Annotated in this window: 98 protein-coding genes and 1 pseudogene (2 of these 99 running past the window's edge); 32 read left to right on the top strand and 67 right to left on the bottom strand. The window is 67.2% G+C overall.

What is annotated here, in order from left to right:
* From ACIBKX_RS33870 to ACIBKX_RS33850, 5 genes are all read right to left on the bottom strand, one after another.
* Positions 1-235, bottom strand: partial view of a hypothetical protein gene (locus ACIBKX_RS33870; RefSeq protein WP_363276297.1) — the beginning only. 1,610 nt of this gene lie to the left of the window's left edge; only the first 235 of its 1,845 coding nucleotides appear in the window; the start codon lies at positions 233-235; the stop codon falls past the left edge of the window.
* Entirely contained in the window at positions 232-1,395 is a 1,164-nt protein-coding gene (locus tag ACIBKX_RS33865) for an aminotransferase class I/II-fold pyridoxal phosphate-dependent enzyme (protein ID WP_363276298.1), read from the bottom strand. The genes ACIBKX_RS33870 and ACIBKX_RS33865 overlap by 4 nt, the downstream gene beginning before the upstream one ends.
* Entirely contained in the window at positions 1,392-2,711 is a 1,320-nt protein-coding gene (locus ACIBKX_RS33860) for a radical SAM protein (RefSeq protein ID WP_363276299.1), read from the bottom strand. Before ACIBKX_RS33860 ends, ACIBKX_RS33865 begins: the two co-directional genes overlap by 4 nt.
* Complete coding sequence (locus ACIBKX_RS33855) at positions 2,708-3,490, bottom strand: tyrosine-protein phosphatase (RefSeq protein WP_363276300.1); 783 nt, start codon at positions 3,488-3,490, stop codon at positions 2,708-2,710. Before ACIBKX_RS33855 ends, ACIBKX_RS33860 begins: the two co-directional genes overlap by 4 nt.
* Positions 3,491-3,558: 68 nt before the next feature.
* Positions 3,559-3,762, bottom strand: coding sequence for a hypothetical protein (locus tag ACIBKX_RS33850; protein ID WP_399376808.1), 204 nt, complete (start codon positions 3,760-3,762; stop codon positions 3,559-3,561).
* A gap of 236 nt (positions 3,763-3,998) precedes the next feature.
* Between ACIBKX_RS33850 and ACIBKX_RS33845 the strand changes: the two genes are divergently transcribed.
* Positions 3,999-4,277, top strand: a complete 279-nt coding sequence (locus tag ACIBKX_RS33845; protein WP_363276301.1) for an acyl carrier protein — start codon at positions 3,999-4,001, stop codon at positions 4,275-4,277.
* A 68-nt stretch (positions 4,278-4,345) separates the two neighbouring features.
* Here ACIBKX_RS33845 and ACIBKX_RS33840 read toward each other — a convergent pair whose 3' ends face one another.
* The 8 genes from ACIBKX_RS33840 to ACIBKX_RS33805 all read right to left on the bottom strand — a co-directional run bounded on the left by ACIBKX_RS33840 (position 4,346) and on the right by ACIBKX_RS33805 (position 17,335).
* On the bottom strand, positions 4,346-4,687 hold the full coding sequence (locus ACIBKX_RS33840) for a hypothetical protein (protein ID WP_363276302.1): 342 nt from the start codon (positions 4,685-4,687) through the stop codon (positions 4,346-4,348).
* A 656-nt stretch (positions 4,688-5,343) separates the two neighbouring features.
* On the bottom strand, positions 5,344-6,666 hold the full coding sequence (locus tag ACIBKX_RS33835) for an enoyl-CoA hydratase/isomerase family protein (RefSeq protein WP_363276303.1): 1,323 nt from the start codon (positions 6,664-6,666) through the stop codon (positions 5,344-5,346).
* Positions 6,663-10,001, bottom strand: coding sequence for an acyltransferase domain-containing protein (locus tag ACIBKX_RS33830; RefSeq protein ID WP_363276304.1), 3,339 nt, complete (start codon positions 9,999-10,001; stop codon positions 6,663-6,665). The genes ACIBKX_RS33835 and ACIBKX_RS33830 overlap by 4 nt, the downstream gene beginning before the upstream one ends.
* On the bottom strand, positions 9,998-12,451 hold the full coding sequence (locus tag ACIBKX_RS33825) for a beta-ketoacyl synthase N-terminal-like domain-containing protein (protein WP_363276305.1): 2,454 nt from the start codon (positions 12,449-12,451) through the stop codon (positions 9,998-10,000). The genes ACIBKX_RS33830 and ACIBKX_RS33825 overlap by 4 nt, the downstream gene beginning before the upstream one ends.
* A 13-nt stretch (positions 12,452-12,464) precedes the next feature.
* Entirely contained in the window at positions 12,465-13,601 is a 1,137-nt protein-coding gene (locus ACIBKX_RS33820) for an OzmP (protein WP_363276306.1), read from the bottom strand.
* Positions 13,598-16,750, bottom strand: a complete 3,153-nt coding sequence (locus ACIBKX_RS33815) for an amino acid adenylation domain-containing protein (protein WP_363276307.1) — start codon at positions 16,748-16,750, stop codon at positions 13,598-13,600. The genes ACIBKX_RS33820 and ACIBKX_RS33815 overlap by 4 nt, the downstream gene beginning before the upstream one ends.
* Positions 16,723-16,956: a hypothetical protein gene (locus ACIBKX_RS33810; RefSeq protein WP_363276308.1), complete on the bottom strand. Its 234-nt coding sequence runs from the start codon at positions 16,954-16,956 to the stop codon at positions 16,723-16,725. The genes ACIBKX_RS33815 and ACIBKX_RS33810 overlap by 28 nt, the downstream gene beginning before the upstream one ends.
* A gap of 178 nt (positions 16,957-17,134) precedes the next feature.
* Entirely contained in the window at positions 17,135-17,335 is a 201-nt protein-coding gene (locus tag ACIBKX_RS33805; RefSeq protein WP_363276309.1) for a DUF5988 family protein, read from the bottom strand.
* Between the two features lie 1,325 nt (positions 17,336-18,660).
* Between ACIBKX_RS33805 and truD the strand changes: the two genes are divergently transcribed.
* From truD to ACIBKX_RS33780, 5 genes are all read left to right on the top strand, one after another.
* On the top strand, positions 18,661-19,767 hold the full coding sequence (truD, locus tag ACIBKX_RS33800; RefSeq protein WP_363276310.1) for a tRNA pseudouridine(13) synthase TruD: 1,107 nt from the start codon (positions 18,661-18,663) through the stop codon (positions 19,765-19,767).
* A 260-nt stretch (positions 19,768-20,027) separates the two neighbouring features.
* On the top strand, positions 20,028-21,866 hold the full coding sequence (gene asnB, locus ACIBKX_RS33795; protein ID WP_363276311.1) for an asparagine synthase (glutamine-hydrolyzing): 1,839 nt from the start codon (positions 20,028-20,030) through the stop codon (positions 21,864-21,866).
* Positions 21,863-22,657, top strand: a complete 795-nt coding sequence (locus ACIBKX_RS33790; RefSeq protein ID WP_363276312.1) for a phosphoribosylanthranilate isomerase — start codon at positions 21,863-21,865, stop codon at positions 22,655-22,657. The genes asnB and ACIBKX_RS33790 overlap by 4 nt, the downstream gene beginning before the upstream one ends.
* A gap of 47 nt (positions 22,658-22,704) precedes the next feature.
* A complete protein-coding gene (locus ACIBKX_RS33785; protein ID WP_363276313.1) occupies positions 22,705-23,673 on the top strand; it encodes a class I SAM-dependent methyltransferase in 969 nt (322 codons plus the stop codon).
* 25 nt (positions 23,674-23,698) lie between these two features.
* On the top strand, positions 23,699-24,229 hold the full coding sequence (locus tag ACIBKX_RS33780; RefSeq protein ID WP_363276314.1) for a phosphoribosyltransferase family protein: 531 nt from the start codon (positions 23,699-23,701) through the stop codon (positions 24,227-24,229).
* A 153-nt stretch (positions 24,230-24,382) separates the two neighbouring features.
* Here ACIBKX_RS33780 and ACIBKX_RS33775 read toward each other — a convergent pair whose 3' ends face one another.
* From ACIBKX_RS33775 to tap, 6 genes are all read right to left on the bottom strand, one after another.
* Positions 24,383-25,303 carry a ubiquitin family protein gene (locus ACIBKX_RS33775; RefSeq protein ID WP_363276315.1) on the bottom strand — a complete coding sequence of 307 codons (921 nt, stop codon included), beginning with the start codon at positions 25,301-25,303 and terminating at the stop codon, positions 24,383-24,385.
* A gap of 361 nt (positions 25,304-25,664) precedes the next feature.
* Positions 25,665-26,048 carry an ASCH domain-containing protein gene (locus tag ACIBKX_RS33770; protein WP_363276316.1) on the bottom strand — a complete coding sequence of 128 codons (384 nt, stop codon included), beginning with the start codon at positions 26,046-26,048 and terminating at the stop codon, positions 25,665-25,667.
* Positions 26,049-27,432: 1,384 nt separating this feature from the next.
* The gene (locus ACIBKX_RS33765) at positions 27,433-27,810 is read right to left on the bottom strand and encodes a toxin Doc (protein ID WP_363276317.1); all 378 of its coding nucleotides are present in this window, start codon (positions 27,808-27,810) and stop codon (positions 27,433-27,435) included.
* Between the two features lie 2 nt (positions 27,811-27,812).
* The gene (locus ACIBKX_RS33760) at positions 27,813-28,058 is read right to left on the bottom strand and encodes a hypothetical protein (RefSeq protein ID WP_363276318.1); all 246 of its coding nucleotides are present in this window, start codon (positions 28,056-28,058) and stop codon (positions 27,813-27,815) included.
* 114 nt (positions 28,059-28,172) lie between these two features.
* Entirely contained in the window at positions 28,173-28,727 is a 555-nt protein-coding gene (gene tpg / locus ACIBKX_RS33755) for a telomere-protecting terminal protein Tpg (RefSeq protein ID WP_363276319.1), read from the bottom strand.
* A gap of 6 nt (positions 28,728-28,733) precedes the next feature.
* Positions 28,734-30,905, bottom strand: coding sequence for a telomere-associated protein Tap (gene tap, locus ACIBKX_RS33750; RefSeq protein ID WP_363276320.1), 2,172 nt, complete (start codon positions 30,903-30,905; stop codon positions 28,734-28,736).
* Between the two features lie 561 nt (positions 30,906-31,466).
* On the opposite strand from tap, the gene ACIBKX_RS33745 reads away from it, so the two are divergent.
* Positions 31,467-31,820 carry a beta/gamma crystallin domain-containing protein gene (locus ACIBKX_RS33745; RefSeq protein ID WP_363276347.1) on the top strand — a complete coding sequence of 118 codons (354 nt, stop codon included), beginning with the start codon at positions 31,467-31,469 and terminating at the stop codon, positions 31,818-31,820.
* A 313-nt stretch (positions 31,821-32,133) separates the two neighbouring features.
* Here the strand turns inward: ACIBKX_RS33745 and ACIBKX_RS33740 are convergent, their stop codons facing one another.
* A complete protein-coding gene (locus tag ACIBKX_RS33740) occupies positions 32,134-34,752 on the bottom strand; it encodes a hypothetical protein (RefSeq protein ID WP_399376798.1) in 2,619 nt (872 codons plus the stop codon).
* A gap of 687 nt (positions 34,753-35,439) precedes the next feature.
* Here ACIBKX_RS33740 and ACIBKX_RS33735 point away from each other — a divergent pair.
* Positions 35,440-37,320 (top strand): DUF4157 domain-containing protein, encoded by a 1,881-nt coding sequence (locus ACIBKX_RS33735; protein ID WP_363276322.1) that lies wholly within the window; start codon positions 35,440-35,442, stop codon positions 37,318-37,320.
* A gap of 121 nt (positions 37,321-37,441) precedes the next feature.
* Here ACIBKX_RS33735 and ACIBKX_RS33730 read toward each other — a convergent pair whose 3' ends face one another.
* The 4 genes from ACIBKX_RS33730 to ACIBKX_RS33715 form a co-directional block, all read right to left on the bottom strand.
* The gene (locus tag ACIBKX_RS33730; RefSeq protein WP_363276323.1) at positions 37,442-38,092 is read right to left on the bottom strand and encodes a hypothetical protein; all 651 of its coding nucleotides are present in this window, start codon (positions 38,090-38,092) and stop codon (positions 37,442-37,444) included.
* A 110-nt stretch (positions 38,093-38,202) separates the two neighbouring features.
* Entirely contained in the window at positions 38,203-38,430 is a 228-nt protein-coding gene (locus ACIBKX_RS33725) for a hypothetical protein (protein WP_363276324.1), read from the bottom strand.
* A gap of 356 nt (positions 38,431-38,786) precedes the next feature.
* Positions 38,787-40,403, bottom strand: coding sequence for a hypothetical protein (locus ACIBKX_RS33720; protein ID WP_363276325.1), 1,617 nt, complete (start codon positions 40,401-40,403; stop codon positions 38,787-38,789).
* 582 nt (positions 40,404-40,985) lie between these two features.
* Positions 40,986-41,450 carry a hypothetical protein gene (locus ACIBKX_RS33715; RefSeq protein WP_363276326.1) on the bottom strand — a complete coding sequence of 155 codons (465 nt, stop codon included), beginning with the start codon at positions 41,448-41,450 and terminating at the stop codon, positions 40,986-40,988.
* A gap of 867 nt (positions 41,451-42,317) precedes the next feature.
* On the opposite strand from ACIBKX_RS33715, the gene ACIBKX_RS33710 reads away from it, so the two are divergent.
* The 6 genes from ACIBKX_RS33710 to ACIBKX_RS33685 all read left to right on the top strand — a co-directional run bounded on the left by ACIBKX_RS33710 (position 42,318) and on the right by ACIBKX_RS33685 (position 46,806).
* Positions 42,318-43,022 carry a hypothetical protein gene (locus tag ACIBKX_RS33710; RefSeq protein WP_363276327.1) on the top strand — a complete coding sequence of 235 codons (705 nt, stop codon included), beginning with the start codon at positions 42,318-42,320 and terminating at the stop codon, positions 43,020-43,022.
* 70 nt (positions 43,023-43,092) lie between these two features.
* Positions 43,093-43,872: a calcium-binding protein gene (locus tag ACIBKX_RS33705; protein WP_363276328.1), complete on the top strand. Its 780-nt coding sequence runs from the start codon at positions 43,093-43,095 to the stop codon at positions 43,870-43,872.
* Positions 43,873-43,903: 31 nt separating this feature from the next.
* Positions 43,904-44,149 (top strand): hypothetical protein, encoded by a 246-nt coding sequence (locus ACIBKX_RS33700; protein ID WP_399376794.1) that lies wholly within the window; start codon positions 43,904-43,906, stop codon positions 44,147-44,149.
* A 724-nt stretch (positions 44,150-44,873) separates the two neighbouring features.
* Positions 44,874-45,230, top strand: coding sequence for a hypothetical protein (locus ACIBKX_RS33695; protein WP_363276329.1), 357 nt, complete (start codon positions 44,874-44,876; stop codon positions 45,228-45,230).
* Between the two features lie 187 nt (positions 45,231-45,417).
* Positions 45,418-45,960: a response regulator gene (locus ACIBKX_RS33690; RefSeq protein WP_363276330.1), complete on the top strand. Its 543-nt coding sequence runs from the start codon at positions 45,418-45,420 to the stop codon at positions 45,958-45,960.
* Between the two features lie 231 nt (positions 45,961-46,191).
* Positions 46,192-46,806 (top strand): hypothetical protein, encoded by a 615-nt coding sequence (locus ACIBKX_RS33685; RefSeq protein WP_363276331.1) that lies wholly within the window; start codon positions 46,192-46,194, stop codon positions 46,804-46,806.
* 824 nt (positions 46,807-47,630) lie between these two features.
* Here ACIBKX_RS33685 and ACIBKX_RS33680 read toward each other — a convergent pair.
* Positions 47,631-48,248 (bottom strand): chorismate mutase, encoded by a 618-nt coding sequence (locus tag ACIBKX_RS33680; protein WP_363276332.1) that lies wholly within the window; start codon positions 48,246-48,248, stop codon positions 47,631-47,633.
* 487 nt (positions 48,249-48,735) lie between these two features.
* Between ACIBKX_RS33680 and ACIBKX_RS33675 the strand changes: the two genes are divergently transcribed.
* Together ACIBKX_RS33675 and ACIBKX_RS33670 are read left to right on the top strand one after the other, a co-directional pair.
* Complete coding sequence (locus ACIBKX_RS33675; RefSeq protein ID WP_363276333.1) at positions 48,736-49,248, top strand: hypothetical protein; 513 nt, start codon at positions 48,736-48,738, stop codon at positions 49,246-49,248.
* A 63-nt stretch (positions 49,249-49,311) separates the two neighbouring features.
* Complete coding sequence (locus tag ACIBKX_RS33670; protein WP_363276334.1) at positions 49,312-50,298, top strand: aminotransferase class I/II-fold pyridoxal phosphate-dependent enzyme; 987 nt, start codon at positions 49,312-49,314, stop codon at positions 50,296-50,298.
* 39 nt (positions 50,299-50,337) lie between these two features.
* On the opposite strand, the gene ACIBKX_RS33665 is transcribed toward ACIBKX_RS33670, so the two are convergent.
* From ACIBKX_RS33665 to ACIBKX_RS33615, 11 genes are all read right to left on the bottom strand, one after another.
* The gene (locus ACIBKX_RS33665; RefSeq protein WP_399376790.1) at positions 50,338-51,768 is read right to left on the bottom strand and encodes a putative Ig domain-containing protein; all 1,431 of its coding nucleotides are present in this window, start codon (positions 51,766-51,768) and stop codon (positions 50,338-50,340) included.
* Between the two features lie 659 nt (positions 51,769-52,427).
* A complete protein-coding gene (locus ACIBKX_RS33660) occupies positions 52,428-53,810 on the bottom strand; it encodes an ammonium transporter (protein ID WP_363276336.1) in 1,383 nt (460 codons plus the stop codon).
* 14 nt (positions 53,811-53,824) lie between these two features.
* Positions 53,825-55,177, bottom strand: coding sequence for an ammonium transporter (locus tag ACIBKX_RS33655; RefSeq protein WP_363276337.1), 1,353 nt, complete (start codon positions 55,175-55,177; stop codon positions 53,825-53,827).
* Between the two features lie 37 nt (positions 55,178-55,214).
* Positions 55,215-56,198, bottom strand: coding sequence for an urease accessory protein UreD (locus ACIBKX_RS33650; RefSeq protein ID WP_363276348.1), 984 nt, complete (start codon positions 56,196-56,198; stop codon positions 55,215-55,217).
* Between the two features lie 41 nt (positions 56,199-56,239).
* A complete protein-coding gene (ureG, locus tag ACIBKX_RS33645) occupies positions 56,240-56,860 on the bottom strand; it encodes an urease accessory protein UreG (protein WP_363276338.1) in 621 nt (206 codons plus the stop codon).
* 47 nt (positions 56,861-56,907) lie between these two features.
* Entirely contained in the window at positions 56,908-57,609 is a 702-nt protein-coding gene (locus ACIBKX_RS33640; RefSeq protein ID WP_363276339.1) for an urease accessory UreF family protein, read from the bottom strand.
* Between the two features lie 6 nt (positions 57,610-57,615).
* Entirely contained in the window at positions 57,616-59,337 is a 1,722-nt protein-coding gene (ureC, locus tag ACIBKX_RS33635) for an urease subunit alpha (RefSeq protein ID WP_363276340.1), read from the bottom strand.
* Complete coding sequence (locus tag ACIBKX_RS33630; RefSeq protein ID WP_363276341.1) at positions 59,334-59,747, bottom strand: urease subunit beta; 414 nt, start codon at positions 59,745-59,747, stop codon at positions 59,334-59,336. Before ACIBKX_RS33630 ends, ureC begins: the two co-directional genes overlap by 4 nt.
* 14 nt (positions 59,748-59,761) lie before the next feature.
* On the bottom strand, positions 59,762-60,571 hold the full coding sequence (locus tag ACIBKX_RS33625) for a cobalamin biosynthesis protein CbiX (protein ID WP_363276342.1): 810 nt from the start codon (positions 60,569-60,571) through the stop codon (positions 59,762-59,764).
* 33 nt (positions 60,572-60,604) lie between these two features.
* Entirely contained in the window at positions 60,605-60,910 is a 306-nt protein-coding gene (locus ACIBKX_RS33620; RefSeq protein WP_363276343.1) for an urease subunit gamma, read from the bottom strand.
* 60 nt (positions 60,911-60,970) lie between these two features.
* Positions 60,971-61,936 (bottom strand): urea transporter, encoded by a 966-nt coding sequence (locus tag ACIBKX_RS33615; RefSeq protein ID WP_363276344.1) that lies wholly within the window; start codon positions 61,934-61,936, stop codon positions 60,971-60,973.
* A 542-nt stretch (positions 61,937-62,478) separates the two neighbouring features.
* Between ACIBKX_RS33615 and ACIBKX_RS33610 the strand changes: the two genes are divergently transcribed.
* Positions 62,479-62,919, top strand: a complete 441-nt coding sequence (locus ACIBKX_RS33610; RefSeq protein ID WP_363276345.1) for a hypothetical protein — start codon at positions 62,479-62,481, stop codon at positions 62,917-62,919.
* Positions 62,920-63,025: 106 nt separating this feature from the next.
* Here the strand turns inward: ACIBKX_RS33610 and ACIBKX_RS33605 are convergent, their stop codons facing one another.
* Positions 63,026-64,777, bottom strand: a complete 1,752-nt coding sequence (locus tag ACIBKX_RS33605; RefSeq protein WP_399376830.1) for a DUF2637 domain-containing protein — start codon at positions 64,775-64,777, stop codon at positions 63,026-63,028.
* 253 nt (positions 64,778-65,030) lie between these two features.
* Between ACIBKX_RS33605 and ACIBKX_RS33600 the strand changes: the two genes are divergently transcribed.
* On the top strand, positions 65,031-65,579 hold the full coding sequence (locus tag ACIBKX_RS33600) for a chemotaxis protein CheB (RefSeq protein ID WP_363275915.1): 549 nt from the start codon (positions 65,031-65,033) through the stop codon (positions 65,577-65,579).
* Positions 65,580-65,721: 142 nt separating this feature from the next.
* Here the strand turns inward: ACIBKX_RS33600 and ACIBKX_RS33595 are convergent, their stop codons facing one another.
* A complete protein-coding gene (locus ACIBKX_RS33595; RefSeq protein WP_363275914.1) occupies positions 65,722-66,021 on the bottom strand; it encodes a CBS domain-containing protein in 300 nt (99 codons plus the stop codon).
* A gap of 223 nt (positions 66,022-66,244) precedes the next feature.
* Here ACIBKX_RS33595 and ACIBKX_RS33590 point away from each other — a divergent pair, with 223 nt between their 5' ends.
* A complete protein-coding gene (locus ACIBKX_RS33590; protein WP_363275913.1) occupies positions 66,245-66,787 on the top strand; it encodes a type 1 glutamine amidotransferase domain-containing protein in 543 nt (180 codons plus the stop codon).
* Positions 66,788-66,966: 179 nt separating this feature from the next.
* Here the strand turns inward: ACIBKX_RS33590 and ACIBKX_RS33585 are convergent, their stop codons facing one another.
* On the bottom strand, positions 66,967-67,335 hold the full coding sequence (locus ACIBKX_RS33585) for a helix-turn-helix domain-containing protein (RefSeq protein WP_363275912.1): 369 nt from the start codon (positions 67,333-67,335) through the stop codon (positions 66,967-66,969).
* A gap of 224 nt (positions 67,336-67,559) precedes the next feature.
* Here ACIBKX_RS33585 and ACIBKX_RS33580 point away from each other — a divergent pair, with 224 nt between their 5' ends.
* Positions 67,560-68,210, top strand: coding sequence for an ANTAR domain-containing protein (locus ACIBKX_RS33580; RefSeq protein ID WP_363275911.1), 651 nt, complete (start codon positions 67,560-67,562; stop codon positions 68,208-68,210).
* 123 nt (positions 68,211-68,333) lie between these two features.
* Positions 68,334-68,882 (top strand): hemerythrin domain-containing protein, encoded by a 549-nt coding sequence (locus tag ACIBKX_RS33575; protein ID WP_363275910.1) that lies wholly within the window; start codon positions 68,334-68,336, stop codon positions 68,880-68,882.
* A gap of 292 nt (positions 68,883-69,174) precedes the next feature.
* Here ACIBKX_RS33575 and ACIBKX_RS33570 read toward each other — a convergent pair whose 3' ends face one another.
* The 13 genes and pseudogenes from ACIBKX_RS33570 to ACIBKX_RS33510 form a co-directional block, all read right to left on the bottom strand.
* On the bottom strand, positions 69,175-69,474 hold the full coding sequence (locus tag ACIBKX_RS33570; protein ID WP_399376781.1) for an SDR family NAD(P)-dependent oxidoreductase: 300 nt from the start codon (positions 69,472-69,474) through the stop codon (positions 69,175-69,177).
* Between the two features lie 46 nt (positions 69,475-69,520).
* Positions 69,521-70,174, bottom strand: a complete 654-nt coding sequence (locus ACIBKX_RS33565; RefSeq protein WP_363275922.1) for a recombinase family protein — start codon at positions 70,172-70,174, stop codon at positions 69,521-69,523.
* Positions 70,175-70,316: 142 nt separating this feature from the next.
* Positions 70,317-71,654 carry a Tn3 family transposase gene (locus ACIBKX_RS33560; protein WP_363275909.1) on the bottom strand — a complete coding sequence of 446 codons (1,338 nt, stop codon included), beginning with the start codon at positions 71,652-71,654 and terminating at the stop codon, positions 70,317-70,319.
* Positions 71,651-72,169, bottom strand: coding sequence for a hypothetical protein (locus ACIBKX_RS33555; RefSeq protein ID WP_363275908.1), 519 nt, complete (start codon positions 72,167-72,169; stop codon positions 71,651-71,653). Before ACIBKX_RS33555 ends, ACIBKX_RS33560 begins: the two co-directional genes overlap by 4 nt.
* A gap of 598 nt (positions 72,170-72,767) precedes the next feature.
* Positions 72,768-73,178 (bottom strand): SDR family NAD(P)-dependent oxidoreductase, encoded by a 411-nt coding sequence (locus ACIBKX_RS33550; RefSeq protein WP_363275907.1) that lies wholly within the window; start codon positions 73,176-73,178, stop codon positions 72,768-72,770.
* Positions 73,175-74,998: a thiamine pyrophosphate-requiring protein gene (locus ACIBKX_RS33545; protein ID WP_363275921.1), complete on the bottom strand. Its 1,824-nt coding sequence runs from the start codon at positions 74,996-74,998 to the stop codon at positions 73,175-73,177. Before ACIBKX_RS33545 ends, ACIBKX_RS33550 begins: the two co-directional genes overlap by 4 nt.
* A 150-nt stretch (positions 74,999-75,148) precedes the next feature.
* Positions 75,149-75,626: pseudogene (locus ACIBKX_RS33540) on the bottom strand (FAD-binding oxidoreductase); the annotation flags it as partial.
* Between the two features lie 367 nt (positions 75,627-75,993).
* Positions 75,994-77,703 carry a hypothetical protein gene (locus ACIBKX_RS33535; protein ID WP_363275906.1) on the bottom strand — a complete coding sequence of 570 codons (1,710 nt, stop codon included), beginning with the start codon at positions 77,701-77,703 and terminating at the stop codon, positions 75,994-75,996.
* A gap of 271 nt (positions 77,704-77,974) precedes the next feature.
* Positions 77,975-78,436, bottom strand: coding sequence for a response regulator (locus tag ACIBKX_RS33530; protein ID WP_363275905.1), 462 nt, complete (start codon positions 78,434-78,436; stop codon positions 77,975-77,977).
* A 486-nt stretch (positions 78,437-78,922) separates the two neighbouring features.
* Positions 78,923-79,753, bottom strand: coding sequence for a PHP domain-containing protein (locus ACIBKX_RS33525; protein ID WP_363275904.1), 831 nt, complete (start codon positions 79,751-79,753; stop codon positions 78,923-78,925).
* A 69-nt stretch (positions 79,754-79,822) separates the two neighbouring features.
* Positions 79,823-80,269, bottom strand: a complete 447-nt coding sequence (locus tag ACIBKX_RS33520) for a gamma-glutamylcyclotransferase family protein (protein ID WP_363275903.1) — start codon at positions 80,267-80,269, stop codon at positions 79,823-79,825.
* Between the two features lie 139 nt (positions 80,270-80,408).
* Entirely contained in the window at positions 80,409-81,767 is a 1,359-nt protein-coding gene (locus ACIBKX_RS33515; RefSeq protein ID WP_363275902.1) for a glutamine synthetase family protein, read from the bottom strand.
* Positions 81,768-81,774: 7 nt separating this feature from the next.
* A complete protein-coding gene (locus tag ACIBKX_RS33510) occupies positions 81,775-82,878 on the bottom strand; it encodes an aminotransferase class I/II-fold pyridoxal phosphate-dependent enzyme (protein ID WP_363275901.1) in 1,104 nt (367 codons plus the stop codon).
* A gap of 828 nt (positions 82,879-83,706) precedes the next feature.
* Here ACIBKX_RS33510 and ACIBKX_RS33505 point away from each other — a divergent pair.
* The 5 genes from ACIBKX_RS33505 (at position 83,707) to ACIBKX_RS33485 (ending at position 91,383) form a co-directional block, all read left to right on the top strand.
* Positions 83,707-85,038: a phenylacetate--CoA ligase family protein gene (locus ACIBKX_RS33505; protein ID WP_363275900.1), complete on the top strand. Its 1,332-nt coding sequence runs from the start codon at positions 83,707-83,709 to the stop codon at positions 85,036-85,038.
* Entirely contained in the window at positions 85,035-86,393 is a 1,359-nt protein-coding gene (locus ACIBKX_RS33500) for an MFS transporter (protein WP_363275899.1), read from the top strand. The genes ACIBKX_RS33505 and ACIBKX_RS33500 overlap by 4 nt, the downstream gene beginning before the upstream one ends.
* Positions 86,390-87,559, top strand: a complete 1,170-nt coding sequence (locus ACIBKX_RS33495; RefSeq protein ID WP_363275898.1) for a GNAT family N-acetyltransferase — start codon at positions 86,390-86,392, stop codon at positions 87,557-87,559. Before ACIBKX_RS33500 ends, ACIBKX_RS33495 begins: the two co-directional genes overlap by 4 nt.
* A gap of 111 nt (positions 87,560-87,670) precedes the next feature.
* A complete protein-coding gene (locus ACIBKX_RS33490) occupies positions 87,671-88,831 on the top strand; it encodes an acyl-protein synthase (RefSeq protein WP_363275897.1) in 1,161 nt (386 codons plus the stop codon).
* Positions 88,828-91,383: an acyl-CoA reductase gene (locus ACIBKX_RS33485; RefSeq protein ID WP_363275896.1), complete on the top strand. Its 2,556-nt coding sequence runs from the start codon at positions 88,828-88,830 to the stop codon at positions 91,381-91,383. The genes ACIBKX_RS33490 and ACIBKX_RS33485 overlap by 4 nt, the downstream gene beginning before the upstream one ends.
* A 92-nt stretch (positions 91,384-91,475) precedes the next feature.
* On the opposite strand, the gene ACIBKX_RS33480 is transcribed toward ACIBKX_RS33485, so the two are convergent.
* The 3 genes from ACIBKX_RS33480 to ACIBKX_RS33470 all read right to left on the bottom strand — a co-directional run bounded on the left by ACIBKX_RS33480 (position 91,476) and on the right by ACIBKX_RS33470 (position 93,315).
* A complete protein-coding gene (locus ACIBKX_RS33480; protein ID WP_363275895.1) occupies positions 91,476-92,150 on the bottom strand; it encodes a hypothetical protein in 675 nt (224 codons plus the stop codon).
* Positions 92,151-92,382: 232 nt separating this feature from the next.
* Positions 92,383-92,763, bottom strand: a complete 381-nt coding sequence (locus ACIBKX_RS33475; protein WP_363275894.1) for a hypothetical protein — start codon at positions 92,761-92,763, stop codon at positions 92,383-92,385.
* A gap of 84 nt (positions 92,764-92,847) precedes the next feature.
* A complete protein-coding gene (locus tag ACIBKX_RS33470) occupies positions 92,848-93,315 on the bottom strand; it encodes a hypothetical protein (RefSeq protein WP_363275893.1) in 468 nt (155 codons plus the stop codon).
* 622 nt (positions 93,316-93,937) lie between these two features.
* Between ACIBKX_RS33470 and ACIBKX_RS33465 the strand changes: the two genes are divergently transcribed.
* Complete coding sequence (locus ACIBKX_RS33465; protein ID WP_363275892.1) at positions 93,938-94,684, top strand: DUF1838 family protein; 747 nt, start codon at positions 93,938-93,940, stop codon at positions 94,682-94,684.
* A gap of 110 nt (positions 94,685-94,794) precedes the next feature.
* On the opposite strand, the gene ACIBKX_RS33460 is transcribed toward ACIBKX_RS33465, so the two are convergent.
* Complete coding sequence (locus ACIBKX_RS33460; RefSeq protein WP_363275891.1) at positions 94,795-95,136, bottom strand: hypothetical protein; 342 nt, start codon at positions 95,134-95,136, stop codon at positions 94,795-94,797.
* Positions 95,137-96,232: 1,096 nt separating this feature from the next.
* On the opposite strand from ACIBKX_RS33460, the gene ACIBKX_RS33455 reads away from it, so the two are divergent.
* Positions 96,233-97,390, top strand: coding sequence for an MFS transporter (locus tag ACIBKX_RS33455; protein WP_363275890.1), 1,158 nt, complete (start codon positions 96,233-96,235; stop codon positions 97,388-97,390).
* 120 nt (positions 97,391-97,510) lie between these two features.
* On the opposite strand, the gene ACIBKX_RS33450 is transcribed toward ACIBKX_RS33455, so the two are convergent.
* The 11 genes from ACIBKX_RS33450 to ACIBKX_RS33400 form a co-directional block, all read right to left on the bottom strand.
* A complete protein-coding gene (locus ACIBKX_RS33450; protein ID WP_363275889.1) occupies positions 97,511-98,065 on the bottom strand; it encodes a hypothetical protein in 555 nt (184 codons plus the stop codon).
* Between the two features lie 132 nt (positions 98,066-98,197).
* Positions 98,198-103,483, bottom strand: a complete 5,286-nt coding sequence (locus tag ACIBKX_RS33445) for an LPXTG cell wall anchor domain-containing protein (protein WP_363275888.1) — start codon at positions 103,481-103,483, stop codon at positions 98,198-98,200.
* Between the two features lie 218 nt (positions 103,484-103,701).
* Complete coding sequence (locus tag ACIBKX_RS33440) at positions 103,702-104,520, bottom strand: hypothetical protein (RefSeq protein WP_363275887.1); 819 nt, start codon at positions 104,518-104,520, stop codon at positions 103,702-103,704.
* Positions 104,517-105,491, bottom strand: a complete 975-nt coding sequence (locus ACIBKX_RS33435) for an ATP-binding cassette domain-containing protein (protein WP_363275886.1) — start codon at positions 105,489-105,491, stop codon at positions 104,517-104,519. The genes ACIBKX_RS33440 and ACIBKX_RS33435 overlap by 4 nt, the downstream gene beginning before the upstream one ends.
* Positions 105,488-106,162, bottom strand: a complete 675-nt coding sequence (locus tag ACIBKX_RS33430) for an ATP-binding cassette domain-containing protein (protein WP_363275885.1) — start codon at positions 106,160-106,162, stop codon at positions 105,488-105,490. The genes ACIBKX_RS33435 and ACIBKX_RS33430 overlap by 4 nt, the downstream gene beginning before the upstream one ends.
* Complete coding sequence (locus ACIBKX_RS33425; protein WP_363275884.1) at positions 106,159-107,688, bottom strand: hypothetical protein; 1,530 nt, start codon at positions 107,686-107,688, stop codon at positions 106,159-106,161. Before ACIBKX_RS33425 ends, ACIBKX_RS33430 begins: the two co-directional genes overlap by 4 nt.
* On the bottom strand, positions 107,678-108,160 hold the full coding sequence (locus tag ACIBKX_RS33420; protein ID WP_363275883.1) for a hypothetical protein: 483 nt from the start codon (positions 108,158-108,160) through the stop codon (positions 107,678-107,680). Before ACIBKX_RS33420 ends, ACIBKX_RS33425 begins: the two co-directional genes overlap by 11 nt.
* 7 nt (positions 108,161-108,167) lie before the next feature.
* Positions 108,168-108,797 (bottom strand): hypothetical protein, encoded by a 630-nt coding sequence (locus tag ACIBKX_RS33415; protein ID WP_363275882.1) that lies wholly within the window; start codon positions 108,795-108,797, stop codon positions 108,168-108,170.
* On the bottom strand, positions 108,794-109,396 hold the full coding sequence (locus ACIBKX_RS33410) for a stage II sporulation protein M (protein ID WP_363275881.1): 603 nt from the start codon (positions 109,394-109,396) through the stop codon (positions 108,794-108,796). The genes ACIBKX_RS33415 and ACIBKX_RS33410 overlap by 4 nt, the downstream gene beginning before the upstream one ends.
* Before the next feature lie 152 nt (positions 109,397-109,548).
* Positions 109,549-109,845, bottom strand: a complete 297-nt coding sequence (locus tag ACIBKX_RS33405) for a hypothetical protein (protein ID WP_363275880.1) — start codon at positions 109,843-109,845, stop codon at positions 109,549-109,551.
* A gap of 76 nt (positions 109,846-109,921) precedes the next feature.
* The gene (locus ACIBKX_RS33400) at positions 109,922-110,359 is read right to left on the bottom strand and encodes an RNA polymerase sigma factor (protein ID WP_363275879.1); all 438 of its coding nucleotides are present in this window, start codon (positions 110,357-110,359) and stop codon (positions 109,922-109,924) included.
* 437 nt (positions 110,360-110,796) lie between these two features.
* Here ACIBKX_RS33400 and ACIBKX_RS33395 point away from each other — a divergent pair, with 437 nt between their 5' ends.
* The 4 genes from ACIBKX_RS33395 to ACIBKX_RS33380 all read left to right on the top strand — a co-directional run.
* Positions 110,797-111,456 (top strand): response regulator transcription factor, encoded by a 660-nt coding sequence (locus tag ACIBKX_RS33395; protein WP_363275878.1) that lies wholly within the window; start codon positions 110,797-110,799, stop codon positions 111,454-111,456.
* A gap of 62 nt (positions 111,457-111,518) precedes the next feature.
* A complete protein-coding gene (locus ACIBKX_RS33390) occupies positions 111,519-112,667 on the top strand; it encodes a histidine kinase (protein WP_363275877.1) in 1,149 nt (382 codons plus the stop codon).
* 212 nt (positions 112,668-112,879) lie between these two features.
* Entirely contained in the window at positions 112,880-114,847 is a 1,968-nt protein-coding gene (locus ACIBKX_RS33385; RefSeq protein WP_363275876.1) for a hypothetical protein, read from the top strand.
* 404 nt (positions 114,848-115,251) lie between these two features.
* A protein-coding gene (locus ACIBKX_RS33380; protein WP_363275875.1) for a glycerophosphodiester phosphodiesterase family protein crosses the window boundary here: on the top strand, positions 115,252-115,343 show its 5' end (the start). Its footprint extends 985 nt past the window's final position; 92 of the gene's 1,077 nt are visible here — the first part of the coding sequence; the start codon lies at positions 115,252-115,254; the stop codon falls past the right edge of the window.

Genomic DNA, 115,343 nt, shown 5'->3' with positions numbered 1-115,343 from the left:
CGCCGTCCTGGTGCGCGTGCAGGTTGCGGTACAGGCCGTTGAGGTCCTCGGATGCTGTTTCGGCGTCCGGTCCGGAGGTGGGGCACAGCAGTGGGTACGGCGGCTTGGCGGCCGGCGGGTGCAGTGCGGGCTTTAGGCCGTACCAGGCGGCGGCGTCGTGCCAGTGGTGCGCGGCTCTGCGCGGCGGAGCGTGAGTGGTGGTCTCGGCAGAGTGAGTGGTGGTGGTCTTGTTCATGCCGCTTCCGCCCCCGCCAGGCAGCCCTGCAGGGCGTCCAAGAAACGGTCGCCGACCGGGCCATGAGCCACGGTGAACCGCACGTGGTGCTGGAGTGCGGTGGTCGTCCCCATGTCGCGTACCCGGTACCCGGCATGCGACAGCCCGGCCGTCAGCTCGGTGGCTGCGTGCGCGCTGGGGCGGGGTACGTGCAGGAAGTTGCCCCCCGAGGGCGGCACCCGGTACCCGAGTGCGGCCAGGCGCCGTCGGAAAGTCTCCCGGGTCGTGGCCACGTCCCGCCACACTTCTGTGAAGCGGTCGTAGACCCTGCTGGTGCGGGTCAGCGCGTGCAGCGCGAGGACACTCACGTGGTCCTCCTGGCGGGCGGCGCGCAACCGGTGGACCAGTTCGGCGGAGCCAGCCGCGACGGCAAGTCGGCCGCCGGCGAAGCCGAACATCTTCGACCAGCTGAGCAGCACCAAGCAGTGCGCTCCGGCGAGGCGTACGACGTCGAGCGGGCTGCCGGCGAATCCCGCGTAGCAGCCGTCTACGACGAGCAAGTGGCCCTTGCGGCGGCAGAGTTCGGCGAGAGCGGCGACTTCGTCGAGCTCGGGCGTGTACCCGGCGGGGCCGTTCGGCCAGGACACCACGACGAGGGCGGGCGCAGCCGAGGACGCGGCACGCAGGACGGGGTCGAGTGAATCAGCGGCGCCCTCCGGCGTGGGCAGCCGCTCGATCCGCCAGGGTCCTGACTCCACCGCCTGCGTCCAAGCCTCGTAGTTGGGCTCCTGCAGCAGCAGCCCGCCAGGGAACGCGCCGCGCAACGAGGCGAGCAGGAGCCGGATCACGGAGTCGGAGCCTGGGGCGAGCAGCAGCTGTGCCGGGTCGCGGCCGAGCAGCTGCCCTGCTGCGGCGGCCGCCGGCTCTTGGACCGGGTAGTGGCCCAGGGCGGCCGGATCGAAACCGTCGATCAGCTCGCCCACCAGGGCCCCGGCCAGCGGGTGATACAGCTCGTTCGAGCTGAGGTTGACGCGCGGGTCGGAGGCCCGTCGGTCGCGTACGACGGGGAGCGGCAACTGGTGCGCTCCTGCGCCGGGCGCGGTCATCGAGTTCGCGGTCGTCGGATTCGCGGTCATCGGCTCCGCGGTCAACGAGTTCGCGGTCATCGGCTCCGCCGTCATCGGGTCCGCTCCAGGCGACGGGGGATGCGTTCGGTCACCGGCGTCACCCAGTCCTCGCGTCCGTAGACGAAGCCGTACAGGTCGTGGGCGGTATCGGCGTCCGCGACGTCGTCGGGGTGCAGGAGCTGGCGGTTGAAGTCGGCGGCGTCGTCCGGGGTGACGGCGCTGCGCAGCCGGTCCATGGACGAGTACACGGTCGGCCTGACCCGGCCTTGCCCGGCACGAATGGTGCGGGAAGTGTGCGCGATGCCCTCGGGAGTGGTGCCCGGAAGCCCGACGATGACGAAGCAGTTCAGTTCGACGCCGAGGCGCGCGCAGGCGTCGGCGAGCCGCTCGTAGCGGTCCTGTTCAAGGCGCTTGAGCCTGGGCAGTGCCGCATGGCCTGCCGGGTCGAGGGTCTCCACGCCTACGCTGACGCGCACGCAACCGGAGGCGGCCATCAGCTCGAGGAGCGGCTCGCCGAGATGCGCGATGGTGGTCGCGCACTTCCAGGGGTACGGGCTGCCGAGGTCGATCAGTTCCCGGCTCAGCCGCTCAGTCCACTTGCGGTCAAGCGTGAACGTGGGCGCGTAGAAGGCGACGTACTCGAACGGGTGGCGAGCGAAGCAGTCCTGGATGTAGTTGATGGTCCGTTCCACGGACAGCCTGCGGTCGCGCAGCCCCTGGAAGGTGGGGACTTCGCAGAACGAGCAGCCGACCGGACAGCCGCGGGAGGCCGGCACGACCAGTTCGCGGCGCTGCGGGATGCCGCAAAACTTGTTCTGGTCTCTCTGGTACATGCGTTCATACGCCTCGTAAGGGATTTCCTCGACGTCGGGCAGCACCCAGGCGTCGGCGGGCAGGAACGTCCCGGCCGGTACACCGGCAGGGTCCTGGCCGCGCAGCGCGACTCCGGGCAACGGCCCCTGAGGGTCGACCAAGTGGCGTACGTAGGCGGCCACCCCTGCTTCCGGATCGCCGCCGACGACGACCGCGTCAAGGTCGTACGCCTCGAAGGAACGGGCGGCCTGGGCGCTCAGCCGCCCGGCGGTGACCACCTTGGTGCCGGGAGAAAGGGTGCGGACGTACTTCACCAGGCGGGGCAGGTCGTCGACGTTGTCGAAGTCGTTGATGACGGCGACCACATCGGCCCGCTCCTGGTAGAGCAGGTCACCGATCTCCTTCCAGGTGTAGTTGAGAGCACCCGCGTCGACTGCCCGCACCTGGTCCACCTCAGGAAGGGCGCGGAGGTAGTTGGCGGTAAGAAACGTGCTGATGTGATGCCCGGCGTTGAAATAACTCGGGACATGAGGGGGCCAGATGACCAGGACCTTCACTTGTCTTCACCTCTCGATTCCGTCAGCCGGGTACGGGCACGCCGCAGCACGGCGGCGTTGATGCCGAGCAGTTGCTCTGCATCGGCCATGAGCGGGGCGCGGCGGTGCAGGACGTCCAGGACGTGCTGCGGCACGCTCGGCGGGAGCTGGCAGCGGCGCAGCACCTGAGCGGCCGTCTCGCCACGTTGGGAGGCGTACTCGGCCAGCCAGTCCGGGCGGGACGCGAGCGCCGACCCGGTGCGCAGGAACTCCTGGGTGTTGGGGCCGTCGCTGGCCCCGAGCACGTGCAGGAGGAGCAGAACCACCAGGCCGGTGCGGTCCTTGCCCAGGCGGCAACCCACGACAACTGGCCCCGCGTCGTCGGCCACGACGGTGAGCAGGCGCCCGAGAATCGCACCGGCAGCCGGGATCATGCGTACGTACTGCTCGGCGAAATAGGCGGGCCCGCGATCCTCGGGACGGACCCGGTGACCGTCCGGATCGACCAGCGGATGGTGGTGCAGGACCACGTCGTCGCGCCGTCCTACGGCCTCGCCCTCCCATTCCCCGGCGGACCGCAGATCAAAGAAATGCACTGGGCGGATACCCGTGGAATCGCCGAGTGGTGAACCGCGTCGCTCCTCACCGAGTGCGACCAGACCACCCTCAACCGACGCCGGAATACGGGATTTCAGCGCGGCAGTCCGATAGATCACGCCTTCGGCGGTGCGTAGCCCTCCAGCAACAGGGATTCCGCCGATATCGCGGGTATTGAGATACGCGGCATTCCACGCGTTCACAGGGTTGTGGGGTTGGCGCGCCGGAGGGGTGCTGGAACGCGGGGGCACCCCCGCGCCCCAGCCCTGGATCACTCCGAGTCGGAAACGACGTCGTTGTCGACGACGACCTTCTCCTCGGCGTCCCAGTCCGCGGAGACGTCCTTGGCGACCTCAGTCTCCCAGTCCGCCGAAACGTCCTTGGCGACCTCAGTCTCCCAGTCCGCCGAAACGTCCTTGGCGACCTCAGTCTCCCAGCCGTCCTTCGACGAGTTGATCTCGGGCTGCTCAGCCACGGGGATCTTCCCTTCTCTATTAGACTTCTGCTAGCGAGGAACAGACGCATGCTCTGTGCCGCCGAGAACCCTCCCAATGAACCACGCAATTCACAAGACAACTTTCTTCGATTCCATCGAAATTCAAGTGAATGTAGAGGAATCCTGGATGCCTTCCCCAGCCTCATATCGGGGATCTATGTGCATAATCGTGCCACTGACCTCGCGACCGCCCGGAAATCACAGAGGAGATCCGCATGCAGTATGCCGAGCAGATCAAGGAGTTCCTCGCCGCCGAGCTCCCGGCCGGGGCATCGACCGCCGAACTCGACCCGGACCTGGACCTGTTGGAGCACGGAGTCCTGGACAGCCTCGGTGTACTTCAGCTGATCGACTGGATCTGCGACCGGTACGGCGTGCGGCGCGACGGGGTCGAGGTGGAACTGGAGGACATCCAATCGATACGCGCGATCGACTCCTTCATTCAGAGTCAGGTTCGGGCGGGCAACGATGCTGACGCGGTGGGTGCGCGGTAGTTGGACGCGCAGGAGTCGGTTGCGCAGTAGTCGGAGGCGGTGGGCGCGCGGTAGTCGCGTGGACGGCATCAGTGCGTGCTGCCGATGGTGCTGCGCGCCGCAAGGCGGAAGTCCTTGACCGCTTCGTACAGGGCTCGTTCGCGCTCGGCTGCGAGGGCTGCGTCTTCGGCCTTGCGGGAGGTGTCTCCCGCGTGGGCGTTCTTGACCATCGAGCGCATGACCTCGGAGAGGCTGCTGGACGCTTGGGTGACGCGTTCGGCGACTTCCACAAGGGCTGCCGGCCCTTCCAGGATGACGACCTCCGCGGCGCGGTGGACCTCTCGGGCCAGGACGACGAAGCGGTGCACTCTCTCGTCGACCTCGAACAGGTCGGGTTCGTCCGCCCGCAGGGCGTCGAGGATGGCGTCCATGGCGATATCGCGGTCGTGCAGCGCGCTGAGGTAGCCGGCGTAGGCGTCTCGATGCTGAACTCCCCGATATAGCCGGGTGGTTCAGAAAGACAGCCGTGAGGGGGCGTGGCGCCTTAACGGCACCCGCCTCTTCCGAGATCCGCGTCCGCGGCCGTCGCGGCAGCGTCCAGGTCGTCCGCGAGCAACTCGACCAAGCCCGCCTCGCCTTCTCGGACATCGCCCGCGCCCGCGACCTGGCCGGGTCTTCCAGGACCTGGTCCCATACCGCCGAGGTCACCTCCTGCTGGAGTGGATCCGCCGGACCGAAGGCGACGGTCACGGACCATGCGCTCCTTCGCCAGATTCCTCCGCCAGGACCTCGACACGGTCGCCACCGGCCTCACACACGACTGGAGTTCGGGAATGATGCAAGGCCGCGTCAGCCACGTGAAAACCTCGAGCGGGCCACATCCGGCCGGGCGTCCTTCCGACTCCCCCGCCTCCGGATCCTCACCCGACCATGAGGTCCACGGAACTCCAGACTGAGCCAAAATCGGTGATCTCCATCAGTGTTGCCCGGCATCTTGCGGCTGCCGCCCAACGAGCCGCGCGGGGGACGAAACTGGCATGTCTGCTCGGTTGTCCCTGGGCGAACCTGGTGCGTGGTGGCGCACAGTTCAGTCTCGGCGGCGGCGGATCCAGGCTTGCTCCAGGAAATGGAACAGCTCTGGGCTGTACAGGCATCGTGCTTGGGTTTCGGCGAATTCAGCGGCATAGGCTCGGAATGTCTCGGGGGCTTCCTCGGCGAGAGAGAGGAAGCGCCTGTTGACGCGGACCGCAGGGCGTGCGAGTTGTTCGACGGCGGTGGAGATGGCGCATTCGATGGCGTCGGGGGCGACGACTTCGTCGCAGACTTGCTGAGCCTCTGGGGCGTGGGCGTCGAATCGTTTGCCGATGAGGATCATCTGACGGGCCAGTCGGCCGCCGAGGGCCCGGGCCAGTCGCAGGCTGCCCAGGCCGGGCAGAACGCCGACCTCGACGGTACGCAGCGAGAAGTAGGCGTCCGATGCGGTGATGACGTGGTCGAAGAGGGGCAGCACTTGCAGCCCGGCTCCGTGACAGAAGGTCTCGACAACGGCCAGCCATGGCTTTCCCCCCGCATCCGGGTCGTCGTCGGGGCGGGGCAGCAGCCCGTGTTGGATCTTGCTGACGACGGCGAGTTCGCGCCGCAGGACGAAGTCTGTGTAGGAGATGCGGCCGTTGTGCAGGTCGGTGAGGTTGATGCCGGCGTTGAAAATGCGCCGGCCCCGAAACCTGGGATGCGTCATGATCCCGCCGCGCAGGACGCACACCGTGGTGTCGGGGTCGAGCAGTGCGAGGTCGACAGCGGTCTCCAGGTCTTCGATCAGGGTGTCATCCTCGGCGTTGATGCAGTGGTCGTTGTGCAGCGTCAGGTGCGTCGCGCCGTTGCTGCGGTGGATGGCCACCGTGCCCAAGCGGATGTGGCCGTCTGTGCGGAATGGGGGCAGGAGTCGGCTTGCGCGGGGTGTGGGGTAGCGCATGCTGTCGAGGAGGTGAGAGCCCGCGGTGGGCTGGGCGAGCAGTGCGCGGACGAGGATGCCCTGATCGATCTCGCGCCCCTCCTTGGCGCTTTGCCGGTGACGGCGTTCAGCGGTGATCTGCTCGTGGCTCGGGGTGAGGCCGGGGATCTGGGCGGCGGCCTGATAGGCCAGTTCGGCCAGGCGGAGCCGGTTGTTGCGGGCGTCGGTGAGCATGTCGTACACCGTGGCGGCGTGCAGCGACAGGAATGCCCGGCGGGCCTGTCGGCAGTACTGGTGGGCGCGGTGTGCGGTGCGGCGTTCCTCGTCGCCGCGCTCGGCTGGAGCGGGCAGCGCGGCGAAGGTGTCCTCGCCGGCTTGAAGATGGTCGGTGAGGTGCCTGCAGGCTTTGTCGAAAGGTTCGTCGAAGTTCGGTGGGCTGGTTTGCGAGGTCAGGTTCACGGGGTTCCTCGGCGGCGACGAGTGGGGGCGGTGCGGGTGAGGCGCAGGCCGCTTATCGCGGCGGCCAACGTGCCGTCTGCGGTGGTGAGGCCGACATCGGCCAGACAGTGCTGGTCACTGACGTCGGTCAGGCGCAGGTGGATGTGATGTGCGGGTCGGTGGTGACGGTGCAAGGTGAGTGCGTCGATGCCCGTGGCGCGGATCGGCCCGCGGTTGATGGCGTAGTGGTCGATCCAGACGGCGATCGCCAGGTTGATCGCGGCATCCAGGGCAGCCGTGGCGGTGTCGGCTTGAGGCTCGCCGGGGTCGAGTTCGGCGTAGGCCAAGTCGTCGACGGGGTGTATGCGGATGTTGGTGGGACCGGCGAGTGCTGGACCGGGTTCGGCTTCGTGGTGGTGACGCAGATGGTGCTGCAGCGCGGCGGCCTCGATGGCCCGCCACCGGGCCGCCTCCGGCGTCTCTGCCGGTACGGTATTCGCGCGTGTGGGCGTGCGGACGGCATTGGCCTGGACGCAGGTTCGGGCGTTGCCGCCGACGCCGGTGACGATCTGAAGGCGGACGGAGTCGTCTTCGATGACGGCCTGGGTCGTCACAGTGGGCTCGGAGTCGACGGCGATCGTGTGGCACAGCGCTACTTCCTGTAGTTGCACTGTGTCTGCCCCGAGCACGGTGGAGACGGACTGCGCAAGCATCGCCGCGATGCCACTGACCGGGATGACGGTGGCGTCGGCCAGTCGGTTGCCGGCCAGCCAAGGCTGGCGCCTAGGACTGACAGGGCTTTGCCACAGGTGCAGGTGGGGCCGGTGCGGGTCGTGGACATGTCCGCCCAGCAGCGGATGCTGTGCGGCAGCCAGGGACGCGACCGGCACCATGGAGTAGGGCTGTTCGCCGCCATGGCGTTGCCGTTGCCAGGTGCGGGTGGGGATGTCTATGACGTACCCGTCGCTGTAGTGGGATTCCCAGTCCACGTGGTGTCCCAGACAGTGCAGGGTCGCCAGCCGCTGCAGGAACGTCTCTTGATCGTCCTGGCCACGGTGGGTAGTGCCGATGGCGATGACGTCAGCGCCGGCGCTGGCTGCGGTAGCCGAGATGGCCCGCGCGACGAGCGGGTGCGGCGCGCATTCGATGAACAGTCGGTATCCGTCAGCCACTGCTGCCTCGACGGCAGATCGGAACCGTACCGTCTGCCGCTGGTTGCGGACCCAGTAGTCGGGATTGAGCAGTCCGGGGTCGCGGGGATCGGGGCCGACAGTGGTGTACAGGGGGGTGTAGGGCTCGCGGGCCTTGATACCGGTGACGGCGGCGGCGAGTTGCTCCAGGATCGGGTCCATCTGGGCTGAGTGGGACGCGACATCGACATCGATCATCCGAGTGGTGACGTCGCAGGCCTCCCACTGCGTGACCAGGTCCCGGACCCCGGCCGCAGTGCCGGCAATTACGGTGGCTTGCGGCGATGTCTCGACGGCGACGCACACGTCGTCGGCGCCAGCAGCCTCGATGGTCGCCTGCACCGTGTCGCGGTCCAGCAGGACCGAAGCCATCGCTCCTCCCGTGGTCTTCGCCAGCAGCGGGGCTCGACGGCAGACCACGGTGACGCCGTCGGCCAGGCTCAGTGCGCCGGCCACAACGGCAGCCGCTACCTCACCCAGTGATTGGCCGATAACCGCGGACGGGTGCACTCCCCAGGACCGCCAGAGGTTGGCCAGAGCCACCTGCACGGCGAACAGGACGGGTTGGATGCGCTCGACTCCGAGCAGTTCTTCGGGGTGAGTGAGCAGGTGGCGCACCGAGATCCCGGACAATTCGGCCACCAGGGGTTCGATGTCATCCATGGTTTGAGTGAACGCAGGCTCGACGTCCAACAGCGCCCGTCCCATGCCCGGCCATTGCGACCCTTGGCCGCTGAACACGAACACGGCGCCGGCCTGCGGTGCCAGTGTGTCGGCCCGGCCTGCGACGGCTTGCTCGGCAGGGGCGCCGTCCAGGGTTCGCCGACAGCGTTCGGCGAGCTCTACCGCAGTGCGGGCGATGATCGCCTGCCGGAGTTGGTGGTGTCGCCGCCGCGTGGCCAGAGTGTGCGCGGCGGCGGTGAGGCTGGTGTGTGCGCTATCGCCGAGGGCCCATTCACCCAGCCGACCAGTTGCCGCGGCCAGGGCTTCGGGGGTGTCTGCTGAGAGCAGGAACACCATCGCGTTGCCGTCATGCGGTTCCGGAGGCGGCGGGGGCGAGGCCTGCATGACGGCGTAGGCGGTGGCCGCGCGCACCACTGCCAGCTCTGACCGCGGGGTCTTGGCCTCGGGCTGGAGGTGGTCGCCGGATGTGGTGCGCGTATGGCTCAAGGTCTGCGCTGCCAAGATCAGCGAGGTCAGGTCGGAGACGCAGCCGGTGTGCCCCACGACGGGCAGCGGCGACAGCGGCTGAAGCCGATGCCGGTCGGCGGCACCGAGACCGTCCTGAAGGATCTGCGCCGCATGGGTGCCCAAGCCAGACAAGTCCAGCAGCTGTAATGCGGCGGCGGTGCCTGCGCCTTGGAGCATTTGTTGAAGGCCCTGGTTGCCCTTTCCGCGGAGGGGGGCGACGTCCAGGATCACGGCCAAAATCGGGTCGCGGTCGCGGCGCGCATCGGTCAGCCGTTTGAGCACCAGGGCGGCGGCCGCCTCGCCGGGCAGCGCTTGGATGCCCACGGCGGACAGCTGGCTGCGGCGCAGTTGGTAGGCCAAGGGAGTGAGCATCAGTTCGGCGGCGCCGGCCACGGCCAGATCGCAGTCCCCGGCGAGCAGAGCCGCCCGAGCCAGCCAAACAGCGATCAGTCCGCCTGGGCCGTCGGCGTCCACGGCCAGCGCGGCACCGTCAAAGGCCAGCCCGGCGGTCACTTGCCGGACCTGCGCCCCGGTGCGGCCGGCGGCCAGATAGGCGGCGGCGTCGCGGTCACCGGCCGGCCTGGCCTCGCGTACCGGGTGATCGGCGCCGCTCAGCGCGGCATACATGTCGGCCCGGAGGCCTGTGGCCGGATCGATGGGGATGCCCGCGCGGTCCATCGCCTCCCAGGTCACCTCCTGCAAGACCCGGGCGTGCGGGTCGGTGCTGGCCCATGTGACGGGATCGGCGCACAGCTGCGCTGGGTCCCACGCCCACGGGTCGCCGTCCAGGAAGAACCCGCGAGAGACGCTGGAGGTATCTCTCACCGCCTCGTCCCTGCCGCAGCGTGTGGACGGGATCGGGCCGCTGACGTCGGCCCGGTTGGTGGCCAGTTCCCACAGGCTGTGCGCACTGTTGACCTGGCCGGCGAAGCGGCAGCCGATGCCGACGACCGCGATCGCTGTCTCATCGTTCATGCCGGAAGCCCCAGTACATCGGTGTGGGACCTGACGAACCCGCGCAGCGTCGGATTGGCGGCAAACGCGGTGGAGCGTAGTGGCTGGCGCAGTTCTGCGCTGAGCCGGGCGACCACGTCGATAAGGATCAGCGAGTCCAGGCCCAGATCGAACAGGTTGTGTTCGGCGTTGGGCAGTTGGCCTGCGGGCATCGCCAGGATCCGGGCGACGTGGTCTTGCAGGAACCTGATCACCAGGTCTTCACGCTCGGTGGGAGCGGCGACCGCCAGCTTGGCCGCCAGGCCCTCGCTGTCGTGCCGCCGTGTCGCGGCAGCCGGGTCCACCCAGTGTCGTCGGTGCTCGAACGGGGTGCTTGGCAGCGGAACGCGGCGGCAGCCGCGGTCGGCGTACAGAGACGCCCAGTCCAAGTCGATACCGGCGACCCACAGTTCGGCTGCCCGCTCCAGGAGGTGTACGAGGGCCGTGTCCGGCTCCTGAGGTAGGCACAGGCCCAATTCCATGCGTGGCCCGTCTCCTCCGGACCCGTCCACTGCGAACCACTGGGTGTCGTCCGCTGATTGGCTGCTGGAATCATGGGCCTGGGCGAGAGCGTCAGCGAGGGGCATGTCACCGGAGAGGCAGGCGGCGAGCTGCATGGCCGGGGCGGTGCCGGCGACGGCGGACGGGTGTACGCCCCAGGACTGCCACAACCGAGCCAGAGCGTAGTGTGCGAGCAACTCGGCGGATTCCCCGCCGGCGGTCAGGACGGCCTGGTAGTCATCGGTGCACTCGGCCAGGATCGGGCCAAGCCCGGGCAGTGTCTGCGACACCTTCAGCACCGTCGGTCCGCAGCCGATGCCGGGAGTGGTGAAGGCGAGCGTAGGTGTGTGGTCGGGGGCCCGGCCGGTTGTCAGCCGGTCTTCATCGGCCACCGCCAGCGTGAATGCGGCATCCCGGGAACTGACCGCGACCAGCGCCAGCCTATGGGGATCCTGGCGCCGCCCGGTGGCCAACGTCATGGCCACGTCGTCCAGGCGGAGCTCCTGGTGGCGCTTGAGGTGTCGGCCCAAAGCCGCGGCGGCGGATTCCAGTGCCGCAGCCGACCGCGCCGACAGGATGATCAGTTCTGGTCCTGACCCCATGGGCCGCGCCGGAGTGTGCGGGGCCTCCTCCAGGATCAGGTGGGCGTTGGTGCCGCCGATACCGAAGGCACTGACGCCGGCTCGGCGGGGGGTGGTGCCGCGCGGCCAGTCGCCCAGTTCGGTGTTGACGAAGAAGGGACTGTGGGTGAAGTCGATGCCGGGGTTGGGATCGGTGTAGTTCAGACTCGGTACCAGCGTGCGGTAGCGCAGCATCATCGCGGTCTTGATGAGCCCGGCCATGCCGGCCGCTGTGTCCAGGTGGCCGATGTTGGTCTTTACCGACCCGAGCGCGCAAAAGCCGGCGAGGTCGGTGAACTGGCGGTATGCATGGGTCAGCGCTGCCACCTCGATGGGGTCACCCATCAATGTGGCAGTGCCATGCGCCTCCACGTAGGAAACGGTCGCCGGATCGACATCGGCGGCTGCCAGCGCGGCCAGGACGACTGACGTCTGTCCCTGCACGCTGGGGGCAGTGTAACCGGCCTTTGTCGCACCGTCGTTGTTGACAGCGCTGCCGCGAATGACCGCGTGGACGAAGTCAGCGTCGGTCAGCGCGGCGCGCAGCGGCTTCAGCAGCACGGCCCCAACGCCGTTCCCGAAAACGGTTCCCTCAGCGCGAGCGTCGAACGCCCGGCAGCTCCCGTCCGGTGAGGCGATCATCCCCTCCTGGTACAGGTACCCCGCGGTCTGCGGCACCGCCAGCCGGCTGGCGCCGGCGATCGCCATCTCGCACTCACCGCTGAGCAGGCTCAAACACGCGGTATGGACGGCCACGAGCGAGGTGGAGCAGGCGGTGTTCAATACGATGCCCGGGCCCTGCAGGTTCAGCGCGTAGGCCACCCTGGAGGCCAGGAAGTCCTTGTCACTGGCGATCATCAACCGCCACCGGTCCAGTGGTGTACCGGTTTCGTAGCGGTCACGCAGGTTGTTGAGAAGGTAGGTGTTCAGGCCCGCCCCTGCGAACACGCCGACCAGTCCGTGGCGCCCGTCGGGTCGGTATCCGGCGTTCTCCAACAGCTCCACGGCGCACTCCAGGAACTGCCGATGCTGTGGGTCCATGATCTCCGCCTCGTCGGCGGTGAGGCCGAACAGGTCGGCGTCGAACTCTTCGGCGCCGGCCAGTATCTGAGCCGCCCTGACGTAGCGGGGGTCGTCCAGGTCCGCCGGGTCGCCGCCGGCGGCCAGCAGTTGCTCGTCGGTGAAGAAGGTGGTGCTCTCCTCGCCCTCACTCAGGTTCTGCCAGAACTTGTCGGCGCTCGTGGCCCCGGGAACCCGGCAGGCCATCCCGATGATGGCGATGTCGGTGTCGCGGACGTCGTCGATGTTCACAGGTGGCCCTCCGTCAGCCAAGGTTGATGCCCATTACGTCGGCGGTGCGTCGAAGATCGAGAAAGCTGGCCGCCACGAACCTGGCGGCCGGCTCCGGGGCGTCCAGTCGCAAGAAGAGCTGCACCAGGTCCTGCTCGTGCTGTGCGGGGTCGCCGTGCCCGTGGGCCAGGTCGACCGTGATCTCTTTCAGCCGCCGCTCGATCGACGGCAGGTCGGCCGCGCGGGGGAACTGGATGCTGAAGGTGTTCCTGGCCGCCTGTCCGCTGTGGTGCACCGCCCGCAAGTGGCTTGCCGCGTTGAGCTTGTAGAACATGCATCCCCACCGGGTCAGGGAGTAGTAGTTCAGCAGCGGGAACAACGTGCAGTGCGTCTCGATCGGCGAGGACTCATACAACCCCTTGGCCCGCAACTCTGCGGCGATCGCGTCGGAGTCGTAGCGGTGGCTGGACGCTATGAATGGGTAGACGATCTTGGGGAGTTCGTCGTCGTCGGCGAACAGGAGCGTCTCCAGGTCGTCGCCGAAGATCTCGGAGGCCAGTGCCGCACCGAAAGTCTTGTGGAAGTCACGCACGATGGTGCGCACCCGCGGCTCCTCGGTCAGGAGTTGCTGCGGATCGGCGCACTGGATCAGGTAGGGGATCCGATGGCGCACCGCGACCTTTATCGCCCGGATGATCCAGAAGTTGCGGCAGGAGATGCAGGGCAGCTTCTCGTCAAGGTACCGGCCAGGACCGGTGTCCGACGGGCGGTTGAAGACCTCGCGCATCATCGTGGTGATGCCGACGTCGTCGCGATCGCTGACGAAAGTCGCGGCAATGCGCGCGCGGGCACGGTCGATGTTTGCCGCGGCGTGATGGCTTTCGAACGGCACCTCGAAGGTGTAGGCCAGAACTCGCTTCCCGTGCTCGTTGACGTACTTGTCGAGCAGGTAGGTGCTGTCCTTTCCACCGCTGTACATCAAGAGCATGTCGTACTGGCCGTGTGGGCTCGGGCCGGAGGCCGCGAACTCGTCGTAGACCTCGGTGGCGTACTGAGCGTTGGCGAGCACCTCGGCTGCGATGTCCAGTCGGCACAAGTTGCAGATCTCGTCTGCATCCAGGCTGATGCCCGGGTGGTCGGCGGCGAGCGTGCAGATCCGGCAGTAGGTCACTGTGATTTCCCTCCGTCGCGGCCCCGTACGAGCCGGGCCCGGCGCTGATCCAGCCTGGACGTGCTGCGCCGCCCACCCGTCGTCGGCGGTGCGCTCCCGTGTGGCGCGTCCAGGAACGCCGCGAGCAGGCGGATCGTCGGGTAGGTGTACGCATCCAGGCCACTGACCTGGGTACCTAGCTGACGCAGAGCGGCGACCATGTGCATGAGCAACAGCGAGTCCCCGCCAGCGTCGAAGAAGTTCTCCTCGACATCGACCGCCCCCACACCCAGCAGCCGCCGCCAGATCTCGGCGACCGTCCGCTCGGTGGCCGAACGCGGCCCACGGCCGTCCGCCGGCGCCACATCGGGCCGGGGCAGCGCACGAAGGTCAACCTTGCCGTTGAGGGTCCGGGGGATGTGCTCCAGCAAGGTCGCCGTCGCCGGGACCATGTAGGCCGGCAGCCTGGCCGACAGCCACGCGCGCAGCTGCGACGGCTGCGGCTGATGCCCGGGAGCTGCCACGACGTAGGCGGTCAGCCGCACCGAGTCGGGGCTGGTGGCGTCGACGGCGACGACGGCGTCGGCGACCGCGGGGTGTTCGCGCAACGCCTGCTCGATCTCACCGGGTTCGACGCGGTAGCCGCGCAACTTGATCTGCCGGTCGGTCCGCCCCCGGAACTCGTACCTGCCGTCCGGCAGTCGGCGCACCAGGTCGCCGGTGCGGTATAGCCGGTCGGGCGCGCCCGGATCGCCCAGGAAGCGGCTGGCGGTCAGCTCCGGCTGTCCCAGATACCCCTCGGCGACCCCTTCGCCGCCGATGCACAGTTCGCCTTCCCGCCCGTCCAGAACAGGCTCCCCCTGGCCGTCCAGGACTACGAAGCGGGTGTTGGCGATGGGACGGCCCAGTGTGACGGCCTCGCCCGTACCGACGTTCGCCACCGCTGACCAGATCGTGGTCTCGGTCGGCCCGTACATGTTCCACAGCTCTCCCGCCCGTGCCACCAGAGACCGGGCCAGGTCCGGCGGCAGTGCCTCGCCCCCGCACAGGACCCTGAGCCCTGGACCGCCGACCCATCCAGCGGTGAGCAGCATCCGCCATGTCGCCGGGGTCGCCTGCATGATCGTCGGGTGGGTTCGTTCCAGGAGTTCGCGCAGTGCGAATCCGTCGGCCGCGGTCTCAGCCGGTGCGATGACCACGCTGGCGCCCGTGACCAGCGGCAGGAGAAGCTCCAGGCCCGCGATGTCAAAGCACACGGTCGTGACCGCGAGCAGCCGGTCTCCGGCGGCGCAGCCCGGCGAGGTGGCCATCGCGCACAGCAGGTTTGTCAGCGCCCGATGGCCCACGACCACCCCCTTGGGCCGCCCCGTCGAGCCAGAGGTGTACACGACATATGCGCGGCGGTCCGGGTCGGCGTCGTCAGCCGGGTCCGCAGCGCTTTCGTCGATCAGCATCCGCTCGGCGTCGAGGTCTACCACGCGCAGCCCAGCGGCAGGCAGGGACATCCTGGTGCTGCCATCGGCCAGGACCCAGGGGACCGCGGCGTCGCGCAGCATGGCCTCGATCCGTGCCGGCGGGTAGATCGGATCCACGGGCACGTACGCCCCGCCAGTCATCATCACGGCGAGCAGCCCGACTGGCAGAGTGGTGGTCCGCGGCAGGCACACCCCGACCAAAGTGCCAGGCCCCACCCCCAGGCCACGCAGGTAAGCGGCCAACCGCCGGGCGTGCTCGAGCAACTCGCGGTAGGTCATCGAGCCATCGGACGCCTCAACAGCCACCGCTTGGGGACGACGCCGAGCCTGTTCTTCGAACAGGTGGCTGGTGCAGCGGTCGCGGGGGTAGGCGACGGGCTCCACGTCGGCGGCGCCCGCGGTGGCCGAATGCGGCGAAGCCGTGCGAGCGACAGCGTCCGCAGGACCAGCCAGCCGCGCTAGTGCTGTGCGCAAGTCAGCCAGCATCATGGCGACCGTGGTCTCGTCGATACGACACCGGTCGAAGCCTGCTTTGACCGTCAGGCGGTCCCCCTGGTAAACGGTCACGGTGAGCGGGTAGTGCGCGCGCTCTTCCAACTGGAATTGGCGGTGGCGCCATGCTCCGCCTAAGGCACGCAACTGCTCGGCGGCGGGACGGTTGTCGAACACGAGGACGCTGTCGAACAGCGGCGTGCCGCGGCTGATGCCGCACCAGTCGGCGATGCTGCGCAGCGGCGTGTACTCGACCTGCCGCAGTTCCACGTAGCGGCGCCGCACCTCGTCCAACAGCCGGGCGGTGGACACCCCTTCGGCGATAGTGACCCGCAACGGCAGGGTATTCATGAGCAGACCCACCATGTCGGCACCGCCGGGATGGAACCCTCGGCAGGACTTTGTGATGCCGAACAACACATCGTCCCGGCCGCTGTGCCCCTGCAGCACCAGTGCCCAAGCCGCGAGAACGAGCGTGTTGACAGTGACCCGGTGTTCGGCCGCCGCACGAACCAGGGCGGCAGTCGCAGACTCGTCGATCTCCCGGACGATGGCACCGGACAGATCCCGGCCCGGCCGCATGCCTGACCCGACGGTCCCGGGCAACGGCGTGGGCAGTTGCGCGCCGGCCAGGCGGCCGCGCCAGAACCGCGCGGCAGCTGAGTAGTCCTGTTGGGCGAGCCAGTCGACATAGAAGGAGAAGCCCCTGCGGGTCGGAAGGTCCGTGCCTCCCTCGTAAAGGTGCATCAGCTCCTGCAGCAAGATCGCGTACGAGCGGCCGTCCATCAGCGCGTGATGGGAGGTCCACACCAGCGTGGTGCCTTCGCCGGTCGCCCCCCAGGCGAACCGGAGCGCTGGCTGCTCGGCCGGCGAGAGTGGCGCCGCCCGGTCTTGGGCGAGGAAGTCGGCCAGCCGCCCGGCGCCTGCAGGGCCGGACCAGTCGTGTCGCGAGGCAACCACCATTGGCTCGGAGAGGACCTCCTGGCGGGCGTCCTGCGGATCGTCAAGGTGGAACACGGTCCGCAGAATCGGATGACGCTCGCAGAGGCTGCGCAACGCCGCACGCCACCGCGCCTGGTCGACCGCTCCCGGCAGCGTCAGGATCTTCTGCTGTACGTAGACACCGTCGTCGGGTGAGGTCATCGAGTGCAGCAACATGCCGTGCTGCAGTGGCGTCAACGGGAAGGCCGAGTGACGATCCACAGAACCCCCTGACTCTTGCCGTAGACGGTGTTGGTGGCGATGTACTCGCGCGGGCCACCCACAGCGGTGCTCTGCCCGTGCACTTCGATGACGCCAACCCCGCCGGGGTGCGTCGTCCGCCGGAATACCTGCTGCTGCATCTCGGTCGAAGTTGCGGTCAGACGGCTTCCCTGCCCGTCATTCGCGACCGCGCTGCCCGTGATCACCGCCAGCACCCGGGCCGCCGGACATCCGCCGGACGGCCCGCCGGAACTGGGCCCACCGCGGACGTCTCCTCGATCGCCGGACGCCACAACACCAGGAGTTCCCACCCCGCCGGGAAATCGGCAGGATGCCTCGATCACCGAGATCGGTTCCGCACTCGACGCAGACACGACCCACCGCCTACTCGGCGATCGCCGTGCGGTAGGTGAACCGAAACACCGGCAACGACCGGCCCTCGAAGCGCACGACATCATCGGCCCGCTCGAAATGCTGATGGCAGCCGTAGTACGGGACGGAGACACGCTCCGGCAGCGTCAGCGCGTCCAGTTCGAAAACTGGCTCCATACCCTCCGGAGCTCCACAGAGAAGGATCGTGATCACCGCATATCACTCCCAGCACAGGTCTCGGCCGCACAACGCCAGGCATAAGGAAGTCAGGAATGGACACGAGAAGGGTGTGCGTACATCGAACGGCAGAAGGCGATCGTGACCTGCATCAGAGGAGCAGAGGCACGCCTGTTGACCGAACGATGTACGGCACCTCCGCGGTCCACCGGCATGACCGCCAGACCTGCTCGCCACAACATGGAACGCCCGGGCAACCGCCTGATGAAAGGTCCAGGACGCAGTATTGCGGGGCACTCATTGCAATAAAGTGCCATTGTGAAATGCGTGATGCCGTCACCTAAGTTGACACCTAAGGCATCGGGCATACATGTGGAGCGACAGCCACCGCTTTACACGGAGACCGCCGAGGTACGCCTAGCTGGTGTCGACGCCGTCACCAAGAAGTACGTCGCTGCGCGGAACCCAACCGACAGGAGGAGTCCGCAGATCTCCGGGTCATCTCGGATGGACTCGCACTGGCACTCCCGCCAGTTTTCCCTGGTGGTGGAGTCACGCCGACACCAGTAGCGGCCCCGCGCGCCCTCAGATCGTCAGCCGGGTTGCGCTCGGTGGATGCTGACCGCAGAGCCGCCGTCCTCGTAGGGTCGGCGCCCCACGTCGCGAATCGGAGGGAACGACCGATGTCCGGCTTCTGGGCCACCGGCATGGAATGGCCGGGATCGGGGTGTCACGAAACTGAGATCGCGAAACGTCCACCGCTACCTCCATACCGCCTGCTCGTTCACCGACCCGAGCAGGGCGGGCGCAGGTCGATGCGGGAACCGCTATGGTGCCGCTGGTGCGGACAGACCTGTGTCTGCACCAGCGGCCCTGCCTGACGGCGGGGCCTTTTCGTTGTCCCCTGCTCTGCTCACCCTGACCGGCCTGGCGGCACTGATGGTCCATGGGCGCATCGCCGGGCAGGCGATGCGCCGGGGTCGATCGGAGGATCTGCCGCAGATGCTGGAGACCAGTGGTAGGAGGCGGGTTGCGACAGCACCTTCACCAGAGCAGTTCACCAAGTCCAGCCAGGCCGGGCCCGGTTACGCCCTTGCCCCCTGGGCAGTCAGGTGCCACGCGCGCCCGCTGACCTCCCCGCTTTGTCAGGTACAGCAGCTCCTTGGGATCACGTCAGCATGTTGACTCTCTGCACGTCCCGAGATTCTTCCGCAACACAGATTCACAAGCTCACAAGATTGCCCAGTGTGCGACGAGTCTCCGACCTAATGCTTCTTGACGGTGCGTGATGCCGACGGTGTACTTCCTAGACGCGGAAATCCATACAGCGCTTATTTTCGGATAAGAGATGGCGAGGATCAATGTTGCAGCAGGCAGTCGTGCAGTGCCCCTGTGAGAAATTGATCCTTAAGCGGCGGCCGGAGGATTTCAGGGTTGTGGAATCACCGATGCCCGAGGCGTGTTCGCCTGCGCAAGGCGCTTGGCAGTATCTGCGGTTATGGAAGCGTGGCTATACGACGTTCGAGGCAGTTGCGCTCATTGCCAAGTACTTCGCGTGCGCTGAGGCAGAGGTGGGGTATGCCGGGCTGAAGGATGAGGATGCCGTCACCGAGCAGACGGTGTCCTTGCCTGCCGGAGTAGGGCAAGTTGAGGTTGATGGCTTCAACCGCCGCTATGCTGCTGCCGGTTCGGAGCGGCTGCTCTGGCTTGCGCCGCTGGGTTATGCGAGTGAGCCTCTCCAGGTGGGCCGGCTGCTTGGCAACGGGTTTCGTATCTCCGTACGGAATTTACGGCCGGCCGTAGCCGCAAGGATTGCGGGGCAACGTCACAGCATCTTGTTCCTCAACTACTATGACGTTCAACGGTTCGGGGTGCCTGGTGGGCCACGCTCCAGTCACTTGATCGGCCGGGCTCTCCGGGACGGCCGATATGCGGAGGCTTTGGCGCTGGTGGCGGATTCACAATCACCGCAAGCGGCCTCCGCCTCACTTTGGAATGGAAGCCCAGAGGAATTCTTCAGTCGGCTCGATCCCCGGGTGGTTTCGCTGTACCACAACGCTGCCTCCGCACATGCGTGGAACGACCGGCTCGCAGGGCTTCTCCGCGACGGGTACGACGCGAGTACGGGAATGTCCCGAGAGGGGCTGCCCTTCCGGTTCGCAGACGATCAGGAAACGCTGGCGCACCTGCTCGCCACGGGCCCAGAGCTGCTTTACCGAAAGCACCGGCCGGGGCCCGACCGCGCCATCACTCACAAGGTTTCCAGCCGCGCCACGGTTCTGCAGTCCCAGATCGAGGCGGGCCCCATGGACGAGGACGCGTTCTATCCAGGTCGAATGTGCTGCGACCTGTCGCTGTTCCTGCCCGCCGGTGCCTACGCCACCATGGCGCTGGCCCAGTTTCTCCACCAGCGGGTCTGTTGCGCCGCCAACATGCCCGCCGCCACCGCGCGTTCGAAGCTCAACTGAAGAACTCACTGACTGGACCCGGTAGCGCGTGCCGAGGAACGCCCCATCCGGAACGTCGCCGAACAGGCGCGTAATCCTAGGCCCTCGCCCGCTGCCGGGTCCATCCCGACGGATGCTGCACAGCCATCGACCCTTGCTGTGGCACCTGCCCAGCCAGGATCGACGGCAAGGTGCGCTGTGTGCGGGCGGGCTGTGTTCTGGCGCGCCCGTGAACGAATGACGGACTACCTCTGCGGTTCTCACTATCTGGGGAATGTGCCATGTGCGGGATTGTCGGGCAGGTGGATTACAGCAGCGATCTACGCGATTCGCGTAATGCCGTGCTGGCCATGGCTCGCACTATGGCGAACCGTGGCCCGGATGACGAGGGAACCTGGACCAGCCGGCGCGCGGCCCTTGGGCATCGGCGGTTGGCAGTGATCGATCTGGCTGGCGGCAAGCAGCCGATGGCCCGGGGGCAAGAGGACGGTCCGGCGGTTGCTCTCACCTTCAGCGGAGAGATCTACAACTATCGTGAGCTGCGGGCACAGTTGGTCGATCTTGGCCACGAGTTTCGCACCGTCAGCGATACCGAGGTGTTGGTGCACGCCTACCTCCAGTGGGGCAAGGCAGTGGCCGGCCGTCTCAACGGAATGTTCGCGTTCGCCATCTGGGACGGCCGTAGCGATGAGCTTGTGCTGTGCCGTGACCGACTGGGCATCAAGCCGCTGTATTACACCCCCACGGCGAGCGGGGTCATTTTCGGCTCGGAGGCAAAGGCGCTCTTCGCCGGCGACGGGATTCGCCCCATGCTCGACCTGGATGGTCTGCGTGAACTGCTCTTGAACGCCAGCCTGGTGAGAAGGCCGGGGCATGCGGTGTTCCAGGGGATCCGAGAGGTCGAGCCAGGCTGCCTGGTGACCGTTGCCGCATCGGGAATCACCGAACAACGCTATTGGGATGTAGAGGCTCAACCGCACTGTGACGACCAGGCGTCCACCATCGCCCGCGTCCGTTCCCTGCTGGAGGACATCGTCGAACGCCAGCTCGTGGCCGACGTTCCGGTGTGTGTCCTGCTCTCCGGTGGACTGGACTCCAGCACGCTCACCGCTCTGGCGGGGCGCGCACTACACCGTCACGGCCGGTCACGAGTGCGGTCCATCGGGCTGACCTACGAGGCACAGGCCGACGGCAGATCAACTGACGCGCTACGTACGACTCTCGACGACCCATACATTCTGCTGATGTCCGACCACGTCGGCACCTCCCATACCGACGTGCGTATCACATCCGATGACCTCACACGTACGGACACGATCCGAGCCTGCACAGGAGCACGTGACCTTCCCTATCTGGGCAACTTCGACGCTTCCCTGTATCTGCTGAGCAAGGCCACGCGCGAGCATGCAACCGTTGCCCTGTCCGGAGAAGGAGCAGATGAGTTCTTTGCCGGATACCCGTGGTTCCACGAGCCCTTTGACCCCGATGACCAGCAGCTGCCGTGGCTCGCGATACAGGGCTTCGGCTCCGAGCACACCATCTTCTCCCCTGCGCTCGTCGACCGGCTCGATATGCCGGGTACTCGCCGTTCACTGTGCAGAGCGGCGTTCGATTCCGCTCCCGTCGCCGACGGCTTGTCTGACGCCGAACGGTGCACGCGGCAGATGACCTACCTGCATCTCAAGCATCACCTGCCGGCGCTGCTGGACCGGAAGGACCGGCTGAGCATGGCCGCCGGCCTCGAGATCCGGGTCCCGTTCTGCGACCACCGACTCGTGGAGTACCTGTACAACATCCCCTGGTCGTTGAAGACCTTCGACGGCCGGGAAAAGAGCCTCTTGCGCGCCGCGGCCCGCGATTTGCTGCCGTCGGCCGTTGCCAACCGCAAGAAGAGTGCCTTCCCTCTCATGCGACACCCGGGCTATGCCGCCTCACTGGGACAGGCCGTCGGCGAGATCCTGCGCACCGCAGGTCCTGTCACCCCGCTGCTCGACATCACCACGGTGCGCGGGCTCATCGAGCACGTGGACCAGGCTGACGTCGCGCGGCTGCATTCATTGGAGTTCCTGCTGGCCCTCAATACCTGGCTTCAGGAGTACGCCGTGGAGGTACACATATGAACGCACGCTTTGGGTCGCGAGAGGCCAAAGACTCAAGCGGGCCGATGGTCAAGACCGGCTCAGCCCGACGCGAGACCGAGCCGGCCGCCGCCACAGACATCGTGCAAGTGGCCGGCATCGTGGACGAGTCCGAGGCGAGAATGCTGCTGGACGCCGGTGTGGACTGGCTGGGGATCCCGTTGAGACTGGCGGTGCACCACGAAGACGTCGATGACGCCGAGGCCGCCGATATCGTCCGCCGGGTGGGAATGCAGCCCTTCACTCTCATCACCTATCTGGACCGCGCGGCCGACATCGCCAAACTGTGTCAGCGCCTGAACGTCTCGCGCGTACAACTGCACGGCAGCATCCACCCGCGCGAGCTCCGGGAACTCCGCGACTGCGCGCCTGACCTGGTGGTCCTCAAGAGCATCGTTGTCCGGGCCGGCGACACCGAAGCGCCCTGCGCCCTGGTCGAGCGCTTCACCCCTTACGTCGATGCGTTCATCACCGACACGTACGACCCGGTTACGGGCGCTTCCGGCGCGACCGGGCTGACACACGACTGGCGCGTCAGCCGCGCAATCGTGGCATCGACTACGCGCCCTGTGATCCTCGCGGGCGGCCTGCGCCCGGACAACGTCGCCGACGCCATCCGCGCTGTCCGCCCGGCCGGCGTCGACGTCCACACAGGAATCGAGCAATCGAACGGCAGGAAGGACCCCCTCCTCACCCAGGCGTTCGTTGCCCATGCCCGTGCTGCCTTCAACACGTACAGGACCGGACCGGCTGAGAAACCTCGCCGCATATGAAGAGCATGAGGTCAAGGATGATCCAGCTTCCTGACTACGCTGCCCGCATGTTCGCCGAGGAGGACGCCCGGTCTCCGGCTCATATGGCGGACGCGTTCACCGACGTCGCCACCCTGGGCAGGCTGTGTCGTGGGGCGCTGTCCCTGGCTCGGCCCGGTCCCACCCGCGAGCTGTTCTGCACCACCGTGGCCCATTTCACGAAGGCCTGCCGCGAAGCCGTCGAACAGTACTTGAGCAACGCGGCCGGCCTCGACAACCTGACAGAACTGTTCATCCAGAGCCTGTTCTCAACCGGGCTCCCGGCACAGTCTCATGCATGTCGTGACGAGCTGACGGTGCATCGCGCCAGGCTCTCCGCGTACGTCAGCTCTGTCGTGACACGAACTCTTCCACGCCGACCGGAATTGAATCTCCTGTCCTACGGCGGTGGCGACTGCTTTCACGAGGTGGAGATCGCCCGCCAGGCGGTGGCATCCGGGCTGACCCAGCACGTGAATCTGTACCGCTTTGATCCCCTCGGGGCCGAGGACGGTATCGCCGTGAACCTGTCGGAGGCGGACCTGCACGCCTCCGCGTCCCTCCCACGCATGGACCTCGTCACCGCTTTCAACTGCCTGCACCACGTCCGGCCTGCCGACCGCTGGGGGCAAGTCGCTGCCGTGCTGCGCTGTTTGTCCCGCCCGGGCTCGCTCGCGATCTGGGAGGAAAGCCTCTGCGCCCCGGCATCGCGTCACCACAACCTCGTCGGACGTGCCCACTCCCTGTTCCTGATGCAGATCGACGTTCTCTGGAATGCCCTCATGTCCCCGCAGTGGGTACAAAGCAGCGGTCTAGCCGATGACATGGCCTTCTTCATCCGCTACCTCACTGCCGAAGACCTGAGCGACATCCTCGGTCATCTCCCGCAACCGACCTCCTACAAGGTTCACCCGGTCACGGACGCAGACGGCTTTGGCTCCACCCTCCTGATGCACCGCCTGCTCCCCCACAGGCCGGCCGTGCCCAATAGCGCCTGACCACCTGACCAGAGGCAGGCAGACCATGACTGATCCCTTGCTCACCTGGATCAAGCGAAACGGTGTCCTCCACGGAGATTTCCTCTCCACCACCGGCGCCAGGATCGACACGTACATAGATGTCCGCGCACTCGCCTTCGCGGATGAGACAGCACCGCTGCTCGCCGACGCGATGCTTGAGTTGACCGCGCATCTCGCCTACGACGCCGTCGGCGGCCCCGCCCTTGCCGCGGTACCGATCGCCTGCTCGATGGCCCACACCGCACGCGTACAAGGACGACACCTGGACACCTACGCGGTTCGTGGAAGCCCCAAGCCGTATGGCCGCATGCGCCGGATCGAAGGCCCCGATCTCGCCGGCCGGCGTGTACTTGTCGTCGACGATGTCTGCGATTCGGGGCGGGCGGCCCTGGCCGCGGTGGACGCGCTCCAGGAGGCCAAGGCAGACGTGGCGGCCGTCGCCGTCGTGGTCGATCGGGGACGCCAAGGCCGGATTCGGCTGCGGAACATGCCTCTCCTGAGTCTGTACGACGCGCATGACCTTGGGTCCCCATAACGACAGAGACCCCGGTCATGCGGATCGCGCCCCTGCGCTGCAAGGCCGTCTCTCGGGGAGATAGCACGGCCACCGCCGGGTGTACCCGCCGGTGGCCAGTGCGCTCAGCACCCAACAATTCGAGGGCTCTGCCATGGCACCAACCGCCGGTCTCTAAAGCGCGGGCAGCACCACGCTCAGGGTGGCTCCGGGTTGGATGCCGTACGAGGCGAAGGTCTGGGTGTCTTCGAGGCGCTTGCCCGCGTAGATCAGCCTCTGCTGGTCGGGCGGCAGGCCCTCCTTGGCCTGGATTACTTCTTTGACCCTCAGGAGGATGTCGTTGCGGTCGAATTCGACGGCAATGTTCTTGCCCTTGAGCGTCTTGACGAAGATGGGCATCTTGGCGGCGATCATGTGGCGAGCGCCGGGAAAGATCTGCCGCTTCTTCGCCACCGACAGGTCGGCGTGGACGGAGACGCCGGGCGCCTTGCCTGTCACTGTGAGGTGCAGTGCCGAGGATGTGACTCCTTCGGTTGCTCCTTGTCCGGTCACAGCGATTTCATTGACGGCGAGTTGACCGTTGACCGGCACCTGGACCACTTTGGTGCCGAGAGTGACGGGGACGCTGCTGGTGACGGCAGTCCGCCAGCTCTGCGACGTCGGGCCGGACGGCAGCGACACCGGGCTACCAGAGACATACAGCGCACCGAGCTGGGTGATGCCGTCGCATTTGGCAGTGCGGGTGGCTTCCTCGGCGGTGCAGGCCAGTGCGCCGGTGAGCCCTTCCGCGCGGATCAGATCGCCCAGCAGACGCACGTCCTGGACCGTGGAGATGGACGAGCCGAGCCGCCGCTTCGGAGCGGCCTCAACCTTGTTGTTGGACACATAGCCGCCGATGTCCTGCAGTTGTGCCACACGTGGGTGCAATGGCTTACCGGCTGACACCGTGCCCTGGGTGCGGTCGGCATCGCCCAGCGAATTCTGTTCGGCCTCGACTTCGCAATCGATCTTCGTGGTGCGCTTGCCTGACGGGGTACTCACGGTGACCGTTCCGGAGAGCGCGCAGATCCGGTTGCGTGCATCCTGCTCCTTCACCTGTGCCGAGGCCGGCTGTAAACCTGCCGCCAAGACTGGCATGGCGCAGAGGACTGACGTAAGTGCCATTCTCAGTCTCAAAGTGTTCCGCCTTTCCCACACGACACGGAAATTAGTCGCACGTGCCGAATTCATGAATGCAATCTTTAGGGGGGTGATTTTAGGGTGTGCGCGAGAGCTTGCCCGCGATCGACACAGCGGCACCGGGCGGCAGCATGCCGACCACTCGATCGCCCGAGTTCTTCGGCATGTCGTGACCCACCGATCACTTCTGCCTGAGCGAGACCACGATGTCCCCGCCCAGGGGCGGCCAGAGGCCGACTACCGATGTCGCGCAGCGGACAAGTCGCTGCGGGCGAGGTCAATCTCCAACACGCTCCACCAGCTGAAAGGCCAGGCACACCAGAGGGGTGTGGGGCTCAACTGGCGTACCTACGTGCTCCCAGAAGCGCTGATGGCCGACCTGCCACTCTTCGAGCGAGGCATCGCCCTCGCCTTCAGCCGCGGCGTGCTCCCATGTCACTTCACCGAAAGTCCTGATCTCTACGCCGGTGATCTCGACGGTCGCAATGGCCTGACCCGCGTTGTCCAGCAGGGCGAGCCGCTCCCCCACGAACTCAAGCCCCTCGGTCTCCTCGACGTACTCCCCAAGGAGACCAGTCGTCGCGGACTTCCTTCCGGCCAGCACAAGCGAGTTGAGCCGATCCCGTATCGCGCCTGCTGCTCCCAGTTCAAGAGCACGCATGCCATTTACTCGGGGCCACATTGCCGCATCGCCACACCTGGGTCTCTCGGGTCACTTGCCAGTATCGATGGACTCACTCGGGATCATATGTCGCAGCCGTGGCAACCGGTGGCGCCCCCTGAGCAGGCCGGGGCCTTGGTGCATGACCCGCCTCAGCCGCAGGCAACGGACCGGCACCGTACCGGTGCCGGTCCGTTCACTTCGGATCCTCCTGAGTCTTCGTTTCTGGCCGTCCGCGCCAATTGCCGCTCTCCAGGCCGGATTTCGGGGCGCGTCTGGGCTTGCCGGATGGGTCCTGGCGGATAGGTCCTGGCGGACAGGTCTTAACGTACGACGGCGAAGCTCTGGTTCGCCGACCGTACTGAAGCAGGACGGACGCTTCGAGGCGGTGGCCAATCGGCCGGCCTTACGTAAACGTCAGTGTTGCTGCGCCTGTCACCTCTGTGATGCCCTGGCCACTCACACAACCTATTGGGGCGCCGAGGGGCACCAGAACTGCTTCGTTGGTCATCATCTGACCTTCAAACCGCCCGCTTTGCACTGTGCCCGTAGATACGAGGACCACCCCGACCAGAGGGCGGGAGACGACGGCAGTGGTGAAGGGGATGACACTCTCTTCGCCGTTACCCCATTCGACGGTCAGCGTCCCCGAGGAGGAGTTCAGGTTGGGGGCACATGAGAGCATGCCGCTCCCGCTTGCTTCGTAGTGCGCAGTCTGTCCTTCGAGGTCGAGTGGGCACGAAAGGTCGGCGCTGCCGGTGAAGTTGACCGTCTGTGGAGTCGGGGTCAAGCCTGGGCTGTAAGTCGTCGTTGAGGTTCCGGCGCAAGTGGACAGCGGATCGGAGAGGCTTCCCGGCGCGGCTTGCGCCGTAGAACTGGTGCCTGCCGCGACGCCGAGCAGGCAAGCCATTGCGAGTGCAGCTCCAGAAATCCTCCCGCGCCTCGATTTTCTTGAGACGCCGCTCCGCAATATTATGAATAGCGATCTCACGGGCCAGTCCTTCCTTTTGGGATTCATGGACGCATGATGGGTGGTCGCATTTTTTTCTTCAGGCGATTGAGATGCGATTCCTTCCGGCGGACATCTCCATCTACGTCATTGCGCGCGACTGCCGAGACACTGGGAGAGTTGATCGCGTGGCCGTGTCTTCGTCTTCGTGCGTGGTCCAGCAGGGATGCGCAACCATGAGGTGAGCGTCCCTGCGCTCAACTCCCGTGCCCAGAGGTGCGACCCGGGCGTTTGGGAGCATCGGGTGCAATCCAGGGGGCGCGCGGATGCGTTGCGCCCTGGTCTCGATGCACCCTGGCGCTGCGCCAGAGGTCGGCTGCCCCCTTGACTACGAAGATGGCCATGCTCAGTAGCGCGACGGGGCAAGCAGGCCGCTCAGATCTGCCAGTCGCGCAGGCGGTCCGCGGCACCGAACACATCGGCCTTCCCGGACAGCACGTCCCGGGCGAGGTCGACGAGGGCGCCATAGGGAGGGTCGATCCCGACGCCGCTGATGTGCATGTAGGCGACCGCGACCGAGCAGGCGAAGCGTGCGTTGGCCGAGGGCAGGGGCTTCAGGAGCACCAGGGTGTGCAGGAGTGCCGCGGCGCGCCAGGCCGGGTCGCTGGTGACGCCGAGGCGGGGCGGGTCCACGCGGTGGCGGGCCACGGCGGCGACCAGCGCCGAGAAGTCGTTGACCGTGGGCTGGTGGGGGAGGACTTCCTCATGCCGCTGCAGGAGCCAGGGCACGTCGACCGTGATGATGGGAGCCATCGTCAGGCGGCCTGGCCTGCGCCGCGGGGGGTGGGCTCGTCGTCCGGGAAGGCCGCGGCGAACTCGTCCCGGCTCGCGGCGAAGTACCGGCGGAACACCTCGGCGCCCTCCTCCAGCGCGCGGTGGCGGGCGATGTCGGCGGCGGCCGCGGCGCGGACCACGGCCTTGAGCGAGGTGCCGCGCTCCTTGGCGATCGCGCGCAGGTCCTCAAGCTCACGGTCGCTGAATTCCACATTGAGTGCCGCCATGACAGCACCGTACCTCTGCGGTACCAGTCTGTAAATAACCGCAGGTGGGAGAGCATAGAGGGCGGTACCGGGTGCGTGGTGACGAGGGAGGGTCCGCTCGCGGAGAGGGACGGACTACAGGCCGATCTCAATGTCCTCGACGTCGGTGAATTCCACCGTCAGGTCGTGGGCCCGGCGTCCGTTGTCACGGAAGTAGTGCTCGCCCAGGCCCTGTGCGGCGATCTGCCGGAGCTGTTCCTCGGTGGCGCCCGCGTCGCGGGCGGCGAACAGCTGCTGGGCCCAGTGCGGGGACAGGGCCTGGGTGATGTCGCGGACGCGGGCGTCGTCGGTGGTGCCCGGTGCCGCGGTGAAGCCGAAGCGGGCGCGGGTGGCGACGACGATCCCGTCCGTGGATGCCGCCCTCTCCTTGGCCTTCGCCCGGATCTGCGGCTGCCATCGCCTGGTCACTTCCCTCTCCAGGCGTGCGGCGAGGTCCTTGCGGGGCCGTTTGAGCTGCCCCGCCACGTACCGCTCCACCGTGCGCGGGGAGATCCCGAGCAGCTGTGCGACAGCCTTCGTCGTCTTGACTTGCTTGACCAAGTACTTCATCCGCGCCTGCGCGGACTTGGGGACGGGGCGGGTGAACGCCCCCTCCAGCGCCTGGTCCAGGCTCTCGCCGAGCTGGTCCACGATCGTCTACTCCCCGTCGTCGGCGGCCTTGCCGCCGTCCTTGATGATGCGGGCGATGTTCACCAGGCCGTGCTGTTCATACTGTGCCTCGGCCCACAGGGTGGTCTGGGTGCCTTCGTGCTTGACCATTCCGGGCGACACACCCAGGCGGAAGGCACCCGGCACCGGCTTGCCGTCGGGCGTACGCGGCAGGAAGTCCAGCGGGCTCGGTCCGTCGGAGGGGTAGACGATGCAGTCCGTGCCGACCGCCACCGGGAACAGGCCGACGGCGGTCGCGACCTTCATCAGCTTGCGATGCAGGTTGACCCGGGTCGTGGCCAGGACCGCCGCCCGGATGTCGGGGCGCCAGGTCGGGCGTGCCAGTGCCGGCCACGGCTCGAACAGCGGCGTACTGCGCGGGCGTTCGCGCAGCTTGCCGATGCCGCCCTTCGCCGTCGCCTTGATCGCCTTGAGTACGAGGGCCATCTCAGGGTCGGTCTGCTTGTGCACGGCCATCGCCTCCAGGAACGCCCCCTCCTCCATGCCAGGCGTCACCCCCAGGTCGGCCATCGTCTGCATGTAGGCGTCGCGCAGCCGCTGGTACCAGGCATCCAGGTAACTGCCGTGCTCGTAGCGGACGTACGCCTCCATCGGCGCGACGTCGTAACCGAGTTCCACGGCGTACGCGAGCGTGGGTGTGGCGTACCAGGCCGGGCCCTCGGGGCGCTCTCCCCTGGCCGTGAACGGGCTGGGCAGGCGTTCGTCCAGGGCGATGTGGGAAAGGTCGGCCAGCCAGGAGCCGGGCAGCTTCGGGTCGAACGCGGGGTTCGTGAGGTGGGTTGGCCCGCCAAGGCCCACGGTGAGCCGGTTCGCGGCGGCGGGGAAGGCCATGTTGACGTCGATGCCGACGACGAAGGGCTTCATGCACTCCTCGTCGGTCAGCGGCCTGCACCAGTCGTAGGACTCCTCCATCAGCATCTCTGCGGGAGTGCGCTGGTGGTGGCGTGCGAACCTGCCCTTGAGCATCGGGTGCCCATCGGGGACCTCGCACTCCACCGGCTCATGAACCACCGTCAGCGCGCCCGGCGCCGGGGCGCTGTGCCACTCCCCTGTGTTCTCGTCCTTCACCGCCCGGGTCGGCGGGTGCAGGGCGGTCATCAGTTCCAGACCGGTGACGGCCGTGGTGCCGCGCGGAGTCATCACGCGGGTGGCATAGGTGCCCAGGAACCGGGCCAGGTCCGCCGCCGCCATCGTGGGCAGCAAGGGGTTGTCCTTGTTGTCCCACTCGCGGGCATCGAGAGCGTTCCAGGACGGGATGCACAGCTGGACACAGTGCCGCCTGGCGCCTTGGGCCGGGCGGAAGATCCTCGCCCACGGGCCGAATCCGCGCTTGGTGAGCTGCCATTCGGCGCGTTCCAGCTGCTTGAGCACCTTGTGCCCGGCAGGGAGGCGTCCGGTGCGCCGTTCCTCTGGGGTGAGGGAGGCGGGCAGTTGGTAGCGCTCCAGCGCGGCAGGGGTCAGGACCAAGACCGGGTCGGCGTCGCGGCCGTTGCGGTGCAGGCGGGGCTGGCCCAGCCTCGCCTCCTGCAGCGTCCAGTCCACCAGTGCCGGGAGGGACTTGGCGGGTACGTCCAGGACCAGGCCGCCGACGCAGTACGCCACCGCTTGTCCGTCCTGGTCGCAGTCGATGACCGCGAGCGGGCCGTTCTCGAAGCGTGGGTCGGTGGCGGGCGGCGTGGGGGGCTTCTTCGCTGTCCCCTTCCTCGCCTCCGGGCGCCGGGGGGGTGACTGCGGGCTGGGGGTGGTCGTGGGGGGCGGTGATGGTGACATGGCCGGGGGCGGGACCGTTCGTGCCGGGGCCGGGTCGTTGAGCGGCTCCGGGGCTGCCGGAGCCGAGGGGGCGGAGGCCATGGGGGCTTCGGCGGGGGTTGCAGGGGCGGGAGTCGCGGGGAAGCGTGCGGCGAGGCCCTCCAGGAGCCGGGCGTAGGCGGCGCGCTTGGGCGGGCGCGGCTCGCTCCGGCCGCTCTCCCAGTTCCCGACCGCTTCCCTGCGCGCGTCCAGCGCGTTGGCGATCTGAACCTGACTCAGCCCGGCGGCCTCACGCAGGCGCTTGCGCTCCGCAGGCGCCGGGAGACCGTCCTGCGCGACATGCTCCAGCAGCGCGTCCACCGCGCCGAACAGCTCATCCTCCGTGGGCACAGAGCTCACCTCCGTCACACAACGTACACTCAACGCACCTTGAAACACTCATCCGATCGCACGTTAATCGCTCATTTCATGTGTGTGGCGGCCCGCGAAGTGACCGGAGTAGAGCCGTCGTTGGCGACGGACACACGGCGTCTGCCGGTTGCAGGCATCCAGGCCCCCGCGACGAGATGCCCGCAGGGGCCCGTTCCGGCATGCCGGCCGGAGGCATCGCGGTATCCCCAACTCAGTACCGACTTGGTCCAAGAACGCACAGCCCGACGATGCCGCTGTCCGCCGCGGACGACGCTCCCAATAGGCACTCACGCCCACCCGACATGAAGCATACGGCCGACTCTGCGCAGTCTCGATCTAGACATTTAAGGGCGTGTTCCGGACCAGAGGGCCGCACATGATTGCGGTGTACAGCCGCCTTACCGGATCTTCATGGGGCAAGCCCGAGAGATGAGACGGCGGAAGGTTTGTGCAGAGACAGGAAGGTGCGTTTTGGCGAGCCTTCTCTTGTCCCGTCGTGACATCTCCTACCCGTTTGAAAATTTGAATGAGGGAGAACTTGTGATCTCAAGGAAGAAGCGGGTTACCCGTTCCGTGGTCGTGGCCTTGGCGGCCACTGCCGCAGTCACGATGGCCATGCCCACGGGCAACGCCTTCGCTATCGACCACGTCGAATGCCGTGGCGGGGAGAGCTTCCTGAAGATTTGGTCGCACTCGGGTGGTCGCACCAGCGTGGACTGCTACGCCAACAAGGGTAGGACCTCCTTCGGCAACTGGTGGGTCGACCGTATTTCGACAGGAAACAACGATCTCATCTACTTCGATGAAAACGGTGACTCGGTACGCATCAATCGGTGGACCGACATCACTTTCCCGAACCGCCCGCCGCGGGTCAAGGACATCGAAATCCTTTAGTGGACGAGCGGGCCGGTGTGCCGGGAGGGCCACGCTGACTACGATCCTTCGCTGGTTCAATCACCCTCCCCGAGGGAACTGACTTCTCTGCGGGGACGCCCCCCTCTGCCCGGCTCGTGGATGCAGGCCACGCGACTTTCGCGCGGCCTGCATCGACCTCTTCTCGCCTATACAAGTCATCTATCAGCCTGTGCCGATCGCCAGCCAACGTCGAGAAGTGTGTGGGCGGACGGCCACTGCGCCTACTCCTGCTGTGCCGGTGCTGCTGCTCGGCCTTCTCCGGTATAGTGCGCAATGCTCGACAAGGTCTGCATCACGAAGATTTCCCGAGCAATTCCTGGATGAACCAGTTCTTGCCGGCCTGATTCTGGCCGTACAGGTATTCACGCCCACCGGAATTGTATGAGAATTGCACACGGTAAGAATTGCGCCAACTCCCCTCGCCGACCCGGCTCCCCATTGTTCCGTCGCCGTTCAACTGCTGCAGGAACCACTTGTCCGTAGTCATGTCCTGAGCATAGATGTGCGTCCTGCCGTCCACCGCGTAGGGAACAGTCACCTGGTACGGGTTCCTCCAGACGCCACTACCGGGCCCCTCGCCGAGTAGTGTGCTCGGAATCACCTTGCCGCCAGACTCCAACTCGCAAAGGAACCACTCTTTCGTGGCTGTACTGTGCGAATACATGTAGACTTTCTCATCAACGTAGAGCGGGATTTGAACATCGTACCCTCGAGGCCACGTCCCGACGTCGACGTTATCCGAAAGGCCATACCTGTAAACCTCGCCGGACTCGTCACGCTCATCCATTAGTTCCTTGACGGAATAGTCTCCTGTACGGACGTTCTGGCCGTAGATGTATAGACTGTTTCCTATTCGCAATGGAAACATGACGGAATATTCGTCATCCAGGGTCCCGTCTCCAAGCCTGCCGCCCATCTTGCCCCCGGATTTGAGTTCCCTGATGAACCAACTCTTACTACTGTCCGCTTTATGAGCAAAGCAAAGAGCCTTCCCGTCTGCACCGAGGTGGAACATCACGGGATAGACGTCACCCCAACTGCCATTATCGCTTTCGCTGCCCATTCTCCCATCAGACTTCAGCTCTTGGATAAACCAGTAGCCATTCACTTGGTTTTGACCGAAGAAGTAATTTCTTCCCTCAATTTGGAATGGAAACTGCGTCGCGTACGCGTTGCGCCACGAGCCGTCATCTGTCTCTTTTCCCATGTGTGAGGTTACCCATGGAAGTTTCGGCCAGCGGTTTGCCCACAGTATGGGGCCAGCCCTGAAGCTATTCTTCTCGTCAATGTTTGTGGGCTTTCCGTCCTGTCCGGGATCGATGCAGACCGACTGATCTCCCCTGATCAACCAGGCCCCCCACTTTCCGGTCAGCCCTCCCTTGTAGAAGAAGTCCATTGCGTCGATTCCCTCGTGGAACTGGGTGGGCAGCCTCGGCCACCGTTGAGCGATGGACATGGGCCCTGCCCTACCGCCGGGGCCGCTGCCAACCGACGCGGGTCTGCCATCGAGACGAGGGTCGATACAAATGGTTTGTTGACCTTTGATCAGCCATGCTCGCCAACCTGTACTGCCACCGAAATCATATGCGGTCATCGCGTCGATCCCCTGGTGGAACTCAGCGGGCAGCCTCGGCCAGCGCTGGGCAATCGACATCGGGCCAGCTTGGCCGCCAACGCTTGAATCGATGTCAGTAGGTTTTCCGTCCTGACCGGGATCGATACAGACCGTGGATTCTTCTTTGATCAAATACGCCCCCCATGCTCCGGTTATCCCTCCCAGGCTCACAAAGCTCATCGCATCGATTCCCCGATAGAACGGAGCGGGAAGCTTCGGCCAGCGTTCAGCGATAGTCATGGGGCCAGCTTTAGCGCCGGAGCCACCGCCAATGGATTCAGGTTTGCCGTCTTTGCCTAGATACGCACAAAGAGTCTGGTCATCCTTGATGAACCATCCCCCGATTCCTCTGGCCCATAAAGTGTACGAGGAACAAGTAATTTTAGGTCCGGTATATTCGACGCGGCTACTCTCCGAGTCCCAGACAGAGGTCCAGTCCTCGAAATCTAGCGACTCTGTCCCTCGGTGTCTCCCCCAGAGTTCGCCGTCCGATCCCACACAAAATACATACAGGTCTCGATTGCAGTGATCGGGAGAATAGATGCTGATGGCCTGAGGCGGTGATTCAAGGGTAATCCCTGGTGGCGCCTCGAGAGTAAGACGGTCAACGCTTGCATCCCCGCCATACAAGTTGAAGTCTATACCGAGTGCAAACCAGTGCTCTGTTCCGATCTCCATCGATTCGTAGTAGGCAAATGTCGCAGATGTAGAGAACGCGTCGTCGACACGAGAGACTACGTCCCAATCACCTTGATAATAGCGCTGGACGGCGCCATCTTCATCAATCATTAAGTTGGGGAACTCTCCCTGTGGGGCATAGGGGCCCAAGCGAATGCCTTTACTCCCGTCACCTCTTCCTAGATTTCTCCAGCTCTGTCGATTCCATCGATCGAAACGCCAAAGGTTCCCATCACTGCCGATCCCGAAGATTCGTAAACTTCCTGCGCCGTCCCCTCTCATACTCAGGTCGGCCGTAAGCGAAACCGCATCGGACGGCTTCCCGTAATTGATCCAACCCCAATCAGAATAATCACTAGTCCAGAGCTCTATCAGTTCGCCAGTCTCGCCGACAGCAAATACTCCCATATAGTTGTCCTGGCTGCTATCACAGCAGCCAATTGGCGTTCCCATCAGCTTCGGGTAGTCAGCAGGCGTTACATGTCTAGCCCAATGCATATTTACATGGCCCACATCGGTGGAGTACCGCTCCACCAAGTTTCCACTGATATCAATCGCCCATACGCCCTGGTACTTGTCGTCGTCCCATAACATTGTCGGCGTTGATATCAGCGGCACGTGCGGATCGTAAACACCGTGGTCCTCCCATTCCCAGCTGGTGTTCTGATGCCGACGGAGCTCAGATAGCCCACCTTTGTCGGTAACCACCCAAAGGCCATAATAATCATGTCTTTTCGAAAACCCTGAGCCCGGTCGTAACGTGGCAAGACGGCGTCCCATCATTTCACCTCAAGGTTCATTTCATTCAGTAACTCAGTGGCTGGTGGTATCTCCGTTGGCGTTCTGCATGATCTAAAACTCCATCGCCGTATGAAGGGCTTCTTCCCTGTTCAGCAACCTGCTTCCCATCGAGGTGATGCTATAGAGACTTCTATGTCCACCTCTGAGGGTTGGCCCTCGCATTGAGTTCCATCCCGGTCGTCCTCGCCGACGTCGGTGGGTCGGGCCTTGGCCAAGCCTTGGCTGTTGGTCTTGGCGACTTCAGCTCGCGACGCGTGTCCGCCCTGGGCCGTCCCTGCCGGCACCCTTTCCGACTCAACCGCGCCCGCCTCCTCGACGCCGACGGCCACCTACCCCGGCAGCCAGTGAGCTGATCGTTCGCAGCAAGGCCTCGGAGCATGGGCGACGCAGCCGGGCCGGGGAGGGCGGGCCGCCAAGACGAGACATAGAAATCGATACCGCACCGCCCAGGAGGGAGGACTGCTGCGCTTCGGGAAGAAGGCACCCTAGCTCGATGGAGTTCGTATGACGCAGATCATTAATGCAGACGACGCCAATCGAATACGACGAAGCGTCGGCAGAGGGCAGCCGTTGGGGCAAAGGCTCAGAACAACCCTCGGGAAATACTTTGCAATGGATCTCAGTGAAATCAGAGTGCATGCCGAGTGCGATGGAGACGCGTTGGCGCGAAAGTTTGATGCACATGCCTTCACCGTGGGGTCTGACATATTTTTCCGGCGTGGGTGCTTCAATCCAAACACTCGGGATGGTCTGGGATTAATCGCCCATGAGATAACACATGCGATACAGCAAGCCAGCCGGCCCAGTGCAGTTGGGCCTGATTGGATCGCATCTCATGATGATGCCTCAGAGTCTGCTGCCAAGTGCGTAGCAGATCAGATAATCAAAGGTTCGATGATTAAGTATCACGGACCAGCGCCCCGAAGAACTCCACTGGATGGCTCGCTCCTGGTGCAATGCCATTCTACTTGGGAGCATTGGCTGTGCAGCAACATGGATGCCGACGTGCTTGACGACATGGCAAATGGCAGGGGAGCCTCCCATTCGGAGGGTATTCGTTATAACATCCAGCAGTTGTGGGCGAACAACTCAAATCCGAATGTATCCACGATCAAGAATATTCTTCCGCGGATCTCCTGCGTTACGATGGAAAACGGTCTCACGTTTACCGCAGGGGATATCGCGAGCCTGCCTGACTACTTGGCAAGCCCGAGTGAGTTCGACATAGGTTCCACCCGTAATCGTGGCATTGTACTGGGGATCGTCCAGAGTGCACGGCAAGAGGCATTCAACCGCATCGACAAGAAGCTCCTCAACGGACCGGGGAACCGAGAATTTACTCAAAGTATCTATGCGGACTTCTGGCCCGACCTCGGAATCTTTGATGAGCTGGCCACCGACTTGAATGCCATGTCTTTCGTCAATCGAATGGAGAGTCAGACGGCCAACCTCGGACCGCAGAGCAGAGATCACTATAAGGGGATGCTGGCCAGGAACGCGTCTCACTTCGTCCCCTTCTCCTGGTGGCGCTGGCGTCTGTGGTACGACAAGGCCGTCACTGCAGCTCAGAGGGCGTATGCGAACTATCAAGGAAACGGACTGGAGTGGGCCCGCCACGCATACTGGTACTGCGGCTACGCAAATCACTTCCTCCAGGATTCCTTCGCAGCAGGTCATCTCATCAATAAGACTATGGTGATGCAGTGGCATATATCATGGCTGAAGCGGCAAACAACCAGCCCGAGCGTACCCAACTGGGATAAAGTCAAGTATTTAACGGAAGGTTTGCAGGACAAACTCTCAGGAAGGTATCTGTACGACCTCACGGACCCGGATAAAATTACAGTAACGGATCCAGAAACGGGGCAAGAAAATACTAGCTATGATGCCCGAGTTGCCGCATCCGGCGTCAAGGAGAACCTGCACGGAACTCGGCAAGAGAATTACCAGGCATATCTCCAGATGCTCGCCTCTAGTGTTATCCAGCTATGTGGAGCAGCATCAGTCCACGATTACCTCAATAACACGTCCCTATGGGTGAGCTCGCCGGCCCACCCGGATCCGTACCAGGTCTGGGGTGACGAAACCCTGCTGGCTGGCGGCGAAGGCGCGCAGGAGATCGTCACAACTACTAAATTGTCTTGGGATTCTATCGAGAGTATCGTCACCACCGGGACGACGGGGGTTACCCCTGAAAGCATTAAGAGATGCTTCCCTGACAGGATTTCATTCGAAAGGGACTCGCTGCGTCGGGGAATTCAAGATTTTCATGATCTTTACCTATGGCCGCTATGCACGAAAAGCATATTCCCCAAGGCTTACGGCGTGAAAGCAACGATGCTGGATGCGTTTTCTTCGACCCTCGGGAAGGTATCTATCGATTAATATCGACCAGCCGTCTGCGGCCACGAGCCCTTCAGCACAAGGCCGGATGGTGAGGGCGGGTGCGGGCCAGTAGTCCCGTTGCCGCACCCTCCCCTCAATGTCCAAACGCGACGGCGTCGCCCTACAGCCGCGCCAGTTGTCGGGGCTGCAACAGCCCCCACTGGGCGTAGGCCTTGCTCTCGGGCTTGGGCTGCCAGGGGGTGCCGGTCCAGTTGTGGGCGACGTCGATCACGATCCGTCCGTTCAGGACGGACACGCGGAAGGGCAGCTTCTCGCGGACGCCCAAACCGATCTGCGTCATGCCTTCGAAGGTGCCTCCGTACCGCGCGTCCCGGAGGGTGCGGTACCCGGCGAGATCCACACCGGGCAGCTTCTTCCCCGCCGTGGCGGGATAGGTGGTGGCGCCGGTGCTGACGTTGTACGCGGGTGCGTGCACGCTGACCTGGATGATGGCCCCGCCGGACACCGGCACGACCTCGCCGGATCCGTCCATGGCGAACTTGTCGACGTACCTGACGTAGTAGCCGAGTTCGCCGACGGCAGCCTTGGGAACGTCGATGACCACGCGGTCCCAACAGCCGTGTTGCCCGGTCCTGACATTCGTCAGGGGATTTAACGTGCTCAGGGCCCGAGTCTCGGCGAGACTGCCCCACGCGATGGGACAGGCCGCCGCCTGTGCAGTGGTGACCTCGGAGGCCTTGGCGGGGGCCGCCACCGCCCCTGCCAGTACGACAGTCCCGGCGGCGAGGGCCGCAGTCTTCTTCCAGGTCATGGCATCCTCCTGACGTTCTTCTGATAAATGCTTGTACGTCAGAATTGCCATATTGTGGCCCAATAGTTGGGTGCCACCCTTGGCGTACACCCACATGGGTCGCAGCCGGGTCAGCCAGTCACCTCGACGTTCGCTGTCACCGTACCGAGCTCATCGGCTCGGCCATCGGTCAGCGCGTCCATTGCTGCCTTCGAGAGCACAGCGCCGCTTTGGGCACGGTCGACGGCGGTAGCGGTGATTGTTCTCCCGCCATAGCTGATTCGTACCTGCGCTCCACAGTACGGGGAGTTCCAGCCCGCGATTTGGTCGATCGCCACGGCATAGGGAAAGCTCTCCACCTCTCCCAAGGTTTGCCACCCGTACTCGTGATGAGTCCGTTGGAGCCGTCCGAGCAGTCAAGGACCCGGAGTGTCAGATTGGGGTCGTCATAGCGGGGGTCGTAGCCGACCGTTTTCTGCGCCGCGAGGCCCGCAGAGCGAACGGCTGTCGTCCGTCGTATGTCCCGTTGATCCCCTGCTGCCGACGCTGCCACGGCGTCAATCGGCGCGCATACCCGTCTCAGCCAATTGGGGGTTGAGTCGGCACGCAGTCTTCGGCGGCTTCAACTCGGCCGTTGATGGTCCGAGGTGCCGGATGCCTCACGAGCACGGGCCCTGCCTCATGTGGTCTGAGGCAGGGCCCGCCGTGGGGTCGGCTACCAGAGGATGCGGGCTCCGCCCGATGTTCCGGGTGTTCCGGGTGCGTCAGTTGCGCCGCCGGTGCCCCCGGTGGCGATGCCGCCGGGAGCCTGACCGCCCGGTGCGGTGCCGGAACCGTAGTCCACGGTGGTGACGTTGGCGTCGCGCACGAGAGGTTTGCCGGCGGAGCCCCCACCGCCACCACCGGCGGCGGCTCCACCGCCACCACCGGCGCCGTGGCCGCCGAAGCCGGCGCCTCCACCACCGCCGCCACCACTCTGACCGCTGCCGCCACCGCCACCGCCGACACCGCCGGCGGAAGGCGTACCGCCACTGATGTAGGCGGGGCCTCCGCCACCACCGCCCCCACCGACGCCACCACCATCGCCACCACCGCCGTTGGAGCCGTAGCCGCCCTGGGCGACGCCTCCGCCGCCTCCGACGCCGCCACCGGCACCGGCGCCTCCGCCACCGCCCTGGCCGCCCACGCCGTCCGCACCGGGTGCACCGCCTGAGCCGGGTGCGCCGTTGCCCTGGCCGTAGTCACCAGCGCCGGCGCCGCTGCCGCCCCAGTAAGGGTTGTTACCGGTGGAGCCATGGCCGCCATAGCCCTGCATGCCCGCGACGCGGCCGTCGCCGCCGCCATCGCCACCACCGGCACCACCGACGGCACCGCCGCCGTCGGAGCCGCCGCCACCGCCGCCGCCTCCTCCGGGGGCGATCAGGACGGACTCACTGGTGACGGCAAGGCTGGTGTACTCGCCTGGTTTGCCGATGCTGATGGTGAGGGTCTGGCCCTGAGCGGCGGGGAACGCGGAGTCTCGGAGGTAGACGCCGGGACCGCCGTTGCCGCCGGGGCCGCCGGGCCCGTACTGGCAGGTGGCGCCACCGTCGCCGCCCCAGCCGCCAGGTCCCCAGAGTTCCACGCTGAGGGTGTCTACGCCCGCGGGAACGGTGTAGGTGTGGTCGCCCGGCTCGGTGAACAGGGCCATATTCGCGGTGGTGGTGCTGAGGGTGACGGGGCACCAGGTGGTGTCTTTGACGAGACAGCCGCTGTTCTGTTCCCCGGAGTCGGTGAGTTTTGTGGTGGCCCAGCTGATGCCGTTGTCGAGAGCGGCGGGCAGGCCGGTCCAGGTGGTGGCGATGGCGGGGTTGTAGCTTCCCCAGCCGCCGGTCTCACCCTTCCAATGGTCTGGTTTGAAGGTGTCCGCGTCGAATGATTCGCAGTTGGCGCCGGAGAAGAACCAGATCTTGTTGTCGGTAGGTGAGTAGAGGGCTGCGTCGACCGAGGGGAAGGGGAACTCGCCGCCGTTGCTGTTGAAGTCGTAGCCGAAGACGTCCTTGATGGGGCGCGCCTGGGTATCAGTGTTCCGGACGTGCCCGGTGGCTCTGGCGACGGAGACCCGATAGCACTGGCTGCCTTGGAAGAGGTGAACTGTGTAGGGGTCACCCGTACAGAGCGCCGCGTCCAGCGGTTTCGTGCCGTCAAAGAGATACGGATCCGACGTATCGCTGAAGACGTTGATGCCACCGAGCAGGTCGGTCAGCGTACCGGTGTCGAGGGGAGCGTCTCCCGTCCAGGGCTTACCGGAGGCAGGGTCCCAGGCGTAGCGCTCGTAGGTGACTCCGCCCATACTGTCGATCCCGCTCAAGCAGTACATGCTGGGCGGCACCGGGTTACCCCCGGTGCTGCGGTCAGCGCCTTGATAGGGGAGATGGCGGCCCACGGAACATACCGCGTCATACGACTTCATCGCTGTCATCACTCAGGTCCTTACACTCACGCCGCAGCACTCGATGCCCCACCGGGTATGACCGGTGCCGGGAGCGACGACTCCAGCGTCGAATGCTTTTCCTTCCCCCTCTTCCTATGTCGCAATTCGCTGTCATCCCTCGGGCAGCGGGGGTGACTTCTCGACCGGGCGGGAATCCGCTGGGCTCAGCCCTTCCCGTTGCCTGCGTACGACGCCGTGCACGGGCACGACGGCACGTGGCACAGCAGCACACCCTCCGGAAGGGTCCAGAGCTATGGCCACGGAGCACGCCGGGCGGCTCCGGAGGATGACGGGCCGGCTCGTCACACGGTGACGAGCAAAGCGGACAACGGACGCGGCCCCCGGGCGTGAGTCGAGACGCCGAATCTCTCGCTCAACTGCCCGGGGGCCTGGTCCCCTGTCCGTCCTGTCATCACCGGTCAGTGGACGAACTGAAGGTACTTAGTGATTGGTGCCCGACGCCCACACGGCGCGGCTGCCGTCGTAGATGACGACGTTGCCGTCATCTTGGATCACCAGACGCGAGCCTGGGCGGCCCGCCGTATTCGATGCCCATACCGGACGGTTCGAGCGGGTGTAGACGACAAGGTTGCCGTCCGTCTGAAAGCGGGCCGTCCATCCCTGCCCCACGGTGTTGGACGCCCACCGGGCACGATTGAACTCGTCGTAGATCACGAGGTTGCCGTCCGACTGCATGACCAGCCGGGCCGTGTCTGAACTGACAGACTGATTGTGGTGGAGAGTGAACGGTGCATGGCGTACTTGGTTCGCCTCAGCTCCTGGCTTCACTGAATCGGCCACAACCCCCGAAGCGGCATGGTCCAACGGCGCGGCGTTCGCCTGGCCGACAAGGCCCAAGGTGGTAATTGCCGCCGTCAACAGCAGCGCTGCGACTCTCTTGCCCACTAAACACTCCCTGGCTCAGGCAGGTAACTCTTCCGTTACCGCCCCCAGACCCTGGCACCAATTCAATGAGAACAGGGGTGGCTCCGCACGCGGTTGACGCATTCGCGTCCCCAGATGGCCGGAAGGCGCGCGCGTCGTGGGCGGGACTTGAGTAGCCGGGCCAGGCCAACCACTATCAAGCCAATATCCATGACGATCAGGTCTCCGATAATGTCTAATAGCAGGCTTCTCCTCCGGGGCCACATGGTCAAGCTTCTGGGGAAGTTGCGGGAGAAACTGTTTTCCCTCTCCTCACCCCTCCCCGTCTTTAGAACTGGGAGGATTTCAACCATCTACGGTCCTCTCCAACCGCAGCCCTGGCCCTAGCTCCTGCACACCCGGCGGTCGGGATCAGGCCTGGCAGAGCCGCAAGCGGACAGGGAGTCAAGAAATGCAGTAATGGCGGTAATTCGCCTTCAGCCGGGTTTCATACTCCGACATGCTTCGGTGTCCGGACGCTCCGGCTGCTCCGACGCGCCACCAGGCGTCGGCGCCATGGGCAGGACAGGGAGGGAATGCGTCGATGACCACTGTGCGCCTCGGAAGCATCCGGGAATCGGCGCCGTAACGGGATCCATCACGCCAGCCCCCCCCCCCCCCACCATCCCCTCACTACGTGCGACTCGTGAGGGCTGCACTGGTAATCGGAGACAGGTACGGGACCGATTGTCTGTGCACGGATGCCTGTCTCGGGACATGGGAGCGGACGATGAACCGAATTCAACATTCCCACCTACTCTTCAAGGAGGGTTGGAAATGAGAAGAAGACATTCGCGAACCACTGCGGCGGTTCTGGCTACGGTATGCGCCATTTCCTGTCTCACGGGCATGGCTGCTGCCTCCGCCGCACCGCCGCCCGCAGAGAATCTCGCCTCGACACTGGTGAACAAGACCGGCACGACCATCACTGTCGTCGCCGGTGTGGGCCGGGGTAACACGATCACCGTATGGCAGAGCGGCGGCAGCATCAGGATCAGGGATACCGGAGACGTGGTCGCACCGTCCGGCACCTGCATCGCCATCAGCGCGACCGAGGCGGCCTGCCCTGCCGTCGGCACCACCGAACTCGTGGTCAACGCGGGTGATCAGAACGACAACGTCGCCTCGTCACTGCCCAGCCTCGGCACCACCCTCATTGGCGGCCCGGGCGACGACAACCTTTACGGCGGTTCCGCCAACGACACCCTCCAAGGCGACGAGGGCTCCGACTTCCTCTCGGGCGACGCGGGCAACGACACGCTCATCGGAGGAGCCGAGGCGGACAGGATCTTCGGCGGCGCGGGCAACGACTCCGTCGAGGGGCGCGGCGGCGCAGACCTCATCAACGGCAACGCCGGAAACGATGTGATCGAAGGCGGCAACGGCAGCGAGCAGATCGTCGCCGGCCCAGGCAACGACTACGCCGACGGCGGCAATGGCCGGGCCGCGATCGACGCCGTGGACAACGTCGGCGGCAACGACTATGTCGAGGGCGGCCCGCAAGCGGACAACTGCCGTGCCGACCTGGGCGACAGCATCAGCGGTTGCCCGTGATCAGCACGCGGGCGGAATCCACCGACCCCGGCAGCTGGGCACGACACGACGAAACGAAGGGCGAACACTGATGAAGACACGGCGCATCTGCACCATGACCCTGGCCGTCGGCGCACTCGTCGTCGCCTCGCAGGTCGGCGCCGCCTCCGTGGCCGGCGCGGTGCCCGGCGGCGGGGAAAGAGCCGGCACCACGGTCGTCGAGGAGGTCGGCAGCAGCCTGATCGTCACGGCCGACGAGGGGGTGGCGAACGACATCACCGTCCAGCGGCGGGGCAACGTCGTCCTCGTCACGGACACCGGTGACACGGTCGCGGCGGTCGCCCCCTGCCGGGCGAGCTCGGACCACACGGCCGAATGCCCCTTGCCCGTCACGGCCGTTCGCGTCAACGGCAAGGACGCCGACGACGAGGTCACCATCTCCCCCAATGTCGACGCTGCCGGCACGGTGATCGGTGGCGAGGGCGACGACCGGCTCAACGGTGGTCCGCGGGCAGACCGGCTCATCGGTGACGACCCGGCGTCCTTCGGCCTGCTGGCGACTCCCGGCGACGACACCATCAACGGCGGACCGGGCAACGACACCATCTCCGGCCTGGCGGGCAACGACACCATCAACGGCAACGCCGGAAACGACACCCTGGGCGGCGACAGCGGCAACGACACTCTCAACGGAAACCAGGGCAACGACACCGCCACCGGCGGCAGCGGGAACGACACGCACAACGGCGGCGAGGGCAATGACACCCTCAACGCGGTGGACGGCATGATCGCCAACGACAGCCTCGACGGCGGCCTCGGCTTCGACACCTGCAACCGCGACACCGGCGACACAGCCATCAACTGCCCCTGAGTAAACCCCGGTCGTACAGCGCATTCGCCGGATGACCGACCGGTACCGGGCCATGACGGCGCTTCGCGGACTTCTGCGGAGCGCCGTCTCGATCGTCTGTCGGACCTGCCTGGGATGGTGGTTCCAGCAACTTCCGGAGCCAAAGGTCGCCAAAAACCAGCGGCACTTCGACGACAAGGTCGGTGGGAGACGTGACGTCCCGCTGGACGTCCGTACGCAGCGGGTCGACGCCACGGTGGAGTGGCTGGTCAAATCTGGTGCCACCGGCTGCGGATGAAGGACGAGCCGGACATGGGGCTCCACGCCGCCGGGCAGGACCCCGGACAACGCATTCGGCGTCGTCTGATTGGACTGATTCGACGTCGCCTCAGGCCGTTGCGACGATGTGGAAGGCGCAGCTGTGGCGGTGCCGGTACAGCTGCGAAGGGACTGCACACGGATCAGTGGTACGGGACAGCCGTACATCCCGGAACGTAGACCTGCTGCCGACCGGACTCCTCGCCAGTGTGCCGTGAACGGAATGCCGCCGTTCGATTTCACAAGGGCACAATTTTGCGTCGTTTGCTTCGACTGTAGGGTCTCGGACCTCTGTACGGCGTCGTTCTGGCGGCCTTCTATTGTCCCTACCCACAGATACTGCCGATAAGCAGGCAACCCTGCGGGTGATAGTCAGCAATAACTGCATCGGCCTCTGGTATCGGGACCGGAGTCCCGGAGGGCATCCGCCCTCTGCCTGCCCAGACAAACCCCTGGCGAGGCCCGCCCGTTGACGGTCGCGGGACGGCTTGCCGACAACAGCACCGTGCAGGGCAGACAGATCCCGGGGGTCGCGGGCCCGCAGGGACCCTGATCGGCCGGTCAGAAGAAGGAGCGAGGCGAAGGAATCAGCCACTGGAGCCATGCGTGCGGCGGCCATGACGCACACGGTCTCCCGCCTCCGCCTCACCCACGCGGCCGCCAAAACGCGAACTCGTGGTACGCACCCAAGAAGGCAGGACGACATGATGAAGGACGACGAAACCGTGCGGTCGTTGCAGCGCACGACCATGGCAGGGAAGCCCTGCAGCTCCGTCGGCAGCGGCTTCATCACCCGTGGCGCGAACAGCGTGGAGAGCATGCAGCTCTCCATGGCGGGCGCTCTGCTCGGCCATGCTTCCAACCTGCTCGCCGACTCCAGGGCCACCCCGACTCAGCTCCGCTTCCTGCTGGCACGGGTGAACGAGGCTCTGCGGGACGTGCACCAGATCGCAGAAGGCCGAGTCGCTCGTATCCCCCTGCCGGATCAAGCCCCGGACGGGTCCGACGGCGCCGCGGCCGGTGGCTGCGCGCCTCACGTTCCGGCGGAATCGTCCGAATGACTTCGCTCATCGCCGCCGCGCGCAGGAGCCCCGACGGCGCGTTCCTGACGGCTAGCGGCGTGGCGGCACGGGTTGACGCCTCTGGCACTTTTCCATACCCATCGGACTCTCTTCCGTACCTGGACGCTCTTCGCCTTGCCGGGCAGCACAGCAGCAGGTCAATCAACTCAGAGGGGAGGTCCAGTCCATGCCGACCGACTCCGTGATCCTCATCGTCGACGACCACAAGGACACCGTGTTCGCACTGGAGAGTGCGCTGGCCTCTCTGGGCCACCAGATGATGAGCGCGACCAACGGCGACGACGCCCTGAAGGTGGCGCTGCGCGAGGACGTCGGGCTCATCCTGCTCGATGTGCAGATGCCGGGCGTGAGCGGTCTTGACGTTGTGCGCTATATGCGCCATCTGGACCAGACACGTTCCATCCCCATCATTCTGCTGACCGGTTTCGACGTCAGCCGCGAGATCGCCGACACGGCCTTCCAGCTCGGCGTGGCCGACATCGCCGTCAAGCCCATCACCCCACTGGTGCTGCGCACCAAGGTCCACCATCTCTTCGTAACCCACCAGCAGCTGAAATCCCTGCAACTGGAGAACGACGAGCTCCGGGCCCAGTTGAAGGACGGGCCTGTCGGACCGATCAGCAACGGTCGCTTCGGACTGTGGCACACCCCCGACCTCAGCAGGCAGATCAGCGGCGGCACCGCTGAACATGCTCAACTCGAGTTCTGATTCAGGCCCTTGGCACGGTGCGGCCCACCGTGGTGAAGAAGGCAGCAGGCCCTCGGAAAGGTGAGGTGTTTCGGGCATGCCCGAAGCACCTGTCGGCGCGCGGTGGGGCGGCCGCAGACTCCGGTCACGTGTAGAGGCGGAGCCAGAAGCAGAGGCAGACGCCGTCGGACGTGAACTCGAAGTCGAGGGACGGGGACAGCTGTGCGTGGAAGGGCTATCGGCCCTCGGCGCGTGCTTGTGGTGTGGGGTCTGCTCCTCACCGTCGTCGCCGCAGCCTGCGGCGAGGCCCCCACGGTCGACGACGATCCCCCCAGGAAAGCCACCGGGCGGGAGCTCGCGCTGCTGGACCGGGCCGAGGACGTCCTCGTCCGCCGATGTATGGCACGGCACGGCTTTCGGTACCGGACGGCCACGAGCGTCACACCGGATGAGCTGCGCGACTTCCCGCACGTGGTGGACGACCTGGCCTGGGCCCGCAGGCACGGCTATGGCGGAGGCCTGCTGCGCAAGGCTCAGCGGCAGCGCGCGGAGAGGCCCAACTCCGCCTATGTGCAACGCCTTTCCCCCGAACGCCGGCACGCCTACGCCACCGCCCTGTCCGGGGACGGGGCCAAGGCCATGGAGATCACGATCCCGTCCGGCGGGACGATCGGCCAGTCCAGTACGGGCTGCCTGGCCGAAGCCAAGGGCAATCTCTACGGCGGCCTCCGCGAGTGGTTCCGGGCCGAGACTCTCGCCTCGAACATTCCCGATCATGCTGACGAGGTCCGCCGCCACCCGGACTTCCGCTCCGCCGTGCGTCAGTGGTCGGACTGCATACGTGCGAAGGGCCACCCCTACCACTGAGGTCCGGCTTGCCACAGCGGAGGCCGCCTGCGCGCGCAGCACTCCTCTCGCCGCCACGGCGCACCGCCTGACGCGGCATTATGCGCGCGCCGACCAGGAGACGTACGGCGCGGTGATCGAAGCCAGGGACCAGATGCGGCTGGCCGCGCTGGACCGCGCCAGAGAGCTTGCGGGGTGAAGCCGGGCCCGCCGCACCTGGGCGTGCGGGATCAAGGGGGGCACGGTGTCGGACCGCACCACATGGAACCCCATCACCACATGGAACCCCATCGAGGGATCCAGGGATCAAGAGGAGAGATCAGTCATGAGAAAGCTCAAGTCGGCACTGGCGGCCACGGCCTCCATCGCCTTCATCGGTGTGACGGCACCGGCACAGTGAACATGTACGACGCGACCGACTGCGGCGGGTCCGCGATGTGCAAGGACTACGACAGCGACTACCGCACCGGCGGAGCCTGCACCGGCGACGACAACGACACGTCCTCCCTCGTCAACCTGGGCTGGAGCCACCCCCGTCAGAACGTGCAGCTCTACAAGCTACGGCTACGGCGGGCGGTTCATCGGCTGCCTCCATCGGGGCCAGTACTGGAAGGCGTTCGAAACCGGCAACAACTCGGTCTCGTCCCACCGATGGTCCACCTGCTGAGCGGACACACCGCCGTCACCATGCGGCGGGATATCGCCCAGCGATCCGGCTCCGCATTCCTACCGGTGAGATCATTCGAGATCCCGTCCCGTGGTCGTGCGCCGCACGTCAGACGAGGGTCGTGCCCGTCTCCTCGATGCCGCCCCGACCGCACTGCCGCTTGACCGACTGGCCCGTGCTATGGCCGGGTGCACGCCGAGGGCAACGCCCGCTCCATCCCCTTCAGATGCAGGACGTCCAGCTCATGCCCGTAAGCCGACCAGGCGGCCGCGCCGTACAACCGCGGCTCGCACGACGGTGAGGTGCGCAGGCCCTGGGTCGCCACGAGCGTGTCGAGCAGTTGCGTGGTGATCCGGTCGAGCGCCGGGCGGACATCCTTGTCGAGGTCCGGCCGCTGGGTGGGCCGCTCCTCGGGGTGGGCGTCCCAGCGTGCGTACAGCCCGCGCTGCACCAGTTTGTTCGCCTCGATCTGGTCCCGGAAGACGGCGACGGTCTCGTCAGCATCCAGCCCGAGTGCGACGGCCCGGGCGGCGACGTCGTCGAGGATCTTCTGCTCCCGGGCGGGGTCGTCGATCGGCCGGTCGGTGCCGTACTTGGCGGCGGCGACCTTGTCGGCGATCAGTAGTCGCTCGGCGAACAGATCAGTCAGCGGGGTGAGCCCATGAACGGCGGAAGGCGCGGAGGGAACGGGAGGCGGCTGGGCAACGGCGGGCTTGGCGGCCGCGCCGAAGAGCAGCAGCGCGGCGGATACGGCGGATACGACGGCTAACGCCGACCACGTACGTCGGATTTGCAAGTTATACCCTTTCCATGGCGAATGGGGACAAGATACAGGGGTACGTGCGTTCGATGCCGAGGGGGCTGCCCTGCGGCGGCCGGGCCTCGGCCCTCCACCAAGAACCTGAGGGAGCCCGAGAGCGCCTGAGCAAGCACACCAAGATGCAGCGCGTGCAACAACATTGCCGGCCCGCCCCTCTTCCCGACACCTTCTCCCATGCATTCCAATGAGCAGCAATCGCACAAGACATCAAGCTTCGAATTTTCGATGCTGATATTGAGACGGTGCAGGAATGGGGGTGTAGAGATGACACTCGAAAGCCTGAAGCGAATCGTCACAGAAGAGCACTTTGACGCATTCACCACGTACGCGCACTACTGCTTCGTCAACTGATAAGTATGCACGGCCGGGGGGTGCCCGCCCCGGGACGGGCACCCCCCGAACGAACAGTCTCCATCGGCTCTGTCCTTCAGGGTGGAAGGCGCGAAAAGAGAAGGAGTACGCGGTGAACGCTGTCGACCTGTGGTCCTATCTGACACCGGACATGCGGGAGGGGCTGGAAAAGAAGTTCTCCGACCGAGATGAGACGGAACTGCACGGGCAGATAGAGGAGTGTCTGAAGTTTCTCTATATCGCCTCACTTACGGGTCGCACTTTCATCCCTCTCTGTAGCGAACTCGACGATATCTGGCACGAGTTGATCGTCGAGACGCGCTTTTATCAAGACTTCTGCTCCAAGCTCCCGGGCGGAAAATTTCTTCACCATGCGGCCATCGACATGGAGACGTACGCGGAGAAGATCGGCAAGGAGCAAGCGGTCGGGGACTCCCTGGATTGGCTCCCCCGCTACTATCACCATTTCGGTGCATTCATCGAGGAGCGGGCGAGGTGGTGGTCGATCGTCGAATTCCTGCGCAATGAAATGGGGCTCACTCTGCCGGAGATCAATGAGGTCGCCAGGAGTGCGGCAGCCGAGATGGCCGGGCCTGGCATCCCGGCCTCGACCTCGGCCTCCTGATGTCACGAAACGGTTCGGTGGCAGGCTCCGGGTCGGGGCTCGGCGAGAGCAGAGAGGCAGCTCGTGCGACGTGAAGTCCCCTCACCCGGCAATGACCTGACCGAATGCCCCATCGAGCTCCCTCGAGAAATCAAGGCAGCGGTTCTGCGACGCTTGGGGGAAGCCTCCTGGAGAAGATATCCGGGCCGGGAACAGCCTGAGGTGATCGCTTCGGTGGCGGCGCATCTCCGGGTGGACCCGCAGCGCGTGCTCCTGACCAAAGGCGCATCCGAGGCCATCGCGTTGGCCATACGACCCCACAGCCGCACCGAGGCGGGGATCCTTGCCCCCGTGCCGGGATTCATCGGCTATGGCCTGGCCGCAAAGACACAGGGGATTCCGCTGCGGGGCTACCCCGCACAAGAGCTGCCGGAGCCGGCGGCCCCGGAGAGCCCTCACGACGGCTCCCCGCTGATCGTCTGCTCGCCCAACAACCCCACGGGGCACGTGACCACCGTGGACTACCTCATCCGCGCGGCCCGGACCCGCCCGGTCATCTGCGATCTCACCTACGATCCCTTCGCAGACGAACCGCTGACACGCCACCTCACGGAACTGACCGACGCGGAAGTGACGTGCGTCATCAGTCTCTCCAAGGCATATGGGCTGGCAGGCGCCCGGATCGGGGCACTGGTCGCCGCCCCCGAGGTCCTGAGGCGCATGGCCCAAGCACAGGAAGTCTTTCCTCTGGACTACTTCCAACTCGCGGTGGCAGAAACCCTCTTCGGCCCCGACGCACCGCCCGACCGCGACGCCGGCATCATCTGGGTGCGCCGCGAACGCCGGCACGTGCGCGAACTTCTCGCCCGCCTGGCACCCGACGCCGTCATCGGTCCCTGCCAGGCCAACTTCGTGCCGCTGACCACGACGGGGTGCGAGGAAGACCTGATCCGGCGCATCGTGACGACGACAGACTGCAAGCTCAGCAGCCCATCCTCTCTCCTGCGGGTCACGGTCAGCCCTCGCACCCTCTCGGGGCTCAGAACCCTCATGGCCAACTCAGCCGGCTAGCCACCGGCGGCGCCGGGCGGGCGACTGGGCGCCCCCGGCTCAAGGGATGTTGTCCACGCAGGTGGTTCCGTTGAGGGTGAAGGAGTTGGGGGGAGTGAAACTGTTGGTGTAGTAGCCCAGGACGAGGGTGATCCGCGGGGCGGTGGCACCGGCGTCGATCGTGGGCTGGAACGAGTAGTTGGTGATCGTCGCGTCCTTACCGGACTGTGAATAGTTGCCGCCGATGACCCACTTCGAAACGATGCGTTGGTCGCCCCTGAAAGAGAACCGCAACGTCCAGCCGTTGATCGGGGTGTTGCCGATGTTCTTGATGTCGATTTCGGCGGAGTACGTCCTCAAGGCGACAATGCGGTTGTCGCGGTGCCTGTCCGTATAGGTGATCTGGCAGATCGGGTTGACGGTCCAGGAGAAGGTGGCTGATCCGGTTGAGCCCGTGGTGTCCGTGGCCGTGACGGTGACGGTCGAGGTACCGGTGGACGTGGGGCGGCCGGTGATCAGCCCGGTGCCGGAGTTGATGGACAGGCCGGTCGGCAGGCCGTCGGCACTATAGGTGAGCGTCTGCCCGGGGTCGGAGTCAGAGGCCTGGATCTGCAGATTGACCGGTGTGCCTGCCGCGGAAGTCTGGTTGCCCGGATGGGTGACCGTGACCGTGTTGCCCGTGGTGAGGGTGGAGATGGCGAAGATGTGCAGTGCGGGAGTACTTGGTTCCAGCGGTCCCCCCGGGGGCAGGGTGACCGAGGCGAGGGTCTTGCCTGGGGTGAGGGCGACGGTCTGCGAGAAGATGTTGACCGGGTAGGCGCCCTCAGGCCCGTTGCGGTGGGCGGTGCTGACAGCCACAGCTCCGTCGCTCGGCGGCGTGGTGGACAGCCAGTCGGGCGTGGTGATCGTGTAGCTCTGAGCGGAGCCGTCGGTGTAGGTGACGGTTCCAGTTCCGGTTGCCGACCCGTTGCTGCCCGACATGAGGAACCCCAGCTTGTCTGCGGCCCCCGACAAGTCGATGGTCTGCCCCTGGGCCACGGTGTTGTCGCTTGCGCCCACGGGCACGTCCGGGAAGGTGAACCGCATCCCCGCCGAGTCGACGGTCGCCCCGCGCGCTGCGCCTGCGGCCGTCAGCGCCTCGTCGGAGAAGCTGTTCCCGTGGCGGTCGAAGTCCGCCATTGCGGGGTTGCTGTCCAGGCTGATGCCGACGTTGTCGTAGCAGGCCGACAGGCTTGTGCAGGAGGCCGCCGCAGCCCCCGCCGCCCCCGCGGCCGGCGTGGGCTGCGCGGCGACCACGGCACTGCCGACGAGCACCGCCGCGACAAGTGCAAACCGTGGGCCTTTCAGATTCCGGAATCGTGACCAAGTACTCATGCTGGGTCTTCCTAATCGGTTCCCGCGTTGGTGAATGTGCAACGCTCTGCCTTCCTTACGCGGCGAATGCCTTGAATGGCCGCCGTTTCCGGTATAGGTGCGTCCCGCACTGTTCACCCTCGCCGCTCCCAGCTCCGGAATCCGGCCTGTTGATCGGGGGAACAGGCTTGAACGGACCGAACTGAGGCTGCTGCCGCTTCAGCAGATGCCGATGCCACTGCCTGACGCACCACCAGACGAACGCACCCCGCCTCTCCGCCAGAACAGTTGCCGTCCCCCGGCACAGTGCACCCAGGATCAGACGAGGAGAAAGCCGCAGGACCGCACCTGGCCTGCACACTCGATACGGGTCGTCCTGGAGCCGGTTCAGCATCAGCGGGTTAGCGGGCTGTTCATGAGCAGGCCGGGATCGCCCATCGCTCACGGCCGCGCCGATCCCGGAACCTGGCTCAGCACCAGGCGGCGCGCTCCGCCGCAGCACGAAGCACAAAGCACAAAGCACAACAGCTTTACCGTGAGACGACTCCAGGGGTCTGAAACCACACATGTCCTCACTGGCCGACTGATGCGCCATCAGACGTGACAACGCCGGGCGCCAGGCTATGAGGAACCCCCACATGCGCCGCCAACGTGGTTTCAGACCCCCGGCGCGCTCCCCCTGCCCTCGTTGACATTCCACCACTCCAGTCCAACACCGTCCATGGGGTCACCACCGCCGAGTCGGGTCGCACCGATCAACATTGTGCACTTGTGAACGTCCGTACCCTGCCAGGGATCTACTGTCGTTCGTGACCACGAGGCTCGGCCGGGACGGAGCTGGTCCCCTGCGCAAGCAGTCGGCGGATCCGGTCGAGCACCGCGCTCGCCTCGTCGTCCCGGTCCGGAGCGCCCATGCCGTCACGGCCGGACGCCGCCAGAGCGCTGAGCTGCGCGGCGACATCGGACGCGTACACCTGCTCCCCCTCGACCGGTCCACCCTCCTGCCGCAGTCCGATCGTCCGGTCGACGACCTTGCCGATGACGGCGGTCATGACGAAGGAGAAGAGGCCCAGGACCACCACGGCCACCAGCTGGCGGCCGAGCAGCGTCCACGAGCCGCCGTAGAACAGGCCCTTCTGGCCGGTCAGTACGCCGGTGCCGGTCAGCCCGACCATCACCATGCCGAACAGGCCGCCCCAACCATGGATGCCGACCACGTCCAAGGTGTCGTCGACCCCGAGCCGGTACTTCCAGCTGATCGCGAAGGCACAGGTGAGCCCGGCCAGGAAGCCGATGACCGTGGCCCAGACGGCGGACACGTCCCCGGCCGCCGGAGTCATCGCGACCAGACCGGTGACCGCCCCCATGCACATGTCCAGCAGGCCTACCGGGCGGCTGCGTGCCCGGACCGTGACGGCCCAGCCGAGCATCGCGGCCCCGGCGGCGAGCTGCGAGTTGAGAAAAGCGTTCGCCGCACCGCCCGGAACGGTCAGTGAGGAGGCGGTGTTGAAGCCGAACCAGCCGAACCACAGCAGCGATACGCCGATGACGACGAGCGGCACGTTGTGCGGCCGGATCTCCTCACGCGCGAAGTCGGCGCGCCGGCCAGCCGCGATCGCGAGGGCGAGGCCGGCCGCACCCGAGCTCAGCTCGACGACGGTGCCGCCGGAGAGGTCGACCGCCTGGACCTGCCTGGCGACCCAGCCCTCGGGCGCGAACACCCAGTGCGCCATGGGGATGTAGACGAGCAGGGTCCAGGCGACGACGAAGACGATCCAGCCGCGCATGCTCGCCCGGCCCGCCACCGATCCGCTGATCAGGGCGACGGTGACGATGGCGAACGACATGTGGAAGACGGAGAAGATCACCGTCGGCACCGAGCCGGTGGCGCTCGACATACCGATCCCCCGCATGAAGACGTGGTCCAGGCCGCCGATCACGCCGAGGCCGGAGACGTCCTCGCCGAACACCAGCGAGTGGCCGACCACGAACCAGATGACGGTCACGACGGTGACGCAGCCGAAGCACATCTTGAGCATCGCGACCACCTGGCCCGTCTTGACCATGCCGCCGTAGAAGAAGGCGAGGCCGGGCGCCATCAGGAGCACCATGGCGGCGCTCATCATCATCCAGGCGGTGTTGCCCGAGTCGAAGACGGCTGCCGCGGCTTCGGCGCTCACGGCGTGCGTGCCCCTCACTTCTCGCGCTCCCGTACTTGCAGCAGGGTGATGACCTCCGAGAGCTGTTGCGCGGCCGCCTCGTCACCGGTGCTCTCCGGTGGGGCCTGACCACCGGCCGGGGCGAGCCGGGAGCGGATCTCCTCGACGGTGGCCTGGTCGTACGCGGCCTCCTCTTCCTTGCCGGGCACAGCCTCGTACTCCTCCTCCGTACGGAAGCCGATGGTCTTGTTGATCGCCATGGCGATCAGCCAGGTCACGCAGAAGGAGAAGGCGACGGTGGCGACGATCGCGACGGCTTGGCGTCCCAGCTGGTCGACGCCGCCGCCGTAGAAGAGGCCCTTCCTGCCGCTCATGGCGGCCGTGGCGAAGAAGCCGATGCCCAGGACGCCGACGATGCCGCCGAAGCCGTGCACCCCGACCACGTCGAGGGTGTCATCGACGTGGATCTTGTACTTGAAGGTGATCGCGAAGGCGCAGACCAGGCCCGCGACGAAGCCGATGACCAGGGCCCCGACCGGTGAGACCTCACCGCAGGACGGCGTGATGGCGACCATCCCGGCCACCGACGCCGAGGCAACGCCGAGCATCTCGACCCTGCCGTGCTGGAGGCGCTCGACGATCGGCCAACTGATCATCGCGGCGCAGGCGGCGAGCTGGGTGTTGAGAAACGCCATCGGCGCCGCGCCGTCGTCCTGGAGCGCCGATCCGGCGTTGAATCCGAACCAGCCGAACCAGAGCAGCGCGAGCCCGATCACGACGAGCGGCAGGTTGTGCGGGGTGATCGGCCGCCGTTCGAAGTCCTCGCGCTTGCGCAGCACGACGGCGCAGGCGAGGCCGGCCGCACCGGAGTTGATCTCGACGGGCAGTCCGCCGGCGAAGTCGAGGGCTCCCAGGTCCCCGGCGATCCAGCCGTCGGGCGCGAACACCCAGTGGGCGAGCGGGACGTAGACGAGCAGGGTCCAGACGACGACGAAGACCAGCCAGCCGCGCATGGTGGCGCGGCCCGCGATGGAGCCGCTGATCAGCGCGACCGTGATGATCGCGAACGACATCTGGAAGCAGGCGAAGATCGTGGTGGGGATCGAGCCGTGCAACGAGGTCAGATCCACCCCGCGCAGGAAGGCGTGGTCGAGGTTGCCGATGAGGCCCGCACCCGCGTCGGGTCCGAAGGCCAGGGAGTAACCGACGGCCATCCACAGCACGGTGACCAGTGCCAGACAGGCGAAGCTCATCTTGAGCATGACCAGGACGTGGTTGGTCTTGACCATGCCGCCGTAGAAGAAGGCGAGGCCGGGCGTCATGAGCAGGACCATGGCCGTACTGGCCATCAGCCAGGCCGTGTTGCCCGTGTCGAACGCGGACGACATGACGGGATGCGCCTCCTTGGGTGGTCCTTGGGTGGTCTCAGGCCTTGCGCAGCTTGGGCGCCGGGGTTCCGGTCAGCAGTCGTCGTACGGCGTCCCAGGCGCACTCGGTCGCCGCGGTGACCGCGATCGGGTCGCTGCCGAGGACGCGCAGCCAGGCCCCGCAGTCCTGGGGCAGCACGCTCACCCCAAAGAGCAGCCCGCTTTCGGCGAGCGCACCATGCAGTGCGTCGGCGATGTCGCGGGCCGGGGCGAGCGGGCTGACGGCGAAGAACCCGGCCATCAGGTCGTGCCCGGCGAGCACCGCGGGGCCGCTGACACCGGGCGACGTCTTCGGATCCAGGCGTACGACATCCAGCGCCACCAACTGGCCATCGGGCCAACGGAGTTCAAGATCGGTCGCGAAGATGTCGTAGGCGTTGCGCTCGCCGCGGGCGAGCCGTCCGGTCATCAGGGTCTCCGCGGCGAGCACGGTCGCCGTGGGGTCGAGGGTGAGGACGGTGCGCTGGTAGAAGCGTGAGTTCTTGTACGGGATGGTCATCTCGGGCAGGTATTCGACGTACGCGCCCGGACCGGCCGTGAGGTTGACCTGCTGGACCGCGTAGTCGTGCTCCATCCCGTGGACCTTGGTCGCCGCCTGGGTGGTGAAGTGGACGGCGGTGTCCGGGCCGCAGCGCAGGTCCATGCGGAGCCGGTCGCCCTGGACGATGCCGCCGCCGGTCGCCATCAGGAACGTGATCGCCATGTCGGGCCGGTGCGGGTCGTAGTACAGCGGCCGCATGATCTGGAGTGGTGACTTCTGGTAGTGCGCGACCAGTTCGGTGCGGTCGGCGGGCTTCTCGAAGCCCAGCTCGAGCAGGCCGATCTTGCCGGGGAGGCCTACGCCCAGAGTGTCGGGGCGGCCTGCGTGGCACCGCACCTCGGGCGGGACCCGGACCGGCTCGTAGTGCTCCGGGGAGAGCCGCGGCGGCGCCGTGCGGGCCCCGGCGTCCGGCTCTGCACCGGCCGACGGCTCGGCGGCCATGAGGCTCACGGTCGTCACGGCGCTCAGGGCCTTCAGGGCGCTCACGCCGGAAGCCTGCGGCAGGCCATGAGCAGGTCGGCGATCGCGTCGAGTCCCTCGCCGGTCAGGGAGTTTGTGAGGACGACCGGCCGGCCCTCGCGGACCCGGTGGGCGTCGGACTCCATGACGGCGAGGTCACAGCGTACGTACTCCGCGATGTCGATCTTGTTGATGACGAGCAGGTCCGACTCGGTGATGCCGGGGCCGCGCTTGCGGGGCATCTTCTCGCCCTCGGCCGTGTCCAGGACGAAGAGGAAGAGGTCGACCAGGACCGGGCTGAAGGTCAGGGTGAGGTTGTCGCCGCCGGACTCGAAGAGCAGGATGTCGATGTCCGGGAAGGCCTCCAGGAGTTCGGCCCCGGCGGCCAGGTTCATCGTCGGATCGTCGCGCACAGCGGTGTGCGGGCACGCGCCGGTCTCCACCCCCACCACGCGTTCCGGCTGGAGGATCCCGGCCAGGGTGCTGCGTACGTGGTGGGCGTCCTCCTGCGTATAGATGTCGTTGGTGATCACCGCGGGCCGGTGGCCGCGCCCGATCAGGATCGGGACCAGCGCCTCGATCAGTGCGGTCTTGCCGGAGCCGACCGGTCCGCCGATGCCTACCCGCAGCACGTTGTTCGTCATGGCGTTCTACGTCTCTTCTCTCATCGGTGCGGTGGGGAAAGGTGTGGTCAGGAGGCGAACAGCCGTGCCTCGGCGCGCTCGTGGCGGCCCGACATGATGTCCGCCGCCGGTACGCAGCCGCCGAGGTCCGCCAGGTCGCGGCGCACCGCGGCCGTCGTGACCTCGGCGATGACGGGGGCCGTCGTACGCAGGACGACCTGCGCCCTGCGGTGGTCGGTCAGCCGCAGGCGGAGCGCCGCGCCGACGAAGCTCGCCGAGAACGCGAACAGGTCGCTCGCGACGGCCTGTTCGACCGGAACTCCGGCCGCGGCATAGGCAATGCCCGCCGCCACCGCCTGGGTTCCGGGAGCCTGCTTGGCGGCGACCAGTTCCGCGTACCGGTCCAGTTCGGCGCCGCCCACCGCCTCGCGTACGACGTCGAGCAACTGCCGTCCGGTGCGGGTGGCGGCAAGGCGCAGCTCACGGTTGAGCCTGGCGGCGTGCAGGCGCTGGTCGCTCTCCACGACCCGGCACCAGTCGCCCGCCAGGGCGGCCCGGTGGGCGATCGCGAGCGCGGTGGCGTCCGCCGGGCCGGCCGAATGACGCAGCAGGTCGGCGAGAAGCACGGGGACGGTGTCCGGGCGGACCGCCTTGGCCTGGGCGTAGCCTTCGAGCCCGTGCGAGAGCGTGTAGAACCCGCTGGGAAAGGCCGAGTCGGTCAGCTGGAGGCTGACCAGCAGTGCGTCGAGGTCCTGCGCCGTCGTACTCATGCCTGCTCATGCGAGGTAGAAGAGCTGGGTCAGGGGCAGCGCATGCGCCGGTTCGATCGTGGCGACCTCACCGTCGATCTTGACCTTGTACGTCTCCGGGTCGACCTCGACCTTCGGCACCCGGTCGTTGAGGACCATGTGCTGTTTGCCGACCGAGCGGCAGTTGCGGACCGGCAGGACGATGGAGTCCAGGCCGAGCTTCTCGGGGATGCCCGCGTCAATGCCGGCCTGCGACATGAAGGTGACCCGCGTGGCCTGCGTGGCCTTGCCGTGGGCGCCGAACATCGGGCGGTAGTACACGGGTTGAGGGGTGGGCAGTGAGGCGTTGGGGTCGCCCATCTGCGCCCAGTTGATCAGGCCGCCCTTGATCACGAGGCGGGGTTTGGCGGCGAACGAGCCGATCGGCCAGAGCACGACGTCGGCCAGCTTGCCAGTTTCGAGCGAACCGATGTGGTCGGCAAGACCGGCTGCGATCGCCGGGTTGATCGTCATCTTGGCGAGGTAGCGCAGGACCCGGAAGTTGTCGTTGCGCTCGTTGTCACCGTCGAGTTTGCCGCGCAGGTCCTTGCAGTGGTGCGCGGTCTGGAAGGCGCGGGCGAAGGACTCTCCGATGCGGCCCATGGCCTGGGAGTCGGAGGAGAAGATCGAGATGATGCCTTCGTCGTGCAGGACCGTCTCGGCGGCGATCGTCTCGGCGCGTACCCGGGAGTCGGCGAAGGAGACATCCTCGGGGATCTCGCGGGACAGGTGGTGGCAGACCATCACCATGTCGAGCAGTTCGTCGACCGAGTTGATGGTGTAGGGCAGGGTCGGGTTGGTCGAGGAGGGCAAGACGTTGGGCTCGCCCGTGACCCGCAGGATGTCGGGTGCGTGACCGCCGCCCGCGCCCTCGCTGTGGAAGGTGTGGATGGTACGGCCGTCGATCGCGGAGCGGGTGTCCTCGAAGTAGCCGCCCTCGTTGAGGCTGTCCGTGTGCACGGCGACCTGGACGTCGTACTCGTCGGCGACGGCCAGCGCGCAGTCCAGGGCGGCCGGAGTGGTTCCCCAGTCCTCGTGGACCTTCAGACCACAGGCCCCGGCCTCGATCTGTTCGACGAGTGCGCCGGGCCGGGAGCTGTTGCCCTTCCCGAGCAGGCCGGCGTTGACCGGGAGCGCCTCCACGGCCTGGAGCATCCGGGCGAGGTTCCAGGCGCCGGGCGTACTGGTGACTCCGTTGGTGCCGTCCGCCGGGCCGGTTCCGCCGCCGACCATCGTGGTGATGCCGTTGGACAGGGCGGGTAACGCCTGCTGCGGGGAGATGAAGTGGATGTGGGTGTCGATGCCGCCCGCAGTGGCGATCTGGTGTTCGCCCGCGATCACCTCGGTACCCGGGCCGATGACCAGGCGGGGGTCGACCCCGGCCTGGGTGTGCGGGTTGCCGGACTTGCCGATGCCCGCGATGCGGCCGTTCTTGATGCCGAGGTCGCCCTTGACGATGCCGAGGATCGGGTCGATCACCACCACGTTGGTGATCACTGTGTCGAGGGTGATCGCACCGGTGGCCGAGGGGTCCTGGGCCATGCCGTCACGGACGGTCTTGCCGCCGCCGTAGAGGGCCTCGTCGCCGTAGTGGCCCTCGTTGTGGTCCTTCATCACCTCGACGACCAGGTTCGTGTCGGCGAGATGGAAGCGGTCACCGACGGTGGGTCCGAACAGGTCGGTGTACTGCTTGCGGGGGAGCGTGGTCATCGGTTCTCGCCTTCCTTGCGGGCGCCGTTGAGTTCGTTGCGGGCACCTTTGAAGCCGAGCTCCACTGCTCGGGCCAGTGCCCTGATGCGGGTGTCACCGGCGTCGACGGCGCCGTTGGTGAGGTTGCTGAAGCCGACCAGGCGCCGGTGACCCGCGTACGCGGTCAGGTTCACCTCGCGGGTCGCGCCCGGCTCGATCCGCACCGAGGTACCCGCGGGGATGTCCAGATGCATCCCCAGGGCGGCGTTGCGGTCGAAGTCCAGGGCCCGGTTGGCCTCGAAGAAGTGATAGTGCGAGCCGATCTGGATCGCGCGGTCGCCCGTGTTGCTGACGGTGACGGTCGCCTTCGCGCGGCCCGCGTTGATCTCGACCGGCTCGTCGCCGTACAGATAGTCGACACCACCTGTCATGGCAGGCGTTCCCTTCAGTGGTAGGGGTGGGGATGGGTGTGGCTGGGCTGGCTGTGCTGGCTGTGCGCGTGGGACACCGACGTATGGCTGTGGTCGTGGTCCGCCGGCCCGTGCGTGTGCGCGTATCCGTGGCCGTGCTCGGCTTCCAGGCCGGCTCCGATGCCGTCGTCTCCGTGTTCGAGGCGGTGCAGCGCGGCGGTGGTCCGGGCCTCGATGACGCCCGCGATGGCGGACGGGGTGAGGAGCGCCCCGTGGTCCACCAGCTCTCGCTGGCGGGGCCGGGCCGGGGACTCGGCCCCCGAGGTGCCGAACGCGGCCGGGACCAGGACCACTTGGCGTGCTCCGAGACGTCGGCAGCGGTCGATGCCCTCGGCGATGTCCGGGTCGCCGCCGCGGAAGGCGACCTCGACCCAGCGGTGCTGTCCGTACTGGCGGACCAGGCGTGCCACCCGGAACAGGTCGGCGTCGTCGAAGGGGTCGGCTGCCGGAGCGGTGAGCAGCACCGCTGTGCCCGGCTCGGTGTAGGGGCGCACGGCCGCGCGCAGCCATCCGACCAAGTGGTCCTGGGTACCGAAGGGTTCGGCCAGGACGATCCGCCCGGCGCCCTCGCATCGGGCCAGCCAGTGCAGCGCCCGGGCCGTGTCGGCGACGAGGTGCGGATCTCGACCGAGGGTCATCGGCACCACGCACACCGGACCCTCGGCCGTCGCCAGCGCCTCGCTCACCGCCCGGTGCGCGGCGCGTCCGCCGATCACCGCTGCGGGGAAGCCAGGGGCGCCAGGGCCGCGCTCGTGCCCGGAGACGAGCACGCGGGTATTCGTCACCGAGGGTGCCCGGGGCGAGGGCGCGGCCACCGGTCAGGCTCCCACGGGGTCGTGACATGACACGAGTTTGGTGCCGTCGGGGAAGGTCGCCTCGATCTGGATCAGCGCGGCCATGTCCCGTACGCCGTCCATCACTTCGCCGCCGCCGACGATGGTCTTGCCGAGTTCCATGCACTCCGCGACGGTCCTGCCGTCGCGGGCCCCTTCGAGGATGGCCTCACTGATGAGGGCCACCGCCTCGCTGTAGTTCAGCTGCAGCCCGCGGGCGCGGCGCTTCCTGGCCAGATCGGCCACGATGTACACGTATAACTTGTCGATCTCTCGCGGGGCGAGGTTCATGAGGGTGTCTCGCTTTCGTGAGTCCTGCCTTCGTGGGTCCTGTACGTCCGTGCCGGGCCGTCAGACCCTGCGCAGCCGCGCCAGGGCGGGGACGGCCGCGACGAACGCCAGCGCCGTGAGCACGAAGGGCCACGTGAAGGTGTGGCCGCCGAACGGGTCGAAGAAGTTGGTCATGGCGGCCGTCAGGCCGGTCGCGGCAGCGGCACCGATCACCGCGTATACGACGCTCCATCCGCTGACCTTGATGAAGACCCCGCACAGGGCCATGGCGACCAGGACCGCGTTGTAGCCCATCAGCCCCTGGTGCACACCGGCGGCCGGGGAGCCGAGCACCCACGCGGTGAAGATCCCGACGAGGCTGCCGACGCAGGCCATCAGGCCCGCGACCCGGCTGGCCACGAAGATGCCGACGAGGAAGAGCAGGCCGACGTACCACTGCGGCATGAAGAAGATCTGGCCGACGTTCGCGAAGAACGCGTGCCAGAGGTCGTCCCAGGCCAGCCTCGTCGGCTCCGAACTCGCCTTGGGCAGCTGCGCGAGCCCGGCGCCCTGGTGCCAGACCCGCTCGAAGCTCGGCGCGGCGATGGTCATCGCGCTGGCCATGATGCAGAACGGGAGGGTGAAGGTCGGGATGTTCCAGGTGGCGAGGATGTCTGCCAGGGCCGCGGTCACCACTACGACGGTGACACAGCCGCCGATGGCCAGCAGGACCGTGGACAGGTGATCGGCCCCGAGGAAGACCGCGTAACCGGTCGCCACCAGACAGCCGTTGAAGCCCTTCAGGCCTGCGGCGATACGCCCCCGGTCGGCACCCAGGGCGTAGGCGGTGGCCGTGGAGACCGCGGTGCCGAGCAGTGCGTACAAGCCGTACTGCCAACCTGCGGCAAAGAGCGCGGCGATGAAGAAGAGGCCGCACAGGACGCTGGGCATGAAGTCGACTTGGGCAATTCCCTTGACGACTTCCGTGATGAATTTGATCGGGTGTTTTCTGCATGATTCAAGCCACCGGTCAAGCTCCTTGAGCATTGAACTCCGCTTTCCGGAAAGGAGAGCGGGCGCCGCCCTCCATGGGGACACCGATGACGCTAGAGCAACAGGGCCTGGGGCGCATACGCAGAACGTCATGGAGTGCGACCTCAGCGGAAATAGATAGATCTTGGTGCGGACGGCCGCACGATCCAGCCGGGTGACACACGGCCAAAGTCAACTGACTCAACATCGCACCAGTCAAAGGCAGTTGACCGACGCCTTGGAACTCGTTCACCTGAGCCCGACACCTTGTCCCGCTTGACCATTATTCACGTAAGGCGAATTCCGCTCAGAATTCCAGGATCCTCATGGTCGGCGTACGCCGTTCACGCAACCGAGGCACGGATCGGCCCTGGACCGCTGCACGGGTTGCCCCAGGCCGCGTCGGCTCCGCCGCCTTGAACCCGAGGCCCGACGCTTGCCCGCCCACGCCCACGCGAGGGCAGATGCGAAATGAGGCACATACAACAGTTTGGACGCGCCGCAAAAACAGCGCGCCCATAGATAAGCATCACTAGAATCAGGAGTGTGAGAGCATAATGACATCGTACTGGTACTGCGACATTGAGTTTACCAACAATACAAGCCAGACCCTGGTCTTGGAGGGCGACGACATTTACTCCACCTCCGATTACTCCACGAACCCGGAAACGGGATGGGACGAAGCCCCCAAGCCGCGAATCCACCCGGGCGAGCGAGTCACTTTCGGGCAGAAGTCCGGGGATATAAATTGGGGTATCGGGGGAACCAAGAGTTACAGGTTCTGGGGATATGCCACCTACACGGTTGGCCTTTCGGAAGACCGAGTGAAGGTCGACTGGGACTTCCCCAAAGATAACGACAGTGATCTCCCGGTACAACTGACCGCGCCCAACGGTTACACGCTGAAACCCACCAGCTGGGACGGCGACCGGTTCCACAAGACTGTGCGCGTGGAGCTCAGCGAACCCATCGAGGACATACCGCTTCGCACTTTCTAAACGGTGTCCGAAGGGCCCGCCCGGCAATTTTCAAGGAAAAGGGCCGACGGGCCCGTACCGGTCGAGTGGTCGACCTGGATTGAGGGCCTGTCACCCGGGCACGACGTCAGGTCGCAACGCTGTCCGTGTCAGCGGTGATCGCCTGGTACCGCCGCTCAAAACCGGCCTGCTCGGCCATCGCCCGGACTTCGCGCTCCCGCCAGGCGGCCTTCTCGGCGTCCTTGATGTGGCGCTTCTGCACGCCCTGGCGCGCGAGTTGCCGCACGACGTCGGCGATGCTCGGCTGCTCGGTGTGCTGCCGTTCGGCGGCCCAGACAGCGTAGATACGGAACTGGGGCAAGTAGCGGCGCAGGGTGCTCGGGTCGACCGGGGCTCCGCTGCGTGCCGTCACGCCGTTCTCGGCCAAGTAGGCCGACAACTCCTTGTCCGCGGGCTCGGTGCCGTGGGCGTTCTGGTAACCGAGCCAGGCCAGGTAGTAGCGGTCAACCGTGGTGAGCTGCGCCGCAGTCCCGTCCACCGGCGCCGCCGATGCGTCATCACCGTCGGGGTGCGGTGCGTCGACGCGCGGGGCGGCTTGTCCTTCGGCTGCGACGGCTGCCAGGTGCTCCGTCAGCGTGTCCTCGCCCAGCGGGGAACCGTCGGGGCCGCTGAGCCTGTACCGCGACGCCAGGAACGAACTGAAGGTCGCGGGGTCGGGGAGCTCCCCGACCTCGGCGGCATACAGGCGGGCCGCGTCCTGAACGAACGCGGCCCATTCGTCCCCCGTGTCCTCGTCCCGAGACGCGTCGGTGGGTGTGGCCTGCGGTGGCAGCGACCGGCCCGCGTCGCGCTGCTCGAAGTGCTGGGTCATCGAGCCGAGCTGGTCGTGCGGCAACGGCTGCCCGTCGTGCTGCGCGATGCCGTAGGCGTCCATGAGGAAGTAGCTGAACTGGTGAGCCGTGGGGTAGACGCCGTGCTGCGCCACGAACGCGCGGTAGGCGTCGAAGTACCCCTCCGGGTACGTCCCGTCCGCCGACAGCAGTTCCGGATCCGGGCCGTGTCCGTCGCCGGCTGCGGCGAGGAGCGCTTCGGGCTGCTGCGGCGGACCGACGGGTATCCGCTCCTCCCCCGTCACCGGGGTCTGCTGGACCGGTACGCGGTGCACATCGGCAGCGGGGGTCTCATGCTGCTGCCCCGCCGCACCGATGCCTGCGGCGGCGAGTCCCGCGGGTGCGGTCTCCGCGAGCGGTACCCCGAAGCGGGCCAGGCGCAGGGGCATGAGGGATTCGACGGGGGCCTTGCGGCGCCAGGAGCGGCCGAAGCGGGCCTGGAGGCGGGCCTGGTAGATGAGGCGGTCCTGTTCGAGCTTGATGACCTGTTCGTAGGAGCGCAGTTCCCACAGCTTCATGCGGCGCCACAGCTTGAAGGTGGGGATCGGGGAGAGGATCCAGCGGGTGAGGCGGACGCCCTCCATGTGTTTGTCCGCGGTGATGTCGGCGATGCGGCCCACGGCGTGCCGGGCCGCCTCGACGGCGACCACGAACAGCACCGGGATGACGGCGTGCATGCCCACGCCCAGCGGGTCGGGCCAGGCCGCAGCCCCGTTGAACGCGATCGTCGCCGCGGTCAGCAGCCACGCCGTCTGGCGCAGCAGCGGGAAGGGGATACGGATCCACGTCAACAGCAGGTCCAGGGCCAGCAGGACGCAGATGCCCGCGTCGATGCCGATCGGGAAGACCACCGAGAAGCCGCCGAAGCCCTTCTTCTCCGCCAGCTCGCGCACGGCCGCATACGACCCCGCGAAACCGATACCGGCAATCACCACCGCACCCGCGACGACCACACCGATCAAGATGCGCTGCGTGCGCCCGAGTTCGATCGGGCGCCCCTCACGCTCGGAGTGCTCCGCCTGCCCTGCTGCCACGATGACGCAGCCTCCCCCGCCTCTGTCACTCACACGCTGCTCAGACGTAACACTCTCACGGTGAGTGATCCTCACCTGCACGCAGTGCAGGTGAGGATGAACAGTCGGTCGCGGGGCCTCGTCGCTCTGAATTGTTCGGCAGAAGCCGGGTTACTCTCCGGACGTGAGTACCGGTTCTTCATCTGCTTCCGATGAGTGTTGCGTTCTGGTGGCTGCCTCCGCGGGCGGGATCGAGGGGCTGGGGACCCTGCTGCGCGGCCTGGACAGCGAGCTTCCGGCGTTCGTGCTGGTGGTGCAGCACCTGCGCCGCTCCCGCGAGACACGGATCGTCTCCGTGCTGTCCCGCCGGACCGACCTCAAGGTCAAGCTGGCCCAGGACGGTGACGGCCCGAGCCCGGGCACCGTGTACATCGCTCCGCCCGACCAGCACCTGTGTGTGCGGACGGGGAAGAAGCTGGCGTTGACCCAAGAAGCGCGGGTGAACTACGCCCGGCCGGCCGCCGACCCGCTCTTCGAGTCCGCCGCGGAAGCCTACGGCTCCAGGACCATCGCCTGCGTGCTCACCGGAACCGACGGCGACGGCACCCAGGGCATCACCGCCGTGAAGGCACACGGTGGCACCGTCATCGTGCAGGACCCTGACACAGCCGATTTCCAGGGCATGCCCCGCTCGGCGATCAACACCGGGCTGGTCGACCTCGTACTGCATCTGGAGGACATCGCACCGGCCATCGCTCGGCTGGTGCGGCGTTGTTGAGGTCATGGCGCGGTGAGGGGCTTCGCGCGCGAGGCCTGCCGGTCTCCTGGCTCTACGGCTTCCGGCTTTTCGGCCTTCCGGCCGTTCGGTTTTCCAGCCTTCAAGCCTTCCCGCGAGCCCGGTTCACAGATCGCGGCGCGGATCACCCCGCGGAGATCGCCTCCAGCAGATCACCGGCCTGCGGGTTGGGCAGCGCACGGGCCACGTCTGCCTGGGCGATGATGCCGACGAGTCGGTGCTTGTCGATGACGGGCAGCCTGCGGACCTTGTGCCGGGTCACGATGTCGCGATCGGTGAGCATGCCCTTGAGCCGGTCGTCCGTACCGCAAATCGGCAGTGCGCCGGTGCCGAGTTCCTTCATCCACCGGGCTGCGTCCAGTGCGCTCTCCCCTTCGCCGATGCACTCGGCGCCGGGCGTCATGATCTCTCGGGCGGTAGTCACGTCCATACCTCCCTGTTCCTGGTTCCTGTGGCGGTTCCCGTTGCGATGCCGGCGGCGTCCGTCGCCGCGGCCGGGCCTCCGAAGTACCCACCGTCCCCGTGTTCATACCCCCCTCACGCCTCCGGCGGCTGGGGCGAGTTTCGTGGGGTGGCGCGCGGGCTACCCGAGGCACCGCCCGCGTGTCGGCTTCACGCCGATATACCCAGTTGAGGAGCATGCCCCCATGAAGATCGCGTTCCTTGTGGCCCCCGAAGGCGTCGAGCAGGTCGAACTCACCGACCCGTGGCAGGCGGCGCGTGACGCCGGCGGCGAGGTCTGCCTGGTGTCCACCGAGTCCGGCCGGATCCAGGCGTTCCACCACCTCGACAAGGCCGACACCTTCCCGGTCGACCAGGTCGTCGGCCAAGTGACGGCAGACGACTTCGACGCGTTGTTGCTGCCCGGCGGGGTCGCCAACCCCGACGCCCTGCGCCTCGACGGGCAGGCGGTCGCGCTGGTGAAGGAGTTCTTCGCGGCGGGCAAGCCGGTCGCCGCGATCTGCCACGCACCCTGGCTGCTGGTCGAGGCCGATGTGGTGCGCGGCCGCACCCTCACCTCCTGGCCGAGCCTGCGCACCGACATCCGCAACGCCGGTGGCAACTGGGTCGACGAGCAGGTCACGGTATGCGACGCCGGGAGCAGCACCCTCGTCACCAGCCGCCGCCCCGACGACCTCAAGGCGTTCTGCGAGGCGTTCCTCGCGGAGTTCACCAAGGCCACCGACTGAGGTCAGACCATCGGCATCCCCAAGGAGCGGGACCGTCGGAACGCATGGTGTTGGACCGCAACCCGGTGAACTTCTTCGCCCCAACTTCCCGGTATGGCCAGACCAACACGGGCCACCATCCAGCGGCCTTGGCAGGAGGCCGGTGCCAGACCCGCTCCCCGGGGCCGCACGGCCGTCGGTCAGCTGTCGGCTTCCGGGCCGCCCGCCTGCGGCGGTGCCGTTTCCAACTCCCGGTGTCTGTCGCCGTGATCGTCGTGCTGGACGAGGAGTGAGAGGAGCTCCGCCACGGTGAGGCCCGAGTCGGCCGGGTGGCGCAGGATGGTCCCCGCTTCGATGCGGTACGCGTTGGAGCGGCCTCGCCGTGTATGGGAGAGGTAGCCGCCTCCTTCCAGATCCGACACGATCTTCTGGACGGCGCGCTCAGTGAGGCGGCAGCGCGCGGCGATGTCCCGGATGCGGGTGGTGGGATCGTCGGCGATCGCGGCCAGCACACGGGCGTGATTGGTGAGGAACGTCCAACCGCTGTGTGATTCAGGTACTCCACCCATGTCTGCCAAGATAGGGGGTTTGATTCACGCTTTCAAAAGCCCGAACTGCATTTCCGGTATCTCTTGACGTACGACCCTCGCGAGCTGAGTCTGGAGGGGGCGGCCGCGCGCCCGGATGCCACGGAGAAGGTGCCATGCCAGAACCCGCACTTCCCACGCAGCCCACCCCGGGCGACGCAGTTCGTACCACGTGCTTCTGTCCGCCGCGCTCCGAGCGTGCGCAGTTGCTCGGCATCGCAGTCCGTCCCACGGACGACCGGACGGTCGTGGCGGTGACCGGCGAGGCCGGCATCGTCACCGAGCACGAATTGGAGGACGGTCTGCGCACGGCCCTCGACTCTTCGGTGCACGGTATCGACCTGGACCTGGACGGCGTCGACTTCTTCGACTGCTCCGGCCTCAACGCCCTGCTGCGCGTGCGCCGGTACGCCCTGGAGAGCGGCAAGAGCGTCACCGTCCAGCGCGCCAACGCCGCCGTGCGCAGGCTGCTTTCGGCAACCGGCCGGCTGTATCTGCTCAGCGTCCCGGCCGAGGCCCACGAGACCGGCCCCTCCGGGCCGCCCGACGATGCCGAGCAGGATCTTCGTACCGAAATCTGTCAGCTCCGGCGGGCCATGGAGACGCGGCCGGTCATCGACCTGGCACGCGGAGTCCTGATGGCCTCCTACAGCCTGGACGCCCAGGACGCCTGGAACGTCCTGGTCTCACTCTCCCAGAACACGAACACCAAACTGCATCTGGTCGCCGAGGAACTGGTCAGTGCCGTCAAGGGAGACTCGTTTCCGGAGCCGCTCAAGCAGCAGATGGCGGCGACGCTCGCCGGGCTGCAGACAGCCGGGGTGCCCTCGCCGGCGCGCCCCGACGGCGAGGGCTGAGTCCGGGGCGGCGAAAGGGACCGAGCTCGCCGGGTACCCGGCCGGGACGGACGCGTAACGCATGCCTTGCCGGGTACTCGCCGACCTCCGCACCATTCGCCGACAGAGGGAAGAGACGAGAGGATGAACGAGAACACCGACGTCGTGGAACTGCTCAAGGCGCAGCACACGCGGATCCGTGCACTGCTCGACGAGGTGGCGGCCGCCAAGGGCGACGAGCGCAAGCAGAGTTTCCAGGAACTCGTCCGCCTTCTCGCGGTGCACGAGACCGCCGAGGAGGAGGTTGTCCACCCCTTCGCCCGCCGGAGCATCAATGGCGGCGAACTCGTCGTCAAGGACCGGGTCGAGGAGGAGGAACACGCCAAGCGGGCGCTGTCCCAACTGGACGGGATGGACCCCGACTCCCCCGAGTTCCTCGACCTGTTCGCCGCACTGCGGCAGGACGTGCTGGCCCACGCGGACGCCGAGGAGCGCCACGAGTTCGCCCACTTCGCGCGGGTCGCCGACCGCTCCAAGCTGGAGAACCTGGCCCGCGCGGTCAAGGCCGCGGAGGCCCTCGCCCCGACCCGCCCGCATCCGGGCACGGACACCGCCCTGAAGAACATGGCGGTGGGGCCGGTCGCGGCGGTGATCGACCGCACGCGTGACGTCGTACGCAAAGCGATGGGCTAAGCCCGGCTCCGGCCACCGGGCCGACCGGGACACGCCTACACCGGGACACGCCGACCGGGACACGGGACGAGCGAAGGGCCCCCTTGTCCCGGTCGGCGCCAGGCCTGAGACAGCGGCTCACCGGGCGCGCCGTCTGCGCGTCGCCCTGGCCACGGCAGCGGCGCCCGCCGTGAGTGCGCAGGCGACGCCAGCCGGGTGGCGGGCCAGCGCGGCCTCGATTGACCGGCCCTGCGAGGCGTCGTCGAAGATGCCGTGAGCACCGTGGTCGGTGCCCTGTGGTCCGTCGACGGGTTCAAAAAGGGTTGCCGTCACCGGTCGGTGGCCGCCGCTCGGTCTGCTGGGAGTCGAAGCCGGTGCGGGCGAGACAGCGGTCGAGCAGGGCAGGCATGATGCGGTTGGCCCAGATGGGCGGGACGGGCCGGACGACGGTGACCCGGACACTGCTGCCGCGGTACAGCAGTTCGGTGCGCAGCGATGAGATGAAGCCGTTGATGGCGTGCTTGGCCCCGCAGTAGACCGACTGCAAGGGCAGCGACCGCTCCCCCAGCGCCGAGCCGACCTGCACGATCGTGCCCCGGTCCCGGGGCAGCATCCGGGGGTGCCAGTAAGAACGCTGTCACCAGCCGCAAACGGCTGGTCTACTCCGCCGACTTCGCAGGCCGGGGCAGTTCAGCTGCGGCCGTCGCCTCGGCGAGCGCGACCCGCCCGCCCTTCAGCTCGGGTACGTACTTGTGGATCGTGTTCCTGCTGACGCCCAGGAGCTTCGCGATGGACGTGACGGTGTTCCCCGGGCGGGTGAGCAGATCCCGGGCGTGACCCACCTGTTCCTCGGTCATGGCCGGCGGACGGCCCAGCCGGGCGCCGCGGGCGCGGGCGGCGTCCAGACCCTCGCTGGTGCCCTGCACGATGAGTTCGCGGATGAACTCCGCGAGGGCAGCGAATACGTGGAAGACCAGACGCCCACCCGGCGTGGTGGTGTCGAGCGCCTCGTGTAGCGAGGTGAAGCCGATGCCGCGCTTGCGCAGGCCGGAGACGATGGCGATGAGGTCCTGGATCGAGCGACCGAGCCGGTCCAGGGAAGGGACGACGAGGGTGTCTCCTTCGCGGAGATAGTCGAGCGTCTTCCACAGTTCCTCGCGATCAGCGTTCTTGCCGGACTTCTTGTCGGCGAAGATCCGGATACAGCCCGCTTCGGTGAGTGCGTGGATCTGCCGGTCGAGCAACTGTCCCTTCGTCGATACGCGGGCGTACCCCACGAGGGCACCGGTCCGTACGGCGGGGACAGGAGTCAGGAGATCGGCAGTGTCGTCGTCGGAAGCTGTCTGCACCCGCGAGATCGTACAGAAAACGGTGGGGTTCAGGTTCTTGAGCACGCCGACTTTCTGACACCGTTTTACGAGTATGATCCGCCGTCGATCCGGTCGCGAACCCCCGCTAATCGATCTTGCTCATCAATCGGTCGCTTCCGGACCACTGGTCGCTCCTTTCTCGCCACTTCTCAAGAGCGCTCCGGGTGGCGAAGGTCAGGGGGCGAATTGGGCCCAGCACTCGCTCGCTGTCGGGAAGGAGTTGCTCAAGGGCAGCCACGGCCCCGGACGGGTCGCCCGCCTCGCCTCGCAGAGAGGCCAGATCTCGCCGGGTGACAAGAGTTTCGCAGTGGTCCGGGCCCAGCACACGTTCCTGTTCGGCCAGCACCTCTGCAAGCGTGAACAGGTCGCGAAGCCGCAGGTAGCGGGCAATGAAGATGGTCTTCTGAGCGCGACCGACCTCCAGCATCGCCGCGTAGGTGGGGTGGGAGGCGTTGCGGGTGAAGCGGCGCAGGATCGCCTCGGTCGACGCGGTGCGGGTCCGGATCGCGGTGGCATACTTGATCATCTGGTCGTACTGCTGGGTGATGAGTTCCCAGCGGATCGGGCGGGTCAGCGCCGGGGTGAGCTGCGGGTAGGCGTCCGGTTCGCCGACCACGGGCCGGTACAGCTTGACCTTGTTGATCCGCTTGATGCGCGGCAGCAGGTCGAAGTTCAGCAGCCTCGTGATGCCGAACCCGATTTCCGACTGGCCATGACTGTCTGTGTAGTTGGCCTCGACGTCCATGGTGGTGCCGTGCCGCATCGCGCCCTCGACCATCGCGGCGACCTCGGAAGCGGTGCAGTTGATCAGCTGGGAGTGGATGGCCAGGGACTTCTTCTCCACGTGCCAGTAGATGAGCACCCCGCGGCCGCCGTAGCGCGAGTGCCACTCGGTGAACAGGTTCTGGTCGTAGGCCCGCACGTGGGTGGAGTCCGAGGCGACCGCGGTCGAGCCCTGGCCCCACAGCTCGGTGCTGCGGGCGGCGAAGGTGGCGTTTGCTATCTGGATAGCAATGGCGCGGGCGGCCTCGGCAGACAGGTAGCGACGGCGGACGTAGCGCAGTTCGTCCTCGGTGTGGCCGTGACCGCCGGAGGCGACGGCCTTGATCCCGGTGTTCGTGCCGTAGGCGTAGATCACCAGGAGCAGGCGCTCGGCCAGGACCTCCACCGAGAGGGAGCCGCCGCCGGAGACCGAGGTGACCGCGTCCAGGCAGCCGGTGCGCAGGACGGCCTCTTTCAGCATGTCGATGAGCGGCACGATGCCCCACCGGCGCTGTACCTCACCCTTGATCCTGCGCAGGTTGCGCGGCTCGGGCTGGGCCTCGGCCGGGGTCAGCCGGATCGCCCCGGACTTCCGCTCGGCGATGTCCAGCCAGCTCAAGCGCGGCATCCCATCGTTCAGCAGCGTCAGCTCGGTGGTCATCTGCTCGCGCAGGTCCTGGAAGGCGACGACCGCGTAGACCATGCGCACCACCCGGCGCCGACCCCGCTTGTCGGTGCGGTGGACGACCTCGGCCCAGTCCCCGCCCATCGCCTTGTGCACCGGCACCATCTCGCCCAGCGGGTAGTACGTGGTGTTGTCGGCCGCCGCGTACCGGACCACAGCGCCAACGCCTCGATCACCGGCCGGTGGGTGTGGTTGGACGAGCGGAACTCCAGCACGTCCAGCGGCCTGATCAGCCCGCGCCGGTAGTAGTTCGTGTACGACGCCTTCAACGTGGTCTGCACCGTGCGCCGGTAGACCGGGCCACGGGTCTTGAACTCGTGCACCAGCTCCCGCAGCGTCTGCTCTCCGCCGGAGACCGCCGGGTAGACGGCCTCGCGGACCGTGCCCTCCGGCTCGCCGATCGACGCCTCGGCGAGCTTGAAGAGGATGTTCTCCTTGCCCGACACCTTCTTGAACGCGTTGACCAACTGCTCGGTGACCTTCTTCTCCACCGCGCCCCGATCCGGTGCACCGTGGAGATCAGCAACTCGACCAGCGTGTCCGTGATCTCCCGCTCCCGCTCGTGCAGCAGCGTCACCCGCAGCGGCAGCGAGTGCGTGCGCAGATGGGAGGGGGAATCCACCGCGGCCCGCGCCCGCCACCCGGCCACCACCTTCGGCGCGACGTCGGCGAACAGGCCCGCCTGCAGCCCGACCGCCCGGACCGCGAGCAGCTTGTCGATCTCGGTGAGCATCGTCTCCAGGCTCACATTGCCCGGAGCCTCCTTGATCTTCCCCAGGACCAGCGGGCCGTCCTCGCCCTCACCGGCAACTCGAACCGGCCCCGAGGAAACCGACCGTGCTGCGTATAGAACTTCAGCAACACGGCGAAGCCCAGTCGCGTCGGACCACGCTTGCCGGACACAAGCGCCTGCTCATCCTTCAACAGCGTCCCGTGCTCGACCAGGTCGTCCAGGTCCAAAGAGGTACGGGCCACGATCGTCGATCGTCCTCTCGGGGCCTCACCCCGGGCAGCTGTACGACCCCGGACTCACCCACACGGGTGACGACCACGCAAGATCACCGCCGTTTGCGGCTGGTGACAGCGTTCTTACCGGCACCCCATCCGCCGCAGCGCGGACCGGGTGCCGTTGACGAAACCGAGGTACATCGCCTCCGTCGCCCGCTGGTATTCGTCGTACGAGATCTCCTCGAACCGCGCGAAGACCGTGCTGAACGCGCAGTTGATCCACACATCGACGGGGCCGAAGTGCTCCTCGGTAGCCGCGACGGCGGCTTCCACCTGGTCCGGGTCGGCCTCGTGCACCAGTGACCGGCCGCCGAGCGACTCGAACTCCCTGGCGGCGTCCATGGTGCAGGCCGGGTTCTGGGCCCGCAGGCCCGTGGTACCCGGAGGTGACGTAATCTCCGGTTCTCCGTCCGCCGTGACGTGGGCGTGGCGCTCGCCCCGGCTCAGTGGCGTCCGCCTCGGGAGCGTCGGCGGGAACGGGCTGTGGCTCACTCTTCGTCCTCGGCGCCGGGCCGGTCCTCGCGGTGCCGCCGCCCGGGCAGGAACTCCTGCATCTTGGCCTTCAGTCCCTGGCGGACCATGCCGACGCGGTCGCTGTCGCCCTTCAGGATCGACTCTGCCGCCGCTTCGATCTGGTCGAGGGTGGCGTGCGGTGGGATCGGCGGCACGGCGGGGTCGGTGGTGAAGTCGAGCACGCAGGGCCTGTCGGCGGCCAGAGCGGCCTGCCAGGCATCCTGGACCTCGCCGGGCTTCTCGATGCGCCTGCCGTCCAGGCCGATCAGGCGGGCGAAGTCGGCGTAGGGGACATCGGGGATGGACTGGGAGGGCAAGAACTGCGGTGCGCCTTGCATGGCGCGCATCTCCCAAGTGACCTGGTTGAGGTCCTGGTTGTTGAAAACGGCCACGATCAGGCGCGGGTCTTCCCACTCGCGCCAGTACTTGGCGACAGTGATCAGCTCGGCCATGCCGTTCATCTGCATGGCGCCGTCGCCGACCAGCGCGATCGCCGGCCGGTCGCCGTGCGCGAACTTGGCGCCGATGGCATAGGGCACCCCCGGCCCCATGGTGGCCAGGGTGCCGGACAGCGAGCCGCGCATGGCGCCGCGCAGGGTGAGGTGGCGGGCGTACCAGTTGGCCGCGGAACCGGAGTCCGCGGAGATGATGACGTTGTCGGGCAGCAGATCGCTCAGGGCGTGCGCGACGTACTCGGGGTTGATCGGGTCGGCGTCGACGGCGGCGCGCCGCTGCATGACCTGTCCCCAGCGCGAGACGTTCTTCTCGATCTGCTTGCGCCAGCTCTTGTGCGGGTTCGCCCTGAGGAGGGGCAGCAGCCGGTTGAGTGTCTCGCGGGCATCGCCGACGAGGTTGACCTCGAACGGGTAGCGCAGGCCGACCATGTGCGGGTCGATGTCGATCTGCACGGCCCGCGCCTGCCCGAACTCCGGCAGGAACTGGGTGTAGGGGAAGGACGAGCCGATGACGAGGAGGGTGTCGCAGCCCATCATCAGCTCGTACGACGGCCTGGTGCCCAGCAGGCCGATGGAACCCGTCACGTAGGGCAGGTCGTCGTCCAAGACGTCCTTGCCCAGCAGGGCCTTGGCGACTCCGGCGCCGAGCCGGTCGGCCACCGCCATGACCTCAGGGCGAGCACCGCGGGCACCCTGCCCGACCAGGATCGCGACCTGCTCGCCCGCGTTGAGCACCTCGGCGGCGCGCGTGAGTTCGTCGTCCGCGGGGACCGGTGCACAGCGCGGCATGCCCAGGCTGGAGGGCACCATCTTGAAGGCGTGCTCGGGCGGCGAGTAGGCCAGTTCCTGCACATCGGCGGGGATGATGACGGCGCACACCGACCGGCGGGCCATGGCGGTGCGCATCGCCCGGTCCAGCACGTTGGGCAGCTGCTCGGGGACGGTGACCATCTCGCAGAAGTCGGAGGCGACGTCCTTGTAGAGGCTCAGCAGGTCGACCTCCTGCTGGTAGGAACCGCCCATGGCGCTGCGGTTGGTCTGCCCGACGATCGCGACGACCGGAACGTGGTCCAGCTTGGCGTCGTACAGACCGTTGAGCAGATGGATGGCGCCCGGCCCCGAAGTGGCCGCGCAGACACCGGGCTTGCCGGAGAACTTGGCGTACCCGACCGCCTGGAAGGCTGCCATCTCCTCGTGACGGGCCTGGATGAACCGGGGGTTGTCGTCCGCCCGGCCCCAGGCCGCCAGCAGTCCGTTGATCCCGTCGCCGGCGTAGGCGAAGACATGCTCCACGTCCCAGTCACGCAGACGCTCGAGGACGTGATCGGAGACCTTCATCGACATGTTCGAAGACCTTTCCGGAAGGTTGCGTTCGAAGGCGCCGTCAAAAGGCGCCGTCAGGGGAGGCGCAGGTACCTGAGGGCGCTCCGGCCGGCCGCGGTCGCGGTGAGGGCGGCCGCGCCCGCGGTGGCCGTCGCCGTGCTCGCCGGACAGGGAGCCCCCGCAGGAGTTGTTGCCGATCATTCCGCCGAGTGCGCAGTGGCTGTGCGTGGAAGGGTTCGGCCCGAACTGGAGCCGGTGGTCGGACAGTTGCCGGTTGAGCTGGTCCAGGAAGATCCCCGGCTCGATCACACACGTGCGCCCGCCCGGATCCACGCGGACCAACGCGTCGCAGTACCTGGGCCAGTCGATCACCACGGCGGTGTTCGTCGACTGCCCCGCCAGGCTCGTGCCGCCACCGCGCGAAAGGACGGGGGCGTCGAAGCGCGCACACCTCGACGGCCTGGGCCCCGGCCTCGACGCTCCGGGGGACGACCACGCCGATCGGCACCTGGCGGTAGTTGGAGCCGTCGGTGACGTACGCGCCTCTGCTGCCGGGATCGAACCGGACCTCGGCGTCCACGGCCTCGCGCAGCGCGGCCTCCACCGCGGGCACGTCCACCGCTGGGGCATCGAGGGGTGTGCGCTTCATCAGGAGCAACCGCCTTCCCGGACCCGGCAGGGCATTGTGGCGTGAGGACGCCGTCAGTGGCGCCGACGCACTTGCGGGTACCCGTCTGTGCAAGGTGCAAGGGTGTCTCTTCACCCGCTCGTCGCACGGTCCTTGTCGGAATCGGCGCGGTTTCGCGCGGCGGGGCGGGCAGGCCGCGGATGTCCTGGCGTGGGCGGCCGTGGCAGCGCCCACGAGTCGGGGCGGGACAGGATGGAGCGCGGCACCAACGGACCGGCGACGAGCGCCGGTCCAGGCGAGGTTGTCGGCCTGCCCGCAGCTCTGGGAGTGAGCGACAACCCCGCCCGGTGGAGACGCACGGTGTGCAGGCGAGGTGCCGCGGGACTTCTCACCAGGTGATTCTGACGGCGCCGGTGGCGCCTACTCCCATGCCGAGCGTGCCGGCCTGACCGGCCGACCCACCGTTGCCCGCGCCGCTGGGCGGGTTACCGGCGGGAGCTGCCCCCGAGCCAGGGTCGAAGTGGGCGCTTTGCGGGTAGCGGGAAGGGCCCTGTTCCCCGCCTGCACCGCCGGCACCGCCGCCCCCACCGCCACCATTGTCCCCACCGCCGGTGCCACCACCGCCACCGGCCCCGCCAGTGCCGTAGCCGCCGTCTCCTGCGCCGCCGCCTCCGCCGCCCCCACCGCCACCGCCGCCGCCTCCGTTGCTGGAACCGCTTCCGGAGCTGCCCAAGTAGCCGGGCTGGCCCGAGTTGGCGTAGTTGATGCCGGCGTCGCCCCCGTTTCCGCCGCCGCCCCCGGCAGCTCCGCCACTGCCGGTGCTGCCCGGGGCTCCGCCGCGCCCGCCGCCCCCGGTGCCGGAACCACCATGGCCGTAACCGCCGGTGCCCGCGCCGGGGGTGCCGCCGGCGCCCCCGGTCGCGGCGGGGCTGCCGGGACTTCCGGGGCCGGGGCTGCCTCCGCCGCCGACGCCGCCCACACCCCCCGCACCGCCGACGCCTCCAGCGCCTCCCTTGCCGCCCCCGTCGCCGGCGCCGCCCCCGCCGCCTCCGCCACCGGCGATGAGGGTGGCGTCTTCTTCGGTGCTCGCGTTGCGGGTGTTTTCCCCGTAATTGCCGATGTGGAATGTCAGTGTCTGGCCCGCGGTGACCGGCATGGTGTCTCTGATGTAGGCGCCGGCACCTCCGGCGCCTCCCGCCGTCGTGTCGGACCCGGCTCCTCCGAAGCCTCCCGGTCCCCAGAGTTCGACGTTGATGACTTCCACGCCGTCGGGGACGGTGAACGTCTGCGGGCCGGTGGGGTCGGCGAGGACGTAGATATTGCTGGATCTGGTGCTGGGGGTGACGGGCCACCAGCTGGTTCCTTTGACCAAACAGCCGCTGTCCTGCTCTCCGGCGTCGGTGATTTTGGTGGCGGCCCAGGTGATGCCGGTGTCAAAGTCGCTCGGGAGGCTGCTCCAAGTGTTGGCGATGGCGGGGTTGTAGCTGCCCCAGCCGCCGTTCGCGTTGGAGGGGCCCCAGTGGTCCGGGCGGTAGGTGTCAGCGTCGAAGGACTCGCAATTGGGCCCGGAGAAGAACCAGATCTTGTTGTCGGCAGGTGAGTAGAGGGCCGCGTCGACCGAGGGGAAGGGGAATACGCTGCCGTTCTTGTCGCCGAAGTCGTAGCCGAAGACGTCCTTGATGGCGCGCGCCTGCGTGTCGGTGTTGCCTGCCTGTCCGGTGGGCTTGACGACGGATACCCGATAGCACTGGGCGCCTTGGAAGACGTAGACGCTGGAAGGGTCGGCCAAGCAGAGGGCGGCGTCCAGCGGCTTCGTGCCGTCGAGAAGAAGCGCGTCCTGCGTGTCGCTGAAGATGTTGGTGCCGCCGATCAGGGCGGTGAGGGTGCCGGTGTCGAGGGCGGTGTCGCCCAGCCACGGCTTGCCGGAGGCAGGGTCCCAGGCGTAGCGCTCGTAGGTGACTCCGCCGCTGCTGTGGGTCCCGCTCAGGCAGTACAAGCTGGGCGGTACCGGGCTTCCCCCGGTGCTGCTGTCGGCGCCCGGATAGGGCAGATGGCGACCCACGGAACATACCGCGTCGTACAACTTCATCGCTGTCATCGCTGAGGTCCTTTCGCTCCGGCCGAAGCATGCGATGCCCAACCGGGATCGCCGGGGCCCGCGATTCACGGCTCCGGCGTCATATGAGTTCCTCTCTTTCTATGTCGCAGTTCGCTGTCATCCCTCGGGAGTATCGAAGCCAGATCCTGTCAGCCAGGGCAGGTTCGCGGCCAGGGACCGGCTCCAGTGCGGCGAGGACGCGGGCCGAGTATCGAAGGCCGTGGTCGGGTTCTTCTCCGTTGTCGTCGGCCGCGCGGACAGCTGCGGACAGCTAGATCCGCTTCTCTGGAGGATGCGTGAGGGCCAGATGGGCCCGGAGGTCGGCAACCTCTCGTTGCAGTGACCGAAGCTGCTGGTACATGCCGTACAGATAGTGCGCCTTGGTGCGCAGCGTCAGCGGTTCGATCGGCTTCATGACGACGTCGGCCACACCGAGTCGGAAAGCCTCGGCGAACACGTCCTGGCGGATCCCGAAAGCCGTTATCAGGATGATGGGGATTCCTCGGGTCTGTTCGAGGTGCCTCATGTAGCGCACCACTTCCAACCCACTGACCCCCGGCATGCGTAAATCCAGTAAGACAAGGCCGACTTCGTCACGGAGGATGACCTTCAGCGCTTCCTCACCGCTGGACGCACTGATCATCTCGTACCCGAGTGGGGCCAGGGTGCTCTCCAGCGCGAACAGCGTGTCCACGTGGTCGTCGACGATGAGGATCTTCGGATCGTCCGACATGGCCAAGAGCCCCCCTTCTCCAGTAAGCACCGTATGCCCCTGACGGGTCACACGGTCCGTTCTGCCGGAAAAGACTCACTCCCGTTGTCCGGCAGGAAGCATCCGCCGTCATTCAACTTGTGTTGATGCCATCAGCCGAGTAAGGCATGCCGCAGGGACCGGCGACATCGAGCCGCACAGGTCCCTGCAGCGACGATGGCACCGGTTCTGAGCTCCCATGGAGGCAGGCACTCCCGCGCGTCGCCGGCCTTCATGGCTGTCCGGACAGCCGCGGCTCCAGGAGGAAGCAGTCACGGCCTTCCCGCGCCCAGTCTCCTCCTGATCGGGACGGATGGAGCCCGTATCGCCCGTATCGCCTCTGGGCAATCGTGAGTTCGGTGTTGGGGGCAGCACGCACGGGCCTGTGGCCGTATCAGCCAGGGCAGTGGAGGCGACTGCGGTGCGGTGCCACCATGAGCCCGTGATGGATGCACCCGTACGACACAGTCACGCGCGTCGCCAGAACTCATCAGCCGTGCGGCCCGGCTTGAATCCATTCGCTTGAGCCATCCATGCCGCCTGCTTGAAGCCGGATGCCAGCGAGTCCGGGTCGTGTGCGTCGCTGGCAAACGAAATGCCGCGCCCTTTCTCTTCGTACCACCAGCGGATGATGCAAGAATCCATGGGGACTCGCGTATTCATTTCGAGCACCCTCTCACTCTCCGCAAGCTCCCGGAGTACCACCCGATACTCTTCCTCGAAATGCGATACGTCATAGGGAATACCGTCACTTGGCCAGTACCGTACGGGGTAGTCGATATGCGCAAGGACCTGCATGTCGTCGAACTCTCTGATCATGATGATGACTTCCTCCAGGTAGGTACGGAGTCCGTCACCTGCCGGAACTTCGCCGTGCCCCCAGCAAAAGTCGCTCGCACCTCCACCGAATTGAAATGAATGCATCGATCCGAGTACGCGCTCAAATCTCCCGCGTCGCAGCAGGTCTCTTGCACGCTCGACGTGCCAGTGCGGCTCCCCCAGCTCGACGCCTGAAAGGATCCGCAGCTCAGGGAACATGTGCCTGCAGCGCTCCAGGCACTCAAAGTATCCTTCTAGATCGAGCTGCGGCGTGAGCAGGAAGCCATCTGACACAAATTCTTGCAGTTGATCAGGGATGGTAGCCCCCGGTGGAATTACTTGTGGCCCTAGATCTGCATGCTCGGTGAAGGCGATCGAAGGCAACCCCAACTCTGCCGCGCGGGCACAGGTTGATTCCATCGACCCCAAGTGGGCGTCCCAAGACCATTCACTGTGAACGTGATTGTCAGAGGGCAGCACGACGGTCCTCCTCGAACTAGTATGTGCATGAAGTGAGTAACTCTCGACGTCCACCATCAGGGCCGCCGTTCAATCCCCGCCGCAGAGAGTCGGAAACTCGCGCAGGCGCCACCGACGGCATCCCAGCAGATAGGTACCGAGATCCTCGGCCGCGAAGCGGTCTCGGTCCCAGGCCGGGGCTTCAGTGGCCGGGGCGTCACTGGGGGCGTCGCTGGTCGGCCCGGCCTGGCTGACGTAGCCGACCGCCTGGTGGTGAGCAGGTATCAACTGGAGCCCGCGCAGCTGGTAGATGCTGTCCTCGTAGGCGTCGATGATCTGCCATTCCTGCTGTCGAAGATTGAGCAGAACCAGGCCGTGGGTCCACCCCGTACCCGACACCAGCACGGGATAGCTGCGGTCCGGCACCGCCACTGCCCGCCAGCCCTCGACGCTCGCCTCCTCGGTTGCCGGAACTCGCCCGAGCAGCGCGCGCAGGACGTCGGGGAAGGTGAGCGTGCCGTACACGAACAGCGCCACCGGGGCGGGTGGCAGGGCTGCCAACCGGTCAGGACCGGTCCTGGGCCGGGGAACGGAAGCCGGAGACATGGGGCGGCTCACTCTCTATGAGTGCTCTATGAGTGCTCTATGGGTGGTCGGCGACGCGGCCCGGCTTTGGTCACAGCCGCTCGAAGCCGCGGATCAGCTCCCAGTCAGTGACGGCCGTCTCGGAGGCGGCGATCTCCACTCGGGCGGCGTTGACGTAGTGGTCCACCACGTCGTCACCGAAGGCCTGCCGGGCCAGGACCGACGCGTCGAAACGCTCCGCGGCCTCACGCAGGGTCGCCGGGAGCCTGGGTCGGTCGGACTCATAGGCGTTGCCGACCGCCATGGGTGGCAGCGCCAGCTCCGCGTCGATGCCGTACAGACCGGCGGCGATCATCCCGGCCAGCGCCAGGTACGGATTGGCGTCGGCGCCCGGCACGCGGTTCTCCACCCGCAGCGACGGGCCGTGCCCCACCACCCGCAGCGCGCACGTGCGGTTGTCCCGGCCCCACGTCATACGGGACGGCGCGAAGCTGCCTTCGGCGAACCGCTTGTAGGAGTTGATGTTGGGCGCGTACAGCAGCGTGAGGTCGCCGAGACCGACCATCTGGCCGGCGAGGAAGTGCCGCATGAGCGGGGACATCTCCGAGCCGTGCGGGTCGGCGGCGAGCACCGGTTCGCCCTGGACGGAACGGAGGCTGAAGTGCACGTGGCAGGAGTTGCCCTCGCGTTCGTTCGCCTTGGCCATGAAGGTGAGGCTCATACCCTCCTGCGCGGCGATCTCCTTGGCGGCGTTCTTGTAGATGGTGTGGTGGTCGGCCGTGGTCAGTGCCTCCTGGTAACGGAACACCACCTCGAACTGGCCGAGGTTGCACTCCCCCTTGGCGGATTCCACCACCAGCCCGGCGGCCACCAGTTCGCCGCGGAGGCGTCGCAGGAGCGGCTCCGCGCCTGCTGTCCCCAGCACCGAGTAGTCCACGTTGTAGTCGGTCGTGGCGGTGAGGCCGTGATAGCGGCGGCGGCGCGCCTCCTGATACGAGTCGTGGTAGGCGATGAACTCGAGTTCCGTGCCCACGTAGGCGACGAGTCCTCGCTCGGCGAGCCGGTCGAGCTGGCGCTGCAGGACCTGACGCGGTGACGCCTGCACGGCCTCGCCGTCGTGCCACCTCGCGTCGCAGAGCACCAGGGCTGTCCGGGGCTGCCAGGGCACGATGCGCAGGGTGGACAGGTCCGGCCAGAGCACGAAGTCACCGAAGCCGGTCTCCCACGAGTTGAGCTCATAGCCGGGTATGGGCCGCATCTCCACGTCAGTCGCCAGCAGGTACGCGCAGGCTTCGGCGCCGGCGTCGGCGATCTCGTCGAGGAAGTGCTGGACGTGGTAGCGCTTGCCCTGTAACCGGCCCTGCATGTCGGTCAGTGCCACGATGACGGTGTCGACCGCTCCGGTCTTGGCAAGGTCTCGCAGTTGGCTGAGGCTGAGCTGTGCTTGCATGGCGTCATCACCCGGTCAGGGTCGTGGTGGAAGCGATGGGAGGGCGGAAGGAAAACGATTCGGTGGCGGCAAGAATCAACCGAACGTAGGCCTCCGGTGGAACCGTGATCCGGATCCGGTCGGCCAAGGGTGAGCCGAACGTCCGGACCTTCACTCCCCAGCTTTCCAGCCACCGCGCGTAGGCGGGTCCCGGCGTGCGCACCAGTACGAAGTTGGCGTCCGATCGGTAGGCCGCAAACCCTGGAAACGCCGTCAAGCCCGCTTCCAACACGTGCCGTTGCTCCACTGTCACCTCGGCGATGCGCGCGAAGTCGTCATGGGCGTCCAGGCAGCGCGCCGCGTACTCGTCGGAGAATGCGCTGAAGCCGAGGTAGTCCGGGTCCAGGCCCAGCTGCTCGTGGGTACGCGGATCGGCGGCGGTGAACCCGATACGCAGGCCGGGAATTCCGTAGTACTTCGACATGGTGCGCACCAGCACGGTCGAGGGCATGCCGGCGAGGAGCTGCCCGATCGACCAGTCCAGGTTCGGCGCTGCTCCAAACCCGGCGTACGCCTGATCGACGATGCAGTATCCGGGGCTGGCAGCGACACTTTCCGCCAGTACCTTCAGCTCGTCGTCCAGGACCCTGCAGCCGAGCGGGTTCGACGGGGAGACGATCAGCGGCACCGGGCAGGCGAGGTGCTCGATCCGCCGTAGCAAGTCGGGCAGGTCGAGGACGTACCGGTCTCCCTGCTCCAGATAGCGGTACTGCTGGGTGCGGATCCCGTACCGGTGGGCGAGCGTGCCGTGGTAGTCCCAGCCCGGCTCGGGCAACAGCAGCGTGGCATCGGGTATGCGGGCAATCGCGGCGAAGATGGCCTTGAGCGCGGCCTCGGCGCCATGGTGCAGTCGGAGCTGCTCCGGTTCGCACCCGAACCGCTTGGAGAGGTGCGTCAGGAGCCGCGGGCTGGACTGGTACCGGCAGATGTCACCGGCACGCAGCCGCGGCCAACGCCGCGCATCGGCGATCGGATGCGGATGGAGAAATTCGTTGCGTGAACAGTCGATCGGTGCCGCCAGATGGGCGGCACCGGCTATCGGACGCGCTGTACTCGTGGAGTGGCTCTTCATAGTGCTCTTTCCGTGGGGCGGTGTACCCGAAGCGGCAGAGATGGACGGAGATGGGCAGGCCCCATCGGGAGGATCCACGCAAGGTGACAGCCGTGGGCATGGTCCCTGGAAGGATCACCACAGACACCGGGCTCGCTGCCATACGCCCAGCCTCTGACCCCCAACGCCCCCTGTTTCTCGGCCACTTGCAGATCAACTTGCCGAGAGATGTGGGTGGCGTCTCCATTGGAATGGCTAGGGCCGGCTTTAGGAAGAGGGTCCAGGTGGACAACGTGATGCACGCCGTACAACCTTGTGCGCTTGTGCGCTCGCTTCGGCGCACTGTCTCAACGACGGCATTTGCCACCGCGCGTACGCACGCTCCGCACTCTGGGGTGCGGCCGGCGGGACTCGCGTAACTGGGCAGCAGCTACGGCACCCGCAGCCCCGTCGCCCATCGTCGGCAACACGTCCGGGCCGCACAGGGCAAAGCTGGCTGCACCGCATTCTCGCCAGCCTGTCACCGGGGTGAACCGGCTTTCCCTGCTGTGCACCGCCGGAGGCTTCACTCACTCGGCCACGAAAGACGGGCTATCCGTGAAGGAGACACAGCGAAAAGACACCCGGGGCGATTTTTGGCCATGCCGGACGAAAAGCGTGTGGTCGAATTTGCGATGCGCGGGTTGATGTTTGATGATCGTCGCCGCATGGACGTTCCGGGCGCGCGCCGAGAAAGTGGCGTGCAAAATCCCATGCTCCGATCGATCCCGCAGCGGCAAGTCCCGCAATCACGCCAAGCTGCGGTGATTCCCACCCCCCTCTGATTTCGCTCACCTAGGAAAAGTCTGCATGTCCGCGCATCAGTTATCGGACCTCATACGCTTCGCCCGTAACAACTCGCCTTTCTACCAAGGCCTTTACGCGTCCCTGCCACCGAACGCCGATCGTCTTACCGACCTGCCGGTCGTGGACCAGCGGAAATTCTGGGTGGCCAACACCCCGCACGGCAACGGTGTCTTGACCGGACCTCTGAGCGAGGCGACGGTGTACCGGACCGGCGGCACCACCGGAGCCCCCAAGTTCTCCGTCTACACGCGCGACGAATGGCGCACCTTCGTGACCGCCTTCGGCCAGGGCCTCGTGGACGGCGGGCTGCGCGCGGGGCACCGCGTCGCCGACCTCTTCTACGTCGGTGATCTCTACGCCAGCTTCCTCTTCGTCCTCGACTCGCTGGCCCGCGCGCCCGTCGACAACGTCCGGCTGCCCATCGGCGGCGCCACCCCGCTCGAATCGACGGTCCCCGCCCTGCGGGACTTCGCGGCCCAGGTCCTGACCGGTACCCCGACCACGTTGTGCCGACTCGCCGAGTACGTGATCACCGCCGATCTCCGGCTCGATGCCGTGGAGTTGCTCCTCTTCGGCGGTGAGGCGCTCTTCGCGGACCAGCGCCGCCTGCTGGCCGCCGCGTTCCCGGGCGCGGAGGTCCGCTCCATCGGCTATGCGAGCGTCGATGCCGGCCTGCTCGGCCGCCCGGTGCCCGGCCCCGACCCCCGCGTCCACCGGGCCTTCACCCCGCACTCCGTCGTCGAGATCCTCGACGACAGCACCGGGGAGCCCATCGTCGAACCCGGGCGGCCCGGACGGGTCGTGGTGACCAGCCTCTTCCGGCGGCTCATGCCGGTCATCCGCTACCCGGCGGGCGACCTCGCCGAGTGGACCGATGCCCGGGCCGACCGCTTCCGTATCCTCGGCCGCGCCGAGGAGGGCGTGCGTGTGGGGCCCGTGTCGCTGTACGTCCAGGACGCGCAGGACGCCGTGGCCGCGGCGGACACCGAGGGCCGCGTCGTCGGCATGCAGCTGGTCGTCCGCCGCTGGGACGGGCGCGACGGGCTGGTGTTGCGGCTGGCCTCGGCCCCGGACAACGCCCTGGACGACCACGACCCGGACAACGGCTTGGACAACCACCCGGTCAACGCCCATGACGACGCCCCCGCCACTCATCAGGCGCTGGCCAAAGCCGTCATCTCCCAGCTGGAGGCGGCCCGGCCGATGTATCCGGACAGCATGCGCGCCGGATTCGTCCACCCACTGTCCGTGGAATGGGTGCGCCACCGCGATCTCGCCGTCAATCCGCGCTCGGGCAAGTTCGTCCGTGTCCTCGACGAGAGGCCGACCGCGTGACCGAGACCTCCGCGGGCGCCGGATTCCGCCGCCCGCTCATCCTGCGCAGCCCTGCCTTCGGCGCCGTATGGCTGGGTCAGGTGCTGACGCAGGCGGCCGTGCGCATGTTCCAGGTCGGCGCCTCGTGGTGGTTGGTCGCCTACGCCGTCGGCAGTGGACGCGGCCTTGCCTCCGGGCTCTTCATGGCCGTCAGTACGCTGCCCGCGGTGGCCCTCGCCCCTGTGGTGGCCCGTGTCATCGCGCGGAACGCCCGCCGGTCCGTGCTGCGGACCGCCGCCGGTCTCGCGGGCATCGCCGCGGCCGCGCTGGCCGCCTGGGCGTGGGCGGGCGGACTGCCGCCGGCCGCCGTGTACGCCGGAGCCCTCGCCCTGGCCACCTGCCAGGCCTTCTTCGACCCCTGCCTGACCACCTCGGTGCCCGAACTCGTCGACGACGAGGACATCGAGTCGGCCACCGGCTTCGAGCTGTCCACCCAGTCCCTGGCCGGCCTCTGCGGGGCGCTGTTCGGCGCTCTGCTGGTCGACCGGGTCGGCGTGGCCGGGCTCGCCGTCGGCTGTGCGACCGCCTACCTCGCCGCCGCGCTGCTCGTCGCCAGCGTGCGCTTCCGCACCGTCACCGTCACACCGCCCACCGACGAGACGCCCGCGCCCAAGGAACGTACCCTCTCCGCGATTCTGCACGGATTGCCCCACGTCCGCCGGATCCTGATCTGCTTCACGGCGGCCAACCTCTTCACCACCGCCGTCTTCGTGGTCATCCCGCTCTACACCCGCAATGTGCTGGGCGACGGCGGCGGCACCGTGGCCCTGTTGGAGGCGTCCTTGGGCGTCGGCACGCTGACCGGCGCCTTCATCGGTGCGCGGGTGCCCGGTCGGCCCACCGTGACCGGCGCGTACTGCCTGGGCCTGATGGCCGCTGCCCTGGCCCTGCCCGGCCTGACCGCCGACCGGCCGGTCATCGCCTGCTGCCTGGCCGTGGCCGGCTGCTGCGTGGGGGTCATCGGGGTCCGCTTCGTGGCCCTTTTCCAGCGACTGGTGCCGCCCGTCGACAAGCCGGGCTTCTTCGCCGTGATGCAGGCCGTGCTGGGTGCCACCTTCCCGGTGGCCTCGCTGCTGTTCGGCGTGGCCGGGGACCAACTCGGGGTGCAGGCGCTCTGTTTGGCGCAGGGCGCCGGTCTGGTCCCGGTCGCCTGCGCGCTGGTCCTGCTGGGCCGTGGCGATCCGTTGCTGGCCGCGCACCATCCGGCCTCCGGCAAAGGCGCGGGCACGGGCACGGAACCGGAGGCGGAGGCGGATGCCGGGCATCCCGACACCCGTACCAGCCGTACGTCCGAGAGCGCGGGCGATGTCCGGTGAGTGCCCTGATCGCCCCGGCCACCCACGCCGACATCGCCGAGCTGCGCCGGCTCTACTACGCCGTCTATGGGCCGAACTATCCCGCGGCCCTCGGTACCGATGCCGCCGAAATGGCGCGCCTCATCCAGGACCCCAGTTCGTTCTGGCTGATCGCACGCTGCCAGCACACGGGAGTTCTGACGGCGTCGGCCGCCGTCCGCAGTGAACTGAGCAGCCGAATCGGTCGGCTGGAAGGCCTTGTCGTGCATCCCGACCACCGCGGCGAGGGCCTGGCCGCGGTGCTCACCGGGGCCCTGTGTGACGGGACGCTGGAAACCGGACGGCTGGACTCCGTCTACGCCACGGTCCGCACCGTCACCGCCGGACCGCAACGTGCCGTCGCGCGCAACGGCTTTCGGCCGCTGGGCATCCTGCCCAACGCCGTGGACCTCAGCAGCCGCGAAAGCCTCGCCCTATACGTACGCCATGGCGCGGGCGTACTCGACCGTCGCGTCCCCGTACCCGAGGTGCCCGCCGCGCTGCTCCCGCTCCTGAACACCGTCGAGCGCGGCCTGGGAATCAGCTACCGCGGCACCCGCCCCACCGACCCGCTCCCCCGGGCCGGGCGCGGATCGGCCGAGCGCGGGTCGGCCGAGCGCGGATCGACCGAACGCGCGTCGGCCGAGCAGTTGGAGATGATCGAGGCCCCCGCCTTCGTCCGTCGCCGCTTCCGCGAACGCTTCCCCGACGTGGCCGGCTGGTTCTACCCGTTGCACACCCCCAACGTGCTGGTCACCCCCGGCGACGGGCGGTTCGAGGTCTACGCCTACCTCAACCGCACCGGAGGCTACTGCTCGCTCCTGAACGCCTACCCCGACCCCGCCGGTGCTGCCGCCTGCCTGGACTCCGTCACGCGAGCCCTGACCCGGGCCGGTGCGGGCTATGTGGAGGCGCTGGTGCCGCTCGCACACCACGGAGCACTGTCGGCCTTCCTGTCCCAGCGTTTCACCGCAGGCGCCCTCTATCCGGCGATGCGCGCGGACGACGACGGCTTCCACGACTACGTCGTCCTGTCCCGGTCCACCGAGCGGATCGATCTCCGCGGCGTCTCGATCGAACCATCGCTCCAGCCGTACGTGGACTGCTACCTGTCGGCCTGGCTGCCCGCACCCGAGGCCGTCTGCTGACGTCCTCATCGCCTCAGGGGCGGGATTCCTGTCTGCCGGACTCCCGTCTGCCCGGACCCGGCCCTACGGCACGGATATCCACGAAGGAACACAAGGAACACAAGGAACACGATGAACCCCCACCTCGCCCCGGTCGGCGTCCCCGACCCGGCCCGCCTGCCCCATGTGCAGCAACTGTGCGATCTGGCCGACCCGTACACCTGCGGGCCCGCCGAGGACGAACTCTTCGCCGCCGCCATGGCGGAGATCAACGCCTGGCACGCCGAACGCTCCCCGTTCTTCCGCTCGCTGTACGAAGCGACTCCCCCGGCCCGGCCGTACCGCGCCCCGCTGGTGCACGCCACCTTCTTCAAACGCCACGAGGTCACCTCCATCCCGCGCGACGAGGTCACCCTGCACCTGACCTCCTCCGGCACCACCGGCCAGAAGTCACAGATGTTCTTCGACGACTGGACCATCCGCTCCGCCCAGCGCATGGTCGCCCGGATCTTCGACCGCAACGGCTGGATCACCCCGGACCAGGACGTCAACTACCTCCTGTACAGCTACGAACCGGCCCCCGCCCTCAACCTCGGCACGTCGTTCACCGACAACTACCTGTGCGACTTCGCCCCGGCCCGCAGCATCGCGTACGCCCTGCGCAGCACCGGCGACGGTGACGGCGACGGGCACGAGTTCGACCCCTTCGGCTGCATCGCCGCGCTGCGCCGCTTCGCGCGGGACGACGCCCCGGTCCGCGTCCTGGGCTTCCCCGCCTTCCTCTACTTCACGCTGGAGCGGATGCGCGCGATGGGTCTGCCACCGCTGCGGCTGCCCGAGGGCTCCCTCGTCGTGCTCGGCGGCGGCTGGAAGGGGCACGCGGACCGGCGCATCGGCAAGAAGGAGCTGTACGGCCGCGTCAGTGAGCAGCTCGGCATTCCCGGTGACCGCATCCGGGACACCTTCGGATCGGTCGAGCACTGTGTCCCGTACATCGAGTGCGACCGCCACCGCCTGCACGCCCCCGTCTGGTCGCGGGTGACCATCCGCTCCACCCGCACCCTGGAGCCGCTGCCCTCCGGCGAGATCGGCTTCCTGCACCTCGTGTCGCCGTACATCACCTCCGTACCGGCACAGAGCGTCGTCATGGGCGACCTCGCCTCCCTGCACCCCGGCGACACGTGCCGGTGCGAGCTGAGCACCCCCTGGTTCACCGTCCACGGCCGCGCCGGAGTGAGCCGCAACCGCAGCTGCGCGGTGGCCGCCGCCGAACTCCTGAAGGGAATGTCGTGACCGTGCACAACGTCGATGAACACCATTACTGGCAGGGCGACTTCATCGGCGACGAGGAGGCGGAGCGCCGCCTCGCCGACCTGCCCGCCAGGGTGGAGGCCGCGCTCGGCACCCCGCTGGAGACCGAGACCGTCCTGGCCGCCTGCGACGCCCTGGCCACCGCCCTGGGCACCGCCGACCTGGGCAGCGCCGCCCTTGGCAACGCCCTCGGCAGCGCGCAGCACCCGGTGCGCGCCCGGCTCGCCCGCCACCTGCCCGCCGAGGAGGGCCCCGCCGTCCTGGACGAACTCGCCGCCTGCCTGGAACGCGGCGGGCTGACCCGCAAGCTGCGCCGTGAACTCGGCGGTATCGCCCCTGGCCGGCTGAATCGCCCCGACGCCCGCGAGACCGTCTACGAGGCCTGGGCTCCCGTCGGCCTGGTCGCCCACATCGCCCCCGGCAACGCGGCCACCGTCGCCCCGCTCAGCCTCGTCGAGGGCCTGCTCGCGGGCAACGTCAACATCCTCAAGACCAGCGGCGGCGACACCTCGTTCGCCGCCGCGCTGATGGCCGAGCTCGCCGGCCTGGACACCACCGGCACCCTCGCCGACCGCATGATCGTGCTGCGCTTCCCCTCCTCTCGGCAGGAGTGGTTGCGACTGATGTGCGCGCCCGCCGACGCCGTCGCGGTGTGGGGCGGCGAGGGTGCCGTCGACGGTGTCGCAGCCCACGTGCCGCCGGGCTGCCGCCTGGTGGAGTGGGGCCACCGCATCTCCTTCGCCTACCTCACCCGCGACGCCTGGCAGGACGGCGGCACGCTCAAGGCCCTCGCGGACGATGTGTGCCAGTACGACCAGCAGTCCTGCTCCAGCCCGCAGGTGGTCTACCTGGACACCCGGGACGAGCGTGACGTGCACGCCTTCGCCGAGCGCTTCGCCGCCGTGCTCGCCGCCACGCCCCCGAGTGACGACGGCCCGGACCACGCCGAGCAGGCCGAGTTGAGCACTACCGAGCTGATGGCTCGGCTGGAGGAACACCTCGGGCTGACGCGGGTGTTCGCCGCCCCGGACGGCTCGTGGCGGGTCATGGCCGACACCCGGCCGGCCCTCACCGCCTCCCCGCTCTACCGCAGCGTCTGGGTCAAGCCGCTGCCGCGCGAGCAGCTGATCGCCACCCTGCGCCCCATGCGCCGATACCTGCAGACGGCGGGCCTCGCGGGCACCCGGAACGACATCGCGGAACTCTCCCGTACCGTCCTGGCCGCGGGCGTCACCCGGGTCACGCCGGTGGGTGCCATGCTCCGCAGCTACGCGGGCGAACCGCACGACGGCGTCTACGCGCTCCAGCGCTACAGCCGCCGCGTCGCGGTCCAGGCCGACTCCCGGTTCACCACCGCGGCCTGCCTGGACGAGCTGGCCCGGCCCGTGCTTCTCCCGCCGCTCGGCGGACGGCTGCTCGGCAAGGAAGAGGTCCAGGAACTCAACCGGCATGTCTCTCGGGCCGATGCCGAGCTGTACTTTCACAGCGGCGGCTCCACCGGCGCCCCGGCGCTGTCCCTCTTCAGTTACGACGACTACGACACCCAGATGTATGCCGCCGCCCGCGGGCTGCTCGCCGCCGGGTACTCCCCGGCCGACGACCGTACGGCCAACCTCTTCTACTGCGGCGACATGTACGGCGGCTTCATCAGCTTCTTCTCCGTCCTGGAACGCCTCGGCGGCATGCAACTGCCCCTGGCCGCCGGGCCGGATCACCGGGCCATAGCCCAGGCCCTGATCGCCCACGAGGCGGACACCCTGTTCGGGATGCCCTCCTACCTGTGGCAGCTGCTGCACACCCAATCCGACGCCCTGCGCGCCTACGGCGGCATCCGGAAGATCTTCTACGGCGGGGAGCACTTCACTGACGAGCAGCGGCGCACATTGCAGGACACCTTCGGCATCGAGGTCGTCCGGTCGATCGCCTACGGCAGCACGGACCTCGGGCCGCTCGGCTACCAGTGCGTGGAGAGCACCGGCGGCGTGCACCACCTCCACGCCGACCTGCACACGATGGAAATCCTCGACACCGCCGAAGACCGGCCGGTACCGCATGGGGAGACGGGCCGCCTGGTCTTCACCACCCATGCCCGGCGCGGCCAGCAGTTGAGCCGTTACGTCATCGGCGACCTCGGCCGGGCCGTCCCCGGCCGCTGCCCGTGCGGCAGCCACGCCCCCCGCTTCGAATTGTGCGGCAGGCTGGGCGACGTCATGCGGGTGGCCACCTTCTCGCTCAGCCACCGCCGCTTCGTGAGCATCGCCGAGGAGCGGGGCCGCTACACCGGCGAACTCCAGATCCTGCTCGCCGGAACGGGTGCCCGCGAACGGCTCACCGTCCTGGTGGAACGGTCCGGCGGGCAGGATCCGGAACGGCTGAAGGAAGCGTTCCTGGCCAGCTATCCGGAGCTGCGTACGGCGGCGGAGCAACAGCTGCTCGACCTCGAGGTCGAGGCGGTGCACGGGGCGTCCCTGCACCGCAGCCCGACCAGCGGCAAGCTGCGCTCCGTGGTGGACACGCGTCGGGGCCTTGCGTAGGCGCGATCCCGTGACCGAACGGTGAAAGGTGACCCGGCCCGGCCTGGAAGGGGCCGGGCCGGGTCACCCGGTCAACAATTCACCTGCTCGTCTCAGTGCTGCATGACGTATGCCCGGCCCGCTTTGTCCGTCGCCGCGCAGGAGGTCTTCTCCGCCGCGGTCATCTTGCGGGTCTTGACGACCACGGCGTTGCTCTTGCCGTCCGTGCCGTTCTTGGCCGGTCCGGTGATGGTGTCGCCGAAGAACCAGAAATAGTGACCCCACTTGGGACTGTCGTAGTGAGTCTGCCAGGTACCGGACACCTGCTGCATCACCTGAGCCCGGGAAATCCAGCCGACCTCTCCGGGCTGCACCGTCATGTTCAGGGAACTGCTCTCCGTATGAGTGCTGGTCCAACTGTGGTTATAGGTCGCGGTGACGCTCAGATTCACCATGTCCGCAATCTTTCCGCCCGCCTCGACCGAACCACCCACCGAATCCGTGGCACCGACCGAGTCGGCCCACGTCATCGACTGGGTGGCGGGCGAAGCGCTGCAGTTGTAGAGCGAGTCGGAGACCTGACGGAACCCTCCGAGGTACGCCTTGCCGAGCTCGGGTTCGTTGAAGGTGCATTTGCCCTGGCCCGATACGCAGTCGGCCATGAGAAGTTGACGGGTCGGCTCCTCCGCCGCGGCTGCCGTGTCGGTGGCAGCCGTGACCATCACGCATGTTCCCGCCGCAACGGCCAATGCCCGAACGCCCTGTCTCAGGGCGTGACTCATCGTCATTTCTGGTACGCCTTTCCCACTCTGCGGGGCCATAGGTGAATCGCGCCGGCCCTTGTCCATGCCTGGGCACTGTCGACCGGGCCGCGCTCACCGCTTTCGTAGGCGAGATTGTCCTACTATTTACATCAATCCCACCAAGGGCGAGCAAAGTTGCGGTTGATTAAGAAACCATCTCTCTGCCGCCCCACCAGAAAGCGAATGGACGACCGCGCGGAGCGACTACGGCGACCGATCAGAGCTCCTGAGGCGCGAACCCGGCCATGCCGCCGCCGACGACCGGAACGAGATAGACCAGCCAGCCTCGTACGCCCACCGTCGGCGGTTCTTCCTGACGGATGATCAGAGCAAGCGCCATGCCGGCCACGGCGGGAAGCCGGACTCCCAGCACGGCGAGCAGCAGCAAGTTGGGCACGGGGTGTTGATTGACGACCCACCCCCCACACACGGCGAGTGCCGCGGTGGTCATCAGTCCCCCGGTCGGCCGGAGGAGGCCGAATCGAGGTCGGTCGACTCCGGCAACCCGAGCCCGGGTCCGGACGACTGCGGTCATCCAGATGATGCCTGTCACGACCAGGAGGGTCTCGCAGGCCAGGACGATGTCCACTGCCGGCATGACTGTCCTTCCTCTTCGCGCGGCTCGTGCCGGTCGAGCCCCTCCGACGGAGGGGGAGAGACCGACCGGTCGTACGTCGGCCCTTTAGCCATGAGGGCGTAGCGATTCCCTGATGGCATGGACAGCGCTGATGGTGGCCGTGAGCCACAGCAGAGCCGAGCTGACGGCAATCTGGCTTTCGACATGCACTGCCACAGTCGCCGCTACATAGACGACGGACGCAACGAGGACGCCCGACGCGATCGAGGTGACATCACGCCACGGCCGGCCGAACGAATTCCGTCCCACGACAAGCCCGATCGCGACGGAGAGAAAAACAGCGATACAGGCGCTGTACAGAACCCACATGGTCAAGAACCTCAACTTCTGCTTGCAGTAGCCGCCGCGCCGATGCCCGCACCTTCCGGGAAGTCGAGCAGGGAAGCGGTGGGCCCTGGGGGCATGGCCTGGACGCCCTTGAAGCGTGCCGAGGGTACGAGCGCCGCCGCTCTTGACCTGCCGCACGGCGATATCGGTGGCGGCAACGGTGTTCGGGCAGACCACGTTGCCCACGCGGACCTTCGCACCGGCCACGTCCTGGGCGCCGAGCAGGATGAGCCCGAGCTGCCTCGGAGGCCGCGGTGCCAGCCGTCCCCGCAACGGATTCCACGACAGCGGCAGCCCGCGCCGCGCCTTCCGGGTGCGATACGGCGGTGTGGGCCGGAATGGCGGAGACTAAGAGCGCCGCCCCAACTGTGGCGGACACAGCGGCGATAGAGAGCCTGCCCAGCTGACGCAGATGAGTGCTGTTCTGCACGCGCCGCACTCCTTTGAACGTCCTTTCGGTCGTTCCTCGCAGCTCAGTCCGCGTAGGGGTGATAGGCATCAGCACGACCTTCCCGTCAAGATCGACTTCATCACCAAAGGAAGGGTCAAGCTATGACGGAGGCCATAATTCCGCCTCAGATCTTGCTCAATTGCTGATAGCTGGGGCCCTTTAGCTGCCAATCAAAGGTTGACTACGAGAATCAACCTTTGATGCCCAGTGCAATGGACGGCGGCCCTATCTCCATCACGATGGCACCGCGTTGGCCCCGTTCAGTCAGGCCCTGCCCCGCGCATCGCATGACGAGCGACCGAACCACCGGGGGGGGCGCCCACCCTGCCCGTACGACAGTCGCGCAAAGTACTCCGTATGACGACACCCCCAGAGCTGCTCCGCTCGTTCGCCCGCACGCGGGCGTCGCTCGACGGCGAGGAGATCACGTACTGGTGGTCCGGGGACGTGTACTCCTGGGCCCCCGACCAGCCCTACCAGCGCGTGTTCGGCTTCGAGGGGCTCAACGTCGCTCGCCTGGTGCAGGACGACGAAGGCGAACCGGACGCCTACCTACTGCTCTCCCGCGAGGCCGCCTTCTTCCTGGACCCCGTGTCACGCGAGATCTTGGAGACTTGGCAGGGCCTGCCGGTGGAGCACATATGGAATGACCCGGCGAACCAGAAGTGGCGCCCCTTTCCCATACCGACGACCGATCTCGGCAAGCAGGTCTGCTTCAGTCTGGAGATCCCGCTTGCTTACCCCTCGCCCCTGCCGGTGACCCAGTACCCGCTCCACTCGGCCGACGACACCTACCGGGCCCTGGAGCTCTTCCAGTTCTTCGCGGACCGAGTAGACCTGGCCGGCCCGGCGCCCAGCGTCCCGGCCATCATGTCGTGGACCCGGATGTCTCCGTGGCTCCCGTGGATGGCCCGCGGCCAGCGGCCCGGCGGCCTCACCTATCACTGCAGGGGTCGCAAGCTCGACTCGTACGCCGAGGTCCCCGAGCGCACCCGTGCCTACATAGCCGGCCATCACCCGCGGTTCGCCCAGGCCCCAGAGAAGTGGAGCGAGCCGAACGAGACCAGCTGGACGTACTTCCGCAAGCTCAACCCGCCGACGTAGCCGCCCGGCACGGAGCTCCGTCTCCGGGCCGAAGTCGGTAGGTCGGAGTTGGGAGTCGCGAGTCGGCAGTCGGGAGTTGTGAGTTGGGCGTTAGGAACCCGCTCTGTTCTCTACCTTCCGAAGCTGGCTCTCTCGTTGTCGAGAAGCATGGTGTGAGCAGTCGCGGTGATGATGAACAGCGCCATCAGGAACCCTGGCAGTGGACTGCTGCCGTATTCATTTGGGGTGGTGGCACCAGCGATGACGAATACCGCGATCTCCGCAACCACGTAAACGGAGGCCAGCCACGGCTTGACGACACCTTTCACTGCCGCGACCACGAACGGTAAGGCGGCGGCCAAACCGATGGTTAACGCAGGGACTAATGTCCAGATCACTCTGGCGAGGGGGGTATTGAACATACGCGGCCGAGTCCGCGTCGAGCGCTGCTTGAAGGAGAAGTCGCCGGCCATGAAAGCTCCTGTGCCTGATGAAGGGAAAGGTACGGCGGCCTCCACGTTGCCAGCGTCAACGCAGATTTGTGCGTTCAAGCACCACCACGTGTCCTGATGCGTGTCCTGGTCAACGTGAGTGATGGCATCGCCTGCCCGGTGGAGGCGACCCGCGTGATGAATCGGCCCCGGGCCACCGGAACTTCTGGCGCACTCCCCCGACGCCACAAGGCCATGTCCAACGCGTCGACGGCCGTTCACAATCGCACGATGTTGCTCTACCTGCCCGGGATTGCCGATGGTGACCCCGTATACGGAGTCGGCCCGCAGCGGTGTACTGGTAGCCCGGTCAGCACACGCCACGCACCCTTGATGACGCACCTGACACCGGCGAGATGAGGCCGGTCCGCACAGGAAATCCTGAGGAGGAGTCCGGGGTGGCGTTGGACGTGGCGTGAGGCGCTCATCGCAACCCGGGTGAACTCGCCGGCTCCAGCGAGCGGCAGGTCGGCGAGTTCCTCCTTGGCGTGCTGCTTCCCACGACAGCACGCCAAGGTTCAACTCGGAGTCTCAGAAAGGAAGCAGGACGAACGTCTGCCAGTCCCGCTGCCGCGCCCACTGGCGCAGACCTGCTGAAGTGGCCGTATCGGCTCTCCCGGACGACGCGGCCGGGATCACCGCTCGCCGTCCCGGCCTTCCCCGGACAGCGCCCCGGCCTCCTCCGAACGCCTGGTGCGTCCGCCCAGCGCGAGTGCCTGCCGTTCCCATTTCACGTGCTTCGGCCTCCGGTCTTCGCTCCAGAGCAGACGTGACCCACTGACCCGCGATTTGATTCCTGTCGGCCTGCATCCCCGCTGGGCCTTCTCGCCTCGTCCGGACAAGGTGGACCTTGGCATGGTTCACCAAAGCCGTGCCACATCCGCGCGCCCAGCCCCCAGACGCCGGTGCTCTTCCGCGATGGCACCCGATCAAGCAGCAGTGCCCAGCCCCTCACCGTGCCGTCGGGAAACGGAGCATTCGTGTGGCTAAGCGCCCTACGGAGACACGAAGTGCGGATCAACGTAATGAATCCGCCGGCTACCGTGCCGTCCTGACGGCGCCAGGAGCGTTTCCTGTCGTGGCCTTGTCTCTGCTGGGACGGCTGGGGACCGCCATGGCAAACCTGAGCCTGCTGCTCTATGTGAACGCGGCCAGCGGTTCCTACGCCTTCGCCGGCGGCACGATCGGGGTCAGTTTGATCGGTGCGGCGATCGGGGCCATCGGGCAGGGCCGTCTGATCGACCGCTTCGGGCCCAGCCGCCCCCTGCTCGCCCTGGCGGCGGTGTACGCGCCGTTGAGCTTCGGGCTGATCACCCTGGTGGCCGCACGCCCTTCTCCTAGTCCCCTTCTCGCCTGCGTTGTCTTCGCGCAAGGGGTCACGCAACCGCCACTGGCCATCGCGTCGCGCGCGATGTGGCCGCGTCTCGTCCCAGCGGGACCGCAACGCCAGACGGCCTACAGCTACGAGACAACGAGCTCGGAAACGTGTTTCCTCATCGGCCCGACCGTCGCTGCCGTCCTGGCCGATGTGCTGTGGCCGGGAACTTCTCTGACCTTGGCATCAAGCATCATCACCACCACAGCAGTTGGCTTCGCCCTGGTCCCGGCCGCACGTCGGCACCGGGGCAGACAGAGCGCCGCCGTCCGGTCCCTGAAAGGTCAAGCCGTGCTGCGGTGCCGGGGAATGGCGGTGTTGCTCGCCGCCGTCCTGGGGTTCGGCACTGGGATCGGCTTCGTCATGGTGGGCGTATCCGCCGCGGCGGACGCGCTCGGTGCGCCCAAGGCCGCCGGATACCTGCTGGCCGCAGGGTCCGCCAGTTCAGTTCTGGGCGGCCTCGCGTACAACCGCTGGCCCTGGCCCCGGCCCCTCCCCCGGCGGCTGCCGTTTCTGATGACGGCCTATGGCCTCCTGTTCTGCCCGGTGTTGATCGGGGGCCTTTACGGGGTCGCGGCAGCGGTGGTCCTCAGTGGCCTCACCCTGGCGCCCCAAAAGGCCACCCACAACATCCTCCTGGAATCACTGGTACCACCTCACCAGGTCTCCGAAGCCTTCGGATGGGTCGTCACCGTCATGGTCCTCGGCAGCGCCGTCGGCCAGGCCGCAGGCGGTGCGGCGGTCGAGGCCAGCGGGCACCAGATGGCATTCCTGATCGGCGCAGCGAGCATTCTCGGCTTCACCACCGTCGTCGCCCGCAATCAATGCCGTCTGCGGACCCAGACGTACCCTCGGCAGTGAAGCTCCGTGCCTGCCGATCGGCAGGCAAAGCGCCATGAACTCACATTGTGGATAAGCCAGTTCAGGGGCACGCAACCTTGAATCGGCGCGTCGCCGTGGCCGACGGACCGGCCGACGTACTCAGCCCTGCTTCGTTCGGGCCATGTTGAGTGCGAAGACGTCCTTCTTCGCGCTCACGGCCAAGTGGTACGTCACCAAGCCCAGCGCCAGCTCATGCCCGGAACCCCGGCTGGTCTGGTCGATGTGGTTCCCCAGCCAGCCGTTGAACGCGTCGCGCCCGGCCCCCCTCGTGGCGGGGACGCTCGCGCACGCGGCGAGGAACTTCTGGGCGGCCTCCTGGTCCTTGCCGAAGGACTGACAGGTGACGGACGCCATGGAGCCAGGCAGGGCACCGCTCTCCATCACCCCGAACCGCTGCGACTTGTGCCCCACGCCGCTGCCCTGGCGCAGACGCTGGGCGATGTGCCGTGAGGCCTCGAGATTGCGGTACGTGAGCTGCCAGCCGGCCTTGGCGAGATGCGCCTCGAATGCCTTCGTGCTGAGGCCGGGAAGCGGGGCGACCGCGGCGTTCTCCTCGGCCCTCGGCCTGTCGTCAACCGCGTCCCCCGCGGTGCAGCCGGTCGACGCGGCGAGCAGGAGCGCAACAGCGGTCCAGGTGGTGCGAGTTAAGTGCACGGGATCCTCCGGTGGCAGATTTGTGGGGTTTCGGGAGGAAACGTACCGAAGGTGGATTGCAAACCCAGACAGCGAACGAGGTGAATCATTACGTGTCACCTCGTTCGCTGCCCCTTGTGCGCCTCGGGGCTGTCACTGCCGGCGGCGAGCAACCGTGATCAAGACGCCTCCTGCGAGCAGCAGCGACGCGGCCATGGCGGCGAGCAGCAGCTCGACGGAGTTGTCGCTGCCGGTGTCGGGCAGGTGCGGCTTGTCCTTCGGGAGCCGCAGGCCCTGCGGGGTGCCCTCGGAACCGCTGTTCTGGTCGTTGGCGGTGTTGGGGTCGTGGGTGCTGGAGTCGACGGTGGCGACGTTGGCCAGGTCCGATCCGTCACCGCGGTAGTTCTTGTCGAGCCTGACGGTGAAGCTGAAGGTGACCGAATCGCCGCGGTTCAAGGACGCCACAGCGGGGCAGGTGACGGTCTGCCCGGAGGCCTTGCACCCGTCGGTGGAGGCGGTGAAGGTGAGGCCTTTGGGCAACGGGTCGGTCACTGTCACGTGCCGGGCCGGGGACGGGCCGTGGTTGGTGACGGTGATGGCGAACCCGAACGTGCCGCCGGGCCCTACGCCCTCGCTGTCAACGGCCTTCTTGTTGGTCTCCAGGTCTGCCTCGGGCGTCACTACGTGCCCACCGGGCACCGCGTTGTCCAGGGTGGCCGCGTTGTTGTCCGTCTTCGGGTCGGCGGTGTCGGACGTGACGCGGGCCGTGTTGGTGATGTCGGAGCCGTCGCCGCTGTAATCCGGTTCAAGCTCCACCGTGAACACGAACGTCTTCGTCGCTCTGTCCTTGAGGGTGTCCTGCACCGGGCAGTTCACGGTCCGGCCGGTGGCCGTGCAGCCGTCCGTGGACGACACGAACGACACCTGCTCGGGCAGCCTGTCCGTCGCGGTGACGTCGACGGCGTCTGACGGCCCGTCATTGTTCACGGTCAGCTTGTACGCGAATGTCTCGCCCGGCTCGACGGCTGTGTCCGTAGCTGTTGCCTTCGTGATCTCCACATCCGCTGACGGGGCGTCCATGCCGCCACCCGGCAGGCCCTTGGAAGCGCGGTTGTTGGCCATATCCGGGTCCGCCGTCGACGACGACACCTCCGCCGTATTCACAATTCCGGAGCCATCACCCTCCGCCGACGAGGCGAGCTTCACGGTGATCGTGTAGTGCTTGCTCTTCCCACTGTCCACGGTCCCTTCCGGACCACACGTCACCGTCCGCCCCGACGCCGAACAATCATCACCCGACACGAAAGACAACTCGCTCGGCAACCTGTCCGTCACCACCACATCCCTCGCATCCGACGGACCGTTGTTCGTCACCTCCAACGTGTACGGAAACGTCGTACCCGGCACAGGCCTCGTCGACTGCGTCGTATCCTTCGACAACTCCAAATCCGCCGACGGCGCTTCGGGGCCGCCGCCCGGCAGGCCCGACAGATCGGTGCTGGCCGTGTTGTTCGAGGTGTCCGGGTCGTTGGTCTGGGCGGTCGCCGTGGCCTGGTTCTTTACGTCCGTTCCGTCGCCGGTGTAGGACGAGTCGAGCCGCACCGTGTATGTGTACGTCTTCGTATTCGATCCCGCCTGCGGGCTCAGGCTGGCGAGAGCGGGGCACGTGACCGTCTGGCCGGACGCCGTACACCCGTCGGCCGACGACACGAAGGTCACCTGCGACGGCAGGGTGTCCGTGAGCTCGATCTGTGCTGCCGATGAAGGTCCTTGGTTGGTCACCGTGACCGTGTAATCGAACTCCTCGCCCGGGTGGACGGGCTGGTTTGCGCTCGCCTGCTTGGCCACGGAGACATCGGCCTCCGGCGGGTCGACGGTGCCGCCGGGCGGCCCACCGCCGGTTGCCGACGAGGTGTTGTTGCTCGGGTCCGGGTCGGGTTGGTCGGCCGCACCCGTGGCCTGGTTGTGGATGTCCGTGCCGTCGCCGGTGTAGTCGGCGGACAACCGCACCTTGATGGTCCACGAAGTGCTTGCGCCCTTGGCCACGGTGGAGACCTCGGGGCAGGTCACGTCCTGCCCCGAGGCGGTGCAACCGTCGGGGGAGGACACGAATGCCAGCTCGCTGGGCAGCGTGTCGGTGGCCTTGACATTGGTCGCGGCGGACGGGCCCGCGTTGCTGACCGTGATTTCGTAGTCGTACGTGTCACCGGGCTTGACCGGCGTCGTGGTCGTGGCGTCCTTGTCGGTCGACAGGTCCGCGGCGACCGGAGTGACCGATGCCGAGGCGCAGTTGCTGGGGTTGGCGGCGTTGCACGGCGTCGGGTCGCCCGGAGTGCCGTCTGCCTCGGTGATGCTGTTGACGACGTTGGTGGTGGTGTCCACCTTCGCGGTGATCGTCAGCGACTTGTTGGCGCCGTTCGCCAGGTTGCCGACGGTCCAGACCCCGCTGGAGGAGTCGTAGGAGCCTGCGCCGTTGTCCGACACGTACGTCAGGCCCGACGGCAGCTTGTCCGTCACGGTGACACCGGTAGCCGCCTTCGGACCGCCGTTGTTGACCGTGAGGGTGAAGGTGACGTTCGAACCGTAGTCGGGCGTCGCATTGTCGACGGTCTTGGTGACGGCGAGGTCGGCGCCGGTCGCGGTGGACGTCACGCTGGCGCAGTTGGTGGGGTTCGAGGCGTTGCAGGGGGTCGGGTCGGTGGCGTCGGACGTCGCCTCGGTCACCGCGTTGGTGATCGCCGAGGTCGAGTCCATGGTGACCGTGACGACCAGCGACTTGCTGGCACCGCTCGTGAGGGCACCGACCGTCCACACCCCGGTAGTGGGGTTGTAGGCGCCCGAGGAGTCGTCGCTCTTCCACGTCGCGCCCGCCGGCAGCTTGTCCGTGACCTTGACGTTCGTCGTGTCGGACGGGCCGTCGTTGGTCACCTTGATCGTGTACTTGGCATCGCCGCCGAAATCGGGATCGGGCGGGTCGACGGTCTTGTCGAGCTTCAAGTCGGCGGAGCGCGCGGAGACCTGTACCGAGGCGTCGGCGGTGTTGTTCGTGCTGTCGGTGTCCAGCGTCCCGTTGACCGTGATGCCGCCGGCCTGGGTGAGTGTCGTGCTGCCGGCGGAACTGGCCGCGACGGTGACCGAGATCGGCAGGTCGACGGTGGACCCCTTGGTCAGCGAAGCCTTGGGCACGGTGCAGGTGACCGTGTCGCCGGAGGCGGTACAGCCGGTGGGCTGGGTACCGGACGGCGTGACGCCCGTAGGCAATTTCACGGTGACGACGGGGTCCGCCTGGGCGTCGTCCGCGCCGTTGTTCCGCACTTTCACCGGGATCGTCGTCGAAGCGCCGGGGGCGACGGGCCCGCCCGCCGCACTCGGGGTGACGTCGAAGTCGTCCGCGGTGATGTCCGTGTCCTGGGAAGCGGACAGCGGCAGGTTCTCATCAAGGTTGGCGTTCGCCGGCGGCAGGGTCAGCGTCGCCGTGTTCTTGGCCGGGTGCGCCGATTTGCTCGCCTTGCCCGTGACGGTGACGGTCGCCTTGGAGTTGACCGGCAGGTCTGCCGTCGTGTTGATGGTGTTGCCGGTGCCGGAGGGCGTACCGCAGGAACCGCCGTTGGTGGCCGTGCAGGTCCAGGAGACGTTGGTGATCTCAGGGGGAACGGTGTCCTTGATGACGGCACCGGTGATGGGGTTGGGTGAGTCCGCGAGCTGGGTGGCGGTCACGGTGTACGAAACCGTGTCGCCCGCGCCCGCGGTTGCCGTGCCGGTCTTCTCGATCTGCGCCTTGACCGGGAGCGTCACAGCCAAGTTCTTGACCTTGTGGGCTTCGTAACTGCCGCCGGTACCACCGACGAAACCGAGCTTGAAGGTAGGAGGCAGCGGGGCCTGGCCGGCCACGGTGGAGACATCGGTCCGCGGGACGACCTCCACCAGCTCCCCATTGGCGGGGTTCTCGATCCAGACGGTGACCATCGTGCCCTGCACGAGAACGCGGGCATGGCGGGAGCTGTTGCCGTCACCGGTCGTCATGCCACCGGAAACCGGTTTCGGTCCGGCGATCCAGTTGTAGCCGGTGGTTCCTCCGGTACCAGAACCACGCAGGCCGACCGCGTTGGGCGTCGCTCCTGGCCCTCCGTTGCCGACCTGTACGGACGACCAGCCGCCGAAGGTGTCGAACCCGACGCCCAGCCAGCCCCCTTCGATCCCCGGGGTGCCCGCCTGGCAGGGGCCACTGTTCTGGGTGGTCGCACAGGCGTAGCCGAGCGCGCCACCCGCCGTGCCGGTCCGCGTCGGTGTCACCGACCCGTCGATGAGCATCAGGGCGAAGCCGTCGGCCCCGCCTCCGGCCTTGGGGTCCGAGACGTTGTAGTCGAAGTCGACAAGGACGCCCTTGTCCGTGGTGAAGCTGTCCTCCATCACATAGGCACCGGCAGTATCGTTCTTCGGCGCTGTCAATTGGAGCCAGCCGCCTCCGAGTTTGGCCGTGTCCGCGTCATTGGTCGGCCGCTTGAACACGGCCCACGTGTGCTGGGTCGTCGTCCCTGTGAACGGCTCGTCGATCGGGAACTGCACCGTCCCGCCGCTCGGCAACTCGCCGACTTGTACGTGGGTCTTTGGCGCGGGTTCACCGTCCGCCGGAGCAGCAGCCGCCCGCTTCCTGTCGGCCGTCCGACCGGCGTCGCCCTTCTTCGTCTTCGTCTTCTGCGTCTGCGTCTGCGGCTTCGTCTGCGGTTGCGGCTTCCTCTTCAGCGAGCCGAACGGCCCGACGAACGCGGCCCGTGCCCCCTGGGGGCCAGCCACCCGCACCCTGAGCTCCTTCACCGGGTGTGCGAAGGCAACATCGGCGGAGGTCGCCCGATCCCATAACGCCCCCTGTCCGGCGGGCGCGGCGAGCTGGAGCCCGCCTGCCCGCGCGGCGGAAAGCCTGGTCGGCGCGGCCCGGAACGACGGAAGCGGCGCGACGACCTTTCGCCCGTCGGCTGCCAGCCCCTCCACCTGTAACTCCGCGCCCGGCGTCAAAGACGTCGTGAACCGCACGGGCTGGGCGGCAGGCAAGGTGATGCGCGCGCGATAGCTGTCCGCGCCGCGGCCTGACGGCAGCACTAACGCGGTTCCACCGCTGGGGAATGGGGAGCGCGCGGTGGTCCACCGGAGGTCACCGGTGCGGGCGATGCCGGGAGACGTGGCCCCCGCGCTCTTCTTCGTCCCGGCTGCACCGCTCCCCCGCAAGTCGAACCGCAATGCGGTCTTGCCGTCCTTGCCGTCCTGTCCGGCACGCCCAGGCACGGAGTACTGGGCGCCGTCGCGCACCGGGCCCCCCTTGCCGAGTGCCGACCAGTCGGCCAGGGCCACGGAGCGACCCTTGTCGACCGACCGGTGCGTGAGCGCTAGGTCGGAGACGGCACCCGGCGCTGCCCATGAGGCTCCCGAGACACTGACCGCCATGGCCAGGAGCATCCCTAACCGCCGCGCGGGCTTCCCTCTCCACCGCATTGCGCATCTCCACCAGTTTTGAGAACAGATATCTCAAGGTGCTGGTGGTACGGCCGATTCATGGGCCAACGCTCCCGTCACGCCGCTTGACTTCACCCATACGCCCACAGCGAGGGAGAAAATATCCCCATGCGTGACCGGTCAGATGGTCCTCTTCTCCAGCGATCCGGTCAGATGGCCCGCTTCTCCAGCGCCACGGCACCGGCCGCCAGGAGTGCGACGGCCCAAACGAGTGTGGCCAGGAGCGCGAGCAGCGGGGAGAGGTTTCCGGGCAGTACGTCGACGCTGGTGAGGGAGGAAGCCGTGGCGCTGGGCAGGTAAGGCTGGACGCGGTCCAGCGCGAAGGTCACTGTCGGCAGCACCAGAAACAGGGCCAGCGCGCTGACGACCGCGCCCGCGCTGGAGCGGATGAGCGCGCCAAGGCCCAGCGCCATCAGACCGCTCAGCGCGAGCTGCAGGCCGGTGCCGAAGACCAGGCGCAGCTGGGTGCCGGTCGGTGTGGTGACGGGGATGCCGTGCTCGGCGTACAGCGCGTGGGCGGCGGCGAGCAGCGCTGCGGCAGCGATCACCCCCACGACGAACACGGCTCCCGAGAGCACCGTGGCCTTGCCCGCCAGCACCTGCCAGCGCCGGGGCACCGCGGCGAAGGTGCTCAGCGCCTGACCGGTGCCGAATTCGGAGGTGATGAGCAGGACGCCGAGCACGAGCACGGTGATGCGGGCCAGGCCCGTGCTGGCGAAGGCCATCTCCAGCGGATCGCCCGCTTCCGTCCTGCCCGCCAGATCGGTGCGGGCGGCGATGAGGGCGAAGAGGGTCCCGAAGGCCACCGTCACGAGCGCGGTGAGGAACAGCAGCAGGCGGTGGGAGCGCAGCGACAGGAGTTTGGTCCACTCCATGTAGCTGGCATCCATGAGACCGCGTGCGGTGACCGTGGCGCTTGTGCTGCCAGGGGTCGTCGGCGAGGCGGTGGGAGTGACAGGCGAGGTCATGCGGCGACACCCCTCTTGGTCAGCTCCCGCTGGGCGGCGAACTCGTTGTCCGGGGCGGTCAGGCGCATGAAGGCCTCCTCCAACGAGACGCCCTGAGGCGTCAGTTCGTACACGATGATGCCGTGCCGGGCGATCAGGTCTCCCACGGTTTCCGGCGGCAGGCCGGTGACGTCCAGTGCGTTCTGCGACTGCGACTGCGGCTGCGGGTTCGGGTTCGGCTGTGGGTGCGGGTGAATCGTGCCTCCCGCGTCCCGCAGTACCTGCTGGAGCCGGGCCTGGTGGTGGTCGGTGGTTCGAATCCGTACCCGATCGGTCGAGTAGCGGGAGACCAGCTCGTCCGTGCGGCCTGCCGCGAGGATCTCGCCACGGCCGATGACGACGATCCGGTCGGCCAGCAGGGCCTGTTCACTCATCAGATGGCTCGATACAAGCACCGTGCGGCCCTGCGCCGCCAGGTCGGTGAGCAGACCGCGCAGCCAGATGATCGCGGCGGGGTCCAGGCCGTTCATGGGTTCGTCCAGGATGACGGTGGCCGGGTCGCCGAGCAGCGCGGCCGCGATGCCCACGCGCTGGCTCATGCCGAGGGAGAGCCGACCCGCTGCCTGGTGACTCACGGCGGCGAGGCCGACCAGCTCCAGCACCTCGCTCACCCGGTGCTCGGTGAGGCCGCTGCCGCGTGCCAGTGCGGTCAGATGGGACCGCACGCTGCGCCGGGGGTGCGCGCCGCGGGATTCCAGGAGGGCGCCGACGGCGGTGAGCGGGCGGTGCAGTTCGCGGTAGGGGGCGCCGTGGATGGTGGCGGTGCCGCTCGTCGGCCCCTCCAGGCCGAGCAGGATGCGCATGGTGGTCGACTTGCCCGCGCCGTTGGGCCCCAGGAACGCGGTGACCGATCCCGGCGGCACGTCGAAGGAGACGTCATTGAGGGCGAGCTTGCCGCCGTAGCGCTTGGTGAGGTTTCTGACTTCGATCATGTCGTGTCCCTGGTGACTGTCTGCGGGAGGCGTCCACCGCGCCCGGAGGGCGATCCAGAGGGCGCCAACTGGATGATGGAGGTGGCGAGTTCTTCCAGTTCGGGCGGCGGATGGTGGGCGACGACCACGACCGCGCGGCCTTCCCGGTGCCACTGTCCGAACTCCGCGAGCAGCGCGGCCACCCCTTGGGCGTCCATGCCGTTGAAGGGTTCGTCGAAGACGAGGAAGGCCGCGGGCTTGATGGTGGTCAGGACGATCCATGCCTTGCGCAAGTTGCCGGTGGACAGCTCGCCGGTGGGCGTACTCCGCCAAGGCCAGAGTCCATAGGCGCTCATGCGGAAGCGCAGCTCGTGGTCGTCGACGTCGCGTACCGGCCTGAGCAGTTCGACGTGTTCGGCGATGGTGAGTGCCGGATAGAGGGCGGGGCTGCTGCGGCACACCGTGCGCCGTCCGCGCAGGCTCGGGGCATGGGCGGCGAGGCCGTCGATCCAGACGGTGCCGGAGAACGGCCTGAGCGCCCCGGACATCAACTCCACGACGGTCGACTTGCCTGCGCCGTTGGGGCCGCTGATCAGCGTCACGCCGTCGTCGAGACGGAAGGAGAGGTCCGTCAGTACGGGGGTGCTCGCGCGGTATCCGGCGGTCACCGCGGCGAAGTGGCACACAGTCATGAGGTGATCTTTCTGCGCAGGGTCCGGTCGGCCAGGGCGAGGCAGCCGAGGGCGGTCAGAGGTCCGGCGGCCAGGGCGACGGGCGTGGGGGCCGCCCAAGGGGCGGTGGCCACGGCGATGGTGGCCACGCAGACGAGGCCGCCCAGGGCCCCGGCGTCGCCGGTGCCGTCCGGGTTCACCTGGCGGCCTGTCTCGACCAGGTCGGCCAGCACGGCTCCCGCAGTGGCCGCGACGGCCAGCGACATTCCGTACAGCGCGGGGACCGGCGAGGCGGCCAGCAGCCCGACTCCGGCGCAGGCCGGGGCCATGGCCAGGGTCACCGGCCCCAGCAGGCCGATGATCTGGCTGTGCGTCAGTTTCCGTGCCGCGTGGCCCTGTTCCCAGGTCCAGCGCAGTTGGCTCAGGAGCACTCCTGGGCCTGCCACCGAACCGGACAGCACGGTGATCACTGTCACGGCGGCGAGCAGTGAGCCGCCGCCGGCCAGCCGGTCGTTGGCGCCAATGAGGTCGACCAGCAGGCCCGGGGCGGTGCTTCCGGCGCCCAGCGCGGCGAGGCCCGCCAGTGCGATGGCGTACAGGGTGCGGCGCAGTGTCACCGCCATGCCCTGCGTACCACGAGCCATCGTGAGCGGTACAACGGTGAGCAGCGGGTGGCGGCGGGATGTCCGGGCGGCACGGATGAGGGCCGGGGCACCTGCCGGTGTGGCGTGTGACCGCCACTGTCCGGGCGTGCGCCGCAGCCAGTGCCAGAGCAGGGCGCCTGTCACCAGAGCCGCGCACGCCGGGGTGCCCCAGGTGGTCACGTACATGCCTGCTTGGCGGGCGAGGGAATCGGCGTGGCTCGACAGTGTCGCCGGTCCCAGCGACTGCGCGAGCCGCAGGGCGCGGGCGGTGGCCGCGCCGGCCAGGCCGCCGACAGCCGTGGCCGTGACGGCGGCGAGGGCCACGCCGAGGAGGCGGGTCCCGGATGTCGTACGGCGCGGCGGGCGGCCCGCGAGCGCGACCGGTGCCACGGCACCACTGAGGGCGAAGACGGCCACGGTCACGACCGCGCCCGAGCCGACCGGCCGGTGCGACATCAGCGCGATGCCGTGCAGCGCGCCCATGGCCGAGAGCCCGGTCAGGCACTGGCGCAGCAGCCCTGGCCACGCGACGCGCCCCAACAGCACCGCGTGCAGCGGTATGTCGAGACCGCGGAGCACCGGCAGATCGGCGGGGGCGAAGACGCTCAGGCGGGTCTTCCGGGTGCCCGCCGACGCGGTGGCGGCCAGCATGCGCAGGGCCACGATCACGAGGACCAGGCCCTCTATGCCGACCGCGCCGATGTCCAGTGCCCGGCCGAGACGGGCGGCGAGCATCCCGGCGAGCGCACCGGCCGGTGCCGCCAGGGCCAAGGCTCCGGCGCAGGCGGCCGCGCCGCCCCATACGACGGTCCGTACCGAGGGGCGCAGCCCGTTCCGGTGACAGAAGTGCAGTCCGTCGGCGGTGACGACGAAGCGGACCGCCCCCCAGGTATCAGCGGGCATTCTTCCCCGCAGACCTGGTGGGCAGCTGGCTCTCCTGGCTCTCAGATCTGGCAGACCTGTCGGACAACTGGCCCGGCGCGAGCAGGCTTGCCACCGCGGCGATCACACACACCACCGCGAGCGCGCAGTACAGCCTTCCGCCGGAGAGCGTTCTGACGGCCTGCCAGTTGAAGATCTGCACCACCCCGGCAAGGAACAGTAGGATCGTCAGCACCCCCGGAAAGGTCCCAGGAAACAGCAGGAAGAGTGTCGCCACCGCGCCGATGACCGTCGTCGCCACGGTCAGGCCGTGGATCAGCACGGCCAGGCCATCGGCGTGGGCCGTCTCGACCGCGACGACCGGCTCGCTCCAGGTCGCCCAGCCCCATACCGCCGAGGCGAGCAGGCCCGCGACGGCCGTCCAGCCCGGCAGCAGGGCGAAGGCCGTCGCGGCTGAACCGCGCTTGCAGGACCTCCTGTGGTGATTGCGCATGGCTCCCCTACCGCCCCATCGCCATGAGGACGCAGGCCGACAGGGCTACGGCGACGGCGGCGCTCACCGCCTTGCCCGGTGTGGCCGAGGCCGACCACTTCTTGGCATCCGGCAGGTGGGCGATGACCGCGACCAGCGGAACGCACCAGAGGGGAAGGGCGCTGCCGAAGCGGTCCGTGTCCTCGGCGGTCCATACGTACGACACGAGTGCGGCCAGGGCGGTCAGGCCCACCGACAGCCGGGCGGTGATCGAGGCGGCGCCGTCCTCTTCAGGCACCCACAGGCGCGCGATCCACCGGTCGGTGAAACCCGCCAGGAACTGCACCAGGAGGAGGGCCACGGCGAAGCCGAGGCAGATCACCACCAGTCCTGATGCCGTCGCCACCCCCTTGAACTCCGGGTCGACCGGGGGCTGCTGGGCCTCGATCCGGGCGCGGACCAAGCCCCTGCGCGACCACACCGCGGCGGCGACGAGCAGCCACACGGCCAGGGACAGCGTCAGCAGACCCCAGTTCGGGGTGCGTTTGCGGGGTCGTGCGGAAGCCGACGGCTCCGGTTCGGATGCGAGCGGGGTGGGCGCCTCGGCTTCAGACCCGAGCGGGGTGGGCGCCTCGGCGCCGGGAACCGAAGTGGTCATCGCGGTATACCTCCCAGTACTTCCAGCCATGCCGCGAGGAGAAGGATGAGCGCGGCGAGAACCATCCAGCGCAGCGCTCGGCCGGCCGAATCCAGATACACGCGGAGCGCCTCCCGTTTCGGCGCCGGGCCGTCCCCGCCGTGCCTGCGCCGCCAGGAGAGACACGCGAACAACGGGCTGATCCCGCAGACCGCGGAGAGGGCAAGACCGATGAACTCGAGAACGAAGTACGTGGCGAGAATCTCCGAAGCGGCGTACACGCCGATGGAGTTGCTCGTGGCGCGGATGACCGTGCCGATATACATCCCGAGCACGGGGAGGCAGGCCAGGGTGGCGATCCCTCCGGTGGCGACTCCAGCGAACAGCAGGAGCGCGGCCCCGGTGTTCTGGGCGAAGATCTGCCACACCATTCCCCAGGGGTGGTGCGTCTCCTGGCCCTGGCTGATGGGGAAAGTCGCGTCGGCCGAGGCCAGCCAGCCGATCGTGACGAACCCGAGCAGCGCGGCAGGCGCGAGGATCCACGCCCCGCGCGGCATTCGAGGCAGCGCGCGGGAAAGCCGTGGCCTCGCCACTCCGGTCGCCCCGAGTCGTACTGCCACTGCGGAAACTCCTCCACTAAAGTCGGGCGGGTGCCCGACGGGCCGACTCGATTGGAGCGAGTCGGCCCGTCGGTATCCACCGGGGTGATGGGGTCAGGCAACATCCACCGGGGAGATGGGGTCAGGCGACGGCCTTCGGCGAGATGAGGTCGTCAGGCGACGGCCTTCTTCTTGCCGAAGAACTTGATCGCCCACGCGATGGAGCCGATCGCGGCGGTGCCCAGGCCGCCGCCCAGCAGCAGGCCCACGGCAGCCGCGGCCGACTGACCTGCGATGACGGCGTCCACGATCTTCGCGGCGATGGCGGCCGAACCGATGCCCGCGGAGCTGAGGATGCCGGCGACGATGAAGGTGCTCAGGGCGCCACCGGCCACACCCACCACGCCGATGCCGGACGCGACCAGTCCAGTGCGGGAAACACGTGCGGGCTTGCGGACTTCAATCTCCATGAGAGAGACCTTTCTCCATGTGTACGAGCTATTCGTCGAGGGCACGTCGTGCCGACAATTTCGGCCCGTGTGCCCTTCACCCTGTAAACGTCGGGCCGGTGGTGCTCGTATGACACCGGCCGAAATCTATTTCGCCGCGCAGCCGACGCAATCCGCGATCGCGGGCACGCGAAACGGTGCCGCGGTGCACTTCGAGAATTTCGGCGGCGCGGTCGATGCTGTGGCCCTCGATGTCGACCAGCCGTATGGCTGCCGCCTGCCCCGGCGAGAGCAGCGAGAGCAGTCGAGCGGCCTCCCAGTCGGCTTCGCGCAGTTCGATGGGGCTGTCGTCGGTCGGCATGTCGGGCAGCTCCGCGACCGCAGTCTCACGGGTCTGCCTGCGGCGCAGGTCGTACACGGCGGTGGTCACCGCGCGCAGCGCATAGGCCCGCGGGTTGGGGTGTCGCACTAAATTGTCGGAGCTGTTCAGGAGTTTCTCGCAGGCCGACTGCACCGCGTCTTCCGCCGTCTGCACTGGGACCATGCAGGACGCGCGACGCTGAAGTGTGGGCAGGAGTTCACAGAGAAGACCGGCCGCTTGACCGGCCCCCTCGTTCCCCTGGATTACCCGTATTGGCCCGGGCAGGGCGACATCGGACACGTAGAATCCTCGCTCGAGGCCGCACAGGCTCAGATGCGGTAAGCGGAAGTGTTTTCCTCAGAGGCGGCGTCTCTCGCGATCCGTTGTGCGCTGCGCCGGTCGCGGGTGCCAGCCGTGCATCACCCTGCCGAACGCGACCTGGCCCCGCCACCCGCCGACCGGCGGATTCCCCGGCAACTCAGCCACTAAAGTCAGTTATGTCCCTTTTGCTAAACGTGCCATCTCGGATGGCATCGGCAGAGATAGCGGTATATGACGTTCAGTTATGCTGTGCGCCGTTACGTCGGAAGTGGGGGGACATGATTCGCACAATGATCGTTGACGACGACGTCTCCGTACGCACCGGCCTGCAGCGAATCCTGGAGACATCCGACGACATCGGAGTCCTGGCCACGTGCGGCGGGGCAGACGCGGAAGCCCTGGCACACCTTCACCGGCCGGACGTCGCCCTGGTCGACATCCACATGCCGGACGTCGACGGACTCGCCGTCCTCAAGGCACTGCTCGCCCTCCCCGAACCGCCCGCGGTCTCGATGCTCACCTCATTCGGCGCAGACACGTACGTCTCCGCAGCCCTCGGCGCCGGAGCCCTGGGATTCCTCCTCAAGGACACCACTCCGGACCAACTCATATCGGGAGTACGGCTCTTAGCCACGGGCGGCAGCGCACTGTCCCCCCGGGTGGCCCGCGCGATGAGCCGAGACGACACCGGACCGGACCGCGCACAGGACGGCCGTGCGGGCCTACGCGCCCGGGTCGCCGAACTGACCCACCGCGAACGCGAAGTCCTCACCCAGCTCGCCGAAGGGCACTCCAACAACGAGATCGCCCGGCGCCTGGCCCTGAGCCGGTCCACCGCCAAGGACTACGTGAGCGCGATCTACGCCAAGCTCCGCACCACGAACCGCGTCCAGGCGGCCACCCTGGCCCACCGGGCCTCCCTCAACTGCATCGACACAGACCCCCGATGACGCACCACGGCCGTTGGCGCCGAAGGCTCTCACCACGGGCCCTAGACTGCGCACTCCTAGCCATGGCCGCCGCCGAGGCACTGACCGTGCAGCACCTGGCCGGCCCGCTGACCCTGGCGTGCTACATCATCGCGGTGCTCGCCCTGCTGCTGCGCAGGCGCCACCCGGTGCTCACCTTCGCCGCGACCCTCCCCGCGGCCGCCACCGGACTCCTCTGGCTCGCCCCCATGATCGCCCTGAGCTCGGTGGGGGCCTTCGTCGCCCGTCGGTCCACCGTCCTCGCCTGCACACTGCTGGGCTTCGGCATCGCCGTCATCCCCTGGACCGAGTACGAGACGAGCACGCCGACCCCCTGGACGGCGACCGAATGGGCCATGGTTTTCCTGGGGCCCGCCCTGTTCGTCGCGGGACCGAGCGCACTGGGCGTCATGATCCGTCTCCACGGCGAACTGACCGGCCGGGTTACCGAGTTGAGCGCGCTGCGCGAGCGCGAACGCGTGCTGCTCGCCGAGCGCGCGGTCTCGGCCGAGCGCGCCCGTCTCGCCCGTGAACTGCACGACGTCGTCTCGCATCAAGTCGGCCTGATCACCATCCACGCGGGCGTCCTGGAGAAGACCGGCAGCCACCGCAGCGACCAGGCCATCGGGGCGGACATCCGCCGCCTCGGCTCACGGACACTGGACGAGCTGCGCGACGTCCTCGACGTACTGCGCAGCTCCGGTCCCGGCGCCTCCTCCGGCCCGGCCACCCGGCTCATGGATCTCCCGGCCCTGATCGCGGCCAGCGGGCTGAAGGTGGACTGCCAGTTCGACATCGGGCAGATGGCGGGCCACGCGTGGTCCGCGGCCACCGAGCACGCCGCCTACCGCGCGGTGCAGGAGGCCCTGACCAACGCCCGCAAGCACGCTCCTGGAAGCCCCGCGACGGTCCGTGTCACCTCCGCCGCACCCGACGACGGTCCGCGCAACTTGGTCGTCGAGATCCACAACAGCGCTCCCGCCGAAAGCTCCCACCAGTCAGCTGGCCCCGCGACGCTCCCGGGCAGCGGCACCGGCCTGCCCGGACTACGGGACCGCGCCCACCTCCTGGGCGGTCACGTGCACGCGGCACCCACCGCGGACGGCGGCTTCCTCGTACGACTCGTGCTGCCGGGCCTCGCCCCGACCTCGACGCTGGCCACGGAGCCGACCGCGGAGCCGACCGCCCCTTGAACGGGCCGGGGGCGCGTCTCTCCTGGGTGGCCGACGACCGGCAGAGGGGAACGCAGGCCGCCGAGACCTATAAGCAGTCGAACATCACTGGGCTGGGCCGCCCTATTTCTAGAAGGGCCCTATTCCTGGAGGAGCCATGAAGGCCGCCGGGTTTTCCCGGCTCAGCCAGTAGGGACTTCAGCGGGAAAGCGAAATCCGAGAGAGGCGCCGAAATGACAAAGGATCTTTTAGCACTGAAGTTCGCCGGAAGCAGAGGAGGGGGAGCCCCGTGGAAGGAGAACTCGGAGCACCCCAACTATCCAGGTGGCGCCTATCACCACATTACGCCGTCCTCCTATTTGAGTTACATGTGGGACTCAATGATCGGAAACCAGTTCTCGTCAGCAACAGACACCGGAAAGGTCTCGGACCCAGTAAGGGCCGTACTGGAACACCTGAAAGACAAATTGGACGTAATACGGTCGCGCTGGTTTGATGCCCCTCCGATCATCAAGGCTACCGGATGGAGCGACCCTCGAGAGCTCTTGGAAAAGATGCTCGCCGAGGAAGTCTACTGGGACGCCAGCGTTTCCACGTCACACCGGCCGGACTATCTCACCAATCTATTGAACATATACTTATGGCTTCCCTCGAATCTCCACAACGGGCCGTCCGAGAAGATTCGCTTCTACGACCCGGGTGATGAGATCGATTTCTTTGCAGAGACGGTCGTCGGGTCGAAGCACTACGCAACGTACCGGAATCTGTACGAACACATATACAAGCTGAAGAAGGCGAAAACTCCGACGCCCATGGGGGCAGCCGAGATAGACGAGGCCTTCAAAATATTCCTGGAGGCATGCACCAACGCCGACGAGCGGGAGTGGTGGTACTGGGAATACCTGAGTTCCAATTGGGTCGAAGTGCCATCTCAGTATTACTACTGGGCCCCCTTCCTGAAGACGAAGAAGCTGTTTGCCGGATCCGGGTCACCAAAGTGGCTCAAGAACGAAGGAAGCGATATCCGGCATGGCCTCAAGACCCCGGACCCGAAGCATCAGGCCGACGAGCCCGGCCAGACCGGCACACCTCCCCCGGAGAACGAAGGAGGCAGCACCACGCATCGAAAAGATATGGGTGTCCCCTTGGAGGTTCCTTCCAGCGTCACCCTCAATAGCGACGTCACGATAACCCTTGACTCGTGGTACGACAGCCCCAGCGGCAAGCACAGCGTCGGCAGCGTAGAGAACATCAACATTTCCGCACTCCTTGCCTACATCAGTGAAAAATGGGGACAGGATTCATCGGTCATTCCAGCCGAGCTCCGGGATGTCCAGCTCGACAAACTAACTCTCGATGTATTGACCCACACCGATGAGGCTTGGGCCGTTTGGGAATTTTCCGCTTGCTTCAGCTACGTTCTTCGAGGAGTGCATTCCACCTTTCTCCTGGATCTGGCTTGCGACTCTTCCGGAGACTTTTCGGTTCTCGCCGAACTAGGCTTCCTCGCAGAAACCGACAAGGGACAGACCGTCGTCTGGTTCGACGGAGAGCTTCAGGTGCTCCCCGGAGACGGCTGGGCAGTCTCTGGCTCATGGGATTCATTGGGCGCGACGCTCAATGTCGTGGAACTGGCCAACACCTTGGGGATCGACATCGACGCCCCTCCGAAAGATCTCGAACCCCTGATTCCTGCCCTCGAGTCGGCATCCTTCACATACCGCTCCGCCACCGCATCGGCCCCCGAGCTGCTCGCAGTAACTGTTCAGCTGGAACACATAGAAGCCGTCGTGATCAGGGTAAAGCCCGAGACAGGCGATGCCTCGTGGTGTGTGCACGGAGCAGTTCGTGTGGAAACCGGCCTGTCGAGCCTGCCGTTGGTCGGCGGCGGAGTGTCCCCCGAGGAGGACCTGGACCTTGAATACATTGGTCTCGCCTGGGTGAAAGCTGGCCTGACCAGAGACAATGTCAGCCTGATCAACGCGCAAATTTCTGACATCCACCCCGACCTGCCCATGGTTCCCAACCCGCCCAATGGTGCTGACGCCTACCCCAGCTCGGAGGTCATGCTCACAGCCGGCCTGAACGTCGGCGGTCAGGGGCGTACCGTCCTCGCGCTCGAACTGGCCAGTTCCCGCACGGACTCCGCGAAGCACGAAGGGGTGGAAGGCCCGGACCGGATCCTGTCCAGGCAGCCTTGACGGTCCTCCGCCGCCGGGCCCCGATCTGCCGGCTCAGCCGTTGGCGCTGACGGCATACATGTGGCGAGCACGCGGTCTGGCGAGCACGCAGTAAAGAGCACTAACCCTCTATGCGGGTCTTTAGCACCATTCGCCTGCTTTCAGAGCTTGGTCTGGAATGCACACCCATGCTTGGATTTCAGAACTCCGTGCCCGTGCCGCCAGCACAGTATGGGACGGATCCATGAGCGAAAGCACCACTCCTTGGTCGGTCTTCGGCGGGTGCTAGATCAGCCGCCCCCGCGTCAAGGACTGGCGGCCGTCGGTACAGCGCCTTCCCACCGAGACCGGACACCGGCAACTCCTGGCGGAGACCGGCCCTCCCTCCACCCCCTTTCCTCGATCGCGATTGGTGAAGCCCCACAATGAAACTGCGTAGCAGATTCCCGCTGCCATCGATGTTGACTGCGGCACTCGCGGTGGCGTTGTGCTGGACCGGGTTAGGCAGCTGGTTAAC

The organism is Streptomyces sp. NPDC050658 (genome assembly GCF_044457025.1).
Taxonomy (GTDB): Bacteria; Actinomycetota; Actinomycetes; order Streptomycetales; family Streptomycetaceae; genus Streptomyces.
Note: the sequence above shows the minus strand (reverse complement) of the source record. Positions and strands in the feature narration are given on the sequence as shown.

Excerpts from the sequence above, each read along its gene's own strand:
- ACIBKX_RS33395 (WP_363275878.1), top strand. The coding sequence starts at position 110,797 with ATGATCGTTGACGACGACGTCTCCGTACGCACCGGCCTGCAGCGAATC.
- ureC (WP_363276340.1), bottom strand. The coding sequence starts at position 59,337 with ATGACCACGCTCCCCCGCAAGCAGTACACCGACCTGTTCGGACCCACC.
- ACIBKX_RS33610 (WP_363276345.1), top strand. The coding sequence starts at position 62,479 with ATGACATCGTACTGGTACTGCGACATTGAGTTTACCAACAATACAAGC.
- asnB (WP_363276311.1), top strand. The coding sequence starts at position 20,028 with ATGTGCGGGATTGTCGGGCAGGTGGATTACAGCAGCGATCTACGCGAT.
- ACIBKX_RS33705 (WP_363276328.1), top strand. The coding sequence starts at position 43,093 with ATGAAGACACGGCGCATCTGCACCATGACCCTGGCCGTCGGCGCACTC.
- ACIBKX_RS33390 (WP_363275877.1), top strand. The coding sequence starts at position 111,519 with ATGGCCGCCGCCGAGGCACTGACCGTGCAGCACCTGGCCGGCCCGCTG.
- ACIBKX_RS33405 (WP_363275880.1), bottom strand. The coding sequence starts at position 109,845 with ATGGAGATTGAAGTCCGCAAGCCCGCACGTGTTTCCCGCACTGGACTG.
- ACIBKX_RS33575 (WP_363275910.1), top strand. The coding sequence starts at position 68,334 with ATGAACGAGAACACCGACGTCGTGGAACTGCTCAAGGCGCAGCACACG.
- ACIBKX_RS33720 (WP_363276325.1), bottom strand. The coding sequence starts at position 40,403 with ATGGGCGGAGTCACCTACGAGCGCTACGCCTGGGACCCTGCCTCCGGT.
- ACIBKX_RS33700 (WP_399376794.1), top strand. The coding sequence starts at position 43,904 with ATGACCGACCGGTACCGGGCCATGACGGCGCTTCGCGGACTTCTGCGG.
- ACIBKX_RS33735 (WP_363276322.1), top strand. The coding sequence starts at position 35,440 with ATGACGCAGATCATTAATGCAGACGACGCCAATCGAATACGACGAAGC.
- ACIBKX_RS33845 (WP_363276301.1), top strand. The coding sequence starts at position 3,999 with ATGCAGTATGCCGAGCAGATCAAGGAGTTCCTCGCCGCCGAGCTCCCG.
- ACIBKX_RS33415 (WP_363275882.1), bottom strand. The coding sequence starts at position 108,797 with ATGACCACTTCGGTTCCCGGCGCCGAGGCGCCCACCCCGCTCGGGTCT.
- ACIBKX_RS33830 (WP_363276304.1), bottom strand. The coding sequence starts at position 10,001 with ATGAACGATGAGACAGCGATCGCGGTCGTCGGCATCGGCTGCCGCTTC.
- ACIBKX_RS33615 (WP_363276344.1), bottom strand. The coding sequence starts at position 61,936 with ATGCTCAAGGAGCTTGACCGGTGGCTTGAATCATGCAGAAAACACCCG.
- ACIBKX_RS33590 (WP_363275913.1), top strand. The coding sequence starts at position 66,245 with ATGAAGATCGCGTTCCTTGTGGCCCCCGAAGGCGTCGAGCAGGTCGAA.
- ACIBKX_RS33465 (WP_363275892.1), top strand. The coding sequence starts at position 93,938 with ATGACGACACCCCCAGAGCTGCTCCGCTCGTTCGCCCGCACGCGGGCG.
- ACIBKX_RS33480 (WP_363275895.1), bottom strand. The coding sequence starts at position 92,150 with ATGACGATGAGTCACGCCCTGAGACAGGGCGTTCGGGCATTGGCCGTT.
- ACIBKX_RS33510 (WP_363275901.1), bottom strand. The coding sequence starts at position 82,878 with ATGAAGAGCCACTCCACGAGTACAGCGCGTCCGATAGCCGGTGCCGCC.
- ACIBKX_RS33785 (WP_363276313.1), top strand. The coding sequence starts at position 22,705 with ATGTTCGCCGAGGAGGACGCCCGGTCTCCGGCTCATATGGCGGACGCG.
- ACIBKX_RS33560 (WP_363275909.1), bottom strand. The coding sequence starts at position 71,654 with ATGACCACCGAGCTGACGCTGCTGAACGATGGGATGCCGCGCTTGAGC.
- ACIBKX_RS33435 (WP_363275886.1), bottom strand. The coding sequence starts at position 105,491 with ATGATCGAAGTCAGAAACCTCACCAAGCGCTACGGCGGCAAGCTCGCC.
- ACIBKX_RS33515 (WP_363275902.1), bottom strand. The coding sequence starts at position 81,767 with ATGCAAGCACAGCTCAGCCTCAGCCAACTGCGAGACCTTGCCAAGACC.
- ACIBKX_RS33770 (WP_363276316.1), bottom strand. The coding sequence starts at position 26,048 with ATGCGTGCTCTTGAACTGGGAGCAGCAGGCGCGATACGGGATCGGCTC.
- ACIBKX_RS33430 (WP_363275885.1), bottom strand. The coding sequence starts at position 106,162 with ATGACTGTGTGCCACTTCGCCGCGGTGACCGCCGGATACCGCGCGAGC.
- ACIBKX_RS33385 (WP_363275876.1), top strand. The coding sequence starts at position 112,880 with ATGACAAAGGATCTTTTAGCACTGAAGTTCGCCGGAAGCAGAGGAGGG.
- ACIBKX_RS33420 (WP_363275883.1), bottom strand. The coding sequence starts at position 108,160 with ATGCGCAATCACCACAGGAGGTCCTGCAAGCGCGGTTCAGCCGCGACG.
- ACIBKX_RS33570 (WP_399376781.1), bottom strand. The coding sequence starts at position 69,474 with ATGCTGCCCCGGGACCGGGGCACGATCGTGCAGGTCGGCTCGGCGCTG.
- ACIBKX_RS33865 (WP_363276298.1), bottom strand. The coding sequence starts at position 1,395 with ATGACGGCGGAGCCGATGACCGCGAACTCGTTGACCGCGGAGCCGATG.
- ACIBKX_RS33630 (WP_363276341.1), bottom strand. The coding sequence starts at position 59,747 with ATGACAGGTGGTGTCGACTATCTGTACGGCGACGAGCCGGTCGAGATC.
- ACIBKX_RS33585 (WP_363275912.1), bottom strand. The coding sequence starts at position 67,335 with ATGGGTGGAGTACCTGAATCACACAGCGGTTGGACGTTCCTCACCAAT.
- ACIBKX_RS33760 (WP_363276318.1), bottom strand. The coding sequence starts at position 28,058 with ATGGCGGCACTCAATGTGGAATTCAGCGACCGTGAGCTTGAGGACCTG.
- ACIBKX_RS33640 (WP_363276339.1), bottom strand. The coding sequence starts at position 57,609 with ATGAGTACGACGGCGCAGGACCTCGACGCACTGCTGGTCAGCCTCCAG.
- ureG (WP_363276338.1), bottom strand. The coding sequence starts at position 56,860 with ATGACGAACAACGTGCTGCGGGTAGGCATCGGCGGACCGGTCGGCTCC.
- ACIBKX_RS33445 (WP_363275888.1), bottom strand. The coding sequence starts at position 103,483 with ATGGCGGTCAGTGTCTCGGGAGCCTCATGGGCAGCGCCGGGTGCCGTC.
- ACIBKX_RS33460 (WP_363275891.1), bottom strand. The coding sequence starts at position 95,136 with ATGGCCGGCGACTTCTCCTTCAAGCAGCGCTCGACGCGGACTCGGCCG.
- ACIBKX_RS33425 (WP_363275884.1), bottom strand. The coding sequence starts at position 107,688 with ATGCCCGCTGATACCTGGGGGGCGGTCCGCTTCGTCGTCACCGCCGAC.
- ACIBKX_RS33490 (WP_363275897.1), top strand. The coding sequence starts at position 87,671 with ATGAACCCCCACCTCGCCCCGGTCGGCGTCCCCGACCCGGCCCGCCTG.
- ACIBKX_RS33545 (WP_363275921.1), bottom strand. The coding sequence starts at position 74,998 with ATGTCGATGAAGGTCTCCGATCACGTCCTCGAGCGTCTGCGTGACTGG.
- ACIBKX_RS33505 (WP_363275900.1), top strand. The coding sequence starts at position 83,707 with ATGTCCGCGCATCAGTTATCGGACCTCATACGCTTCGCCCGTAACAAC.
- ACIBKX_RS33730 (WP_363276323.1), bottom strand. The coding sequence starts at position 38,092 with ATGACCTGGAAGAAGACTGCGGCCCTCGCCGCCGGGACTGTCGTACTG.
- ACIBKX_RS33440 (WP_363275887.1), bottom strand. The coding sequence starts at position 104,520 with ATGACCTCGCCTGTCACTCCCACCGCCTCGCCGACGACCCCTGGCAGC.
- ACIBKX_RS33695 (WP_363276329.1), top strand. The coding sequence starts at position 44,874 with ATGATGAAGGACGACGAAACCGTGCGGTCGTTGCAGCGCACGACCATG.
- ACIBKX_RS33790 (WP_363276312.1), top strand. The coding sequence starts at position 21,863 with ATGAACGCACGCTTTGGGTCGCGAGAGGCCAAAGACTCAAGCGGGCCG.
- truD (WP_363276310.1), top strand. The coding sequence starts at position 18,661 with ATGTTGCAGCAGGCAGTCGTGCAGTGCCCCTGTGAGAAATTGATCCTT.
- ACIBKX_RS33530 (WP_363275905.1), bottom strand. The coding sequence starts at position 78,436 with ATGTCGGACGATCCGAAGATCCTCATCGTCGACGACCACGTGGACACG.
- ACIBKX_RS33655 (WP_363276337.1), bottom strand. The coding sequence starts at position 55,177 with ATGTCGTCCGCGTTCGACACGGGCAACACGGCCTGGCTGATGGCCAGT.
- ACIBKX_RS33840 (WP_363276302.1), bottom strand. The coding sequence starts at position 4,687 with ATGGACGCCATCCTCGACGCCCTGCGGGCGGACGAACCCGACCTGTTC.
- ACIBKX_RS33710 (WP_363276327.1), top strand. The coding sequence starts at position 42,318 with ATGGCTGCTGCCTCCGCCGCACCGCCGCCCGCAGAGAATCTCGCCTCG.
- ACIBKX_RS33620 (WP_363276343.1), bottom strand. The coding sequence starts at position 60,910 with ATGAACCTCGCCCCGCGAGAGATCGACAAGTTATACGTGTACATCGTG.
- ACIBKX_RS33475 (WP_363275894.1), bottom strand. The coding sequence starts at position 92,763 with ATGCCGGCAGTGGACATCGTCCTGGCCTGCGAGACCCTCCTGGTCGTG.
- ACIBKX_RS33690 (WP_363276330.1), top strand. The coding sequence starts at position 45,418 with ATGCCGACCGACTCCGTGATCCTCATCGTCGACGACCACAAGGACACC.
- ACIBKX_RS33765 (WP_363276317.1), bottom strand. The coding sequence starts at position 27,810 with ATGGCTCCCATCATCACGGTCGACGTGCCCTGGCTCCTGCAGCGGCAT.
- ACIBKX_RS33780 (WP_363276314.1), top strand. The coding sequence starts at position 23,699 with ATGACTGATCCCTTGCTCACCTGGATCAAGCGAAACGGTGTCCTCCAC.
- ACIBKX_RS33535 (WP_363275906.1), bottom strand. The coding sequence starts at position 77,703 with ATGACAGCGATGAAGTTGTACGACGCGGTATGTTCCGTGGGTCGCCAT.
- ACIBKX_RS33650 (WP_363276348.1), bottom strand. The coding sequence starts at position 56,198 with ATGGCCGCCGAGCCGTCGGCCGGTGCAGAGCCGGACGCCGGGGCCCGC.